Source organism: Mesorhizobium sp. L2C066B000 (genome assembly GCF_000502335.1).
Classification (GTDB): Bacteria; Pseudomonadota; Alphaproteobacteria; order Rhizobiales; family Rhizobiaceae; genus Mesorhizobium.
This window is the reverse complement of sequence record NZ_AYWZ01000003.1, coordinates 56,339-168,045: the sequence shown is the minus strand read 5'-3', so window position 1 is coordinate 168,045 and position 111,707 is coordinate 56,339. Positions and strand designations below refer to the sequence as shown.

The following is a 111,707-nucleotide window of genomic DNA, read 5'->3' as shown; positions in this document are numbered from 1 at the left end:
TTGTCGTGACGATGATGATTCTTGCCGGCATTGCCTATGGTACGATGGTGGCGTTGGCGATGTTCGTCGAGCCGAAAAAAGCCGAAATCACCGTGCGCATTCCACCGGAAAAGCTGAACCCCAAGAAAAACTGACCCAAAACTGACCCCTGGAACATGAACAGCGCGGCTCGCATCGAAGCCTTTCTCGAGATGATGAGCGCCGAACGCGGTGCCGCTGCAAACACGCTGTCTTCCTACCGCCGTGATCTCGAAGACGCTTCGCAGCAGATTGCCGGCGGGCTTGCCGCTGCCGCCGCAGCCGACATCCGCGCCTATCTCGACGATATCGCGGCGCGCGGCTTTGCGTCGACGTCGCAGGCGCGCAAACTGTCGGCGATCCGCCAGTTCTTCAAGTTTCTCTACGCCGAGGGCTTGCGCGGCGACGACCCGACCGGCACGCTGGACAGTCCGAAAAAGGGCCGGCCGCTGCCCAAGACGATGAGCGAGGCCGATACCGGTCGGCTGCTCGACCGCGCCGCGCTTGAGACAGGCGATGCCGTCAATGGTGACCGGGTGGCTGCACTGCGCCTGCACGCTTTGGTGGAGGTGCTCTATGCCACCGGCTTGCGCGTCTCCGAACTAGTCGGCCTGCCGGTGACCGTCGCCCAGCGCGACGACCGCTTCTTCATGGTGCGCGGCAAGGGCGACAAGGAGCGCATGGTGCCGCTGTCGGCCAAGGCCCGCACGGCGATGCGGGCTTGGCTCACAGCCCGGGCCACGGTGCCGGCTTTCGCCGACAGCCCGTTTCTGTTCCCGGCCGCCGGCGACAGCGGCTTTCTCTCCCGGCAGGTCTTTGCCCGCGATCTCAAAGGCCTTGCCGCGCGGGCCGGCATATCGGCGGCGAAAATTTCGCCGCATGTGCTGCGCCATGCTTTCGCCAGCCATCTCCTGCAGAACGGCGCCGATCTCAGGGCGGTGCAGCAGCTGCTCGGCCACGCCGATATCTCGACCACGCNGATTTACACGCATGTGCTGGAAGAGCGGTTGGTGCGGCTGGTCAACGATCATCATCCGCTTGCCGACTAGGCCTCATATCGCTATGTGAGGGCAACGTGCCCGCGCGGAGCCTACATCTGCGCGATGTTTGCCTTCCGACGCATCGGTCCGCTCAAGAATGTACAATTACCTCGATTTCGAAAAGCCGGTGCAGGACCTTGAACTCAAGATCCTCGAGCTGAAGAAGCTTGCCGAGAATGGCGAGGCGGTCGACGTCGGCGACGAAATCAGCCGGCTCGAGAAGCGCGTGCGCGACGCGCTGCGCGACATCTACAAGGCGCTGACGCCGTGGCAGAAGGTGCAGGTCGCGCGCCACACCGACAGGCCGCATTGCCTCGACTACATCAAGGGTCTGTTCAGCGATTTCACGCCGCTCGCCGGCGACCGCAATTTCGGCGAGGACCAGGCGATCATCGGCGGCTTCGCCCGCTTCCGCGGCGAACCGGTGGCCGTCATCGGCCAGGAAAAGGGCTCCGACACGGCGAGCCGGCTCAAGCACAATTTCGGCTCGGTGCGCCCTGAAGGCTACCGCAAGGCCGTGCGGCTGATGGAACTTGCCGACCGTTTCCAGATCCCACTTCTGACGCTGGTCGACACCGCCGGCGCTTACCCCGGCGTTGGCGCCGAGGAACGCGGCCAGGCTGAAGCCATCGCCCGCTCAACCTCGGCCTGCCTCGGCCTCAAAGTGCCATCGATTTCGGTTGTAATCGGCGAAGGCGGTTCGGGCGGCGCCATTGCGATCGCCACCGCCAACCGCGTCTACATGCTGGAACACGCCATCTATTCGGTGATCTCGCCGGAAGGCGCTGCCTCGATCCTGTGGCGCGACACCACGCGCTCGAAAGATGCGGCGACCAACATGAAGATCACCGCCCAGGACCTTCTGGAAATGAAGATCATCGACGCCATCATTGCCGAGCCGCTCGGCGGCGCCCAGCGCGCGCCCGAAACGGTGATCGCCGCCACCGGCGATCTCATCGCCAAGACGATGAAGGATTTTGCCGGCGCCAACACCGATTTTCGCGAACAGCGCCGCGAAAAATATCTGGCGATGGGCCGCAGCCTCTGATTTTGGCCGGCAGCGCACCGCAATGTGGCGTCAAGGAGCAATTTCGCCACAAAAATGCCGCCGCATTCGGCTCAATAAAAAATCCGTGACACCGGGCGAATTGCCGTGGGGGGCGCCGTCCGACGCTTGCGGTAAGGAATTTTCAAGGTTAACGGGCTTAGGGTCCGTCAGTGTTCAGCATGCAGGCCCGGGCGCTATCCGGCCGTGCCGCGAGAAAAAGACATAGCCGTATCCATGTTTACCAAGCTTGCCCGCACTGGACTCCTGATCGCCGCGCTTGGCGTTGCCGGCTGCAACGATTCCTCGATGAAGAATTTTGCGCCGGAAGCCAGCAAGCCGCTGCCGGACAAGATCCTGGCCGACATGAAAGCCAAGGGCATGATCCGCACCTCGTCGGTGATGGCTCGCATCTTCAAGGAAGAAGGCAAGCTCGAAATCTGGAAGGCCAAGACCACCGGCCGCTACGAGATGGTCGCCAGCTACGACATCTGCAAATGGTCGGGCAAGCTCGGCCCAAAATACACCGAGGGCGACCGCCAGGCGCCGGAAGGTTTCTATACGGTCCGCCCGTCGCAGATGAATCCGCGCTCGAACTATCACCTGTCCTTCAACATCGGCTATCCCAACGCCTATGACCGTGCCAATGGCCGCACCGGCGCCAATCTGATGGTGCACGGCGCCTGCTCGTCGTCGGGCTGTTATTCGATGACCGACCCGCAGATCGAGCAGATCTACGCTTTTGGTCGCGATGCCTTCCAGGGCGGCCAGACCGAGTTCCAGATCCAGGCCTTCCCGTTCCGCATGACCGCCGCCAACATGGCGCGCTACCGCAACGACCCGAACTATGAGTTCTGGAAGATGCTGAAGGTCGGTTACGACAATTTCGAGATCACCAAGGTGCCACCGAAGGTCGATGTCTGCGACAAGCGCTATGTCTTCAACCAGGTGGCGCCTGAGGGCACGACATTCGATCCGACTGGCGCATGCCCCGCGACCACGCAGCCCGATTCGCTGAAGAGCGCACTCAACGCCTATCAAAGCAGCTATGACGCGGCCTTCACCGGCGCGGTCAAGGCCAGCGTGCCAGCGCCCAAGCCAACCATTGCCGGCATCAAGGAAGCCGCCATCGTTTCAGACTGGTCGAAGCGCCGCGCCCGGGGCGAGCGCGTGCCGATCGAACCGCCGTCGCTGAATTCCGACGGCACGCTGACCGAGACGGCGCGCATGGGCCGCATCGATTCGCCCGCCGGCCGCAAGATGGCGGCGCTGGACGCAGAGAAGGAAGCCAAGCGCAAGGCCGAGGAACAGCGGGTTGCTGCCATCGAGGCTGCGAAAGCCGCCAAGGCCCAGGCACTGGCTGAAAAGCAAGCCGCAAAGGCCCAATCGCTGGCCGAAAAGGAAGCAGCCAAGCAGGCCGCCCAGCAGCCGGTCGCCACTGCGAGCGTCGAGGCGGCGCCTGCGGAACCGCCGGCGGACGAAAGCCGGATGTCGAAGATCAAGAACAAGCTGCTAGGCATGTTCGGCGGCTGAGGTTTTCGCCTTGCCGATGCATGCCGCCCAAAAGTGCGCAGCGGTTTTGGGACAAAGACATGCATGAAAACAAACAAACAAATCACACCGCAATCTATGACCTCAAGGGCCTGAACTGCCCCCTGCCCGTTCTCAAGGCGAAAAAACGCCTAGCGGCAATGCAGCCGGGCAGCCGGCTTTGGCTGGAGACCACCGACCCGCTGGCGGTCATCGACATCCCCGCCTTTTGCGCCGACGCTGGTCACCAACTGGTTGAAACGTCAGCCGTCACCGGCGGCCACCGCTTCCTGGTCGAACGCGGCGCAGAGCGAGCCTGAGAATCAGCCCCCGGCTATCGCCAGCGGATTGCTCTCCAGCGCCGCGCGATCCGGCGTGTCGATCGACGGCCGGTTGGTGAAAGCGGAAAACAGCCGGCGCACATAATCTTCCGGCATATCGAGCGTGATCAGCACCAGCCTGGTGCCGCGTTGGCCGTCCGACCAGGCCAGTAGCCGCGCCGGCGGATGCAGGATCTTCTGTACCCCGTGGACAACAAGCGGCCGCGACGGGTCCTCCGCAAGCTCGATGACGCCCTTCATCCGCAAAAGCTTGTCGCCATGCGCAGAACGCAGCAGGTCGAGGAACATCTCGATCGCCGAAAACGGCACCGGGCCGTCATGGACCAGCGAGTAGGAGCGCACGCGGGAATCGTGGTGGTGCTCATGCTCGCCGTGATCATGATGATGATGGTGGTGCTCATGGGCGGCTTCTTCGCCGAGCCAGCGCCGGACATCGGCGGATTTGGTCGCCGGATTGTAGAGGCCGCAGTCGAACAGAGCCGCGACGCCGGTTCGGCCGTCGCCGGCCTCCAGCACCACGGCGCCTGGATTGAGCTGATGGACTCGCGTTCGCAAAGCATCGACGTCGCCGGAATCGCTGGCCAGATCGACCTTGGTCAGCACGATGCGATCGGCGACTGCCACCTGCTTGACCGCCTCGACATGGCCGTCGAGCGTCGCGTTGCCGTTGACCGCGTCGACCAGCGTGATGACGCCATCAAGTCGGAAGGCCTGCACCAGGGCGGGATGCGCCATGATCGACTGCAGCACCGGCGCCGGATCGGCGAGCCCGGTGGTTTCGACGACGACGCGGGCGAGACGGGCGATACGGCCCGTCTGCAGCCGGTCGACGAGGTCAGCCAGCGTGTCGACCAGTTCGCCGCGCACCGTGCAGCATAGACACCCGTCGGACAGCTGGATGATGCCGTCCGAGGCCTGCTCGACCAGAAGGTGGTCGATCGCCACCTCACCGAATTCGTTGATGATGACGGCCGTGTCGACCAGTGCCGGATCTTTGAGCAGCCGGTTGAGCAATGTCGTCTTGCCGGCGCCGAGGAAGCCGGTGACCACCGTGACGGGTATCGGAAAGCCAGCCATCGCCTAGTTCGCGGCTTTGACCAGCTGGTCGCCCTGCACCGCGGTTGCCTGGCCCACCACGGCCGGTTCGGCGCCCTTTGGCGCCGGAATGTCTGGCCGCCAGCTCGGCAGCGGCACATCGGCGTATTCCTGGCCGCCCTGGTCGAGCATCGCCTTCGGCGCCGGCCCGGTGGCGCCGCCGAGGCCGACGGCAACCAGCGTCGGCACGTGGTCGAGCTTTTCCTGATAGGGCGATTTCGGCACGTCGGCGCCCTTCGCGGCCACCGGCGGAGCCGCCTCGGACTGCTCGTGCGGCGCCTTCTTCTTGCAGATCTCATCATGCATGTCGTTCGGTGACATGGTATCGCCATAGGAAGGCATGGCCGCGACCGTGAGCCAGTTCGGGTCGGGCATGGCAAAGCCCTGGTCAAGCAGCCTGGCGGCGGTCTCGGCACGGCTGATCGCCGATTTTTCGCCGAGCACGACCGCGACCAGCGTGCGGCCATTGCGTGTCGCCGAGCCGATCATGTTGAAGCCCGAGGGACAAACGAACCCGGTTTTCATGCCGTCGGCGCCGGGATAGCGCCCGATCAAGAGATTGTAGTTGGAGATCGCCTTCTTGCCGACGGCAAGGCCTTCGATCGAGAACCAGGGGGCGTATTGCGGGAATTCCTTGCGGATCGCCATCACCAGCAGGGCAAGATCGCGCGCCGTCGTATACTGCTCCGGCGAAAACAGTCCGTTCGGATTGACGAAATGCGTTCCGGTCATGCCGAGCCGCGCCGCCTCCGCATTCATGCGAACGGCGAATCCGGCCTTCGAGCCGCCTATGTTTTCGCCGATGGCCATGGCGATATCGTTGGCCGATTTGACCAGCATCATCTTCAACGCATTGTCGAGCCGCATCACAGAGCCCGGCTTGAAGCCCATCTTGCTCGGCGGTTCGCCCGCCGAATGCTTGGTCACCTTGATCGGTGAATCGAGCTGGACCTCGCCGGCGGCAATCGCCCGGAAGGTGACATAGGCGGTCATCAGCTTGCTCAGCGAAGCGGGATACCAGCGCTTGAAGGCGTCCTGGTGCTGCAGAACCTTGCCGCTGTTGAGGTCGAACAGGATCACCGGATTGGCCAAAGCTGGCCCAGCCAGCATGGGTAACGCCAAGCCGCCCGTTAGCAGTAATTTGAGGATATGGCTGTGCCGCATCATGGAATCCGAAATCGCCTCTTGCCGTAGTCGCCCCTGGCTCCGTAAGATTTCGTTACGCGATGGCCAGCATGACCTGATCCGGCCCTCAATTTCCGGATCACATTGTCTGGGGTGCTATTTACCCTATGTGACGCCAAGATGGCAAAGTGCCAAGATGGCAACAAGCATGGCAATCACAATTGCAATCAAGCAGGCCAGATCGTCTGCTCCAATAGCGAGATGGAACCATTATGCCGATTCTCAACCGCGCCGCCGAGATGCAGGATGAAGTTGCCGGCTGGCGACGCCATCTGCACCAGACGCCAGAACTGAATTTCGATGTCTTCAAGACCGCCGCCTTCGTCACCGAGAAGCTGAAGGAATTCGGCTGCGACGACGTGGTGACGGGCCTCGGCAAGACCGGCGTCGTCGGCATCATCCATGGCCGCAAGGGGCAAGGCGCGACCATCGGCTTGCGCGCCGACATGGACGCGCTGCCGATCAACGAGATCACCGGCAAGCCCTATGCCTCGACCATTCCTGGCAAAATGCATGCCTGCGGCCATGACGGCCATACGGCGATGCTTTTGGGCGCCGCCAAATATCTGACCGAAACGCGCAATTTCGCCGGCTCGGTCGCGGTCATCTTCCAGCCGGCCGAAGAGGGCGGCGGCGGCGGCAACGAGATGGTCAAGGACGGCATGATGGAGCGTTTCGATATTTCGCGGGTCTTTGGCATGCACAACATGCCGGGCCTGCCGGTGGGCCAGTTCGCCATCCGGCCGGGTCCGATCATGGCGGCGACCGCCGAGTTCACCATCACCGTGAAGGGCCGCGGCGGCCATGCGGCGATGCCGCACGGCACGATCGACCCGATCGTCATCACCAGCCAGCTGGTCGGCGCCCTGCAGACGGTCGCTTCGCGCAGCACCGATCCGGTCGAGGCGGTGGTGGTTTCGGTGACGAAATTCCACGCCGGCGACGCCTATAACGTCATTCCCGAGACCGCCGAGATCGCCGGCACGGTGCGCACGCTGAAGAAAGAGATCGCCAAGAAATCGGAAGAGCGCATCCGCACCATCTGCGAAGGAATAGCCACCGCCTTCGGCGCGACGATCACCGTCGACTATGACGCCAACTATCCCGTGACCTTCAACAATCCGGAAGAAACGGTCTTTGCCGGCGATGTCGCGGCAAATGTCGCCGGCGACACCCAGGTCCACCGCGCCATCCAGCCGGTGATGGGCGGCGAAGACTTCTCCTACATGCTGGAAGCCCGCCCTGGCGCCTTCATCTTCATCGGCAATGGCGAGACCGCCGGCCTCCACCATCCGGCCTACGACTTCAACGACGAAGTCATCCCGCACGGCATGAGCTACTGGGTAAAACTGGCCGAAACGGCGCTCGCAGCCTGACATATGCCGCCGAAAGGCCGGCCGAATTGCCTTCGGCCGGCCTCTTCATTGCCTTCGGCGAGCCCTCTTGGCGAAACGATCGGAAGCGGCTATGTGTCGGGCCGCGTGGTCCCGTAGCTCAGTAGGATAGAGCGGCAGATTCCTAATCTGTAGGTCACAGGTTCGATTCCTGTCGGGATCACCAGCAGCCACGATCAGTCCGTGAGGCGCCCACGAAACAACGTGGTGCCGTCGGTCAGCTGCGACCTGGAGATATCCCGGAACCCAGCTTCGGCCATCCACCCGCGATACTGACCTTCCGTGTACGATTCGCCTGCGCGGTAAAGGTTCAGGAAGGTGAGATTGAGAAAGACACCCTCAGGCGGGCCGAGACGGTCGTCATCGACGACACCCCACCCCGCAATTGCGATCTCGCCTCCTTGGGTGAGGCAACGCGCCGCGTTCAGGATCGAACTGCGCGCCTGGTCCGGCGGCAGGACCTGGACGACAGCCTTCAGGATTGCCAAGTCATGCCGGCCGGTCGATGGCGCGACCGTTATGTCGCCTTCTTCGACAACCACATCGCCGGCACCGTATTCCGACAGGATCGCTGGTGCGACCGCCGCGACCGTCGGGAGTTCCATCAAAGTCGCCGCAATATGCGGCCATCGCTCGCGAAGACCGACCAGAATGGTCCCGGCGCCGCCGCCGATGTCGATCACCGAACTGACCGCCGAGAAGTCCAGTTCACGGGCGAGATTTCGGCCGAAAATCACCCCTCCCGGTGCGAGCATGCGGCTGAAGGCCGCTGCGGATTCTGGCCCCGCTTCGGAAAAGTCGTGCAGCGCGGCCGGCCAGTTCTGCCGCAGCGACTCTGCGGTCAAAAGGTCGGCTCCCCAGAGTTCGCGCAGCAGCACATGATCGCCGCCGCGATAGGTCGGCTTGGACGCGTCAAGAAACTCCGACGCTTCGGCTCCGTTGCGAAACTGACCATCCTCGACGTCGAGGAGACCGATGCTGGCGAGCGCGTAGAGGAGCCGCGACAGACGAGCGGGCTCGACTTTGAGCGCTGCCCCAAGGCTGTCGGCAGTCGCAGCATCGCCGCCGAGCCAGGTGAAGATGCCAAGGTCCAGCCCGGCACGAAGCGCCAAGGCGGGGGGCACCCCTGCGATCAGCTTGTCGATCCGATCGGAATCCACCATGTCATATCCCGTTGTGCGATCCAGGATCGACTTTGAACAGCTCGGCCAACCTCGTCAAATCAGTTCGCCAGCGCGCCGCTCTCCGCGTCGAGCAGGTTCAGCTTGGCGGTATCGGGTTCGACGTAAAGGGTATCTCCGGGGCCAGCGCTGATCCTACCAGCGCCCGCGACCGTTGTGCGCCGGCCCGGCATACCTCAAAAATCCGGCTGTGATAATGGCTGGTCGCGCCTTCGGACGCTACGCAGGCAAGGCCAGCAGCGCCAGTCCGGCCAGCGCCGAGCCGGCCAATGTCGGCAGCATGCCGATCCTCAGTTTCAGCATGGCGACCATAGCGGCTGCCGCCAGCAGCGCGGCACGCCAATCCAGCGACGACAGCACCGGCACCTCCATGCCCAGGCCAACGCGGTGCACCGCGCCGAAGACGACATGCAGTGCGAACCACAGCGCAAGGTTCATCACCACGCCGACGACAGCCGCCGTGATCGCACTCAGCGCCGCCGACAGTGCCTTGTTGCCGCGCAGCGCTTCGATGTAGGGGGCACCGAGAAAGATCCAGAAGAAGCACGGCACGAACGTCACCCAGAGCGTCAGCAATGCGCCGAGCGATCCGGCGACAAGCGGTCCCATCGCACCGGCGTGACGATAGGCGGCGACGAAGCCGACGAATTGCAGCACCAGGATCAATGGTCCCGGCGTCGTCTCGGCCAGGCCAAGCCCATCGACCATTTCACCCGGCGCCAGCCAGCCGAACGAGGTCACCGCTGCCTGCGCGACATAGGAGAGTGCGGCGTAGGCGCCGCCGAATGTGACCACCGCCATCAGGCTGAAGAAGCCGCCAAGCTGTGCCCAAACACTGGCAGGGCCGGTCAGCGCCAGGATCAGTACGACCGGCCCGAGCCAGATCGGCAGCCAGATCGCGATGGTGCGCGGCGCGTGCCATTTCGTCGGCTTGGTGTGAGCGAGTTCGCCGCGTTCGAACATGACGTCGACGGCGCCCCTGACATCGGGCAAATTGTCCTTGCCGCGTGCGGCTCCGGAAAAACGCGCCGGTGCCAAGCGGTTGCCGATCCAGCCGGTCAGCCCTGCAACCAGGATGATCAGCGGAAACGGCAGCCTGATGACATAGATGGCAAGGAACGCGGCCACCGCGATCGCCATCATCACCCGGTTCTTGAGCGCCCGTTTGCCGATGCGGAGGACCGCCTCGACGACGACGGCCAGCACCGCCGCCTTGATGCCGAAAAACAGCGCCTCGATGACGGGCGCATCATTGTAAAGCACGTAGAAGATGCTGAGGCCCAGCATGACAAACGCACCGGGCAGCACGAACAGGATGCCGGCAACGAGGCCGCCGGCGGTCCGGTGCAGCAGCCAGCCGATGTAGATGGCGAGCTGCTGTGCCTCGGGGCCTGGCAGAAGCATGCAGTAGTTGAGCGCATGCAGGAACCGCTGCTCGCCGATCCAGCGGCGATCCTCGACCAATTCCTTGTGCATCAGCGCGATCTGTCCGGCCGGCCCGCCGAAGGAGAGCAGGCCGATCCTTGCCCACAGTTTCGCGGCTTGGCGGAAGGTCGGGACGATCGGAGCCTCGGTAGCCTGTGCATCGTCGTCCGCGGCGAGGGCGCTCATGGCGCTTTGCCCGCGCTGGGCCAATTGTGGGTTTCGTCAGTGGCATCGCGGCACCATCTGAAGAACGCATCGTAGAGCAGCATGCCGGCATCAAGCTGTTCGAGATCGTCGCGGAACATGCGCGACAGCCCGAGCGATGCAGCGAGGAACCCGGCCGCCTGCGGTACGAGATCGAGGCGCGCCGTATCGGCTGCACGCACGATCAGCGCAAGGCGATCGAGCGCTTCGGACCGCAACCCGAACTCTTCGATCATCGTGTCGAAGGTGCAGCGCTCGCCGCGATGGCTCCAGAACACGTCGTCGATGTCGAAGGCAACCGCCCCAAACCGATCGGCGGCCGCCAGCACTTCAGACGGCTCGACAAACAGGAACACCGCCGAGGGATCGACGAAGCGGCGGATCAGCCAAGGACAGGCGATGCGGTCGACCTTGGGGCGGGCACGCGTCACCCAGACCGTGCGGCCCTTGTCGTCGCGGGGCGGTATCTTGTCGGCCTTGACCAGAAGTCCCTTGGCCGCCTGCCACGCCTCGAAGCCGCCTTCAAGGGATTCGGCAGCAATGCCCTCATGGCGCAGCCATGCGGCAACGCCTTGCGAGAGCTTCAGCCCCTTCTGGCAGATGACGACAGCATGAGCCCCCGTGAACTCGGCCGCCCAGCTCGAAACAGACTTGAAGTCGCGCCGGCACGAGGCCGGAAGCAGCCGCGGATCGACGTCGTAGTCTTCGTCGATGCGGACATCGACAAGAACAGGCGCGTCGGACAGACCGACAAGGCGGGAAAGCTGCGCTACGGTGATTGCGGTTGTTGACGGCATGGCGTCCACCTCCAGAGTGAGAGTTTGGACGCGATCATTGGGCTGACGCCTCACGGGGTCGTCGCGAAGGAACCCCTTGCCACAATGCTGGATTGATCTTTCGTCTTTGTCAAGGAAAGAGCGGCGCCGGGGGAGCGCGCCTACTGCGCCGTCCAGCCGCCATCCATCGGCAAAGTCGTGCCGGTAATCTGCCTGGCCGAGTCCGAGCACAGAAACAGTGTCAGCGCGGCGAGCTCCTCGACGGTGACGAATTGCTTCGTCGGCTGTGCCGCCAGGAGCACGTCGCGCTTGACCTGTTCCTCGGTCATGCCGCGCGCCTTCATCGTGTCGGGGATCTGCTTTTCGACCAGTGACGTCCAGACATAGCCGGGCGCGATGGCGTTGACGGTGATGCCGTCCTGCGCGACTTCCAGCGCTACCGTCTTGGTCAGACCCGCTATGCCGTGCTTGGCCGAGACGTAAGCCGACTTGAACGGCGAGGCGACCAGTGCATGCGCCGACGCGGTGTTGATGATGCGGCCCCATTTGCGCGCCTTCATGCCGGGCACCACGGCCTTGATCGCGTAAAAGGCGGCAAGCAGATTGATGCGGATGATGGCTTCCCACTTGTCGTCGGGAAACTCCTCGATTGGCGCGACATGCTGTATCCCGGCATTGTTGACCAGAATGTCGAGGCTGCCCAAGGCCTGCTCGGCTTCGCGCAGCATGGCGGTCACCGCTGCGCCGTCCATCATGCTGGCGCCGGAGTAGCGGCACTGGACGCCGAAATCCTTCTCGATGCCGGCGCGCTCCTGTTCGATCGCCGCGGCTTCGCCAAGGCCGTTGATCGTGACGTTGGCGCCCTCGGCGGCAAGGGCGCGGGCAATGGCCAGGCCAATGCCGCTGGTCGATCCGGTGACGAGCGCATTCTTCGAAGAAAGGGAACCCATGGAGATCTCGCGACTGTTGGGAGGGACTACAAAGACACATAGTTTGTGCGCCGCAACATGACAACGCCATAACCATATGTCGGCGCTGTTACAGCACTAAAACGCGCTTTGCCGGCCTCGCCGAGCGCCGTCTCAAGGCTGACACGTCAAGGCTGACACGGCAGTGTTATGGTGCGGCGCATCATAGTCGGCCGCGCATTCGCGCAGTCATTCCTGAACCATCATCCAACGAATCAGGGGGGCTGTAGCTTGAAATCGCCGATGTCGTGATGCGTGCCTATGCCATGCCGCTCACCAACCGTCCTTCCGCCCGGCCCGTATCGCTTCTTCGACGCGACGCCCTGAGCTATCCTGCAATCTCCAGCAGGGCCGATACCAGCAAGTGGCGTTCGTCGGCGGACAGCACGTCGGAATCGAAGAGGTTCATGCTGCGCAGCCCTTCGATGGCCAGAAAGCAGACCAGCAGCGTCTTGAGGTCCGGCGTCTCGCTCTTCAGCCGCTGCAGCAGCTGCGACTTGAAGGCTTTTATCGGCGTCAGGAAATCCGGATCCTCGGCGATCGCCGAGAATATCCACGAAGCCGTCGGCTTCGGCTCCTCGCAATCATCCGCCGAGAGCCGGATATAGGTGGCGAGCAGGCTCTCGCCGCTGGCGCCGGCGACACGGCCCGATTCCAGCGCCAGCTCGAACGCGCGCAGGTAATTCTCCACCAGGCCCTGCATCAGTTTGGCCTTGGTCGGAAAGTTATATAACAGGCCGCCTTTCGACACGCCGGCGCGGCTGGCGACGGCGTCAAGCGACAGGCTGCCGGGACCGGTCTCGCGTGCGACTTCGGCGGCGGCGGCGAGTATCTTGTCGCGCGAATTTGCCCTTTGGGTCTTCATCGATCCCTTCCCCCGCACCAGCCTACGCGGAATTGACAAGACCGTCCAGACGGTACAGTAAGTTCGCCGTCATTTGTAATCGGGACCTGGCGTCGATAAGTGTCCCGCTATTCGGCTATTTTGCCGGAAACCGGCCGAGGGGACAGTTCGTGAAGCGCTTCATCTCTATCACCGCAATTCTGCTTCTGCTCGCTCTGGTGTGCGTCGGCGTTGTCGGCTTCAACCTGTTCCGCGACAACGCTATCAAACAGTATTTCGCCACCATGAAGCCGCCGGCGACGACCGTATCGACGGTTGTCGTCAAGCCTTCCGACTGGACGCCGGGCGTCGAGGCGATCGGCACGGTACGCGCCGTGCGCGGTGTCGACCTTACCGTCGAGACCAGCGGCATCGTAAAGGACATCCTTTTCCACGCCAACCAGAAGGTGCCTGTCGATTCGGTCCTGCTGCAGCTCGACGATGCCGTCGAACGCGCGGATCTCGTCGCGGCCAAGGCGCAGTCCGTGTCCGACAAGACGGCGCTCGAACGCGCGCTGGAACTGCAGCGGCGCGGCGTCGGAACGGATGCCACGCTCGACACCGCTCAAGCCGCTGCATCGGCCTCCGCCGCGCAGGTCAACAAGCTGCAGGCCGTGCTTGATCAGAAGCAGCTGACGGCGCCGTTCGCCGGCACCGTGGGCATCCCCAAGATCGACCTCGGCCAATATCTCTCGCCCGGCAACGCAGTGGTGACCTTGCAGGATCTGGACACCATGCGGGTCGATTTCTCGGTACCCGAACAGCAGCTGCCGCTGCTCAAGATAGGCCAGGCGGTGCGGCTCGGCCTCGGCGGCACCGGCGGCGGCGCCGACATGCCGTTTGCCGGCTCGATTCGCGGCATCGATCCCAAGATCGACGCTTCAAGCCGCCTGGTGTCCGTCCGCGGCGAGGTCGCCAACCCCGACGGCAAGCTGACGCCCGGCCAGTTCGTCCAGGTTCGCGTCGAGCTGCCGCAGGAGAAAAACATTCTGTCCTTGCCGCAGACGGCATTGACGTCGAGCCTCTATGGCGACTTCGTCTTCGTCGTCGTTCCGGCGAAGCCGGCGGAAGGCGCCCCGGCCGCGAAACCCGAGGAAAAGCCTGCCGCAGGGGCCGACGCGGCAAAGCCGGCGGCAGATGCAAAGCCGGCCGGCGCGAAACCGGCTGCCGAAGACGCCGCGGCGAAGCCCGCGGACAAGCCGGCTGTCGACCCCGCGAAGCCCGCGGCAGAACCGGAAAAGCCGGCGCTCGTGCTGTCGCAGGTGTTCGTGAAGCCCGGCCGCCGCAACGACGGCATGGTCGAGATCGTCGAGGGCATCAAGGCCGGTGACGAGGTCGTCACCGCCGGTCAGAACCGTCTCTTCAACGGCATGTCCGTCGCTGTCGACAACACCATTGACCCCAGCAAGTCGGCGAACCAGCAGGCTCAGCAATGAACTTTTCCGACATCTTCATTCGCCGGCCGGTCCTCTCCACCGTCCTCGCCTGCATGATCCTGCTCCTGGGTTTCCAAGGCATCTTCAACCTGTCGATCCGGCAGTATCCCAAGGTTGACGAGACGGCGATCACCATCACCACCGCCTATCCCGGCGCCAGCGCCGACCTGATCCAGGGCTTCATCTCCGCCCCGATCGCGCGGGCCGTCGCCTCGACCGAGAACATCGACTACGTCACCTCGTCCAGCCGGCCGTCTTCGAGCACTGTGGTCGTCCAGATGAAGCTCGGCTCCAATCCGGATGTCGCGCTGACGGAGGTCCTGTCGAAAGTGCAGGGCGTACGCGGCACCTTGCCGGATGCATCCAAGGACCCGGTCATCGTCAAGGGCACCGGCCAAGAGTTCGCGATGATGTACATCTCGATGCAGAATCCGAACATGAGCAAGGAGCAACTCACCGAATATATCGAGCGCGTCGTGCGGCCCCGCATGTCGACGGTCGAAGGTGTCGCCGACGTGCAGATCTTCGGCGCCGAGGAATATTCGATGCGGGTCTGGATCGACCCGGTCAAGCTTGCTGCGCGTGGCGTCACCGCCGCCGAAGTGCTGGCGGCGATCAACAACTCCAACTTCCTGTCGGCGCCCGGCAACACCGAGAACGAATATGTCGTCTCCTCGATCACGGTTCGCTCGACGCTGCAGACGCCTGAGGCCTTTGCCGAGCTTCCGCTGCGCTCGACGGACGGCCAGGTGGTGCGCTTGCGCGACGTGGCGCGAGTCGAGCTTGCCGCCGAGAGCACCGACACGAGGGTGAGCTTCAATGGCAAGCCCGGCACCTTCCTCGCCATCTTCCCGACGCCGGCCGCCAACCCGCTGACAACGGCGGAGGCGATCCACAAGATCGTGCCTTTGATTCAAGAGACGCTGCCGAAAGGCATGACCATCGAAATCGTCTACGATTCCACCGAACAGATCAGCGCCTCGATCGATGAAGTGTTCAAGACCATCGCCGAAGCCGTCGCCATCGTCGTCGTGGTCATCCTGTTGTTCCTCGGCTCATTCCGCTCGGTGATGATGCCGATCGTGACCATCCCGCTGTCGCTGGTCGGCGTCTGCTTCCTTTTGTTTGCGGTCGGCTATTCGATCAACCTTCTGTCGCTGCTGGCCATGGTGCTGGCCATCGGCCTTGTCGTCGACGACGCTATCGTGGTGGTAGAGAACATTCATCGCCACATGGAGGAGGACCACATGTCGCCGATGCAGGCGGCCTTCAACGGCATGCGCGAGATTTTCTCCGCCATCGTGGCCATGACCATCACGCTCGCCGCCGTGTTCGCGCCGCTGGCCTTCACCGGCGGCCTGACCGGCGCGCTGTTCCGCGAGTTCGCGGTGACGCTCGCCGGTTCGGTGGTGCTGTCCGGCCTCATAGCCGTCACCATCACGCCGATGATGGCGGCGCGTCTGCTCAAGGCGGGATCGCACAGTCGCTTCCAGCGCGTCGTCGACGGAACCTTCAGCCGTGTCGAGCATGTCTATGAGCGGGCGGTAACCGCCTCCTTGAGAAATCGACCGGTGACGCTGCTGATGGTCGTGGCGCTGGTTGCGCTCACCGGCTTCATGTTCACCAAGACCTCGAGCGAACTGGCGCCGGAAGAGGACCAGGGCTTCCTGTTGTCGATCGTGACGGCACCGCGCTACGCGACCTCGGACTACACCGAGACCTACGTCAACCAGATCCTCGGCTTGGTGAAGGACATTCCCGAAACCAGGGCGCAATTCTCCGCCGTTGCCTTTGGCGGCGCCACCAACGGCGCCTTTGTCGGCTTCGCCTTTAAGGATTGGGCCGAGCGCCAGCGCAACTCAAAGGAGCTTCAAGCCGATATCCAGGGACGCCTCGGCAAGGTGGCCGGCGTCGAGGCCTTCGTCTTCGCGCCGCCGACGCTGCCGGGCTCCGGCGGCGGCCTGCCGATCTCCATGGTGGTGCGCTCGACCGGTGGTTCCGCCGAGGTCTACGAGGCGGCCGAGCAGATTAAGAACAAGGCGCAGGCCTCCGGCCGCTTCATCGTCGTGCAAAACTCGATGTCCTTTGACGCTCCGCAGGTGACGGTGACCATCGACCGCGACCGCGCGGCGGCTCTCAACCTGCCGATCGCCGACATCGGCCAGACGCTGACGCTGCTGGTCGGCGGCGCCGAAGTGGCTCAGTTCGACCGCGATTCCAACAGCTACGACATCATCCCGCAGGTGCCGAAGGAATTCCGCGACAATCCCGAGAAGCTCGGCGAATATTTCGTGCGTAGCGTGACCGGCGAAATGGTGCCGCTTTCAGCGGTAGTGAAGATTTCGACCAACGCCGCGCCGGCCGCGATCGAGCAGTTCAACCAGCTGAACTCGGCGACGATATCAGCGCTGCCGCTTCCCGGCGTCACCACGGGCGACGGGCTGCAGACCCTGGAGAACCTTGCCAAGGAGAGCCTGCCCGATACCTTCTTCATCGATTATTCCGGCCAGTCCCGGCAGGAGAAGGAGCAGGGCAACACGATCCTTATCGCGTTCGCAGCCGCCGTAATCGTCATCTATCTGGTGCTGGCGGCGCAGTTCGAAAGCTTCCGCGACCCGCTGATCATCATGATGGCGGTGCCACTGTCGATCTTTGGCGCCATCGTGCCGCTCAATCTGGGGCTTGGAACGCTCAATATCTACACGCAGGTCGGCCTGATCACACTGATAGGTCTGATCACCAAGCACGGCATTCTTCTGGTCGAGTTCGCCAACCAGCAGCGCGAGTTGCATGGCATGAGGCGGCGCGATGCGATCGTCGCCTCGGCCAAGGTGCGCTTGCGGCCGATCCTGATGACGACAGCGGCGATGGCGCTCGGCGTCGTGCCGCTGATCGTGTCCAGTGGTGCTGGTGCGGCGGCGCGCTATTCGATGGGCCTCGTAATCTTCACCGGCATCCTGGTCGGAACCATGTTCACCCTGTTCGTGGTGCCGATGTTCTACACCTTCATCGCCAGCAAGGACCTGCCGCACCACGCCGAAAAGCCAGACCCGAAGCTGATGCCGGTGCACGCGGACTGAGCGCGAACGGTGTCAGCGAACAAACGAAAAGAGGCCGGAAATTTCCGGCCTCTTTTTTTGACTGGATTGATTTACCGCGAAGCCCCGATGGAGCTCCGAGGCGGGAACTTGCGGTGCGGCATGACCTGTTCGGCTGCGCTGCACCATCGCTCCAAACGCAGTCTGCTACTTGACGATGACGATGCTGGTGTTGGTCGGGCCGAAGGTTTCGACCAACTGGTAGAAGTCGGCGGCATTGTCGGGATGCAGCCGCACGCAGCCATGCGACGCCGGCCGTCCCAGCCGCTTGATGGCGTTGGTCGCATGCACGGCGTAGCCGCCGCTGAAGAAGACCGAGTGCGGCATCGGCGCGTTGTCGTATTTCTTCGAATGCCACATCTCGTGCATGCGGGTCGGCTTGAACGAGCCGGTCGGCGTGACATGCGCACTGTCGCCGGTCGAGACCTTCCAGGCGAAAGTCGGCCGGCCATCGACCAGCACTTCCATGGTCTGCTGCGACAGCGAAACACGCGCGACGATCTGGTTTGCCGCGGCATGGGCGGTGCTATTGGCAGCGCCAAGCAGAAGCGCGGCGCCGGCAGCGGCGGCGGCGACGTTGATGAGTTTGGCGGAAATGGCTTTGTACATGATGGCTCCCCTTTGCCGGCCCGGCCGGCGTCAATTCGATGGCCGCTTATCCCTGCGTCATGTTTCAGGCTGATTTCGATCGACGCTCGTTTGTGTTTCGAATCTGTTTCCTCGGGTTACAAGCAAGGTGGACAACAAGGAGCGTGCTCCCGTCTTCGCTGCGCACTCCCGATCACGCACCGCGCCCCCAAACGAAAGTGCTCATGTCCTTATATGAAAGAAGATTGGCTTCGCTCGAAACCGACTTGCAACAAAGCGCGGCCTGGGCGGCATGATCTGGTTACAGGCTCGCGGCACAGTCATCCCAACGAGAACAGCCGGCGGCAACGAAAATGAGCATCAAATCAACCACCCTGTCCTGGCTCTTCAGGATAAGCATCGCCGCATGTGTCGTCGGCGGCATCGGCACAGTAGCCGGCACCCCGATGACGAAACTGGCGGTGATGAATTTTGGTGAGATTTCGACGCTGCATGCCGCGCTGTTCATAGCCTTGGTCTGGATTGTCTCCAGTCTGCGCATCAACCGTCTCAGGGCCCTCTGGCGGGTCGGCCTCGGGTTGAAGTGGATGCGCGGCCCCTCCGGCAACTTGCTGCCGAGAGGACCGAAGGCCCGCGTCGCAACGGGGGGCTCCGTGGGCGACGCGGGCACTTCGGGTTTATCCTGAAGCACCCGCGGTTCTGATTTTTGGGGACAACCGATGAAGACGAAATCTGCAGCCTCCGTGCTTTCGGTACTGCTCTATGCACAAGGCCTGCTCGGCTTTGCCGGTCTCGCCACGGTTCTCCTGAAGGACCGCGCGCATGCCGCCAGCGAAATCGTAGTCGCCAGCGAATTGCCGTCGGGACCATCGCTTCTGGTGGTGCGCTGACGCCTATGCATGGCGCCCGAGATTGCGCAGCTTTTTTGGGCGAGCCGAGGAACAATCCAGCCTCCCGACACTCAGTCGGCGCGCTGCGTCGGCGGGTCGAACCGGTAGCCTGCGCCGCGTATAGTTGTGATGGTTTCGGTGTCGAGCTTGCGGCGCAGCCGCACGATGCGCGAATCGATCGAGCGGTCGAAGGCATCGGCATTTTCGGCGGGCGCCGCCGCAATGATGTCGTCGCGCGTCAGCACCTTGCGCGGGCTGGCCAGAAACAGCCTGAGCAGCGCCACCTGGCCCGGCGACAGCTGTTCTTCCGTACCCGAACGGTGCATGACGATGGCCGACCGCAAATCGACGGTGGCATTTTCCAGCACGATCAGTTCCTGGGCGGACCTGCCGCGCCGCGTCAGCAGGCCGCCGATGCGCGCGGCAAGCTCCCTGACATTGAGCGGACTTTCGACGACATCTGCGGCGCCAAGCTCGAGCGCCAGCACCTTGTCGACCAGATCGGCCGGCCGGCAGATCAGGATGAAATCCGGCCCCGCCTTCCCGTCCGCGCTCTGGCCGCCGCCATAACGCCTGAGCAGGTCCCGCCCCTCCGCCTGGCTGAGGCTGTCGCCGACGATGACGATATCGATGCCTCCGGCCGAAAGCAGGGATTCAGCTTCCCAGGGCTGCCGCGCCTCGCGCACGTCATGGCCGCGCCGGTCGAGATGATCGGCAAGATCGCCGGCCACCACATCGGCGACGGAAACCAGCGCGATGACGGATCGTGCAGCCATGTTTTTCTTCCCGTTCCCCCGCAACCGGATATGAGTGCTGGACATCATGTTTATACCCAATCTACTTTCCGCTGAAAGCGGGAGCGAGGCCATAGTGCGGGCACGGATTGTCATCGTCGAGGACGAGCCCGATCTCCGGGACGCGGTCGCCGAGTATCTCGGCGCCAACGGCTACGATGTGACCCAAGCCGGAAGCGCGGCCGAGGCGCGCGCCTTGCTGGAGACGGAATCGTTTCATTTGGCCATTCTCGACATCGCCATGCCGGGCGAGGACGGACTGTCGCTCGGCCGCTGGCTGCGCTCGAAAATACCGGTCGGCATCATCTATGCCACGGCCGCCGGCACCGCACTCGACCGCATTGTCGGGCTGGAGCTTGGCGCCGACGACTACATCGTCAAGCCCTACGAGTTGCGTGAGGTGCTGGCTCGTGTGCGCAGCGTGCTGCGCCGCGTTCCGCAGCCGAGCCCGCCCCAGGCGGCGAAGACACAAGCCGATGGCGGCCGCCGCCTGACCTTCGGCCCGTTCCAGGCCGACCTCGACGGCAGGCTTGTCACCGGCGCCAACGGCGCCGTCATCGACATGGCCAAGAGCGAGTTCGATGTGCTGGAGGTTTTCCTGACCCGCGCCAACCGGCTGTTGACGCGATCGGCGATCTCCGAGGCGATTGGTTTTGTCGAGGATCCTGAATCGTCGCGCGCCGTCGACATTCGCATCATGCGGCTGCGCAAGAAGATCGAAACCGATCCGGCCAATCCGAAATTTTTGCGCACAGTGCGCGGCGAAGGCTATATCTTCTCGCTGCCGACCGGTGACGGGCACTAGAGCAATTACAGGAAAAGTGTACGCGGTTTCCGCCCGGAATTGCGTAAAAACAAATAGATAGAGGCTTCTCCGTTTCCGTGAAACGGTGAAACGCTTTAGCAATTCCAGGAACAGTGCGTAGCGATTTTCCGTTCGAGATTGCATTGAAACATGGAGCGTTTCACCTTTTTCGTGAAATGCTCCATAGCTGCCTAATTCGGCGGCCCTTTACTGATGGCTGACATGACCGCTGAACCAGCACCACGCATGGACCCGCAAGGCGCTCGCCAGAGCGCCGCGATGGCGGCTGTGCGCGTCGTCCGCCGGTTGCGCGATGCCGGCGACTGGCAGCGCGAGATGGAAACCATCCTCGAAACGCTCTGCAGCGCCATGAATTGCCAACGCGGCATCCTGTTCAGGCTGCGCGAATTGCCCGGCCAGGGCTTCGCCCAATCGGTCGCCGCCTACTGGATCGATCCTCGCTTCGGCGGCGAACTGGCTTCGCCGACGGTGATCATGCAGTCGATCGTCGATACCGATCCGCTGCTGGAGCGGATTGGAGAGGACGAGCGGCAAGGCAAGATCTTCGCCGGCCATACGCGCGATCTCGACGGGTTCCTCAGGGCCGATTTCGAAAAGCAGCACATCAAGTCGTTCCTGTCGGTATCGGTGTTCGCGCACGGTCATCTGTGGGGCACGTTCGCGGTCAACGACTGCCTAAACGAGCGCGAATGGACCGAAGAGGAAGAGGCGACGATGCACATCATCGCGCTCGCCATCGGCGACGCCATCGAGCACTCGCCGTCCGACGCCCATGCCAGCGAAGTCATCCGCCGCACCATGCTGCAGGCGTCGCTCGACGCCATCATCGTCATCGACGAGACCGGCTCGATCATCGAATTCAATCCGGCCGCCGAAAAGATGTTCGGCTATCAGCGCAGCGACATCCTCGGCAAGGACCTGCTCGATACCGTGGTGCCGGAATATTACCGCAAGGGCTATGTCTCGGGCGCCGAATACATGTCTGGCCGCGGCGCGCCGATGGTTGGCCAGCGGCTTGAGACCGTGACACAGAATGCGGCCGGCGAGGTGTTTCCCATCGAATTGACGGCGACCGAGATGCGGGTGGCCGACCGTCAGCTCATCTTCGGTTCGATCCGCGATCTGCGCGATAAGCTGCGCGCCGAAGAAGAGATCAACCGCCAGCGCGAAAAACTGCACCAGAACGAGAAGATGGCGGCGATGGGTTCGCTGCTGGCCGGTGTTTCGCACGAGCTCAACAACCCGCTCGCCGTGGTCGTTGCTCAGTCGACGCTGCTGCATGAATTCGCCACCGACCCGCAGACCAAGGTTCGCGCCGAGAAAGTGCGCGCCGCCGCCGAGCGTTGCGGCCGAATCGTCAAAAGCTTCCTGTCGATGGTGCGCCTGCATCCCGCGGCCCAGGCCGAGACCGACCTCAACCAGGTGATCCGGGCGGCACTCGAAGTGACTGCTTATGGCGCGCGCTCGAGCGGCATCATCATCGACACCGATTTCGCGCCCGGCCCGCTGCTGGCCATGGCCGATGCCGACCACGTAACGCAGGTGGCCGCCAATTTCCTGATCAACAGCCAGCACGCTCTGGCCGGCATTGGCGGCGACCGGCTGATCAAGGTGCGGACGTTCCGCAGCGACCGCGGCAACCCCGGATTTTCGGTCGAGGACAACGGACCCGGCGTGCCGGAAGCGATCCGCAGCCGCATCTTCGAATCCTATTTCACCACCAAACCGGTTGGCGTCGGCACCGGCATCGGCCTGTCGATCTCGAAGTCGATCATCGAGCGCCACAATGGCAATGTCTGGTTCGAGGAGGTGCTGCCGCGCGGCGCGCGCTTCGTCGTCCAGCTGCCGGCGATCACCCGCGGCGCGGCCGCGGTCGGCGACAGCCCGGCCCGCTCCAGCGGCTTGCGCCATGCGCTGATCATCGACGACGAACCCGACGTCGCCGGCTCGCTGTCCGACATACTGGAACTGATGGGCATCAAGTCGCGGATCGTGCCAGCCTGGACGTCTGCGGCGGCAACGCTGACCGGCCACATGCCACCAGACATCGTCTTTTCCGACTTGCGCATGCCCGGCACCAGCGGCATTGCCATCTACCGCGAATTGCTCGCCGACAACCTGGCGCTGGCCAAACGCTTCGTGTTGGTAACCGGCGACCTGATCGGCGCCAAGGCCGAGATCGAAGCCTTGCCGGCGCCGCAGCGCCCGCAAATCCTGGAAAAGCCGTTCTCGACGCTGGACGTCCGCGGCGTACTCTCGGCAATAGCCGACCAGGTCGCCGCCGCCGGCTAATTTTCCGAAGCACCCACGTAGGGTCTATCGAGATTCGGGTCAGGCGGAGTCGAGAATGGTGGTTCCCGAGAACCGGAGCGGAGCGTACTTGAAGTACGCGAGCACCGGAAGCGCAGGGAACCTCCATGCGCAGGCCGGCCTCACCCGAATATCGATAGGCCCTAAAAAAGAGGCTCCCGACCGAGGGAAGCGGCGGGAGCCAAGAACGAGCGCGGGAGGAAGCGCTCGGGAGGTTCAGAAAACGTTGGGTGTCGTGGTCAGCGGCGCTGCGTTGGCGATCATGCGGACGGAACGCGCCTTGTGCACGCCGGACTGCGCGGCGATGACGCGCAGGCACTCCGCGCTCTCGGCGCCCCAGGCCTGACCCTGGCAGGCAAAATCGATTTCCGGCTCCGGCAGCCGGGTGGTCTTGATGGTGGTCGGCGCGCCCTGGACGACATTGGCCGGCGGGTTGAGCGAAGCAAAAGCCGGACCGGAAGCCGGCGTCAGGAACATGACGGCCAGAGCGCAGGCGCCCAGCATGGAGAACATCGCAACCGGATGGTCGCTGGCGCGCTGACGCAGTGCCAGTTTGGCGCGCCGTTCGTTGCTGGTGATCTCGACTTTCGTATGCATTGCTGCTCCCCTTCGTTTTCTTATGAAACGTACCTAAGCGCGCCTGGTAACGGGCGAATGATGCGCTTGGCTTGCCCGCGTAACAGGTTTGAAACAAGAAATTCGGGCATATCCGGACAGATCCGGTCATGTGCCGACGGCAAGATGCATTTGCGAAGCTGTTTCATGCGCGCAATCAAATGTTGACGACAGGCGGGCCGCGAACGCACCAAGCCCGCTTCCTGTCGGCCGCACTATGAACAAGCTCACACTGCGGATCGAATTTGCGGACGCCAGGTATTTTTCGTCTCGGAGCGGGCCGTGTTTGCAAGCTCGGCACGGCCAAATCCGCATGCCGGACAGCTATTTCACGACCCCGGTTAACGCCCGGATATTCCGGGATTTTCTGGCTTTCAGCGGGCCCTGTTGTGCCGACTTGAAAAGTTGAGATTTCTACAAGCCATTGCATTTCAATGCAAAATATGGTTTTATTGAATGAGTATTCAATAAAAGAAGAGCTTTTTTATGAACCCGCATCTCCGTGACGTGGCGATCCCCAACGATTGGGACCGGCGGGGTCTGCCGGGCTGGAGTTATCACTCCGACGCGCTTCTCGAACTTGAGAAGGAATACGTCTTCCGGAACCATTGGCAGATCGCCGGCCATGTCTGCGACGTGCCGAATGCCGGCGACTATCTGACTATGGACGTGGTCGGCGAGCGGGCGCTCATCGTGCGCGGCAAGGACGGCGTCGTGCGCGCCTTCAACAACATGTGCCGGCATCGCGGCAGCCGTGTCGTCGCCGACAGCCAGGGCACCTGCAAGAACGCACTGGTCTGCCCGTTCCATGGCTGGGTCTACAATCTCGACGGCACGCTGCGCGGCGCCGCCCGGCCGCGCTCCTTCCCCGAGCTCGACAAGACCGAATTCGGCCTGATGCCGCTCGACCTCGAGATATGGATGGGCTTCATCTTTGTCCGCTTTCGCAAGGGCGGCCCGCAGCCTTCGGTGGCCGAACTGTTGAAGCCGATCGAGGCCGAGATGGCACACTACAACGTGGCCGAGATGGTGCCGTCCTGGGGCATCTGGACACAGAAGACGCCGGTCAACTGGAAGTCGGTGCGCGACGTCGACAATGAAGGCTACCACGTCGCCATGGCGCATCCGGCGCTGCAGGATCTCTACGGCTCGACCTATTTCGATGAGCCGTTCATCAACGGCGTGTCGCGCTCGTTTGCCACCTACAATCCGCATGCCGGCCGGCGCTGGAGCGTGCGCGAATACATCAAGCTCACGCCCGATGCCTCACACCTGCCGGAGCATCTGCGCAGGGCCTGGATCTATTACGGCATCTTCCCCAACAACGCGCTGTCGATCATGCCGGAATCGGTGCAGTTCTATCAGGAGTTCCCGCTGTCGACCGGCGAGACGCTGCTGCGCGGCGCCATCTACCGCTACCCCGACGAGACCCGGGAACAGGCGGCCGCCCGCTATCTCGCCTACCGCATCGACCGGGACACCATGAACGAGGACGTGCAGCTTTCCGTGTGGTCGAACGAGTCCATGATCTCGGAGGCCTTCGAGGGTTTTTATCTCTCCGACCTCGAATACGGTGTGCGCACCCACCACGACCATCTGCGCAAGCAGATCCCGGTGCTGGGCCTGGAGACCGCGCCGGAGGAGAAGGACATGTGGAACCTCAATGAGGCGATGCGCTCGCAGGTGTAGGGCCTTTTCCCTTCTCCCGTTTCACGGGGAGAAGGTGCCCAAAGGGTGGATGATGGGCAGCGCCATCATCTCGCTATTGGTTGCGGAATCCTAACCTTGGCAAGCGCCTGCGCCAAAATCTCGCAAGCCGGCCGCCCGCCTGCCGGAATCCTCTCCCCGTAGAACGGGGCGAGGAATGCTATCACCCCTGCCACACGCCCTCTTTGCGCAGATCATCCATGGTCCGCGAGATCCCCTCACGCAGGATCGCCACCATGTCGTCGATCTGCTCTCGCGTGATGATCAGCGGCGGCGACATCACGCACATGTTGATCAGCGGCCGGACCAGGAGGCCGAGTTCGTGGCAATGCGCGTCGATGCGCTTGCCGACATCCTTGTCGAGCTGCAGCGGATCCTTGCTTTCGCGGTCGGCTACGCACTCGACGCAGCCCATCAGGCCCATGCCGCGGACTTCGCCAACCAGCGGCAGTTCCTCCAGCGTCTTCAACTGCGACTGAAAATAGGGCGCGACATCGCGCGTGTGGGCCAGCACGCTGTCTTCCAGGATATCGAGGTTCTTCAGCGCCACCGCGCAGCCGATGGGATGACTGGTATAGGTCAGGCCATGGCCGAACATCGCATCGGGATGGTTGGAACGGCGCATTTCCTGAAGCAGCCGCTCCGAGATGATGACGCCGCCAAGCGGGAAATAGCCTGATGTAACGCCCTTGGCGAAGGTGATCATGTCGGGGTCGATGCCGAAGCCATCGCCGGAGGCAAAGACATGGCCGAGCCGCCCGAAGCCGGTCACCACCTCATCGGAGATATAGAGGATATCGTTGTCCCTGCAGATTTCGCGAATGCGCTTGAGATAGCCATCCGGCGGCACGACGACGCCGCCGGATGCCTGCACCGGTTCGCCGACGAAAGCACCGATCTTCTCTGCGCCGACCCGGGCGACCGTATCGCGAAACTGATCGACCAGGAAATCGCAGAAGGCGGCGATGTCAATGCCTTTCGGCCGCCGGAACGGGTCTGGCGAGGACAGTTTGACGACCAGATCGTCGGCGCCGTCCATCCAGTCGCGGTCGCGCGGCCGGCCGTTGAGCGAGGCCGACAGATAGGTCGAGCCGTGATAGGCGCCGCCGCGGCTGAGGATCAGCTTCTTTTCCGGCCGCCCGCGCACATTGTTGTAGAACTGCATGAAGCGCAGTGCCGTCTCGACAGCCGACGATCCGCCGGTGGTGAAGAAGGTATGGCTGAGATCGCCCGGCGCATGATCGGCGAGGCGCTTGGCGAGCTCGGCCGACGGCGCATTCATCGTATACCAGGGCGTGTTGTAGGACAGCATCATCGCCTGGTCGTACATCACCCTGGCCAGCTCCTCGCGGCGGTGGCCGACATTGATGCACCACATGCCGGCCGGCCCGTCGATCAGTCGCTTGCCTGTTACATCGGTGATGTAGATGCCATCGCCCTCGCCGATCAGCGCACGCGCTTCATTGCCGACCGAGCCGGCATAAGGCCAGGGCTGGATGAGATGGCGCTTGGCCAGCTCGACCGCATCGTCACCGTCAGCCATTTCCATCGCTCTTAGGTCTCTTGCAGCCGCCATCATTGCCTCGCATCGTCTGAGCGTAATTTGCCGGACAGAACATGAAGCGCCAAGGGCGGCTTTCTTCACTCCATTTTGAATGTCCGTTCAATCAATATTACAGAAATAGCGCTTGATTTCAATGCACGGATGCGCTCATGATGAAAGAAAGCCGGCTAGCTTGGAGCGCGGCCAGCAAAGCGCGCTCCGCAAAAATTGGGAACAGGCAGCCGGCCCGGTCGATGGGAGCATCATGGCGGAACAGTTCGAGCCAGCAACCGAGATCACGCCCGGGTCGCTGCAATGACGGTAGCTGCCGAAGGGGTGCCCACGCGGCGTATGACGCGAGCAAGGCGAAACGCCCTTCTGCAGTCCGAATCCGTCCAGGGTCTTGCCCTGATCAGCCCGACCTTGGTCTACGCTTTGATCCTGCTGCTGGTGCCGATCCTGGTGGTCTTCGCCCACTCCTTCTGGACGCAGAACTACCTCACCATCGACCACACATTCACGCTGGAGAATTATCGCATCGCGCTGACCGAGCCTATCTACCGCGATCTTCTGTGGCGCTCGCTCTACATCTCGATGACGGTCAGCTTCTTCACCGTCATTCTCGCCTATCCGATCGCCTATTTCATCTCGTTCCATGGCGGCCGCCACAAAGGCCTTTGGCTGTTTCTAATCACCATCCCGTTCTGGACCAGCTATCTCCTGCGCGTGATGTCATGGAAGGTGATCCTCGGCTATAATGGCGTGCTTAATTCCGGCCTCATGGGCCTTGGCATCATCGACGGACCGTCGACCGCGCTGCTCTACAATTCCAGCGCCGTCATCATCACGCTCACGCACGCCTGGGCGGCCTTCGCCATCCTGCCGATCTTCGTTTCGCTCGAGAAGGTCGACCGCACCTTGGTCGAGGCTGCCACCGATCTTGGCGACGGCCCGCTGCGCTCCTTCCTGCGCGTAACGCTGCCGCTGTCGGCGCCGGGCGTCATCTCGGCCGCTCTCATCGTCATGATCCCCACCGTCGGCGACTACGTCACCCCAAGGCTGGTCGGCGGCAAGGATGGCGTGATGATCGCCAATGCCATCGAGTCGCAGTTTCACAAGGCCTCCAACTGGCCGCTGGGCGCAGCACTTTCGGTGACCACCATGCTGGTCGTGACGCTGATGGCCGGCGCCACCGTGCTCATCATCCGCGCGCTGCAGAGGCTGGCGCGATGACGGCGAGGCGGCGCCTTTTTCCCGGCGGCTGGCTGTCCGCCTACGCCTTCCTCTACGTCGTCTTTCTCTATCTGCCGGTGATCTTCCTGCCGATCTTCTCGATCAACACCGCGCCGACGCCAAAATTTCCTCTCACCGGCTATACGCTGAAATGGTACCAAGACCTGCCGAAGACGCCAGCGCTGCTTGACGCCGCCTGGAACAGCCTGATCGTCGGTATCTCGGCATCGGTGCTGTCGACGCTGCTCGGCATCCTCGCCGCCCGCTCGATCACCCGCTACCGCTATCCCGGCCGCCGCACAATCAATGGCCTGATCATGGCGCCGCTGGTGCTGCCGGAAATCATCCTCGCCATCTCCATGCTGCTGGTCATGCTGCAGTTAGGCCTGAGCCTGTCGCTGTTCACCGTCGTGCTCGGCCATGTCCTGATCTGCATTCCCTATTCGATGACGGTGCTGACCGCCGGTTTCGAGGGCTTTGACCGCAGCCTCGAAGAAGCCTCCGCCGATCTCGGCGAGAGTGCCTTCGGCACCTTCCGGCGGGTGACGCTGCCGATGGTGGCGCCGGCGATCATTTCCAGCCTGCTGGTCTCCTTCACCATCTCGCTCGACGAGTTCGTCATCGCCTTCTTCCTGACCGGCACCGAGACGACGCTGCCGATCTATATCTGGGGCCAGTTGCGCTTTGCCGCCAAGCTGCCGGGTGTGTTGGCGCTGGGCACACTGCTGCTGGTTGCCTCTTTCGTTTTGATGACTGTTGCCGAGATCCTGCGCCGCCATGCGGCCAGACGCACCCAGAGCGAGGGAGGCCTCTATGCCTGAGCAGTCCCGGGCCGAACGGCCTCAGGATGAGCCATCCAAGCAAGATAAGTCCGAGCGGGCCCAATCTGATCGACCCCAAACAGACCGAGCAATGATCGAAATCCGCAGCGTTGCCCGCAGCTATGGGGCGTTCAAGGCGCTCGACGACGCCTCGCTGACCATCAAGGAGGGCGAGTTCTTTTCGCTGCTCGGCCCTTCCGGCTGCGGCAAGACCACGCTGCTGCGCATGATTGCCGGTTTCGACAACCCGACCAGCGGCTCGATCTCGGTCGGCGGCCAGTCGATGGAAGGCATCCCGGCCAACCGCCGGCCGACCAACATGGTATTCCAGAGTTATGCCATCTTCCCGCATCTCAATGTCGAGCAGAATGTCGCCTATGGGCTGAAACGGCTCAGGCTGGGAGGAACGGAAGAAAAGCGCCGCGTCGAGGAAGCGCTGGCGCAGGTGTCGCTCACCGGCCTCGGCAAACGCCTCGCCACCGAGCTTTCCGGCGGCCAGCGCCAGCGCGTGGCGCTCGCCCGCGCCTTGGTGATGCGGCCCAAGGTGCTGCTGCTCGACGAGCCGCTGTCGGCTCTCGACAAGAAATTGCGCGAGCAGATGCAGGTCGAACTGCGCCGCCTGCAGCAGGCGGTCGGCATCACCTTCGTGCTGGTCACCCATGACCAGTATGAGGCGCTCGCTATGTCCGACCGCATCGCCGTAATGTTCGGCGGCAAGATCGCCCAGGTCGCCTCGCCCAAGGAAATCTACCAGCGGCCGGTCAACCGCCAAGTCGCCGATTTCCTCGGCGGCATGAATTTCGTAAAAGCGCAGATCATAGAGGAGAATGCCGCCTCGCTGGTCGTCGACACGCTGGGCTTCGGCCGCGTCAGGACCGACAAGCCGAAGGCCTTCGTGCGCAATGGCGGCGGCGCCACGCTGGGCATCAGGCCGGAGCGATTGCGCGTGCTGTGGGACAATGCGACGGCGAAATTCGAAGTGGCCGGCAAGGTGGTCGAACGCCACTATTTTGGCGAGATCACCCACCTGATCGTCGAGATACCCGGATTGGAAAAGCCACTGTCGGTCACCGAGACCAACGACTTCGGCGCCGACGATATCCCCGTCGGCACGTCGGTCCGCCTCGGCTACGATCCCGAGGCCCTGGTGGCGATGGCGGACTGAGCATGATCCCGAAAAGTGGGAACCGATTTTCGGAATAAGATCATGCTCCACTAAGAATTTTAAGTTCCGTCGCGATCTGTTTGGCTGCGATCCGCCCCATCACGATGGCGCCTTCGACATAGCCCGGGAATGACGGCGACAGTTCCGACGATGCTAAATGAACCGGGGCAGCGCCGGCACGGATCGTGCGCTCGGCATCCCGTGCCGTCACATCGACAATTAGGTCGCTGTAGGCGCCGCCGCTCCAGCGGTCATCGATCCAGTCGCGCTGGCTGAAATCGATAATGCCGGCCGCCTCCGGGCCAAGGGCATCAACGAGCCTTGCCGTGACCTCCGCACGCAGCGCCGCGTCCGCGAGCGGACGCCAACGCAACGCCAGTGGTCCGCCGACGAAGACGACCAGCGCGGCATGTTGCGCATCCTTGCTGGCGTCACAGGCGAACAGGCCCGGCAGGTCGCGCCACATCACCATGCCGCACAGGTCGCGCTCGCGCCAGAACGGCGTGGGATAGCGCACCAGGATCTTGATCACCGCACCGCTTTCCCAGACGCCGAGCGCCTTTGCGAGAGCCGGCGGCAGAGCGGGCGCGAAATCCAGCTTCGCGGCCGTCGCCGGCGGCAGCGCGACCAGCACTTTTCGCGCTTCGATGGCGCTGCTTGCCGAGACGGCACGAACCCCTTGCGGCCCGTGCTCGATGCGCGTAACCGGCTCGTTCAGCCAAACCCTGTCGCCGAGATCTCCCGCCATGTCCTCGGCCAGCGACTGCATGGTTTCGAGCAGCGAATATTGCAGCTCGGGCACCTCGTTGGTGATGCGGCGGTCATTGTCGATGAGGTACCACAGCGGCACCTTGTCCATCGCCAGGCACCACAGGCCTTCGATCATCGAGCGGAAAGCCGTCTTGGCGTCAGTGGGATCAGGCTGGCGTTCGAGCCAGGCGGCAGCGCTCATGCCGGCGATCAAGGGATCGTCCGGCTCGATCGCATTCATCCGCTCGCGGATTGCCATCGCGCCATGATAGGTCCGTTCGGCCTCTTCGACCGACAGCGATGGATGGGTGATGAAATCGCCATTCACATAGGTTTCGACGAAGGCCTTGCCACGGGACGCGGCCAGCGCCGTCACCTCCGGCATGTCTTCGCAGAAAAACTGGCCGCCGCTGTCGATGCGCTCGCCAAGCCCGTTGCGAATAGCCTCGACCCTGCCGCCGACGCGGTCGCGTGCTTCGAGCAGCACGACATTGATGCCGGCCTTTCTCAGCTCAAGCGCAGCCGACAGGCCGGTGAAACCGGCGCCGACGATGACGACATCGGTTCTTTCAGTCCTGTCGCTCAATAGCCGGCCTTGATCTTCTCGAATTCCGTGACCATGCGCTGCTTGAGCTCAGGCGGCACCGGCTGCTGGAACAGCGTCTTGTCCAAGAACTTGTCGAGATTGTCGAAGCCACGGTCGCTCAGCACCTGATGGTTGATCGCGGCCATCCCGGCACTGTTGCCGTGGCCGTAGCCGAAGGTCTTGACCAAGTAATCGGACACGGCATGCGCGTTGACCGCACTGAGGAAATCATAGGCCTGATCGAGCTTGCCCGGCGCATCCTTCATCAGCACATAGCCGCACACCCAGGTGGATATGCCTTCCCTGGTGTCGCGGTTCATGGCGATCGGCATGCCTTGGCCCTTGAGCGTCACGAAGGTCTCATTCCAGCCCCAGACGAGGTCGACCTCATTGCCGGTAAAGGCCTGGTTGAGGTCGGTGTCGTCGGTCCAGTAAAAGCGGATGTTCTTGTGGACGTCACGCAGGAAGGCGGACGCCTCCTGGAACTGCGCGTCGGTCATCTTGGTCCAGTCCTTGAGGCCGATGACCAGGCTGGCCAGCGCATAGGCGTCATCGACATTGTCGCCGATGGTGACGCGGCCCTTGAATTTGGGATCGGCGAAAATCTTCAGCGACTGCGCTTCCTCCGCCGTGACCTTGTCGGTGCGGTAGAGCAGCGAAGTGTTGCCCCAGTCGAACGGCATGAACCAGGCCTTGCCGTCGGCGGTGACGGCGAGATCCTTCATCGCCATGATGCCGGGATTGAGATCCTTCCAGCCGGCGATCCGCGAGGTGTCGAGCGGTTGCAGAATGCCGGCCTCGCGCCACTTGGTCACGCTTTGCGAGCAGGGGTGGGCGATGTCGGCCTTGAAGCCGGCGCGCATCTTCTGGAACGCTTCCTCCTCGNTCACGCTTTGCGAGCAGGGGTGGGCGATGTCGGCCTTGAAGCCGGCGCGCATCTTCTGGAACGCTTCCTCCTCGTCGCCGAAGAAAGCAAAGGTAGGCTCGGCGCCGTATTTGGCGGTGTAGTCGGGGTGCAGCAACGGATCTTCATAGCCTGACCAGTCGAACACGACGAGGTCGCCGCCGCCTTCGGCATGAGCAAGCACGGCGCCGGCGCCGACTGTAAGAGCAGCGGCAAGGGCGAGGCGGCGAAGCATGGAATTCATGGCGCGAAACTCCTCATCGCGAAAAGCGGCCGGGCGACGTTACGGAATTTCAGCGGCCTTGGCGAGACCGTCTGCCCGGCGCACTGACAGGCAGACAGAGGAGGCCGGACAGAGCTTTAGTAGCCTGCCTTGATCTTCTCGAATTCGGCGATCATCTTGAGCTTGAGCGACGACGGCACGGGCGATTGGAACAGGGTCTTGTCGACGAATTTCTGCACGTCGTCATAGCCCTTTTCTTTCAGGATCGCCGGGTCGACGCCGGCCATGCCCTTGGCGTTGGCCTGGCCATAACCCCAGTCCTTGACCAGCACCTTGGCGGTCTCGGGATCGTTGATCGCGTTGAGGTAGTCATAGGCCTTGTCGACATTGCCGGGTGCGTCCTTGAACAGCACGTAGCCGCAGACCCAGGTCGAGATGCCTTCGTCCGTATCCTTCTTGGACTTGATCGGCACACCGGCAGCGACGGATTGTACTGTGGCATCGTTCCATGCCCAGGCGAGATCGACCTCGCCGCCGCTCAGCAACTGCACGACGTCGGTGGTATCGGTCCAGTAGGAGCGGACATTTTTGTGCACCTGACGCAGGAAGTCGGAAGCCTGCTTGAACTGGTTGTCCGTCATCTTGGTCCAGTCCTTGAGCCCGATGGCAAGGCTGGCCAGCGCATAGGCGTCGTCGACATTGTCGCCGATTGAGACCCGCCCCTTGAACTTGGGGTCGGCGAAGGCCTTCAGCGACTGCACATCCTTCGCGTCGATCTTGTCGGAGTTGTAGGTGAGCTGGGTGTTGCCCCAGTCCCACGGCATGAACCAGGCCTTGCCGTCCGAAGTGGTGGCCAGATCCTTCATCGCCATGATGCCGGGATTGAGATCCTTCCAGCCGGTGATCCTCGAGGTGTCGAGCGGCTGCAGCAGCCCCGCCTCACGCCACTTTGTCACGCTCTGCGAGCAGGGATGGCCAAGATCGGCCTTGAAACCGGAGCGCACTTTCTCGAAGGCTTCGTCCTCGTCGCCGAAGAAGGCGAAGGTCGGCGAGTCGCCGTTCTTCTCGACATATTTGGGGTGAAAGCTCGGGTCCTCATAGCCCGACCAGTCGAACACGATCAGGTCCTTGTCGGCGGCGACCGCAATCGCCGCGGCCGAACCAGCCAGCGTCGCCGTCAGCGCCAATGTCAGTGTCAGGCGTCGGGTTATTCTTTTCATGCTGTTCCATCCTCTTTGTTTTTGATTGTTCGCTCCGGCTTGGATCTGCCGGTTGTTGTCAACGTCCGCTGCCCGGCCGGTAGTGTTTCGGAAAGGCGGCCGACAGGAATTCGTTTGCCGCCTGCAGCGCGCTCTCACGGGTGACGTCCTCGGTCCCCATCATCAGCCGCAGCCACAAGCCCTCCAGCATGGCGCTGAGCGCGAGCGCCATGACCTGCGGCTCATAGGCATAACCACCGCCCTGCTTGAGCGTGGCACAGAGGTCGATGAAGATCTTCTGGTAGGCCGCGTCGCGTGCGCCGCACAGCGCCTGGTAGGTCGGCCGCGACTTGGCCTCGCCCCAGAACGCGCACCAGGCCGCGAGCTTGCGCTTGTTGCAGATCGAACGGTCGAAATCGGCGGCGACCAGCGCCCGCAGCTGCCGGGCTGGATCCTCGCCGGCCTTGGTCAGCGCGACGCGCCAATGCGCCGCATATTCGTCGGCCATATAGGCAAGCGTGGCGACGAGCAGCTTCTCCTTGCTCTCGAAATGGAAGTTGACGATGCCGCGCGACAGGCCGGCGCCGTCAGCGACATCGGCCATCGTCGTTTCCGAATAACCGCGCTTGGCCAGCGAATCGATGGTCGCTTCGATCAGCTGCTGTTGCCTGACCTCCTTCGACGCCTTGCGGCCGCGTTTTTCCGGTTCGGTTTTTCCAGACGTGTCGGAGGATCGCTCTTCGCGCGCTGCAGCTTTCATCGGTGCCGTCATGCTCCACATTGCCGGCTATCCCACCACAGCCGGCTTCCACCCGCGAAGATGAGTGGGACGGTGCTCGCCACTGTCAAGCACCTTCTGCATGGCCTCCCAGGTTCGTATGTTCTTGTCGATATAGGCCGCTCCGACTGCGGCTGCCGCCGTCTGGTAGAGCGGGCCTTTCAGCCTTTCCAGCTCGCCGCGCGCGACCTTGCGATACCAAGAATTGCGGTCTCTGACGGCGACATCGGCAAAGCCGGCGCTGCGCATCGCTTGCGCATAGCGTGCCGGCGAGGCCATGGCGAAGGACAGGCCTTCGGCCGCGACATAGGCCTTCATCTCAGATGACGGCTCGCCGTCATGGCCGATCAGCCAGTCGGAGGCGGCAAAGACGCCGCCCGGTTTCAGCACGCGGAAGATTTCGGCAAACAGCGCGTCCTTGTCACGCACATGCAAAAGCGCGTCCTTGGAGAACACAACATCGAAGGCGCCATCGGTGAAAGGCAGCGCTCCGGGTGACGCCTGGATGAAGCTGGCGCGGTCTGAGAGCCCGCGTGCAGCAGCCCGCGTTCTGGCCGCCTCGATCACCGGGCGTTCGATGTCGAAGCCGGTGGCATGGGCTGCACCGTGGCGCTCGATCAGATGCAACGCGATGCCGCCGGAGCCGCAGCCTATGTCGAGGATCGTCTTGCCCTTGAGCGACAGGCCTTCGACCACCCGGTCGACCTCGTCGGGTCCGCCCGGCGACAGATAACCCTCGCCCCACAGCGCCTCGAGGAAGCGGATCGCGGCGTCGTCATATTCCGGCTCGCCATCTGCCGTTTCGATCATCAGACTTTAAGTCCCATCAGCCGAATTGCGCAGGTTCGAATGCCGGCAAAGCGTAGCGTATTAACAGGAAAACGCAATATAATTTGTTGAACATTCATTCAGAACGGCTGGACAGAATAGCCGCTGCCGTGCCAAATTCCGCGCATTCGGCGACAAATCACGCGAAAAATGAAGGGTCGAGCACCATGAAGGCTGGGCGCGAATGAAAGCTTGGGATGCGATCGTCATCGGCGGCGGACACAACGGCCTGGTCAACGCCTGCTATTTGCAACGCGCCGGGCTCGACGTGCTGGTGGTGGAAAAGAACGACTGGGTCGGCGGCGGCGCCACCAGCCGCGAGCTGACGCCGGGCTTCCTCTACTCCAACTGCTCCTATGTCTGCTCGCTGTTTCGCCCCGAGATCATGCGCGACCTCGAACTGCCGCGCTTCGGCTTGCAGGTGATTTCCTATGAGGGCGGCGCCGTGTTCACGCGCGATGGCGACTACCTCGCCAACTACCGCGATCACGATGCGCACCGGCGCGAATTTGCCCGCTTCTCCAGGCGCGACGCCGAGGCCTATGACCGTTATTCGCGCGACGTGACGCGGCAGTGCCGCTTCATCCAGCCGCTGCTGATGCGCACCGCACCGGACCCGACCAGTCTCAAGCCGCGTGACCTCGGAGAGCTTCTCTATCTCGGCAGGAAATTCGCCGGCCTGTCATCAGAAGAAATGGCGCTGACGCTGCGCTTCTGGACCATGTCGATCTCGGAATTCCTCGACGAATATTTTGAGACCGATGTCATCAAGGCGAACTTCGCTTTGTCCGGCATTATCGGTACCGCGCTCGGGCCGATGTCGCCCGGCACGGCCTACGTGCTGCTGCACCACTATATGGGCGAGGTCGACGGCTCGGTCGGCGCCTGGGGCTATGCGCGCGGCGGCATGGGCGCTGTCACCAAGGCGCTCGCCGCTTCCTTCGAGGGGTCCGGCGGCACCATCCGTACCGGCGCCGAGGTCGACCATGTGCTGGTGAGCCGAGGCAAGGCCAAGGGCGTGGTGCTGGCCGGCGGCGAGGAGGTCTACGGCAAGCTCGTCGTCTCCAACGCCGACGCCAAACGCACATTCCTGAAACTGGTCGAGGAGAAGGAACTGCCCGATATTTTCCTGCGTCGGGTCAGGAACTTCAAGGTCCGCGGCTCGTCCGGCAAGGTCAACATCGCGCTGGATTCGCTGCCCGATTTCCCGGCACTGCCGAAGGATTCGCCCGTTTATCGCGGCGACATGCATTTCACCGACTCCATGGAGCGCATGGAGCGCGCCTATGACGACTGGAAGGCCGGTCGCTGGTCGGCGACCCATTCCTCGACATGGTCATCCCAACGACGCTCGACCCGACCATGGCGCCGCCGGGCAAGCATTTCATGAGCTGCTTCGTGCAGTACGCGCCGCCCAAGGTGAACGGCCGCGACTGGACCGATACCGACCGCGACGGCTTCGCCGAAAGCGTGGTCGCGCAGATCGCGGAATACTCGCCGGGCTTCCGCGACCGCATCGTTCACATGGAGGTTCGCACGCCGCGCGAGATCGAAGCCGAGGTTGGGCTGACCGAAGGCAATATTTTCCAGGGCGAGCTGACCTTCGACCAGCTGCTGTTCAACCGGCCGGTGCCGGGCTACGCGCAATACCGTTCGCCGGTCGGCGGGCTCTATATATGCGGATCCTCGACCCATCCCGGCGGCGGCGTCATGGGCGCGCCCGGCCGCAATGCGGCAGCCGAAATCCTGCGCGATCTCGCCAAATCGACCTCCCATATGAGCCCGGCCCATGACGTCATTTGATGCCATCATCATAGGCGGCGGCCATAACGGCCTTGTCGCTGCCGCCACTCTCGCGAAAGCCGGCCGCAAGGTGCTGGTGCTGGAAGCCGCTGGCGATGTCGGCGGCGCGGCGCGCACCGAAGAGTTTGCGCCGGGTTTTCGGGTCTCCTCGATCGCGCATGTGCTGAACCGCCTGCACCCCGACGTGGTGAAGACATTGGAGCTGGAGAAACACGGGCTGCAGGTCACCCGTACAGACTTCATGCCGTCGGTCGCCTTGGCGAAGGACGGCCCGCCGCTTGTCCTGCATGGCGCCTATGGCGAAGTGCTGACCGGCTCCACTCCGTCCGAGCAGTCCGCCTGGAAGGAATTGCGCGCGCAACTCATGCGCTATGCCGGCATCCTGAAACCGTTCCTGTCGCGGCGCCCGCCCGATCTCGGTGGCATGTCGCTGCTTGAAACCGCAGCGCTCGGCCAGACGGCCGTGGCGCTGAAAANCAACTCATGCGCTATGCCGGCATCCTGAAACCGTTCCTGTCGCGGCGCCCGCCCGATCTCGGTGGCATGTCGCTGCTTGAAACGGCAGCGCTCGGCCAGACGGCCGTGGCGCTGAAAAAGCTCGGCAAGGAAGACATGCGCGACTTTCTGCGCGTTCTCCTGATGAACGTCGCCGACCTGCTCGACGAGCAGCTTGCCGATATCAGGCTGAAGGGCCTGCTTGCCTTCGACGCCACGCTTGGTAGCCATCTCGGCCCGCGTTCGCCGACCTCCCTGCTCGGCCTCTACTATCGGCTGGCCGGCGAGACCGGCGGTGCGGCAGGGGCACAGATGCTGCCGAAAGGTGGCATGGGTGCGGTCGTCGCCGCGATCCGCGCGGCGGCGGAGAAAGCCGGCGTCACCATCCGCACGGCAGCGCCCGTGGCCAGAATAGTCGTCGAGAAAGGCCGCGCCCTCGGCGTGACCCTCGACGGCGGCGAGGTGCTGCACGCCAGAACGATCGTCTCCGCCGTCAACCCGGCGACGACCATGCTCGATCTCGTCGGTCCGCGCGAGATCGACACGGGTTTCGTGCGCAAGGTAAAAAATATCCGCATGAAGGGCGACGCTGCCAAGCTCCATCTGGCGCTTGATCGGCCACCGCAATTTTCCGGCGTCGACGCCGATAATCACAAGGGCCGTCTGGTCATCGCGCCCTCGGCCGACCATGTCGAGCGCGCCTTCAACCCGTCAAAATATGGCGAGTTCTCAGCCGAACCGGTGATGGAGATCACACTGCCCTCGCTCTCCGACCCCTCGCTCGCGCCAAGCGGCGCCTGCGTGCTGTCGGCGACCGTGCAATACGCGCCTTACGCGCTGAAAGAGGGTTGGGATGCCGGCAAGCCGAAATTCCTCAAGGCTGTTATGGCGCAGCTCGAAGCGTACGCCCCCGGTATCGGCAAGTCCGTGCTGCATGCCGAGCTTTTGACGCCAGCCGGTATCGAAGCCAACTACCGGATGCCGGGCGGCCATTGGCACCACGGCGAATTGCAGGCCGACCAGATGCTGATGTCGCGGCCCGTCTCGGGCTGGTCGGGCTACGACACGCCGATCGAGGGGCTGTTCCTGGCCGGCGCCGGTTCGCATCCGGGCGGCGGCGTTTCGGGTGCTCCCGGTTTGAATGCGGCGCGGCGCATCATCGCGATGAAGGGATGATCGGATGTTTCAGCCAGTCAACGCCGCACTTTACGGCGAAGGAATGCCGTCATGACGAGTCCGGTCAACAACGCCGCCCGCACCACAGCGCAGTCGCATTTCCGCACACTGCGTCTCGGCACGCCGTTCCAGCCGCGCATCGATGCGCTGGCCAAAACTCAGGACTGGTACAATTGGGCCGGCTATCGCGCGCCGCATTCGCTGTGGGACGAGGAACTCGAATATTTCGCCATCCGCAGCCAGGCGGCTTTGTTCGACATCTCGCCGATGACCAAATACCGCATCGAGGCGCCGGATGCCGAAGCCTTCCTCGATCGCGTCACGCTGCGCGATGTCACCAAGCTGAAACCGGGCCGCGTCCACTACACCGCATGGTGCGACGACGAAGGTTTTGTCCTCGATGACGGCACGCTGTTCCGGCTGTCGCCGACCCGCTTCCGCCTGTGTTCGCAGGAGCGGCACCTGCCCTGGCTGCTCGACAGCGCCATCGGTTTCGAAGTGACCGTCGAAGAAGAGACTGAAAGCGTCGCTGGTCTCGCTCTGCAAGGCCCAACCTCCTTCGCCGTGCTGCGCGAGGCCGGCTTTGCCGGCGTTGAAAAACTCAAAGTGTTCGATCTCGCCGAGTTCCCGCATGACGGTAGCACCGTCACCATCTCACGCACCGGCTTCACCGGCGATCTCGGCTACGAACTGTTCGTGCCGGCCGAAAAAGCGCTCAGCCTCTGGGACCGCCTGATGACGGCAGGCGAACTGCGCGGCATCCGCGCCATCGGCTACGCCGCCCTCAACCGCGCCCGGCTGGAAGCCGGCCTCATCGTCGCCAATGCCGACTTCACCACCGCCGAGCATGCCATTCGCGCCGACCGTCTGCGCATGCCGGACGAGATCGGTCTCGGCTTCATGATCGATTTGGAAAAAGGCCATTTCAACGGCCGAGGCGCCATCCTCGAAGCCCGTGCCAAACGCAAGCTGCGCCACGTGCTGGTCGGGCTGGAGATCGAAGGCAACATCCCGGCCGAGCACACCATCGTCTACCACAAGAAGCATCAGGAGGTCGGGCTGGTCAGCGCCGCCATCTGGTCGCCGATGGCCAAGCGCAATATCGCCATCGCCTCGCTGACGCGTCCCTATGGTGATACGATGGTGGAAGACCTCTGGGTCGAGATCTACGCCATGCGCGAGTTGCAGTACCAGAAGCTGATGAAGCGGGCCAAGGTGGTGGCCCGTCCCTTCATCAAGCTCGACCGCCGCACCGCCGAACCGCCGGCGGATTTCTGATCATGGCCGACGAACCGGATGATGAGGCGGAAGCCGCCGAACAGTGGCAGCTGGTCAACACGCCGCTCGGCGAAAAATGGTCGGGTCGTACCCGCTATGCCGCCGCCATGTACTTCTACAAGCGCGGCGAAATGAGCGCCGAGACGCTCGAAGCCTACCGCATCTGCGCGCGGCTGGACTGGGAGAACCCGCTGCCGATGATCAGGGATCGCGGCGGCCAGGATTGGCTGAAGCGCATGGGCGCTTAAGCCTCAGCCTATGGTTCTTTCGAGAACGTTCAGCCAGTTGCGATAGGCGATCTTCTCGATCAGCGCGCGTCCGAAGCCGCGCGCGGCCAGCGCATCTACCAGCTTTGGCAAGCCGGCAACGTCGCCGATGACCGCCGGGATCATGGCGCCGTCGAAATCGGAGCCGAGACCGACGCCGTCCTCGCCCAGCGCCTGCAGCAGCGAATCGACATGGCGCACCATGATGTCGAGGCTGGTGTCCGAGTTCATCCGTCCGTCTTCACGCAGGAAGCCGGTTGCGAAGTTGAGCCCGACCATGCCGCCGGTCTCGCGGATGGCGCTGAGCTGCCAGTCCGTCAGGTTGCGCGAATGGGTGCACAGCGCATGCACGTTGGAATGAGTGGCGACCAGCGGCGCATCGCTGAGCGCGGCGACATCGCGAAAGCCCTTTTCGTTGAGATGTGACAGGTCGACCATGATCTTGAGCTGATTGCAGGCCTTGACCAGCGCCTTGCCGGCATCGGTCAGCCCCGGTCCGGTATCGGGCGACGACGGAAAGCGGAACGGGACGCCATGGCCGAAGGCGTTGGGTCGGCTCCAGACAATGCCGAGCGAGCGCAGGCCGGCTTCGTAGAGCACGTCGAGCAAGGTAAGTTCGGGATCGATCGCCTCGACGCCTTCGATGTGAAACACCGCCGCGATCGAACCTTTCGCCATCGCCTCGCGAATGTCACCGGCACTGCGGCAGACGGTCAGCGCCCCCGCTCGCTCCAGCCGAAACAGGATCGAGGCCATGCCGATGGTGGAATTGAGCGCATCAGCGCGTGGCAGTTCCGGCGGCAATGGCTCATTGTCGCTCGGCGCCGGCGGCACCGCAGAGCGTTTGCTCTTCTCTACCGGCGGCGGGAAGATCGCGAACATGCCGCCGGCAAAGCCGCCCTTCTTGGCGCGCGGCAGATCTATATGACCGCCCTGCGTCCCCTCGATGAACAGCTTTTCGACGTCGGTGTCTTTCGACTGGTACAGTCGCAGCAGCGTGTCGTTGTGGCCGTCGAAGACGGGGACGAGATCGGATTCGGTCATCAGGAAGCCATTCGGTCAGTTGGCAGGAGCGGACAAACCGCAGCGAACTGTGTACTTAGGCAAGAAGGCCGAACTGCGCAAATGCCAGAGAGGTGTTCGCTCTTGTGGCTGAGCGACTCCGACCACCTGCCGGGTCCCCGCTGCTTCGCAGCGTCCCGGCGTTCGCCGGCCTTTCATCGTGCCACCGGCACGATGAATTCGCCTTCGGCGACCGGCAACTCACCCCACAAGGGGAGAAGGGAAAAAGGTCTATTGCTTCAGCACATCCGCCCATTCCGGATGGCGGCGGAACTGGGCGTTGGCGAAGGGGCAGAGCGGGATGATCTTCTTGCCCACTGCCCGCGCGTCCTCGACGGCGCGTGTGACAAGCCGAAGGCCGGCGCCCTGGCCGCGAAACACGTCCGGCACTTCGGTGTGATCGATGATGATCTGGTGCTCGCCGATCTTGGTGAAGGTCATTTCCGCCTCGGCGCCACCGGGCCCGCGCAGGACATAACGTCCCTTCGAGCCGCGGTCCTCGAGTTCGATCTCAGGTAACTGGTCAGGCATCGCTTGCTCCTTCAACCGGCGCATCGGCAAAAAGCCGCTTCGCCGCTTCGATCTCGTTGGGCCGAATTTCGTGGCCGCCATCGTGCCACTCCACTGTGACATCGGCGCCATCGGCACGCAAACAGGCTTCCAGCCGCGACGTCAGGTTGGGCGGGCAAATCGGATCGCGTTTGCCGGCGGTGACCAGGATGCGGCGTCCGGCAAGGCTGCCCTGCACCTGCGGTTCGAACGGGATCAGCGGGTGCATCAGCACCGCCGCATCGAACAGCTCGGGCGCGGCGCACATTACCGACGCCAGGATGTTGGCGCCGTTGGAATAGCCGAGACCCAAGACCGAAGATGGTCTTGCCGCCGCCACCTGCGCCTTGATGAAACCGGCCATCTTGGCGGTCGCCCGCGCGAGGTCGTCCATGTCGTAGACGCCCTCGCCGGTGCGGCGGAAGAAACGCGCCGCACCATGCTCGGAAACATCGCCGCGCGGCGATACGATCGTCGCCTGTGGCGCGAGGTCGCGCCCGAGCGACAGCAGCTGGCTCTCGTCCGCGCCGGTGCCGTGAAAGACGAAGAGCAGCGGGCCGCCGGGCGAACCCGGCAGCGCCTTATGGATGTAAGCTTCCTTGCTCATCGTCTCAGCCTTCCAGCTTCTGCAGATGTTCTTCAAGATAGGGCCGCAGATGCTGGTGCTGCGTCGGCAGTTTCAGCGCCTCGCCGAGATGGGCGGTGTCCTCGTCGCGGTCGAAGCCCGGCTCATTGGTGGCGACTTCGAACAGCACGCCGCCCGGCGTTCGGAAGTAGATCGCCCAGAAATAGTCGCGGTCGATCACCGGCGTTACGCCATAACCCGTATCGATCAGCGCCTTGCGCACTTCGAGCTGCTGGGCGCGGTTCTCCACCGAGAAGGCGACATGGTGGACCGAGCCGGCGCCGAGATTGGCAAAGGCCGCGGTAGGCAGCGATTCGATATCGACGACATCAGCGCCGTTGCCGTTCTTGATGGCGAGCCGGCTGACACTGCCGGACTTGTCCACTTGCTCATAGCCCATGAACTTCAACAGCTCTTCCGTGGCGCCACCATCCTTCAATCTGAGCGAGACCGAGTGGAAGCCGCGTATCGCCTCATCAGCAGGAATGCCGCCTTTCAACCATGGCGCGCGGCTGTCCGCTTTGTCTTCGACCAGCGCGAAACCGTCGCCGTCGGGACCGGCGAAGGCCAGCCGCTTCTCGCCGAACGTCTCTTCGCGGGAGACACCCGCAACGCCTTCATCGGCGAAGCGCTTTTCCCAATAGCCGAGCGTGCCGGCCGGCACCGAATAGGCCGTGGTACCGACTTCCCCGACGCCATGGCGGCCCCTGGCAATGTCCGGGAACGGAAAATAGGTCATCACCGAGCCGGGCGTACCGTGCTCGTCACCATAATAGAGGTGATAGACATCTGGCGCGTCGAAGTTGACGGTCTTCTTGACCCGGCGCAGGCCGAGCTTGTGCGTGAAGAAATCATTGTTCTGGCGCGCATCGCCGGCCATCGACGTCACGTGATGCAGGCCCTTGATCTGGTCGAGCATTGTCTTGCTCCTTCCCTTCGGTTTGCGGCTCTTGCCGCTGTCCACGCCTATATGAGTGGCCGCCCGGCAATGGCAAAGGCGGCAAACTCAGAATGGACTGTATCCTAATAGTGAACAGCAGGAAATTTTCGTTCACCATTTAAGCAAGACTGACAGGCTTGCGCTGCCGCCAAATTCCGGTTCATTGAACGTCTTCCCGACGTGACAGGATAGAGCATTGGCCGCGAAAAGCAGACGCCCGAACATCCTATTGATCTCCTGCGACCAATGGCGGGGCGATTGCCTGTCGGCTGCCGGCCATCCCGTGGTGAAGACGCCGAATGCCGATGCGCTCGCCGCCGAAGGCGTCCTTTTCATGCGGCATTACGGCGGCGCGGCGCCCTGCTCGCCGGCCCGCGCGTGCCTCTACACCGGCCTCTACCAGATGAACAATCGCGTCTGCCGCAACGGCACGCCGCTCGACGCCCGCCATGGCAACATGGCGCTTTCGGCACGCGCCCTCGGCTATGATCCGACTTTGTTCGGCTACACCGACGTCTCGCCCGATCCGCGCACGATGGCGCCGGGCGATCCCCGGCTGAAAAGCTATGAGGGCGTGCTGCCCGGCTTCAGCGTTCGCCGGTTCCTTCCTGAGCATCAGAAACCATGGCTGTCATGGCTGAAGGCACGTGGCGTCGACACCAGCGCCGGCTCTCCCGGCATTCACCGCCCCGTGGGCGGGGAAGCGGGCGACGCCGTGACCAGCGCGCCGCCGGTCTATTCCAGGGACGAGACGCCGACCGCTTTTCTTGCCGGCGAATTCATTCGCTGGCTGGACGAACAGGATGCGCCATGGTTCGCGCATGTCTCCTTCATCAGCCCGCATCCGCCCTTTGTCGTACCGCAGCCCTACAACACGCTGTATGATCCGGCGGACGGACCGCCCTTCCGCCGTGCCGAGACTTGGCAGGCTGAGGCGCAAAGGCATCCCTATGTGGCTTACGACCTTGGTCGCCAGAAGCGGAGAAGCTTTCGCCCCGGCACCGACGGCCACGTGCGCGACTGGGGCGACGACAACATCCGGGCCATCCGCGCGATCTATTACGGCATGATCTCGGAGGTCGACGCGCAGCTTGGCCGCATCTGGCAAGCGATCAAGACGGCGAATGCATGGGATGACACCATCATCGTGCTGACTTCGGACCACGCCGAGATGATGGGCGACCATTTTATGCTGGGCAAAGGCGGCTTCTTCGACGGCAGCTATCACATCCCATTGATCGTGCGCGACCCACGACGCGGCAATGCAGCCGGCTCGATCGTCAACCACTTCACCGAGGCAGTCGACATCTTTCCGACTTTGCTCGATCTGCTTGACGCCGACGCCCAGCTGCATCTCGACGGCCGCTCGCTAAAACCGTTCCTGCAAGATGAACCGCCTAAGGATTGGCGCGACGCGGCGCATTGGGAGTTCGACTTCCGCTCGATTGCCAGCGGTGAGGCCGAACGGCATTTCGGCATCGGCTCGCGCCAGTGCAACCTCGCCGTCATCCGTACGGAAAAATTCAAATACGTGCATTTCGGCGGCGGCCTGCCGCCGCTGCTTTTCGACATGGAGAAGGGTCCGGGCGAACTGGCCAACGTTGCCGCCGACCCGGCCTATCTCAGCGTGCGGCTTGAATTTGCCGAGCGGCTGCTTGCCTGGCGCGCCGAGCATCTTGACCAGTCGTTGGCGCTTGCAGAGCTGACGGACGAAGGGGTGGTGGGTATGTGGGTAGGCAGTAGGCAGTAGGCAGTAGGCAGTAGAATGTTCTGGCGGCTAATGCCTCGTCACTCGGTTTTCGCCTACTGCCCAATCCCTACTGCCTATTCCCTTACTGCACCATCATCCGCTGCTGGTCGCGCTTCTCGGCATAGCTGCCCTTGTCATAGGCGGCCTGCGCCTGCAGCTGCTCCTTGGTGAAGTTGGTGTAGAGATATTTGTTGCCGTCCTTGTCGGTCATGAATTTGAGCTTGTCCATGCCGACCGCGACCTCCTTGGCGCCGATGCCTAGAAAGCCGCCGACATCGATGATGACGGCATCCGGCTTGCTGTCGGGCGTGAGCACGACGTCGCCGATCTCGCCGACCTTGGCGTCGTTGGCGCCATAGACGGTGGTGCCCTTCAGGTCGTCGCCTCTGATGTTACCGACCGGCATTTCGGTCAGTGTGGACTTGTCGATCGCTGCCGTTTGCGTCGGATCGGTGGCTTTTGTACCGGCCGGAGCTTCCGCGGTCTTGTCCGCGGGCTGAGCATTGTCAGCCGGTGCAACGGCCGTCGGGGCAGCCGGAGCAGTCGGTTGCGTCGCGTCGGACGTTGTCGTCACCGGCGCCGGATCATAGGGCTTGCGGTCGAAATCAGGCTGCGCCTGCAGTTCCTCCTTGGTGGTCTGCGCCACCAGCCAGCGATCGCCGTTCTTTTCGGCCCACTGCGCCTTGGCGAAATCATAGGTGACATTCTTTTCACCCATGCCAAGGAAGCCGCCGACGCCGATCACCAGCGACTGCGCCTTGCCATCCTTGGTCAGCACGATGTCGTTGACGTCGCCGATATTCTGGGCATCGTCGCCAGTGCCATTGTAGACATTCTCGCCGATGATGTTGGTTGCGAGATTGCCGTCAGCGCGTTTCACCGCCGGTTCTGACGGCGCGGCGTTGAGATCAACCGGCTTCTGCGGGTCGTTCTGCGCCGTGGAAGCAGTGGCCGGGGCCGGATCGTAGGGCTTGCGGTCGAAATCGGGCAGCGCCGTCAACGCTTCTTTCGTCGTCTCGGCGACGAGCCAGCGGTCACCATTCCTCTCGACCCATTGCAACTTGCCGTAGTCGAAGGCGACGTTCTTGCTGCCTATGCCGAGGAAGCCGCCAACGCCGATAATGGCGGATTTCGCCTGGCCGTTTTCATCGAGGACGACGTCGCTGACGTCACCGATCTTCTGCGCATCGTCGCCAGTGCCATTGTAGACGGACTCGCCGATGATATTGGTCATCAGCGCGCCGTCGGCCTGTTGCGGCGCCGGCGCGATGGTAGCAGGGGCTTCAGCCGGCGCTGGGGTCGTCGCCGGGGCCGTCGTTGACTGCGCAAACGCACCGGTAGCGATCAGCGTTGCGAGTGCAGTCGTCGCGAACAGTGTGCGGATCATGATTAAGTCTCCTCTTGCGTGATCTCATGCGCGCCGCAATCGGCAAACCACTTGCCGGGAGACCGAAGGCGGCGCCTCCAATGGGATCACAACGTTGTGACAAGGCGCTTGTTCCGAAAAAACGGGAGCATCGAAATACCCTGGGCAAGTCCGCGGAATCGCCCGACATTCCGCCCGGCCGATGGAACCTTTGCCAAGCTTGTCCGTTTCAGCCTGCGGCTGGCATTCCGGCCGCTAAAAAGAATACGGAGCGGGGCATGCGATTTGCAGCGGTGCTGAACCGGGACGGCGGCACCTTGCGGACCACCGATCTTTCCGCGCTAACAGACCGCATGCGCCAGACGCTCGAGGCGGCTGGTCATTCCGTCGATATCGACATCGTCGCGGGCAAGGAGATTGTCGCGGCGCTCGACAAGGTCGCCGCGCGGCGCGACATCGACGTCGTGCTGGCCGGTGGCGGCGACGGCACCATTTCGGCCGCCGCGGGGCGGCTGATGAATGACAAGAAGGCGCTGGCCGTCCTGCCTGCAGGAACCATGAACCTGTTCGCCCGCGGCCTTGGAATTCCGCAGACCATCGATGGCGCGCTGAAGTCCTTTGCCGACGGCGAGATCATGGCGGTCGATATCGCGAGCGCGAATGGCCGGCCGTTCGTGCATCAGTTCTCGATCGGCCTGCACGCCAGGATGGTGAAGCTGCGCGACAATATGGAATTCGCCTCGCGCCTGGGAAAGATTCGCGCTTCGGCCAAGGCCGCTTGGACGACGATCAACAATCCTCCAGCCATGAAGGTGACATTGACGGTCGGCGAAGCCGAAATCGTGACCCGCATCAGCGGCATCGGCATTTCCAACAATCTGTTTGGCGAAGGCCATCTGCCTTATGCCGACAATCCTGCCGGCGGCGTGCTCGGCATCTATGTAACCGTGGCGCGGCAGCGTGGCGAGCTGGTCAGGGCGCTCTTCGACATGGCTCGAGGCAGGTGGCGCGACAGCGACCATGTCGAAACTCATCAGGCCGACAAGGCAATCGTGAAAATCCATACAGGGAGCAAGAAATTCGGCGCCGTCATCGACGGCGAACTGGTCAAGCTGGAGCGTGAAACGACAATCCAGATCCACCCTGGCGCGCTGAACGTCCTGGTTCCGGCGCAAGCCGCCCAGGCAAAGGCCGCCTGATGCGATTACGAATGACGAGGAAAACCCTAGCCGCCCGACTGCCCCTCGCCGGCTGGCGCGCTCTGGTCGGCCGGCGCGGTCTGGCCGGTGGGCTGCCCCTGGCTTTCAGGGGTATCTGGATCGATCTTTTGGCCATAAATCTCGGCCGCTCCCCAAGCAATGAAAGCCATGAGCAACGCGGCGACCAGTATGCGCAAGCCGTGCCAACCCCAGCGCCCCTGACGGGCTTTGTTTTCAGGGGCGATCTTGGTCATCGGCGGCGTTCCTATCGTGCAACCGGCATGGTGGATAAAACCATCGCTAGCGAAACATGGTGGGGTAACGATTGCTTGCTACAAAAGTTCCGGCGCGCGACGGCCGCGCAAGATGCGCGCCACCGCGGGTGGGGCCTGCAAGCGAGGGGGCTTGGTGGATAGCAAGGTGCCGAAGCAGGTTTGTTTGCCGGTTGAAGTCCGCCGCGCCGTGGTGGCGCCGGAGCGGCTTGCCGTACTGCACGGGCTTGACGCGATCGACACCGACTCCGATCCCGACTTCGATCGCATCACCGGCCTAGCCGCCGCCGTGATGCGGGCGCCGATCGCGCTCGTCACGCTGCTCGACACCGAACGACAGTGGTTCAAATCCTGTGTCGGCTTCAACGAGACCGAAACCGCGACCGACATATCGTTCTGCGCCCATACCATTGCCGCCGGCGGAGAGCCGATGGTGGTGCCGGATGCCAGCATCGACCCTCGCTTCTCCGGCAACCCGCTGGTCACCGGCGAACACCATGTCCGCTTTTATGTCGGCGCGCCGATGGTGGTCGCCGGCGCGCGCGTCGGCACGGTGTGCGTGCTCGACCGGGAGCCGCATGAATTTCCGTCCGCTGCCGCGCTCGATCATTTGAAATCGCTGGCCAGCCTCGCCGCCAGCCTGTTTACCCTCAAGGACGCCACCCGCAGCGGCGCCATTGCCACCGCTGCTTTGGCGCAGGAGGAAAAGCGCCGAGCCATAGCGCTCGACGCCGCCTCGCTCGCCAGTTGGGCCTGGGATATCCGCACCGACATGATCGAATGCGACGTGCGTTTGTCGGAGCTGTTCAACCTGCCCCGTTCGAACCGACTGCGGGCGCGCGACATTCTGGCCGCCATCGACCCGCGCGACGTCTACCAGACCGAGACGCGCTTTCGCGATGCCCTGACCGGCAGCGATGACTATTTCGGCGAATACCGGGTCAAAGGCTTCGATCCGCCGCGCTGGATAGTCACCCGCGGCCGCGTCATCGAGCGCGACGGCGAAGGCAAGCCGACGCTTATCTTTGGCGTCAACTACGACATCTCGGAACGCAAGCTCGGCGAGGACCGGCAAAGGCTGCTGCTGCGCGAGCTCAACCATCGGGTCAAGAACACGCTGGCGACGGTGCAGGCGCTGGCGACGCAGACCGTTCGCCACGCTCGCCGCCCAAGCGAATTCCTGGAAGCCTTCGGCGCCAGGCTGCAGGCGCTGGGCGCTGCCCATAACCTGCTGTCGGATCGCGAATGGCGCGGCATCGGTATTCGCGAACTGATGCAGATCGAGGTCAAGCCGTTCGATTCGGCAGAACGGCCGCGCATCGTGATCTCCGGTCCGGAGCTGCTGCTTTCGCCTGACCAGGCGGTGGGGCTCGGCCTGATCATGCACGAACTGGCCAGCAACGCGCTGCAATACGGATCGCTGTCGGTTGGCTCGGGGAAGGTCGATGTCGACTGGAAGGCGGCGGGCAAGAAAGGCGCGCGCCGCCTTGTGCTGACCTGGAGCGAAAGCGGCGGGCCGAAAGTCGACCCGCCGGAACGCCAGGGCTTCGGCTCTATCCTGATCCGCCGCAGCCTCGCCAAGGTTTTATCGAGCGAAGTGACCCACGAATTCCGCAGCGAAGGCGTGTTCGCCGAAATATCGATGCCGCTTGAAGATCTGCCGGCTTAAAGCAATTTCAGAAGTGCGAAGCGGTTTTCCCGGGAACAGCGTATCAGCGCGCGCGCTTTAGTCGGCTTCGCTGTCCGGATCGCCCCGGTCCGGCTTGACGTTCTCACGGTAGATGGCATAGGCCGCGAGCGCGATCATCGGGCCGAGAATGACGCCCTTCCCGCCTTTCCCCTTGAGCAAGGCCGGCAGCACGGCAAGCGCCGCGGTGATACCGAGCGCCTTCAGGTCGGCATTGCGCCTTCGCGCACGTCGGCGCGCACGCGTTCCAGCCGCAAGTTGATGAATGAGCACGATAAGCCCGGCCAGTACCAGGAAACCAGCCGCGAAGCCGAGACAGGCGGCCATCGATCCATAACGGTCAGCCGCCCAGATGTAGGCCGCCCCCAGGAGAAACCCGAGGCCGCACAGGGCAGCGACGGTGGCGAACCCGTAGACGATTGCCGCCGTGCGCGCGCGGCGCATGGCGGCAATGGCTTCACCCGAGGCCAAGGCCGAGATAAGCGGTGCCAGCATGCCCATCTCTGTCGAAACTAGCGCCGGGCAAGAAGCGCAAACAGGAAGCCGACGCCGGCCGCGATCGCCAGTGAAGTAACTGGCTTCTCGCGCACATTGGCCGTGATCTGGGCCTCAAGATCCTTGGCGTTGCCACGCAGGCTGTCGAAGACGGCTTCACCCTGGGCGCGCAACTGGTCGACGCCTTCGGCAGCAGCGCGCCGCGCCGTGCCGTAACCATGTTCGCCGGTCTTGGCCAATTGCTTGGTCAACTTTTCGATATCCGCCTTCAACTGCCGAATGTCGGCTTCGAGGTCGGCGTTCGTCTGACTTTCGTTGGCGGTTTTTCCTGCGGCAGTTGCCATTCTAAACTCCTTGCGTTTGCTTGGCTTCAAACGCCCGACACACGTCATGGTTCCGAAATCGGAGACCGTATCCATGAAAGGGTGTTTGCAAGTGCGAGTCCAGCCCCAGATGGAGGCCTGCCTGTCAGATCAGCGGCCGACGGCCTTCGCTTAGGCCCTCCCAGCGCGCGAGATCCTTCAGCCCCTCCCCGTCGATCACTTCGCAACCGCCGTCGCGCCAGGTGATCAGCTTGCGATCGATGAGCTTGCGGATCGTCTTGTTGGTGTGGACCAGCGACAGGCCGAGCGTATCGGCGACATGCTGCTGGGTAATCGGGATTTGCACCGGCGCCTTGCCGTTGAGCCCGACTGCCGCCGCGCGGCTGGCGATGAAGGCAATGAGATAGGCGGTGCGCTCGACCGCCGTGCGCCGACCGACGCTGAGCAGGTTCTCGTCCAGCATGCGCTCCTCGCGCGACGCCAGCCAGGTAATGTCGTAAGCAAGGCCCGGATGGTTGCGGTAGAGCTCGTGCAGGTTTTCACGCTCGAAGACGCACAACAGCATGGGCGACAGCGCCTCGACCGAGTGCTGCATTTCGCCCATCAGGCTGCCCTGCAGCCCGATAAGATCGCCGGGCATGGAGTAGTTCAGGATCTGGCGCCTGCCGTCCGACAATAGTTTGTAGCGGAAGGCCCAGCCCGAAAGCACGGTGTAGAGATGAGCACTTTGGCTGCCTTCGACCAGCACTGTGGCGCCCTTGTCGACGGCCAGTTCGCCCTTCTTGAACATGCTGACATAGGCAAGCTCCTGCTTCTCGAATTCCCGGAACACCGGCAATGGCCGAAGCGGGCAGATCTCGCATGGGTACTGACGGCTGGAAAACGAACGACCATTCTGGCCAGACATTTCGATCCCTCTTTCGAAAGTCTCTTGCCAGAGACTGAGTGCTACGCCTTTGCAAGGCCGCGGTTCCGCTGCCGATGGCATGTCTTTTTTAAATGACAGGATGGCAAATAGCGATCATGACTCGCTACACTCCACTGAGGCGAATTCGAAGCTCGCTTGTGGAGTAGAGCCGGTGGGCGAACTTTTCGGATTAAGGCCTGACCGATCCCCCAAGGTCCACGATGCGGTTGACTGGAGTCACGGTACCCGATGCTGCAAGAATTGAGGAGAGATTGCCAAGTGCCGCCATTGCTTGAGGGATTGCGAATTCTTGTCTTGGAGGATGAATTCCTGATCGCCATGGATGTCGAGCAGCTTTGCCGCGACCATGGCGCGAACGACGTAGTGATTGCCCGCGCTCTGGCCGAGATCGATGAGCAGAAGGTCGTTGGCGAGTTCGACGCCGCTATCGTGGACCTCATGCTGGGCGGAACGTCCACACTCGATTTCGCCGCGCGGCTGCGCCAATCGGGCCTGCCGTTTGTCTTTGCCTCCGGCTATTCGGACCCCGATGAGATCAAAGGGTCTTTTCCCGGCATCCGCCTGGTCACCAAGCCCTATTCGGGGACCGATCTCGTCGAGGCTCTGGCGGCGGCCTGCGGCCGCGCGCCAGTCTGAGATATCTTCGATGCGTATGTGTAGAGAGCCCAGGCCCGCAAACGGGGCCTCCGCCGTCAGGCAGCGTTTGAACCCGTCACCTGGGACGAGATCGCGTCCGGCCCGTATTCGTCTTCGCCGGAGATTTTGAGGATCTCCTGCAACCGCGTGCGGGCCCGGCTGACCCGGCTCTTGATCGTTCCGACCGCACAGCCGCAGATTTCGGCGGCCTCTTCATAGGAAAAGCCTGAAGCGCCGATGAGGATGATGGCTTCGCGCTGGTCCTCGGGGAGTTGCTCGAGCGCGCCGCGGAAATCCTTGAGGTCAAGCTGGCCGTGCTGAGCCGGATGAACGGCAAGCCTGGCCGTCATGATGCCGTCGCTGTCCTGCACCTCGCGGCCGCGCTTGCGCATCTGGGAATAGAACTCGTTGCGCAGGATGGTGAACAGCCATGCCTTGAGATTGGTGCCGGGCTGAAAGCTCTCATGCTTGTCCCAGGCCTTGACCAGCGTCTCCTGCACCAGATCGTCGGCCTTGTCGGCATTCTGCGTCAGCGACACGGCAAAGGCCCGCAGGCTCGGGATCGAGCCGAGCAGGTCGGTCTTGAACCCTTGTGAGACAGCTGCCATGCCTCAGTCCTTCTTCTGTGCGGGTTCGGCCTTTTCCAGTTGGCTGAGCAACTGGGCAAAGCGATCCGGCACATTGTCCGAGACCAGCTCGTCATAATACTGTTTGAGTTTACGGCCAATTTCCGAATTCGCCCCGAGCGGGTCGCCGGAATTGGCCCGGCGCCTGTCAGCGGCGCCAGCCAGCGTTTCTTTATTCATGTCCTTCATTTCGCCCTTAAATCCAGCGCCCCGAGCCGCCCCATTACACAACGCAAAGCGGCCCCCTCGTCTGGTTGCCCATCGCACCACAAACGTCGCCCGTACGGTTTCGTTCCACAAGTCTCGGAACTTTTTCGCAAAACCCGCGTTTGGGTGTTGGGGCTTGCAATCAGCTTGACCTGCAATCTATGCAATCACGTCATCTGAGGGAGACGTCTACCATGAGCCTTTCCGCAACCATCGCTCCGCACCTGCCGTTCCTGCGCCGCTTTTCACGCGCCGTATCCGGATCGCAGGAGAGTGGCGATGCGCTGGTCGCCGCGATGCTCGAAGCCATCATCGCCGACGTCGACATCTTCCCGCAAGCGTCAAGCGACCGCATCGCGCTCTACAAGGTATTCGCCAAACTGTTCACCTCCATTGCCATCCGCGTTCCGCAGGAGCAGGCACAATCGGCATGGGAGCAGCGCGCCGCCGCCAATCTGAACGCCATTGCGCCACGGCCACGCCAGGCTTTCCTGCTGGTCGCGGTCGAAGGCTTCGGTGAAGACGAGGCAGCTGAAATTCTCGATGTCGACGCCAAGGAATTCTCCGAACTGCTTGCCCAGGCGAGCAATGAGATCTCTCGCCAGGTGGCGACCGATGTGCTGATCATCGAGGACGAGCCGCTGATCGCCATGGACATCGAGGAAATGGTCGAGAGCCTCGGCCACCACGTGGTCGGAACCGCGCGCACCCATACCGAGGCGGTGGCGATGTTCGGCAAGACAAGGCCGAAGATGGTGCTGGCTGACATTCAGCTTGCCGATGGCAGCTCGGGTATCGATGCGGTCAACGAAATCCTGTCGTCGACTTCGGTGCCGGTAATCTTCATCACCGCCTTCCCCGAACGTCTGCTGACCGGCGAGCGGCCTGAACCGGCCTTCCTCGTCACCAAGCCGTTCAATCCCGACATGGTAAAGGCGCTGATCAGCCAAGCGCTGTTCTTCGACCGGCAGGCCAAGGCCGCCGCGTGAAGTAGGGCCTTCAATCTCCAACTTTTCGCCGCCTCGCAGCGTTGCCGGCACTGGCGATCGCCAAACCGGCGATCGGCGGCTGCCCGTCGCTCCGTATGGGACGCACGCGCGTGAATCAATTCGCATCCGGGCCTCTTCCAAAGACCTTCTTTTTCGGCAAATGGTGGAACAAACAGCAATCACTCACGTTTTTGATCCAGTATCGGAAGGAGACAGATCATGCTCTACTGGGCGCTCGTATTTCTCGTCGTGGCGATCATCGCCGGCGCGCTTGGTTTCGGCGGCATCGCCGGTACCTCGGCCGGTATCGCGCAAATATTGTTCTTCATCTTTCTCGCCTTCCTCGTCATCTCGCTTCTGGCCGGCCTGTTCAGACGGGCATCGTAGGAGCGGGCGAACACTGGAAGCCGCACCCCTCAAACGGTTTCCAGCCACCGCCGGGCGATGTCCTTCAACGGGACATCGTCCGGCGGACCTTTTCTGGGGACCTACTCAGGAACTGAGTCCAAGTGAATCGTTCAGTCCTGATCAGGTGGACAGGTGATTGATGCGTTCTATTGGCGGAGGCGAGAGCGGACAGGGCGACGAGGTGATCGCACTGCACCCGGCTGAAAGCGGAATGCAGCTTGGCCGGGCCTTGCTTCACGCTCTGCACAATGCCGGCATTTCCGTCCTCTATCAGGATCGTGAATTGAAGACTGTATGGGCCCGCAACATGCGTGCGCCGTGGGTTTCAGACACAGCCGACAGCAACGGCGCGCTGCCACCGGCGCAAGCTGAGCAAATCGCCGCCGCCAAAGGCAATGTTATCGCTTCCGGCAATCCGGAACGCCTTGAACTGAGTGTTCCCACCGGTGATGGCATGCGGTGGTTCCAGGTATGGGTCGATGCCGATCGGGGCCATCGCGGCGACGTGCAGGGCGTCGTCACCACGATGGTGGAAACCACCGAGCAGAAACGCCGCGAACAGACGCTGAAGACGCTGTTGCGCGAAGTCAGCCACCGCTCCAAGAACCTGTTGGCCATCATCCAGAGTATTGCCACCCAGACCGGCCGCTATTCCGAGACACCCGACGATTTCCTGAAGCGCTTTCGCGGCCGCCTGCAGTCACTGGCTTCCTCGCAGGATCTGGTGACGTCGTCGAACTGGCGGGGTGCAGCACTTCGCGAGCTTATCCGCGGCCAGGTCGTTCGCTACGGCGCCGATCCCGCGCAGAGCCTGCGCTTCAATGGCGTCAACCCGTACCTCAATCCCAACGCGGCAATCCATATCGGCCTGGCAATGCACGAACTCGCCGTCAATTCATTCAGCTACGGGGCCCTGGCGCGGCCGGACGGCTTTGTCGAGGTAACCGCCGATCTGTCGAACGTCGCAGAGGCCGCCGACAAGCCGGCTTTGTCGCTGACCTGGGTCGAGGCCATTGTCGCCAATGATAACAGACGCACCGAGAAACGCTTCGGCAGCGTTGCCCTCGAACGTGTCGTGCCGGCATCGCTGAACGGCACGGCGACGCTGGAGATCACCAGTGACCGCCTCGAATATCGCCTGGTGGTTCCGCACGGCAATTTCGAAACCGAATGAGCGGCGGGATTCCTTAACCGGCTGTTCACCATAAAATCCGATGCTGTGGTTCCCAGAGACTGCTGGATCTTGACCGATTCAACCGATGTTCGGCCGCGGCCTGCAACGCAAGTATGGGAGGAATGATCATGACGGTGGCCGATATGAACAGGCTGGAGCATGCCGCGCGGGTCTCGATGAGCGGCTTTCAGGATCCTGATGCTTCAGCCTCGCCTTTGCAGCACGCCTGGCACCCCTTGCTTCGCTTCGCCGCTGTCGCGCTCGTCGCCGCTGTTGTGCTGATCGTGGCGTCGCAATTGGCCTGAGCCAGATGCTCAGGTTCACGCTGCTCCCACGCAGCCTGGCTCAGAAGCTTTCCAGTTCGTAGCCGACCAATTATTAACGCCCCTTTGCGGCACAGGAACTTTGACGGCTGTGGACCGTTCTTATGGCGAGAGGACGTGTCGCCGTGGAACACATCGCCGCTTTGCTTTTGGTAATTGGCTGTTCGAACAACATGACCGAATGCCGTGAACTGCCGGTGCCGGTCAGCGTTTTCGAAACCGCCGAAGCATGCACGGCAGAACGTCCATTCGCTGCCGGCGACGTGCAGGATCAGGCCGAGCACGTCGTTGCCAAATGTCTTACGGTGGACCCCGCGCTGGAGGATGATTACGACCAGGTTGTCTGGAACGTGCGCCCGGACGGCTCGCTCGACGCGTCTTTGCAGATTTCCAATGTCGTGGTCGCGTCGAATGCGACGCGCCGCGAAAAAGACTCTCTTAGCCAACAATAAGATCGAGCGGGCAAAGGCTGCTGTTTCGTGCTAAATAGCGGGCTGGAGCTTACTAAAGTGAGGACAAAGTGAGGAGAGATTCTATGCGGAAATTGATTATTGCCATGGTTGCGGTGGTCGCCGTCAGCGGCTGCAGCACGACCGAGCAGGATGTCGGTGTCGGCGCCGGTGTCGGTGCTTTGGCCGGCGGACTGATCGGCGGCGGCAAGGGTGCGCTGATCGGCGCAGCCGTTGGCGCCGGTTCCGGTCTGCTGGTGCGCAACCTGCGCAACGGCTATTGCCAGTATCGCGACAATCACGGCCGGCTCTACACCGCTCGCTGCTGATCCGCTTCAAAAGCATCAAACAATCGAGACGGAGACCGGTCAGCCGGTCTCCGTTTGTTTGCCTGCATGAGGCGGCGGGATCCTGATTTCCACCGTAAGCCCATCGACGCGAAAATCTCGGGCAATCGTGCCGCGCAATTCGCGCGTGACATTGAGGTCGATCAGCTTGGTGCCGAAGCCGGTCTTCGCCGGCGCTTCGAGTTCCTTCTGCCCGGCCTCGCGCCAGTTCAGAACCAGCATCCGCTCGGACCCGCGCCCCTCGAACGACCAGTTGACCTTCAGCGCACCCACCGAATTGCCGGCCTCGCCATATTTCAGCGCATTCGTCGCCAGCTCGTGAAAGGTCAGGCCAAGCGCCTGCGTCGTCCTCTCGTCGAGCAGCACCTGAGGCCCTGACAATATCCCTTCCGGAAGCTCCTTGCCGAACACCTGGCCGAGCTCGATGCGCAGCAGGTCGCCAAGATCGGCCTTCTGCCAGCGCGAACGCGTCAGCATGTCCTGGGAAGCCGCCATTGCCTGCAGGCGGGCCGAGAAGGAAGTTGAGAACTCCTTCACGTCGGTTGCTTGCGCTGCCGTCTGGCGCGCAATCGCCAGCACCCGCGTGATCGAATTCTTGATCCGATGCTTCATCTCCTGCAGCATCAAATCCTTTTCGAGCAGGCTCTTTTCCGTCGTTTCATGCAGCAGCGACTTGGCGTCGTAGGCGCGCTCCTGGTAGCGCGCCACCAACGCGATGGCCCCGGCCAGAAGCAGGCCGAACAGCCCGAGCATGACCGGAATGGCGCGCGAGGACGGTTGCGAAAATGCACTTGTCGGCCGAAACAGCACCGTCCACGGCCGACCGGCGACGATGATCTTGCGCGTCACCAACAGCCTGTCGCCAAAGCTCGCAACCGGCGGCGTTTCCGACTGGAACAGAAGATTGTCGGCGTCGGCCGTGCCGTCATAGACCGCGGTGTTGACCGGCAGCAAAGGCGTGCGGCTGAGCGCGGTCTGGAACAGGTCGCGGGCGCGGAAGGCCGCGTAGAGAAGGCCTGATGTCGATGATCTGGACGCATTGATACCATCCGGCGCGGTTTCGACATTGAGCCTGACGAAGACCAGGAAACCGGTAAAGGTCTGCGCCGCGCCAGTATCCTGGCCGAGCTGGACCAGACCGCTTGCGTGCTGTGCGTCATCGGCCAGCGCTTTTTCGATCGCCTCGCGCCGCACCGGCTCGGTGAACATATCGTAGCCGATGGTGGATTCGTTGGCAGGGTCGAGCGGCTCGAACAGCACGACGGGCGTGCGCCACGGCTGTGTCGTGTCCGGATAGACCGTGTGGGCGGCGCCGCGGTCGCGCAACATGTCGCGCTCGACCGCCGCTTCGTCACCGGTCTTGGCCAGCCTGAGATAGCCGATGCCGCGCAGGCCGGCGAAATTGTTATCGACATCGAGGGCGCTGAAGAAGGCCTTGAATTCGCTACCTGAAATCTCGCCGTTGCGGGCGTCGAACAGCGCCTGCGTCGAGCGCAGCAGTGACAGATGCAGATCGATACGGCTTTCGATGCGGTTGAGCGCGTCGTCGGCCGTCGCCTCGAACTTGATGCGCGCCGCTTCCTGGGTCGCGAAATAGGCGAAGCCCGCCATCGTCAGGCTGATCAGTGCAACGGCAATGAAGGCAAGGATCGGGAAAAACTTCTTCAACGCAGGCCCATGGACGGTTCGGGACCTTTATGGGCAAGTCGCCGCGGCAAGACAATGGCGCGGCCAAGCCATAATGACAGCTGGCATATCATGTATATTAGCCGGCTTATCGATCGAGCATCAGTGAACATGACAGCTGACGATAGCGTGGTCTCAGGCCGCGATCTTCAGCGCACCCGGACCGGGAACGGCGCCGGGCGGGCACTTTCCCAGGATGATCATGCCGAGCACTTCGTCCTGGGTCACATCGGTGGTGCGCGCGGTGCCGACGACCTGGCCGTTCTTCATCACGCAGACGCGATCGGCAAGCTCGAACACGTCGTGAATGTCGTGGCTGATCAGGAAGATGCCGATGCCGTCGGCCTTGAGCTGCTTGACCAGTTCGCCGACCTGCGCCGTCTCCTGCGGCCCAAGCGCGGCCGTCGGTTCGTCCATGATCAGGATGCGGGCGTTGAACAGGATGGCGCGTGCGATCGCCACCGACTGGCGCTGGCCGCCCGACAGCTTGATCACCGGCTCCTTGAACCGCTGGAAGCGCGGATTGAGTCGGCCCATCACCTTGCGCGCCTCGGCCTCCATGGCGACATCGTCCAGCGTGCCCCAGGCGGTCATCAGCTCGCGGCCAAGGAACAGGTTGGCGGCGGCATCGACATTGTCGGCCAGCGCAAGCGTCTGGTAGATCGTTTCGATGCCGTATTTCTTGGCATCGCGCGGGTTGGAGATCGAGACCTCCTGGCCGTTGACCAAGATCTGGCCGGCATCGCGCTTGTAGGCGCCCGACAGGATCTTGATCAGCGTCGACTTACCGGCGCCGTTATGGCCAAGCAGCGCCACCACTTCGCCCGGGAAAAGATCGATGGACGCATCGTCGACGGCGCGAATGCCACCGAACGCGATCGAGATGTTGCGCATGTCGATCAGTGGCGTACCGGTGGGAGCAGTTTTTTCCATAATCGTTCCTCCCTAGACGCGCTTGCGGTAGACGGTGTCGAGCCAGACGGCGATGACCAGGACAGCGCCAACGACAATGCTCTGCAGCGGCGAGTCGATGCCGAGCAGCACCATGCCGGATTGCAGCGACTGCATCAGTAGCGCGCCGAGCATGGCGCCCATCACCGTTCCGGCGCCGCCCGCGAGCGACGTGCCGCCGATGACAGCGGCCGCGATCACCAAAAGCTCGTCCAGTGTGCCCAGCGCATTGGTTGACGCATTGAGACGGGCCGACGAGATCGCCGCGCTGATTGCAGCCAGCACACCCATGATCATGAACACCTTCATGGTCACCCAGCGCGTGTTGATGCCGGCGAGTTCCGCTGCCTCCGGATTGCCCCCGATGGCGAAGACATAGCGGCCGAAACGCGTGCGCTTGGTGATGAACGTCATGATGATGCCGACAATCACCGCCATTAGCACCGGTATGGCGATGCCATGCGCGATGAACAGCCCGCCTTCGGGAACGGTGATGCCGTTCTGCTGTGCGTACTGGCGCACGATGCCGATCGGCCATGGATAGGAATTGGCGATCCACACGGCGCCGAGGATGGCCGCGCAAGCGACCACGCCAAGCAAGGTCTCGGCCCAGACGGGGCGCAGTGGAAAGCTGAAGCGCTTGCGCTGCGAGCGACCGTTGAGCAGCGCGAAGGCGACCGCCGCGCAGGCGACGATGCCGACGATCCAGCTGGCAGCGGCGCCAATCGAGCCGCGTGGTCCGCCGCCCATCAGCTGGAAGGTGGCGTCGAGTGGCGCGACCGTGCGCCCGCTGGTGATGAGCCATGCCATGCCGCGCCAGACCAGCAGGCCACCAAGCGTCACGATGAAGGCCGGAACCTGCATATAGGCGATGATGAAGCCCTGGAACGCGCCGATCAGCAGACCAAGCACCACGCCGGCGGCAAGCGCGACGATCCAGAGCCAGGGGTTTCCAAGCTGGAAGCCGATGACGCGAATCAGGAATTCGGCCTGTGCCACGCCCATGATCATGCCGATCACGCCTTCGACGGAGCCCACCGAAAGGTCGATGTTGCGCATGACGATGACCAATACCATGCCGGTAGCCATGATCGCGACCGAGGACGTCTGCACCGACAGGTTCCAAAGATTGCGCGGCGTCAGGAAAAGCCCGCCCGACAGGATATGTATGCCGACCCAGATGACCAGCAGCGCGCCGACCATGCCGAGGATGCGCGTGTCGAGCTCGGTCGCTTTCAGGAACCGGGCGACCGCGCCGAGTTCAGACGCTCGTGCCGTATCGGCCTGCGGATTTGAGGTCGTGTCGGTCATGATGTCCTCCAGCGGCTTGCCGTCGGGCGCGGATGCCGGACCACAGCCTAGAAGTTTGCCGCCGATGGCGGAAACACACAATTCTCGTAGAGAAAACGCCGCGGCTTGACAGCCGCGGCGCCTCATTTCTTCAAGTCGTCGAGATCAGTTGCAAGCCGCGACGCTGCCGGCGGCGACGCCCGTGCAGACTTCGTCCTTCTTGATCCAGCCGGCGTCGATGACGACGTTGAGGTTGTCCTTGGTGATCGCGACGGGGGTCAGGAACAGCGACTTGACGGTGTTGCCGCCAGGCGTGGTGAAGTCCTTGGCGCCGGCAATGTCGCCCGTCTTCTTGCCATCGGCAAGCTGCGAGGCGATCTCGGCGGCGTTCTTGCCGAGTTCGCGCGCGTCCTTCCACACCGACACCGTCTGCGTGCCGAGCGCGATGCGGTTCAGAGCGGCATGGTCGCCGTCCTGGCCCGAGACCGGAACCGTTCCGGCAAGGCCCTGCGCCGTCAGCGCGGCGACAACGCCGCCGGCGGTGCCGTCATTGGCCGCAACCACGGCATCGACCTTGTTGTCATTGGCGGTCAGGAACTGTTCCATGTTCTTCTGGGCATTGGCCGGCAGCCAGCCATCGGTATAGGCCTCGCCGACATTCTTGATCTTGCCCGAGTCGATGGCTTCCTTGAGCACTTCCATCGAGCCCGAGAACAGGAAATCGGCATTCGGATCCGAGCCCGAGCCCTTGATGAAGACATAGTTGCCTTCGGGCTTCGCCTTGAACACTTCGCGGGCCTGCATGCGGCCGACTTCCTTGTTGTCGAAGGTCAGGTAGAAGACGTCCTTGTTCTCGATCAGGCGGTCATAGCCGACGACCGGAATGCCTTCGTCCAGCGCCTTCTGCACCGCCGGGCCGATGGCCGAGGCGTCCTGCGCCAGGATGATCAGCGAGTTGGCGCCCTGCGAGATCAGGCTTTCGACGTCGGTCAGCTGCTTGCCGGGATTGGACTGCGCGTCGGCCGAAATGTACTTGTCGCCGGCAGCCTCGATCGCCGTTTTCATCGCCGCCTCGTCGGTCTTCCAGCGCTCTTCCTGGAAGTTCGACCACGACACGCCGATGACCTTGTCCTTCGCCTGCGCGACCGACACCAGCGCCAGCGACATGGCGACACCCGCCATCATGGCGGCTGCAAATCTGTTCATCATAATCCTCCCTGCGCCGCGTGCGGCGCGACAAAACTGGCCCGAGGGCCGGCACACAGAGGCCCTATTTTTTCGAGCCTCGAAAAAATACTGGTTCAATGATAAGGCGCTGTCAACATCGATTCTGATGGATTCTGATGGCCTTGCCGAATTTTTTCGAGGTCCGCAATAAACAATGACAGGGCTGCCGGCGTCTGCCAATATTTGGCTGGTGCCGTCGAACGCCTTCACTATCATGAGGCGCGAGGAGGCCGGGAGGAAACAAATGTCGGTTGGAATCCGCCACGACGATCTGCGCCGTCGCAACCGTGCGATGGTGATTTCAGCCGTGCGCCGGGCCGGCCAGCCGTCGCGGACCGAGATTGCGGCGACTACCGGCCTCAGCCACTCGACCATATCGGCAATCTCGTCTGATCTGATTCAAGAAGGCATCCTGATTGAAGGCAAACCTGGCGAGACCGGCGCACTGAAACGCGGCCGGCCGCAGGTGGGCCTTGGTCTCAACCCGGAAGCGGCGGCGGTGATGACCGTCGTGCTGTCGCTCAATTTCCTGTCCGTCACCGTCATCGACTATGCCGGCCACGTCGTCGCCGAGGAACAGCGCCGGCTGGACACGCTGACCAAGCCGCGCGACGAGCTGATTGGCGAATGCGTAGCAATCGTCCGGCGGCGGCTTGAGGATCCCGACCTCGATGTCCAGAGCATCGCCCGCATTGCCATGGGCATCCAGGGCATCACCGATTCGCAGGCGCGCGCCATGCTGTGGTCGCCGATCACGCCACTGACCGACATTGCCTTCGCCGACATGTTGGAAGCGGAATTCGGCATTCCTGCCACCATGGAGAACGATTGCAACATGATGGCGGTGGCGCTGCAATGGCGCCAGCCCGAGCGCTACCGCGACAATTTTATCGCCATCCTCTTATCGCACGGCATCGGCATGGGCCTGGTGCTGAAAGGCGAACTGTTCACCGGCACCCATTCCTCGGGCGGCGAGTTCGGCCACATGATCCACCGTCCGGGCGGCGCGCTCTGCCGCTGCGGGCGGCGCGGCTGCGTCGAGGCCTATGCCGGAAACTACGCCATCTGGCGCAGCGCCAAAATGATGAGCGAAGATGCCGAGCCGGTCGATATCGGCGACGCTGATATGCGCGCACTCGCCGCGCGCGCCCGCGAAACCGATGGCCCGGAGCGCGAAGCCTATCGCAAGGCCGGTGAGGCGCTCGGCTTCGGCCTCGGCAGCCTGTTTGCGCTGATCGACCCGGCGCCTGTCGCCATGGTTGGCGTCAGCGCCGCCGCCTTCGACCTGATCGAGCCGGCATTGCGCGAAGCGATCGCCCAGACCGCCGGCGGCCAGCACTCGAAATCGATCTCCTTCGACACCGAGCCCAACGAGCTGCCGCTGATCCGCGAAGGCTGTGCCATGCGCGCGCTCGGCTTCGTCGATCAGGAGATTTTCGCGCCGGGCATTCAGGCCAAATCCGGCAAGCATGTCGCCTGAATGGCCGGCAACGGCGCGACGCGCAGCATCCTAGTCTTCCCTGATCGCGTAGCCGGCGCCGCGAATGGTACGGATGACATCCGGCATGCGGCCGTTGTTGACCGCTTTGCGTAAGCGCCCGACATGGACGTCGACGGTTCGCTCGTCGATGTAGATCGTCTCGCCCCAGACATTGTCGAGCAGCTGGCTGCGCGAGAACACGCGGCCGGGATGGCGCATCATGAATTCGAGCAGCCGGAACTCGGTCGGTCCGAGCCTGATCTCGCTCTTCTTGCGGTAGACACGGTGCGACTCGCGGTCGAGCACGATGTCGCCGACCTTGAGCACGCTGGACAGCACTTCCGGCTTGGCCCGGCGCAGCAGCGCCTTCACGCGCGCCATGAACTCCGGCGTCGAGAATGGCTTGACCAGATAGTCGTCGGCACCGGTGGACAGGCCGCGCACGCGATCGCTTTCCTCACCGCGCGCGGTCAGCATGATGATCGGCAGCCGCTCGGTTTCGGGCCGCACTCTAAGCCGCCGGCAGAGCTCGATGCCGGAAACAGCGGGCACCATCCAGTCGAGCACCAGGAGATCGGGCACGTTTTCCTGCAGGCGGATCTCGGCCTCGTCGCCGCGTGTCACCACCTCGACGTGATAGCCTTCGGATTCGAGGTTGTAGCGGAGGAGCACGCCTAGCGGCTCCTCGTCCTCCACGACCATGATGCGTGGCGCGATCATAGGCAGTTCACCCTCATCAGGCCGGCGTGGCCATCGCCGTCTCGTCCTGCTTCGGACGATTGGCGGGCAATTGCTGGCCGGTCAGCACATAATACGCATTTTCGGCGATGTTGGTGACATGATCGCCGATGCGCTCAAGATTCTTGGCGCAGAACAAGAGATGCGTGCAGGCGGTGATGTTGCGAGGGTCTTCCATCATGTAGGTCAAGAGCTCACGAAACACGGACGTGTATTTGACGTCGATGCGCTCGTCGTCATTCCTGAGTTTTGCAAGAGCTGCCGCATCGGTGGCGGCATATTCCTCGACGACGCCTTGCACCTGGATCAGCACCAGCTGCGCCATGGCATCGATGGAGTGCGAGAGGTCGCGCGGCGTGACGCTCAAGCCCACGGTGCCGACGCGTTTGGCGATGTTCTTGGCGAGATCGCCGATGCGCTCGAGGTCGCCGGCCATGCGGATCGAGCCGACCACGGCGCGCAGATCGTTGGCCATCGGCTGGCGCTTGGCGATCAGCGTGATGGCGCGGTCGTCCAGTTCGCGCTGGCGCGCATCCATGATGGCGTCGTCGGAAACGACACGCTGTGCCAGCGCATTGTCCGAATTGAGCAGCGCCCTGGTCGAGCCGCTGACCATCGAGCCTGCCAGATCGCCCATGTCGCGGATCAGCTTGCTGATCTGCCCGAGCTCTTCATCGAAGGAGGCGACGGTATGTTCACCCATGATCTTGGTCCTCGTGCCTGAAAATTCACCCGCCGGACGGCTCAGCCGAAGCGGCCGGTAATGTAGTCCTGGGTGCGCTTGTCGTCGGGGTTGGTGAACATCTTGTCGGTGGCGCCCTCCTCGACGAGATAGCCGAGATGGAACATCGCTGTACGCTGCGACACGCGCGCCGCCTGCTGCATCGAGTGGGTGACGATGACGATCGTGTAGTTCTGGCGCAGTTCGTCGATCAGCTCCTCGACACGGGCGGTGGCGATCGGATCGAGCGCCGAGCAGGGCTCGTCCATCAGGATCACCTCCGGCGACACGGCGATGGCGCGCGCGATGCACAGGCGCTGCTGCTGGCCGCCGGACAGGCCGGTGCCGGGCTCCTGCAGGCGGTCCTTGACCTCGTTCCAGATCGCAGCCTTCTTCAGGCTCTGCTCGACGATCTGGTCCATGTCGGACTTGCGCTTGGCCAGCCCATGGATGCGCGGGCCGTAGGCGACGTTCTCGTAGATCGACTTCGGGAACGGGTTGGGTTTCTGGAACACCATGCCGACGCGGGCGCGCAGTTCGACGACATCGATGTTCTTGTCGTAGATGTCGTCTTCATCGAGCGTGATCTTGCCGGTCACCCGCGCCGAATCGATGGTGTCGTTCATGCGGTTGAGGCAGCGCAGGAAGGTCGACTTGCCGCAGCCGGACGGGCCGATCAGCGCCGTCACCTGGTTCTGGCGGACGTCTAGATTGACGTCGAACAACGCCTGCTTCTCGCCGTAGAAGACGCCGACCTTGTCGCCGCGCATCTTGATGACTTCGTTCGACTTGGCGTTCATTTTGTCGCCCACTGCATTCTCAAGGGACTGTTCGGTCATGATGTTCATACCAAATTGCCTTTTTTCTACCAGCGCCGCTCGAACCGGCGCCGAAGCACGATCGCGGTGATGTTCATGGCCATGAGGAAGACGAGCAGGATGATGATGGCGCCGGACATGCGCTCGACAAAAGCGCGCTCAGCCTCGTTTGCCCACATGTAGATCTGCACCGGCAGCGCGGTCGCCGGATCGAAAGGCGTCGTCGGATAATCGGCGACGAAAGCGACCATGCCGATCAAGAGCAGCGGTGCTGTCTCGCCGAGCGCACGCGCCAGGCCGATGATGGTGCCGGTAAGGATGCCTGGGGCGGCAAGCGGCAGGATGTGGTGGAACACCATCTGCATCTTGGAGGCGCCGAGCCCGAGCGCTGCCGAGCGGATCGACGGCGGCACCGCGGCAAGGGCGGCGCGCGTCGCGATGATGATGGTCGGCAGCGTCATCAAGGTCAGCACCAGGCCGCCGACGAAGGAAGCCGAGCGCGGCATGCCGAGGAAGTTGATGAACACGGCAAGGCCAAGCAGACCGAAGACGATCGACGGCACCGCCGCGAGATTGTTGATGTTGACTTCGATCAGGTCCGTAAAGCGGTTCTTCTTGGCGAACTCCTCGAGATAGATCGAGGCGGCGACGCCGATCGGCAGCGCCAGCAAAAGCACGATCACCATCATGTAGAACGAACCGATGATGGCCACGCCCATGCCCGACGTCTCGGGCCGGCTGGAGGCGCCATAGCTGAACAGGCCGGTGTTGAAATGCTCGGCCATCGCGCCTTCGGCTTTGAGCTTGTTCATCCAGTCGATCTGCTGGTCGGACACCTTGCGGCGCGCTTCATCGACGCCGAGGTCGATCTGGCCCTTGAAGGCCGAGTCGAGATTGGCGGCGGCCAGGATGTCGACGTCACGCGTCGTGCCGATCACCGACGGATCGGCGGAGACGATGTCGCGCAGCTGGACGCGGGCGCCTTCCGACAGGAAGCCCTTGAGCTTCAGCATCATCGGCTTGTTGGCCGGATCGATGCCGAGCTTGGCCACCAGCGCGTTTTCGGCGAGCTTGGGATAGTTCGCCTTGATCAGCACATTCGGGTCTGTGGCACGCTTGTTCGAGGGGTCGATGACCTTCTCATCGAAGGTGATCGGAAGCGTCACCGTCGTCTGCCAGAAGGCGGTGTAGCCTTTCGAGACGATGGTGATCAGCATGATGGCCAGGAACGCCAGGCCGACCGAGATCGCAATCACGCCATAGATGCGGAACCGGCGTTCGGCGGCATAGCGCGCCTTCAGCCCGATGTCGCGGCGCGGACGCGCGACGGCACCCGCCATCGTGTCCAGGGGGATGTCGGTCATTCGTACTGCTCCCGGTACTTGCGCACGATGTAGAGGGCGACGATGTTCATCACCAGCGTCAGCGCGAACAGCGTCAGGCCGAGCGCGAAGGCGACCAGCGTCTGCGGCGAGTTGAACTCGAGATCGCCGGTCAGCTGGTTGACAATCTTGACGGTGATGGTCGTCATCGCCTCGAACGGATTGGCCGTCAGATTGGCGGCGACGCCCGCCGCCAGCACGACGATCATCGTCTCGCCGATGGCGCGCGACGCCGTCAACAGGATGGCGCCGACGATGCCGGGCAGTGCCGCCGGCAGGATCACCCGCTTGATCGTCTCGGAGCGCGTGGCGCCGAGGCCGAGCGAGCCGTCACGCATTGCGCGCGGCACCGCGGTGATGATGTCGTCGGACAAAGAGGACACGACCGGGATCAGCATGACGCCCATCACCAGACCGGCGGTGAAGATGCTCTGGCCCTGGATGAAGGGCGAGCCGCCGGTGAGTGCCGCCGACAGGTCGCGCAAGAAAGGTCCGAGCGTGACAACGGCGAAGATGCCGTAGACGATGGTCGGAATGCCGGCCAGCAGTTCCAACGCCGGCTTGACCACCGAGCGCACACCGCGCGAGGCATATTCGGACATGTAGACCGCCGACATCAGCCCGACCGGCACTGCCACCAGAAGGGCGACGGCGGCGATGTAGAGCGTGCCGGCAAGAAGCGGGATCAGGCCGAACTGACCCTGGCTGCCGCCGGAACCGGCGGCGGCGAAACGCGGATCCCACACCGTGCCGAAGAAGAAGCTCATCGGCGACACGCTCTCGAAGAAGGTGATGGTCTGGAACAGCATCGACAGCACGATGCCGACCGTGGTCAGGATGGCGATGGTCGAGGCCGCAAGCAGCCCCCACAGCATCAGCTTCTCGACGTTGTTGCGCGCCCTGGCGCGCGGCGCGATCTGCCTCAGCGCATAGAAGGCGCCGGCGACCGACAGCGCGAAGGTCAGCACGGCGCTGAACAGGCCGAGCCGGTCCTGGACCTGGTTCGCCTCGACCGCGATCGGGATCATATAGTCCTGGGTGTCGCTGGCCAGTGCCACGCCCTTGGCGGCGAGCAGCGGCTGCAATTCGGCGAAAGTAGCGGGAAGTGCGGTATCGCCATCGAGCCGACGCAGGCCCTTGGCCAGGCTCTTCACCAGGCTGGCGTCGAGCGCTTCGCTGGCGACCTTTGTGTCGGCGGTGCGCTCGGGCAAAGCGGCATGGATATGCCGGTCGAGATAGAAGGAAGAGCCGATATCCCAGACGGCGAGCAAAAGGACGGCAGGCAGGACCGCGAGCAGAAAGGCCCACCAGCCATGATAATGCGCGCGCGAATGCGGCTTGACCTTGCCGGTATCCTGCGCCGCGGCGCGCTGGCGGCCGACTACAAAAGCGACCACGCCTATGGCAATGACTATGGCGAGTACGAGCAAGGACGACATAACCCACCCCAGGGAAAATTCAGATCGCCGCCGCCGTTGCGGCAAGCGGCGAAATCAGGGCGCGGAGTTCATCCGCGCCCTGATCCGTCCGTTGATTACATTGTCTTTCCGGCGGCGAAGGCGTCGCGCTGGCCCTGACGTTCGGCGTCGGGAGCGGAAACCAGGCCGTACTGGGCGAGCGGGCTTTCCGGGCCGATCATCTGGTCATCAAGGAAGAACTCGACATATTCCTTGAGGCCGGGAACGACGCCCAGATGCGCCTTCTTGACGTAGAAGAACAACGGCCGCGACACGGGGTACGTGCCATCGGCGATGGTCTGCGTCGAAGGCACGATGCCTTCCACGGTAGCGACCTTCAGCTTGTCGGCATTGTTCTCGTAGAAGGCGAGGCCGAACACGCCAACGCCGGTCTTGTTGGAGTCGATGCGGGCCAGCGTCTCGGTGTAGTCGCCATCGATGTCGACAGCCTTGCCGTCCTTGCGGATGGCGATGCAGGTCTTGCCGATTTCCTTGTCGTCGGCGATGCCGGCAGCCTTCAAAGCGGCCTTGTCGCAGCCGGCGTCGAGCAGCTTGGTCTCGAACACTTCACGGGTGCCGTGCTTCTCACCCGGGATATAGGCGGCGATATCCCAGTCGGGCAGCTTCGGATTGACCTGGTTCCACTTGGTGTTCGGGTTGTCGACCAGCTTGCCGTCGACCACCAGCTTGGCGGCGAGCGCCTTGTAGATGTCGGCGGGAACCAGCGCCCAGTCCGGACCCTTGATGTCGGTGGCAAAGACGATGCCGTCATAACCGATGCGGACTTCCTGGACGTCCTTGACGCCGGCGTCGGCGCAGGACTTCAGCTCGTCCTTCTTGATCGGGCGCGAGGAGTTGGCGATGTCGATCGTGTCTTCGCCGACGCCCTTGCAGAACTCCTTGATGCCGGCGCCGCTGCCGCCGGACTCGACCACCGGGGTCTTGAAGTTGGTGAAGGTTTCGCCGAACTGCTCGGCGACGATCTTGGCGTAAGGCAGCACGGTCGACGAACCGGCGACCTGGATCTGGTCACGCGCAGCGGCGACACCGGACGATGCGGCGAACGCTACCGCCACGGCCGATGCCGTAACGAGGAATTTCTTCATGTGGCCTGCTCCTGTTCGGAAGATGGTCTCTTGGCGCCCTCTTCAAACCGGCGCCCGCTGAGGCCAATAGCCTTCGATTATTACAGTCGCATGACAGTTTCGTGTCAGCCCGGTAACGTCGCACAGACGTCTTGTGGGCCGCACCCTTTAAGCCGGTTTGTGGGAATGGAAGTTGCCGCTGGAATCAGACGCTTGCGCGATTCGTGCTGGCATCAAGTCCCGGCACATCGCAGGCCGCGATGCCGAGAAAGAAAAACCGGACGGGAGCGCGTTGCCCGTGGCCAGAGCGAATCTTGGCCGAGCCATCGCCAAAAACAGGTCCGTTGGGGTAGATTCGACGCTGTTTCTTGTCGGCGGTCGCTTGCTCCCGCCCGTAACTGAATGAGCGGTTTCGTTGCGACCATTGTCCTGACTGGGCGCTAGCTTTGATATGGTGCGATCGCACCATAGCCTTGGCTGTTGCGGCGCGGCCGAATCCCGGCGGCGCCGCAGGTTGCTATCCAGCGTCTCGTTGGGCTTCGCCTGATATGCCGACCCAGCGCTCGACCTTTTCGAGCAGCGCCCTGGGGCTGATCGGCTTGGGCAAATAGTCATCCATGCCGGCTTCCAGGCAGCGCTCGCGGTCGCCCTTCAAGGCATGCGCGGTGACGCCGACGATCGGGATATGCATACCCGTATGTTCTTCAAGCCGGCGAATTGCGGCGGTGGCCTCGAGCCCGTTCATCTCCGGCATCGAGACGTCCATCAGGATCATGCGCGGACTAAGCCGGCCGAAGGCATCGAGCGCCTTGCGCCCGTTGCCGACGATTTCGAAACTGTAGCCGGTTTCGCCGATTATCTGGGTGAACACCATCTGGTTTACTTCATTGTCCTCCGCAACGAGGATGTCGAGCCGGCGTTCATCCCCGGCGGCCCGGGCGCGGGCACGAACCGGCGGCGGTTGCAGTAGGGCCCGTTCCGAGGCAGCGAGCGGCGGCTTTGCTGGCGACGGTTCGTTCCTGCCGCCGCCGGAACCGCTGCTTGCCGCCGGCAGCACACGGCCGCCCGTGATATTGTGATGGTGGCGCTGGATGGTGGCGACCAGCGTTTCCAGAAGCACCGAGGAGCGCGCCGGCTTGATCAGCTGGGCGTCGATGCCGAGATCGCGATAGCTGGTGTTGGCGAGCGACTGGTCGACCGAAGTCAGCATGATGATCGGCGTGTCGGCCAGCCCTGCGGTGCTGCGCACGACGCGCGCCATTTCGGCGCCGCTCATCCCCGGCATCTGATAATCGAGCACGACGCAATCGACCGGCACGCCATAGGCAGCCGCGGCAACCAGCACCTTGAGCCCTTCGGGTCCGCTTTCGGCGGCGCAGGAATCGAAGGTCCATGACGCCATCTGCTCGCTCAGGATCGATCGGTTGACGGCATTGTCGTCGACGATCAGCACCCGTGAGCCGGTCACGTCGACCGGCATGATCCGCCGTCCGGTCTGTTCCTCGGCCCTGGGCAATGTCACGGTGAACCAGAAGGTCGAGCCCTTGCCTTCGGCGCTCTCGACACCGATCTCGCCGCCCATCAACTCGACCAGCCGCGAGGTGATGGCGAGCCCGAGCCCTGTGCCTTCGTGGCGTCTGGTCGACGAGGTGTCGGCCTGACTGAATTTTTCGAAGACGAGCTTCAGTTTCTGCTGCGGAATGCCGATGCCGGTGTCGGTGACCGAAACGGTAAGCTTTGTCCCCGTCGGCCCCCTTTGTCCGGTCACGTCGACCAGCACGTGGCCTTCGTCGGTAAACTTCACCGCGTTGCCGACCAGATTGGTGACGATCTGCCTGATGCGACCGACATCGCCGACGAACAGGCTTCCCAGGCCCGGCTCGACGCGCACGATGAGCTCGAGGTCCTTCTCCTTGGCGCGCGTCGATATCAGCGTCGCCACATCCTCGATCGCTTCGGGCAGGTTGAAGGGCGCAGGGTCGAGCACCAGCTGTCCGGCATCGATCTTGGAGAAGTCCAGTATGTCGTTGATGATGGTCAAGAGCGCGTTACCCGACTTGACGATGATATCGGTGAACGTCTTCTGCTTGGGATCGAGGTCGGATTTGGCCAGCAACTCGGCCATGCCGAGTACGCCGTTCATCGGCGTGCGGATCTCGTGGCTCATATTGGCCAGGAATTCCGACTTGGCGCGGTCGGCCAGCACGGCGCGCTGGCGCGCCTCGCGCAGTTCGGCCTCGCGCAGCTTCAGTTCGGTGATGTCGGTGGTCGACCCAATCAGATAGAGCGAACCGTCGGACGCGATCATCGCGCCCTTGCGGGCGAACTGGTGGCGCACGCTGCCGTCGGCAAGCGTCACCGTTTCCTCGATCTCCTGTGTATCGCCTGTGCGGAGCACGGCGAGATCGCTGTTGACGAAGGCTTCGCCGTCCTCGCCGAAAATCTCGATGTCCGTCTTGCCGATCGCGTCTTCCCTGCGGAGGCCGGTGAGGTCGCACCAGCCCTTGTTGACGTAGAACTGCCTGAGGTCGGAGCGCTTGGCGTAGATCGACACCGGCACGTTGTCGATGAGATTGCGGAACACCTCGTTCTCGCGCATGCTCTCTTCCAACGCCTGCTCGCGCGCCTTGACGTCGGTGATGTCGGTGCTGGACCCGACCAGGTGCACCGACCCATCGAGCGCCACCAGCCGGCTCTTGCGCGTCATCAATTGCCGCACCGTGCCGTCGCGATGGGTAACGGGCTCCTCGATCTCGCGGCCGCGGCCGGTGACGACGACCTGGGTGTCGTCATGGGTGTAGGTTTCGGCGTCGTCTATGCCGAAAAGCTGGAGATCGGTTCGGCCGATGACCTCCTCCTTGGGGATGCCGGTCAGCGCGCACCAGGCCTTGTTGACGAATTCCATGCTCAGATCCTGCGCCTTGATGAAGGCGGCGACCGGCAGTTCGTCCATGACGTGGCGGAACAGGTCGATCTGGCGCATGCTTTCCTGCAGCGCCTTTTCGCGGCTCTTGATCTCCGAGATGTCGACGCGCACGCCGATGAAGGTGCCGTCCTCGGTGCGCATATCGTAGACCTGATACCAGCGGCCGTCCGCATTGAGGCGCTCATAGGACGAGTTGGGCAGGCGATAGCGGGCGAGGATGGCATTGAGCCAGACATCGGGGTCGCCTTCATAGAGCCTGTCGATTTCTGGATCGCCGCTCGATCGGAAATAGCCGACCGAATGTCCAAGTTCCAGGGCCGCGCGGAAGCTGCGGCCAGGCTGCCATGCCGGTTTCAGCTCCGGCAGCGTGTCCTGCAGCTTGCGGTTGGCAAAGACGAACTTGTCGTCGCGGTCATAGATGATGACGGCCGCCGGCAGCGACTCCAGCACCGTGGTGAGGTTCTTGCGGGCGTCCTCGGCTTCGGTCTCGCGGCGCTTCATGTCGGAAATGTCGAACAGGAAACCGGCGACATAGTTGCGGCCGCTGGGCATGCCGACGCGGTTCTTGCGCACGATGCGCGAGCGGCTGGCGCCCTCGGCGTCGAAAGTCTCCTCGACCTCGTAGGGCGTGCCGGTCGCCAGCACGGCGCGTTCGCTGTCTTCGAATTGCGCGGCGTCCTTTTGCTTGAGGAAGTCGCCGCCGGGCCTGCCCAGCATCGCTTGCGGGCTCTGTCCGAACAGTGCCGAAAACGCCTCATTGACGAAGACGAAACGCAGATTGTCGTCCTTTACGAAGATCGGGTCCTTGACGCCGTTGATCACCGCCTCGGCCAGCCGCGATTTCTCCAGCGCTTGGGCGAGTTCAGCCTCGCGATCCTTCATGTTGGTGACGTCGACATAGGAGATCAGCCTTTTGCCGCCGGCGAGCGGCGCCAGCGAGGCAATCAGCGTACGGCCGTCATTGCGTGGCAATTGCCTGGAGCCCACCAGGCCGGCCGAGATTTCTGCTTCGCGCTCGGCGATGTGGTCCTGCCATTCCGCATCGTCAGCACCGTACGGGTCCATATCGCGGCTGGCCTGCATCAGTTCGCGGAAGCCGCAGCCGATGCCGGCGCGCCGGGGATCGATTTCCCAGAAATCATAGAAGGCGCGGTTGATCACCTCCGCGCGCATGTCGGCATCGAGGACGAGCACGCCGATCGGCATCTGGTCGACCATCGTGCGAAGATTGGCGAAGGTCTCGGTGATCTTAGCGTTGGCACTCTCGATCTCGGCGTCGCGACGCTTGAGCTCGGAGACGTCGTAGTAGGTCAACAGCCGCTTGCCGCCGGACAACGCCGTCACGGAGAACATCATCGTCCTGCCATTGGCATGGAGAAATTCGCGTGGCGCAACCGAGCCGGCGCTGATCTCCTCGATGCGGGTGGCGAGGTAGTGCTGCCACTGCTGTCCATCGAGATCGCCGTAGATGCCGTTGCGGCGGTTGAGTTCCATCAACAGGCTGAACGGCGCGCCGACCGTGACGGCGCCGTCGGGAATCCTGGAGAGCTCGCGATAGGCCTTGTTGACGATGAGCGTGTCGAACTTCGCGTCAAGCACCACGACGCCCATATGCATGGCATCCATTGTCCGCTCGAGATCGGCGAGGTGCTGCGTAGCCTCGCCGGCCGGCGGATCGCTCTCGTCCTGCCGCAGTTCGTCCAGCGCACCGGCCAGTGCCGTGACGTTGCGGCCGATGCCGCGATAGCCGATGAATTCGCCTTCGCCGTCGAACCGCGGGGAACCGATGATCGAAACCCAGCGGCAGCCGGGACGGCCGCCCTTCAACTCATAAACAAAGTCGCGAAACGGCCGATGCGCCTGCAGATCCTCCAGATGCGCGGCGGCGTGTCGATTGCCGTGCACCATCTGCTTGAGGAAATCGAAGCGGAAACGGCCAAGAATGCTGGCGGGATCGATGCCGGTGGCGGCCTGGTAGTTCTCCGAAAGCCAGGAAAAGCGCAGCTCGGCGTCGGTCTCCCAGACCCAGTCGGCGCCGGCCCCGACCAGTTCGCGCAGCGCTTCGGGCGAACCCCCGACGGACGTATCCTCGCCGTTCACCACCCCTTTTCGGGAACCGCGTCCGCCGCGTGTTCCAACAGTCCCGTCAGCCATCCCGTTCCCACCCCGAAAGCCAAGGCCGAACCCCCTCAGCGGTTCGCCGGCGGAATGTGCCCGAGAAGCATTAATGATCCGCTAACCATAACCAATCCAGACTGCGGCCAGAGCCACATTGCCCTGCGGTATTCCGCCGGTTGTCGGCGGAACCCCGGCCGGGCTATAAGTCGGCGGGGGTGTTGCTGATGACCGGTTGGATCGTGCCTTGTTTCCTGTGCCTGGCGCTGCTTGCGGGCAGCGGCTGCGCACGCAGCTATGACGGCACGGTGGTGATCCCGAAGCCGCTCGATATCAGGCGGGTCTGGGATCGCGATCCGTCGCAGACTGAGGCCAGCCAGATGCAGGCGGCAGCCGGTGTGTTTCCGACGCCACCGCCGCAGGAGCCCTACCGGCCCGCGGCACGCAGGCACACGACACAAATAGCTGCGCCAAGGCGGCACGTCAGGTCCAGCCCTCCCAGCATGGCTTCCGAACCGGCCAATCCGCTCACCTGCAAGAATGTCAGCGAACCCGGCAAACGCTACAGGATGGTTTGCGAATAGCTGGTACTAGTGCAATTCCAGGAAAAGTGTGAAACGGTTTTCCGTCCGGAATTGCGTAAAACAAAGACATAAAGCGGTTCGCCGTTTCGGTGAAACGGTGAAACGCTCTAGGCGCAGGTTACTTCGCCGGGAAGAAAGCCGGCCCGACCACCCTGACCGGCCGCGAGCCGGCCAATGGCTCGACCGACTGTCGCTGGGCGGCGCCCCTGGCCTCTGCAGCGTCTGCGCCAGGCTGGAGAAGTTGCGCCACGGTGCCAAGATCCGGCTTCGCTGACGGCAAAGGAATGATCGCGTTGGCCATATTGGCTGGCGTCACCGTGCGCGCTCTCAGCTCGGCAACGCGCAGGTGATGGCGCTTGAGGTCGCAGGCCCTGAAGTTCGCATCACCGCGATATTTGAAGGCCGTCGGCAGGTCCTTGTAGGATGTGCGCGTATCGAGCGCGACCATCTCTTCGGTTTCAAGGCTTGGGTCACTGAGCGTGTACAGGTCGACGCCGGCATCGTCGCAGATGTAGCGGCACTGGTCGACCATCTCCTTGACATCGCCGCCTTGCACGAACTGCGATTTCGGCGCCGGGAAGAAATAGCCGTCGGTGAGACGAACGCAAAACAGCATCGAATTGCTGCCGATCATGGCGCCAGCCGGACGCTGTCTTTGTTGCCCGGCGGGCGTGCAGCCGAGCGCGACGAGCCTGGCCTGCAGTCCGGACGCATCCCGGCGCGAAATCGCGGCGCCGGCGATCTGGCGTTGCACCTGTGTGCGGCTTTTGGCGAGGTCGGCGCAAGCATTGAAGAAGCCCCCCACCGTACTTTGCGCCGTGCACCGGCGTTGCCTCTCCAGCCCCTGGATCGCCGCAAGCTGGCGACGCAGCTGCGCAAGCTCGGGGCTGATCCCGCCGCTGCGGCCGGACGGTGCCAGCTGGCTCCTGAGCGCGGCGCATGGATCGGCAAGGGAAGCCGAAATGCCGAGGACGCTTGCCGCTACCGACACCAGTGCAAAGGTCACGACCAGCCACAAACGCATCATCGGCGACACCTGGTCCCTGTACCCCTGTGGAGCCGATCGCCGCTCCAGCCGATTGAGCCTCAATGCGTGAGGCAAGTCTAATTCAAGAGACGCCAGCAACCGTCAGGTATTTTATGCCGAGTGTATTATGCCGGTTCCTGTAAATTCGCTATTACACTTTTGTTTCAAGATTGAGACGAGGCCAGGCTCGGGCGAGCCCGGGCCGCCGCAATCATCGATCCCGCGTTATCGGCCCTTGCGGATGAAACCTTTCTCCGGTGTCTCGCGTTGTGTCGGGCAAAGGAGACGAAGATGTCTATTCACTTCACTGTCTCTGGCCTGACCAGGAACCTGTTCCACTCGCTGGGGCTGGACCATGAGCGGGCTCCGAGAGCGCTCGATCCCGAACAGAGCCTGTTGCTGGAATGCTATCTGGCCGGACAGATTCCGGAATCCGCCTGGGCCGACTACGTCTTCGAGGCGCCGGAACTGCAGCGGCATGTCGATATCAGGCGCCCGCACAACTGATCAGAGCAATTCCAGGAAAGCGCGTAGCGCTTTCCCTTGGGAATTGCGTCAAGACAACGAGAGAGCGGGTCGCCGTTTCTGCGAAACGGTGAAACGCTCGCCCGCTCGCTTATTGCTTGGGCGAGGCGAATTGCAAGGTGAAGACATTGCCCGCGACGCCTTGCGCCAGCGTCGGCGAGAAGCTCAATGGCAGGCACTTTTGCAGAGCAGTGGTTGCGGCGTCGACGAATGATTTCCTGGTATCGGCATCGCCATCGACCTTGATCGCCGTCGGCCGCGGCGGACCGATCAGCGTGCCGTCGCGCTTGAAGCTGAAGCTCAAGGTGACGCTGGCATTTCCAACACCCGCCGGCGGCGTCCAGCACGCCTGGATGGCATCGCCGACCTCCGCCATCGTGTCGAGCGGCGCGGCATTGCACGGGTAGCCTCCGACCAACACAACACCGGCAATCGCAAACACTCTCGCTACGCCCTTCATCGCAAAGCTCCTCGTGTGTCGTCCGCCGACCATGATGGTAGGGTCGAAGCAGACGATGGCAATATGCCTGATGTCGGACTTTACAGCATGAGACGTGCCTGATGGCGCATCGGCGAAAAGCAAAAGGCCGGCATTGCGCCGACCTTTCCCTTCACCCTTGCGCCAGTACATCCGTGGTCGCGCGGTGCCTTCAATAGACAGCGTTCTGGTTAATGAATCCTTAGCGTTGCGCGCTGGCCTGCGACTTCACATAGGCAATGTAGCCTCTGACATCGCCGGCCGGCTCGGCATAGGCCTGGCCGAGTTTCTTCTCCATCGCCGCGACATACTCCTTGGCCCATTTGGGCAGCGCATAGTCGATGACGGCCAGGAACTCCAGCGTCGATGCCAGGCGTATGTCGGCGATCGACGGGTGCTTGCCGCCGATGAACGGCTTGCCGTCCCTGAAGAAGGAGTGAAACACCTCCAGCGGCTCGGCAATTGCCGCCATGGCGGCCTTCTGCGCCTCGGACTTCTTCTCCGGATGGGCGTCGCTATGGCCGACCTCGCCGGCGTAGTGCGGGAAACCCAGCGCCGGATAGGTGGCGCGCGCCACATACGGGTAGAGCGTGCCGATCAGGTAGAACATGGCGCTGTCGACCATCGCCCGCTTGGCCGGCGCCTTGGGATAGAATTTCTCCAGCCCGTGCTTGTTGGCGAGATACTGCATGATGGCGCAGCTCTCCCACAGCACGCCGCGCGGCAGCCCCTTGTCCTCGATCATCGGCGTCAGATGCGCCGGATTGCGCGCCATATATTCCGGCGACCGGGTATGGCCCCAGGCGTCGGTCTCGGCGGCGTCGAACCCGGCCGCACGGGCAAACACCCGAACGGTCATGTTGTTGACGCTTGGCTTCAGCATCGAGAGCTTCAGCGCCGGTTTTTTCGCCGCCTTGGCCTTCGGCGCGGATTTCTTGGCAGCCGGCCTCGTCGCGGTTTTCGCGGCCGGCTTTGCGGCTGCCTTCGGCGCGGCCTTTACCGCCGCTTTTGCCGCCGGCTTCGCAGCCGCTTTTGCCGCAGGCTTGGGCGCTGATTTGCCAGCGCTCTTAACTGTCTTTGCCATTGTGGTCCTCCCCTTTTGCTGGCCGTCAGTATGGATTCTTCGGCGTCCGGTCGTCCGACAAGGTCGCGCGCGACCACTCGACCAGCGTCTGGATCGCGTCGGCAAGGTGCACTTCGGCGATGTTGTAGTCGCCGCGCGCAACGCGCAGCTTGTGCGCCTGCATCAAGACGTCGGCATGGGTGAAGCCGGCCGGCGGCTCGAAGCGGTAGGACGCCAGCTCGATCAGAAGGCCGAGCGGATCCTCGAAATAGATCGAATCCATGAAGCCGCGATCCTTGACGCCGCTGTGCTTGATGGCGCGCTCGTCGAGCCGGGCGACCGCCTGCAGGAAGGTCACGCGCGACACCGAGAACGCAATATGATGGACGCAGCCCGGTTCGGTGGGCGTGCGCCGCTTGACCGGCGTGCGGCTCTCGTCGGTGAAGACGGTGATCAACCTGCCGTCGCCGGGATCGAAATAGAGATGGCTTTCGCTTGGCTTGTCGAGATTGGGTTGCTCGAAAATGAACGGCATGCCGAGCACGCCCTCCCAGAAATCGATCGAGGTCTGGCGGCCGGCGCCGACGAGGGTGATGTGATGGACGCCCTGCGACTGCAGTTTCTGCATCGGTCTCCTCCTCGCCGACCCTCGCCTATGTTCCCCGGCGTCTTGCGCGCCGCAACGCCCTTTGGCGAGGCTTCGTACATGATGCTAGTGCAATTGGCCGCGCCGCGCCAGAAGCTCGCGGAAACTGCCGGCGCTGGATGGTGAACGGGGCTTGAGTTGCATGACCTGAGGCTATGCAACAGCTCTGAGCTCGGCCTCCTCCAGCGTACCCAGGCCCGCGCATTCGGCGCATGCCATCGTCTGCCCGGGACAGCCGGCCCGATGCGTGCCTTGCGGGCAGCAATGCCCTTTCGACTCGCGCCATTTCAAGCAATCGAAAACCTGCCCGCTGCCGTGACAGCACGGGCATATCATTTTTGCCGAACTCATACCTGCTATGCCCAACCAAATCCGCGTTGCCGCAGATGCTATCCCCGCACCGCAAGTAACAGAGATCGCTACGCTTTCAAGCGTCGCGGTCTGACTTAAATTGGGTGTATCTGTGACGCGGATTTGCCGGGTTTTCGCTGATGCCGCCGACCCTCGCGGTCACACGCGATCCGCGCGGCTGCTGCCCGAAATTGTCGATGATGCGGAAGGAAAGCGGTTGCTTGGTACGCCCAAGGGGAATCGAACCCCTGTTCCCGCCGTGAGAGGGCGGTGTCCTGACCGCTAGACGATGGGCGCGTTCAAGAACCGGCGATATAGGCTGACGGTTTGGAAAAAGCAACTGGGCTTCGAACGGCCGGACCGCTTCTGTGCAATCTCGGTTTGCGGACTTAGCGTTTCGGCTCGATCAGGTCCCACAGATTGCCGTAGAGATCGGCGAAAACCGCCACGGTGCCGTACGGCTCATGGCGTGGCGTTTCATGGAAATCGACGCCGTTTTCCAGCATCGTCGCATGGTCCCTGGCAAAATCGTCGGTTTCGAGAAACAAAACCACGCGGCCGCCGGTCTGGTCGCCGACGCGGCTTTTCTGCACATCGTCCAACGCTTCCGCCAAAAGCAGCCGGGGGCCTTGCCCGGCCGACGGCGTCACCGTCACCCAGTGCTTGCCGTCACCGAGATCGATGTTGTCGCAGAGCGCAAAGCCAAGCTTGCCGACATACCAGGCAATCGCCTCGTCATAATCGGCGACGACGAGCGTAACGGTTGCTATGCGGCGATGGTCGGCAAACCCGGTCATTGTTTCGGCCCGCTCATTTGTTGCGGATGGCGAAGCGGCCGATGATACGGCGCTCGGCGATGTCGTAGACGAAGATGGTGCGGCTGCCGTCGCTGAGCTCGGCGTCGATTGAAATTCGATTGCCCGACAGAGCCTGGCTGATCACCTTGGCTCCGACCGGGAGCACTATGTCGGCCGCGAGCGGCTCGCCGGGCGGAATTGGAATGTCGTTGGCGAGCGGCGGGTTCGCGGGCGGCGCTTTGCGCGATTTGTAGACAATGGCCGCGATCACCACCATAAGGGCCAGCAAAAGCAGGCCGAGATTGATGGCCATGAAGCGGATGAGCCTGCCGCGCACCCTTTCGATCTCGGGATCGAGCGGCTTTTCTTCTTCATCGGCAACGGGCCGGGCCATGGCAGAACTTTCCGGAACTTTTTCGATGAGCGCTCATAACGAAGAGACCCCTGAATTGATAGAGGCTGGACAATTCATAGAGGCGGCGCCGACCGTGCTCGAAGCCGGCGCGGAAGCGGCCGGCCAGCGCCTCGACCAATGGCTGGCGAGCGCCCTCGGGCCTGACATGTCGCGCAGCCGGGTGCAGATGCTGATCCGGCAAGGTGCCGTTTCGATCGACGGCAAGCCGGTCGACGAGACCAAGCGCAAAATGAGTGCCGGCGAGCGCGTATCGGTCGTCATGCCCGAGCCCGAACCGGCCGAACCGCAAGGCGAGCCCATCGCGCTCGACGTGCTTTATGAGGACGACGAGCTGATCGTCATCAACAAGCCGGCCGGCCTCGTCGTCCATCCCGGCGCCGGCAACTGGACCGGCACGCTGGTCAATGCCCTGATCCACCACTGCGGCGACAGTCTTTCAGGCATTGGCGGCGTCAGGCGGCCGGGCATCGTCCATCGGCTGGACAAGGAAACCAGCGGCGTCATGGTGGTGGCCAAGACCGACCGCGCCCACAAGGCGCTGTCGGAGGCCTTTGCCGACCACGGCCGCACCGGCGACCTCGAACGTGCTTATTTGGCGCTGGTCTGGGGAATCCCGTCGCGGCCGACCGGAACGGTCGACGCGCCGCTTGGCCGTGCCGCCGACCGCGTGCGCCGCGCCGTCGTGCCGGAAGGCCGTGACGATGCCCGCCACGCCGTGACCCATTTCACCGTCAAGGAGCGTTTCGGCGAGGGCCAGCAGGCGTTCGCCACCGCCAGCCTGGTCGAATGCCGGCTGGAAACCGGCCGCACCCACCAGATCCGCGTCCACATGGCCCATATCGGCCATCCCGTCATCGGCGACCCCGATTACGGCCAGGCCTTCCGCACCAAGGCCAACCGGCTGCCCGAACTGCTGAAGGGTCAGGTCAAGGCATTTTCCAGGCAAGCTTTGCATGCCTGGCTTCTTGCATTTCGGCACCCGGCTACCCATTTACCGATGAGGTTCGAGGCGCCGATACCGGGGGACATGGAGGAACTCGTCGGCGGCTTCCGCAAACTCTGAACCCGAGCAATTCCAGGAAAAGTGTGAAACGGTTTTCCGTCCGGAATTGCGTCTAAACAAGCCAGCTAAAACCTGAGCGGCATTGTTCACTTCAGCGTGACACACTGTTTCGTGTTGAACAAATGCCTGTCTTTTCTGGTTTTGTTCCTATATAAATCAGTTGCCGCGGGCGAGCCTTTTGGTGCTCGCGTCACATGCCCGCCGCGTTTCGGGGGCATCACTCCAATAGAGAGGGGGCGCAATCATGGCCCAGTCACTACCCAGTATTGTTTCCGGCGAAGGCGGCCTCAGCCGCTACCTGGAAGAAATCCGCCGCTTTCCGATGCTTCAGCCGCAGGAAGAGTACATGCTCGCCAAGCGCTACGCCGAGCATGAAGACACTTCCGCTGCGCACAAGCTCGTCACCAGCCATCTTCGGCTCGTCGCCAAGATCGCCATGGGCTATCGCGGCTACGGCCTGCCGATCGGCGAAGTGATCTCGGAAGGCAATGTCGGCCTGATGCAGGCCGTCAAGAAATTCGAACCCGAGCGTGGCTTCCGCCTCGCGACCTACGCCATGTGGTGGATCAAGGCCTCGATCCAGGAGTACATCTTGCGCTCGTGGAGCCTGGTCAAGATGGGCACGACCGCCAATCAGAAGCGCCTGTTCTTCAACCTGCGCAAGGTGAAGGGCAAGATCCAGGCGCTGGACGATGGCGACCTCAAGCCCGACCAGATCACCGAGATCGCCACCCGGCTGAACGTGTCGGAAGCTGAAGTCGTGTCGATGAACCGCCGCCTGTCCGGCGACGCGTCGCTGAACGCGCCGATCCGCGCCAGCGAAGGTGAATCCGGCGAATGGCAGGACTGGCTGGTCGATGACCACGAAAGCCAGGAAGACATGCTGATCGAGCAGGACGAGCTGGAAAACCGCCGCGGCATGCTGTCGGGCGCTCTGGCCGTGCTCAACGATCGTGAGCGGCGCATCTTCGAGGCCCGCCGCCTCGCCGAGGAGCCGCTGACGCTGGAAGAACTGTCGTCCGAGTTCGACATCAGCCGCGAGCGCGTGCGCCAGATCGAGGTGCGCGCCTTCGAGAAGGTGCAGGACGCGGTCAAGGCCGCCGCCAAGCGCCAGATGCAGGCGCTGCGCACGATCGAGGCGCAGCCGGCGGCCTAAGGCTGGGTTCGGTTAAGGAACAGAAGGCGGCGTCGGGAAACCGGCGCCGCCTTTTTTGTTTTGTCGTCCGTCGGCGGTTAGCGAAAGTCGGACAACAGCTGATCTCCCCCCTTGAGGGGGAGATGTCCGGCAGGACAGAGGGGGGCGTGACGGATCGCAGCTTGCGATTTTAACTATCCCCAACCTGGAATTGTTCGAGCACACAGCAAAGGTCGGCGGGACAGCACCCCCTTCTGCCCTGCCGGGCATCTCCCCCTCAAGTGGGGAGATTGGCAGCTTCGGCGACGGCGCCTACAGCATGAACCGATCTACAGCCCATCCAGCGGAAACTTGAGATACCGCCTCCCATTGGCCTCCGGTTCCGGCAGCCGTCCACCATTCATGTTGACCTGCAGCGCATGCAGGATCAGCCGCGGCATCGGCAGTGTCTTGTCGCGCGCTTCGCGCAAGTCGACGAACTCGGCTTCGCTGCGCGCCGCAACGAGGTGGATATTCTTTGCCCTCTGCTCGGCGACCGTGCTCTCCCAGCACGGCTCGCGCCCGCCGGCCTGATAGTCGTGGCCGACGAACACCCGCGTATCGTCCGGCAGCGCCAGAATGCCCTCAATCGAATGCCACAGCCGCGCGGCACTGCCGCCGGGAAAGTCCGTCCTTGCCGAGCCGCTGTCGGGCATGAACAGCGTGTCGTGGACGAAGGCTGCGTCGCCAATGACATAGGTGATCGAGGCGAGCGTGTGGCCGGGCGAGAACAGCACCTTGACCGGCAGGTTGCCGATCATGAACGTTTCGCCTTCCCCAAACAGCCGGTCCCACTGCGAGCCGTCTGCGGGGAAATCCGGCCAGTTGTAGATCGCCTTCCACAGCGCCTGGACTTCGATGATCCTGTCGCCGATCGCCGTCGGCGCGCCGGTCTTTTCCCGGAGATAGTGCGCCGCCGAGAAATGATCGGCATGCGGATGGGTGTCCAGGATCCACTCGAGCTCCAGCCCGTTTTCGCGGATAAAATCCAGCAAGGCGTCGGCATTCTTCGTCGCCGTCGCGCCGGATTTTTCGTCGAAATCGAGGATCGGGTCGATGACGGCGCAGCGTCTCGTCACCGGGTCGGTGACGACATACTGGATGGCGCCGGTCGGCTTGTCGTAGAAGCCGGCGACCTCAGGTTTGGCCGAAGCGATGTCCAATGTCCGGCCCCCCTGCCCCTTGCCCGACAGGAACCGTTTTCTCCGTCGGGTTGAACAAGAGCATGGTCATCTGGCAAAGCGCGCCGGTCAAGCACGCCTTGCCACAAATAGGACTGAAGCCCCAAATAGCTCCGACGGAGAAAACCTAGGCTGACGGCTGCTTGGTCTTCCTGAGATAGGGCAGGATCGTCTCGAAAGCGCCAAAACGCTTGACCGCATCTTCGTTCGAAACCGCGGCGGTGATGATCACATCCTCGCCCTGCTTCCAGTTGGCCGGCGTCGCCACCTGGTGCTTGGCCGTCAGCTGCATGGAATCGACCGCGCGCAGGATCTCGTCGAAGTTGCGGCCCGTCGTCATTGGGTAAGTCAGCACCAGCTTGATCTTCTTGTCCGGCCCGATGACATAGACCGAGCGCACCGTGGCGTTGTCGGCCGGCGTGCGGCCTTCCGACGTCTCGCCGGCGCCCGCCGGCAGCATGTCATAAAGCTTGGCCACCTTGAGGTCCTTGTCGCCAATCAGCGGGTAGTGCACCGTCTGGCCGGTCGCCGTCTTGATGTCGGCCTGCCACTTGTCGTGGCTCGCAACGGGATCGACGGAAATGCCGATGACCTTGACGTTGCGCTTCTTGAACTCGCCTTCGAGCCCCGCCATCGTGCCCAGCTCGGTGGTGCAGACCGGGGTGAAATTCTTCGGATGGCTGAACAGGATCGCCCAGCCGTCGCCGATCCAGTCATGAAACTTGATCGGCCCTTGCGTGGTCTCGGCGGTGAAGTCAGGCGCGATGTCGTTGATACGAAGGCTCATGGCATTATTTCCCCAGCAACAGATTTCGTCAGGAGCGGCCGTGGACGGCGTCAACGCTCCGGCATTCCCGCATCTTAGCGCAAAAATCGCGGCTGCAGGACAATAGAAAACTATTATTGGCGACGGAACGAGCACTTTCGTTCTACGGACCGACGTTGGGCCGACAATCTTTCGTTTGTGCGGGAAAGGCTCAGGCCTTGTTGACCGCCAGCGACGTGGCCAGGTCTTCCATGCGCTGGGCGAGCGCGCCGAGCGCGCTGGTCAGCACAGTGTCGTTCTTGTCGGCCTTGGTCAGCGCTTCGTCGCGCGTCTTGCGCAGCGTCTGCACTTCGGTCTCCATGCCCTTGACCCGCTTCTGCAGCTCCGAAAGCTCGTCCATCACCATGATGCCGGCCATCACCGTCAGCCGCTGGTCGCCGATCTCGCCGAACGAATCCTTCAGATGCGAGACATAACGGTCGAACCGCTCGGCGAGGTCGATCAGGTGCTCTTCCTGACCCTCGTCGCAAGCCATGCGATACTGCTTGCCGTCGATGGAAACCGTGACCTGTGCCATGGCCTGCAGCTCCTACCTGTCCAGCACCGCGCGGATGGTTTCCATGGCGGTCACCAAGCGGCGCGACACTTCCTTGTTGGCATCTTCCAGCCGTTCGGCGCGGGCTTCGGAATTGTCGAGTTCCTGCGCCAGCCGTGAACGGTCGGCGTTCATGCGCTGCACCTCAGCCTCGGCTTCGGAATAGTCGCGCTCGTGCTCGAGCTTGGCCGCGACGGCGTTTTCCAGCCCCTCGATGGCCTTGCCCAGCCTGTGGATGACTTCCTTGAGTGTGGTTTCGCCGGTCATGGCCTTCGTCCTGTGCCCTGCCCATCACCGAATCGCTTCGCGTTCAGAACGCGTTAACAAGGAAACATTAGGCACCGGGTGAAGGCAACGTCAACAAAGCTCTCGCGACTGTCCCCCGCTAACGCTAATGTAGGTCGCCCCATAAGGTCTCAAAGCCATCACAAGACCGGCAAATGTGCAGCCGATTTGTTGACTAAAAGCCCGTGGCTGCTATGTGTCGCGCACTCTTTCCTGGGCTCTGCCAAGCCCACAAATCCCCACCCCGGAGGTACCATGACGTCGCGTGAACAACATGACCGGATGGCCAATGCGATCCGTTTTCTCTCCATGGACGCCGTCGAGAAGTCCCAGTCCGGCCATCCCGGCCTGCCCATGGGCTGCGCCGACATCGCCACAGTGCTGTTCACCCGCTTTCTGAAATATGATCCGAAGAACCCCCATTGGCCGGACCGAGACCGCTTCATCCTGTCGGCCGGCCACGGTTCTATGCTGCTCTACTCGCTGCTGCATCTGACCGGTTACGAGGACATGACCCTCGACCAGATCAAGCATTTCCGCCAGCTGGGTTCCAAGACTGCCGGCCATCCCGAATACGGCCATGCCACCGGCATCGAGACGACGACCGGCCCGCTCGGCCAGGGTCTCGCCAATTCGGTCGGCTTCGCGCTCGGCGAGCGCATCATGAACGCCGCCTTCGGCAACGACCTCGTCGACCACTACACCTATGTCCTGGCCGGCGACGGCTGCCTGATGGAAGGGGTTTCGCAGGAAGCCATCGCGCTGGCCGGGCACCTCAAGCTCAACAAGCTGATCGTCTTCTGGGACAACAACAACATCTCGATCGACGGTCCGGTTTCGCTTGCAGACAACACCGACCAGGTCGCCCGCTTCCAGGCCTCGGGCTGGAACGCCAGCCACATTGACGGCACCGACCCCGAGGCAATCGCCTACGCCATCGAAGCCGCCCGCCATTCCGACAAGCCGACGATGATCGCCTGCAAGACGACCATCGGCTTCGGCGCCCCGACCAAGGCCGGCACCAACAAGGCGCACGGTTCGCCGCTCGGCGCCGACGAGATCGCAGGCGCGCGGAAATTCTTCAACTGGGACTCGCCGCCCTTCGAAATTCCGGCCGACATTCTCGACGCCTGGCGCACCGCCGGCAAGGCCGGCGTCAAGCCGCGCACCGACTGGGAAGGCCGGCTCGCCAAGGCCAAGCCTGAGTTGAAGGCCGAGTTCGAGCGCCGCCTTGCCGGCAAGCTGCCGTCGAATTTCGATGCCGTCATTGCCGACTACAAGAAGAAGCTGTCGGCCGACAAGCCGAAGGTCGCCACCCGCAAATCGTCGGAAATGGCGCTGGAAGTCATCAACGGCGCGGTGCCGGAAACCATCGGCGGCTCTGCCGACCTCACCGGCTCCAACAACACCAAGACCAGCCAGACCAAGAACATCACGCCGGACGATTACGGCCAGCGCTATGTCCACTACGGCATCCGCGAGCATGGCATGGCGGCCGCCCTCAACGGCCTGACGCTGCATGGCGGCCTCATCGCCTATGGTGGCACCTTCATGTGCTTCTCCGACTATGCCCGTCCGTCGATGCGGCTGGCGTCGCTGATGGGCATCCGCTCGATCTTCGTCATGACCCATGATTCGATCGGTCTGGGCGAAGACGGGCCGACCCACCAGCCGGTCGAGCACCTGGCGGCGCTCCGCGCCATCCCCAACCACAATGTCTTCCGTCCGGCCGACGCGGTGGAAACCGCCGAATGCTGGCAGATTGCCATTGAATCGGAAAAGACCCCGTCCACCCTGGCGCTGACCCGCCAGAACCTGCCGACGGTGCGCACCGAGCACTCGGCCAGGAACCTCAGCAGCCAGGGCGCCTATGAACTGGCCGCGGCGAGCGGCGAAGCGGCGGTGACGATCTTCGCGACCGGCTCCGAGGTCGAGATCGCGCTCGGCGCCCGTGATTTGCTTGAAAAGCATGGGCACCCGACCCGCGTCGTCTCGGTGCCTTGCTTCGAACTGTTCGACCGGCAGAGCGACGCCTACCGCAAGGAGACGATCGGCAACGCGCCGATCAAGATGGCGATCGAGGCCGGCATCCGCCAGGGCTGGGATCACCTGATCGGCTCCGACGGCATCTTCATCGGCAAGACCGGCTTCGGCGCTTCCGGCACCATCGAGCAGCTCTACCCGCATTTCGGCATCACCGCCGAAGCCGCGGCCAAGGCCGCGGAAGCCCGCCTGCACGGCAAGTAAGATCAGGGTCAGTCCCGCGCACCTCCAAGGCGGATTCGCGGGGCTGGACCAACCTAATCGATTTAAATTCGGCCTTCTGCGGCTGGATTCTTGTGCCATCCGCCGCTATGAAGCTGCGGACCCATCTGCCGCCTTCAGCTCCCAGGGAGAGTAAAATGACCGTCAGAGTTGCCATCAACGGATTTGGCCGCATCGGCCGCAACATCCTGCGCGCCATCCATGAATCCGGCCGCAAGGACATCGACGTCGTCGCCGTCAACGACCTCGGCCCGGTCGAGACCAACGCGCATCTGCTGCGCTATGACAGCGTGCACGGCCGCTTCCCGCACGAAGTGTCGGTCTCGGGCGACCAGATCACCGTCGGCAAGGAGACCTTCAAGGTCACCGCGATCAAGGACCCGGCGCAGCTGCCGTGGAAGGAGCTCGGCATCGACATCGCGCTCGAATGCACCGGCATCTTCACCGCCCGCGACAAGGCTGCCGCGCACTTGACCGCTGGCGCCAAGCGCGTCGTCGTCTCCGCGCCTGCCGAAGGTGCTGACCTCACCGTCGTCTACGGCATCAACCACGACAAGCTGACCAAGGACCACATCGTCATCTCGAATGCGTCCTGCACCACCAACTGCCTGGCGCCGCTGGCCGCCGTGCTGCACGAGACCGTCGGCATCGAAAAGGGCATGATGACGACGATCCACTCCTACACCGGCGACCAGCCGACGCTGGACACCATGCACAAGGATCTCTACCGCGGCCGCGCGGCTGCCCTGTCGCAGATCCCGACCTCGACCGGTGCGGCCAAGGCGATCGGCCTGGTGCTGCCCGACCTCAAGGGCAAGCTCGACGGCATCTCGATCCGCGTGCCGACCCCCAACGTCTCGGTTGTCGACTTCAAGTTCATCGCCAAGCGCGCCACCACCGTGCAGGAGATCAACGAAGCGGTGATCGCCGCCTCCAACGGCAAGCTCAAGGGCATTCTCGGCGTCACCCATCATCCGAATGTGTCGATCGACTTCAACCACGATCCGCGCTCGTCGATCCTGGCGCTCGACCAGACCAAGGTCATGGACGGCAACTTCGTTTCGGTGCTGTCCTGGTACGACAATGAGTGGGGCTTCTCCAACCGCATGGCCGACACCTCGGTCGCCTTCGGCAAGACCATCGCCTGACCTGAAGGCATCGTCTTGCAGCTTCGAACGCCCGGCTTTGCCCGGGCGTTTTTCGTCAGCGCGCCGGGCAAGGCGCGCCGAGCCGCCAAACGCCGGAAAATCAGCGGCATAAGGCAAAAAGCCATCCTTGCGCCTTGCACCGGCCATGCCTTCGCCCCACTCTCCCGTGAATCGGTAGAAAGAGGAATTCGAGGGGCAAATCACGGATGGAGCATGCGATCTATCTCGTCACGCTGGTCGGCACAGCGCTAGTCGTCGCCGCAGCGTTCTCGAGCCTGATCGCCTTCCGCTTCGGCGCCCCTTTGCTGCTGCTCTTCCTCTGCATCGGCCTCGCCAGCGGCGTCGATGGTCTCGGCATCGAATTCGACAATGCGCGCGTGGCATATTTTGCCGGCTCGCTGGCGCTGGCGGTCATCCTGTTCGATTCCGGTTTCGGCACGCCGCTCAACGCGCTGCGCCAGGCGGCCGGACCGGCGCTGTCGCTGGCGACCTCCGGCGTAATCCTGACCACTGGCCTGTTCGGCGCCGCCGCCTATTATCTGCTCGACCTCAGCTGGCTGGAATCCTTCCTTCTGGGAGCTGCCGTCGCCTCGACCGACGCGGCTGCGGTGTTCTTCCTGCTGCGCGCCGGCGAAATCAATCTGCGCGAGCGCGTGCGCGCCACGCTCGAAGTCGAATCCGGCACCAACGACCCCATCGCCATCTTCCTGACCATCACGCTGGTCGAGATCATCGCCGCCCACGCCAATCCCGAGACCCATGTGCTGGTCACCGACCTGATCCTCGGCTTCCTGCTCAATATGGGGCTCGGCGCCGTCGTCGGCGTGCTTGGCGGGCTCGGCATCGTGCGCCTCGTCGACCGGCTCAACCTCGACCATGGCTTGCTGCCGATCTTCGTGCTAACCCTGTCGCTGATGGTGTTCGCCGCGGCCGGCGCCATTGGCGGCTCGGGCTTCCTGGCGGTCTATCTCGCCGGGCTGATTGCCGGCAACTCCGACATCCGCGCCGTCACCATCCTGAAGCGCTTCCAGGACGGCATGTCGTGGCTGGCACAGATCATCATGTTCCTGATCCTCGGCCTGTTCGCGACACCCTCGCAGTTTCCGGCGATCATGGTGCCGGCGGTGCTGCTCGGCCTGTTCCTGATGTTTGTAGCGCGCCCGGTCGCCGTCTGGCTCTGCCTTATCCCGTTCCGCCTGCCGCGTCCCGAGATCGCCTTCGTCTCCTGGGTCGGCCTGCGCGGCGCCGTGTCCATCCTGCTTGCCATCACCCCGCTGCTCGGCGGACTGGAGAACGGCCGCACCATCTTCAACGTCGCCTTCATCATCGTGCTGGTATCGCTGGTGGTGCAGGGCTGGTCGGTCGGTCCGCTGGCGCGCCGGCTCGGCCTGATCGTGCCGGCGAGGCTCGGGCCGCTCGACAAGGTCGAACTCGAACTGCCGGGCTCCGCCCACCACGAACTGCTCGCCTACCGCGTGGCGCCCGGCAGCCCGGTGGCGCGCGGCGAGCGTATCCCGCGCTGGGCACGGCCCTCGTTGGTGCTGCGCGACGGCCGCTCGATGCGTTTCCAGGACATGGGCCGGCTCGCGGCCGGCGACCAGGTTTACATCTTCGTGCCCGACCGCTATCCGCGCCTGCTTGACAAGCTGTTTGCCAGCCGCGCCGTAGTCGACCCCGANACATCTTCGTGCCCGACCGCTATCCGCGCCTGCTTGACAAGCTGTTTGCCAGCCGCGCCGTAGTCGACCCCGAGGATGCCGACTTCTTCGGCGCCTTCGCCGTCGATCCCGCCCGCTCGGCCGCAGAGCTCGAGGCCGCATACACACCGGGATTGAGCGAAGCCGAGCAGAAGCTCACCGTCGGCGCGCTGGTGACGGCAAGGCTTGGCGGCCATGCCGAATATGCCGACCGGGTGCTGATCGGCCCGATCGAATTGATCGTCCGCGACGTCGACGACAAGGGCAAGATCACCGGTCTCGGCCTCTCCTTCGAGCCGACCGCGCCGGTGGCGCGGGTTCCGGTGTTCCTGAGCGCCGGCGAGATCGGCGATCGTGTCTCCGCCTTCATCCGCAACTGGCGCAAGCCGACCGAGACGCAGACTGCAGAGGCGACAGCCAATGAGAAGGCCCTTGAGCCGACGGCGGAAAAGATAACGACAGAAGGCTGACAAGCGATCGGTTCACGCTGACGTCCCGCATCATCACGACAGCCTTCGCCTTGATCTCAAAATTTAGCTCGCACCCCGGCTCAAGCCTTGCATCGTCATCGATGCGAGGTATGGTCCCGGCGATTTTCCACGGAAAGGAACCCGCATGGCCGCCTTCAAGACACTCGACGATATCGGCAATATCAGCGGCAAGCGCGTGCTGGTGCGCGTCGACCTCAACGTGCCCGTCGCCGACGGCAAGGTCACCGACGCCACCCGCATCGAACGCATCGCGCCGACCATCGCCGAGCTGTCCGGCAAGGGCGCCAAGGTCATCCTGCTCGCGCATTTCGGCCGCCCGAAGGATGGTCCCTCGCCCGAATTCTCGCTGGAGCCGATCGCCAAGGCTGCCGCGGAGGTGCTTGGCCGCCCCGTCGGCTTTGCCGGCGACTGCGTCGGCGACACGGCGGGCAGTGCGGTCGCCGCCATGAACAAGGGCGATGTGCTGCTGCTGGAAAACACCCGCTTCCACAAGACCGAGGAGAAGAACGACCCGGCCTTTACAGAGCGGCTCGCCGCCAATGGCGATATCTTCGTCAACGACGCCTTTTCCGCCGCCCACCGGGCGCACTCCTCGACCGAAGGCCTGGCGCGGCTGTTGCCGTCCTATGCCGGCCGCACCATGCAGGCCGAGCTCGAGGCGCTGGAGAAGGGGCTCGGCAATCCGGTCCGCCCTGTCGTCGCCATTGTCGGCGGCGCCAAGGTGTCGACCAAGATCGACCTGTTGATGAACCTGGTGAAGAAGGTCGACGCGCTGGTGATCGGCGGCGGCATGGCCAACACTTTTCTCGCCGCGCGTGGCACCGCTGTCGGCAAGTCGCTGTGCGAGCATGACCTTGCCGCGACCGCCAAGCAGATCATGATCGAGGCCGCCGAGGCCGGCTGCGCCATCATCCTGCCTGTCGACGGTGTCGTCGCCAAGGAATTCAAGGCGGGTGCGGCCAGCGAGACCGTTGCCATTTCGGATGTCCCGGCTGACGGCATGATCCTCGATGTCGGCGAAAAGACCGTGAAGACGATCGGTGAATGGATCGACCGCGCCGCGACGCTGGTCTGGAACGGCCCGCTCGGCGCCTTCGAGATCGAGCCTTTCGACCACGCCACGGTGGCGGCGGCCAGGCACGCGGCGGCCCGCACCAGGGCCGGCAAGCTGGTCTCGGTCGCCGGTGGCGGCGATACGGTGGCCGCCCTCAACCATGCCGGCGTCGCCGACGACTTCACCTATGTCTCGACCGCCGGCGGCGCTTTCCTCGAATGGATGGAAGGCAAGCCGCTGCCCGGCGTCGACGTGCTGAAGAAACAAGCCTGACCGGATCGGGGGCGCAAAAACGGACGCCAGGAACTTTCAATCGATTCGAGCTTTCCGATCCCATTCCTTTGGCGGTAGACTTCCGTTACGCGCGGAACGTACCCCCTTAGGAGAAGAAAAATGAGCGAACGTCTCGAAGACATTGCCGCCGCGATGGTGGCCGGCGGCAAGGGCCTGCTGGCCGCCGATGAGAGCTCCGGCACCATCAAGAAGCGCTTCGACGTTATCGGCGTCGAATCGACCGCCGATAGCCGCCGCGACTACCGCGAGATGATGTTCCGCGCCAAGGACGCAATGACGAAGTACATCTCCGGCGTCATTCTCTACGACGAGACCATCCGTCAGAAGGCTGCCGACGGCACGCCTCTGGTCGACATCATCAAGGCGGCGGGCGCCATTCCCGGCATCAAGGTCGATGCCGGCGCCAAGCCACTCGCCGGCTTTCCCGGCGATACCGTTACCGAAGGCCTCGACGGCTTGCGCGAGCGGCTCGCAGATTATTACAAGCTCGGCGCCCGCTTCGCCAAATGGCGCGCGGTGATCGACATCGACACCGGCAAGGGCGTGCCCTCGGTCAATTCGATTGCCTCCAACGCCCATGCGCTGGCCCGCTATGCCGCACTGTGCCAGGAGGCTGGCATCGTGCCGATCGTCGAGCCGGAAGTGCTGATGGACGGCGCGCACGACATCGACACCTGCTACGACATCTCGAAGGCAACGCTGATCAAGCTCTATGACGAGCTGCATGCGGCGCGCGTTTTGCTGGGAGGCACCATCCTGAAGCCGAACATGGTGCTGGCCGGCAGGAAGTCGGGCAAGGTGAGCAGCCCCGAAGAGGTCGCGGAAAAGACCATAAAACTGTTCCGCGAAACCGTACCGGCAGCGGTGCCGGGCATCGCCTTCCTTTCGGGCGGGCAGTCGGACGAGGAGGCGACCGCCAACCTCAACGCCATCAACGCCATCGGCCAGCATCCGTGGAAGCTGACCTTCTCCTATGGCCGCGCCTTGCAGGCCGCCCCGCAAAAGGCCTGGAGCGGCAAGGCATCGAACGTCGCCGCCGGCCAGGCCGCCTTCACCCATCGTGCCCACATGAACCATCTGGCGGCGCTGGGACAATGGACGGCGAGCCTCGAACAGGCCGCCTGAGCGCAGTCCTCCCGTTGTCATACAACCCGGGCCGATGCGCCCGGGTTTGTTTATGCAAAGCCCGGCTTGGACGGAGTTCGTCCATCCTTATCTCCTTTTCGGCAAAAGCTGACGGCGATGTCGGTTTCTGCCCACCCCAAACGTCCTTGGGTGAACAGACAGGGAGAACTTCATGACTCGCAGCAAGGTGGTTTCGCGTGAAGACTGGTTTGAGGCGCACAAGGCGCATCTGGCGCGCGAGAAGGAATTGACACGGTTGCGTGAGCGCATCGCCGCCGAGCGGCGTGAACTGCCCTGGATGAAAATCCGCAAGGACTATGTCTTCGAGACCGAGCAGGGTCCGAAGAACCTGGCCGGACTGTTCGGCGCCAACAGCCAACTGATCGTCTACCACTTCATGATGACGCCAGGATCGAACCACCGCTGCGAAGGCTGCTCCTTCCTTGCCGACCATATAGACGGCGCCGATCAGCATCTCAGGCGCCACGACGTGTCGCTGGTGGTGGTTGCGCGCGCGCCGCTGGCGGAACTGCTGCCTTACAAGCAGCGTATGGGCTGGAAATTCGACTGGGTGTCGTCCTACGCCTCGGATTTCAACTTCGACATGCAGGTCTCCTTCACCGACAAGCAGATCGCGGCCGGCGACACCACCTACAATTTCGAGACGCGTCCGCGCACGTCAAAGGACCTTCCCGGCACCAGTGTTTTCTACAAGGACGAGAACGGCGACATCTTTCTCACCTTTATGTCGCGCGCCCGCGGCGGCGAGGCGCAGATCGGCACCTATGACTATCTCGATATGACGCCGAAGGGCCGCGGCGAAAATGGCCCTTATCAAAGCCTGATGGACTGGGTGCGGCTGCATGACGAATATCAGGAAAAGCAGGCGGCTAAGGAAAACTGCTGCGACTAGAAGCGCGTTCACCTGCGCCCAAACATGCGCTAAGGCTGCCGTTAACCTCTAACGGTATTGCCATGCGCTTCCCGGCCCTTCTTACCTGGCTCGCCTACCCCGTCTATGTCTGGCAGGGCCTCGGCGTGCGCCGCCGCACCACCCGCATGCTGCCGGCACAAGGGCCGGTCATGCACGAAATAACGGGCAAGGCGCCGGCCATCTCGCTGCTGGTGCTGGGCGATTCCTCGGCCGCTTCCGTCGGCATCGGCAATTCCGAGAACGGGCTTGCCGCGCAGCTTGCCGTCATGATCGCGCAGCGAACCGGCCTTGCCGTGCGCTGGCGCGCCGCCGGCTTCAACTCGGCAACGTCGGGCCAGATCCGCGACCATGTGCTGCTCAATCTGTCGGCCGATCGGTGGACGCATATAGTGCTGGCCATCGGCACCAACGACACCAAGAATTTCCACTCGGTGCCGCGCTTCAAGAAAGAGTTCGGCGGCCTGCTTTACGCGCTGCGCGCCAAATGGCCGGAGGCCCGCGTCGTCTGGTCGCCGGTGCTGGAATTCACCCGTGCGCCGGCCATGCCGCCGCTGCTCGGCAAGATACTCGAAATCCGCGCTACCGCAATGAACCGCATGGGCGAGCGCCTCTGTTTCGAGCGCGGCGCCGTGCCGGCGCCACGGCTGCCGATCACCAACCCTGAGGCCGGCTTTGCCTCCGATGGCTTTCATGCCTCGGAAGCCGGTTACCGCGCCTGGGCCGAACATCTGGTCGGATGGGTGCTCGCCGATTGACCTGAGGGGGCACAAGCTCGGACTGGTGGGCTTCAGAGAACTGACGCGAGTATTTCCAAATACTGTTGATTGCAGCCTGCTTCCAATGGATCTGAGCCAGAATATCATCCAGCAGCAATGGACGAGCTACGGCCTGGATTCCGAAACCGGCAACGACACCTGCACGCTGACCGGCAACCGCGCCGAATCGAGCAAGCATGTCATTCCGGCCGGCCCGGCCAACGCCACGCCTTTTATTGCGGCGAACCTGCCGGAATTCATGACGACGCGCGGTGGCGATTACTTCTTCGTGCCCAGCCTCAACGCCATCCGGATGATTGCCATGGGAACGGTGGACCCGACCTGACCCTCAAGGCTATGCCCAGTGCCCCAGCGCACCCGCCAGCGCGATGGCCGCCATGGCGATCAGGGCCAGCTTCCAGAAATCGCCGCGCCGCTTCAGGCCCGGCCAGCCGAGCGGCTTGATCAGCTGAATGGCCATCATGCCGATGATGACGAGCGCGAGGAGTTTCGACATGCCCGCCTTTGAGCAGCATCGCGACAGGCTGTCAAAGCGGTTCTTGCATGGTCTCGGTCGACTTGGCCATTCCTGACAAAAGGCTCGTTTCCGAACCGACCGCCAAGCACCTCGCAGCTTTCTTCAACGAGCTGACATGCTCCTGACAGACTGCTGTCAGGAGGGGTATGCGATAGTGTCTCCATCAGAGAAGAGGAGATGGTCATGAACAGCTTTGGTATTTTGAACAGCGTACAGCACTATGTCGGCAAGATCCGCACGATGCGCAATGAAGTCCGTACCCAGCGCTTCCTGAACTCCTTGCCGGCGGACATCCGCAAGGACATTGGCTGGCCGGATATGTATGAGGGTCACAGCCGCATTCGCGAGATCTGAGGCGTTTTACATGACAATGCTTGGATGCGGACCCCGCAACGCCCGGATCATTGACATCGACCCCCGGGCGGCGACCCCTCGGGCTGGCGCAAAGACTTTTGGCGCCTGCTGCGGACAATGCTGAAGGCTCCTGACAGAATGCTGTCAGGAGCACCATGCCATAAACGTGTCAGGAGACATGAATGGTGAAAAGCTGGAACGACAGGCTGAACACGCCGGGCGTCAACGGCGTGAAGCCGACGCCACGCACAATGGGCGACGTCGTCGAGGGCCAGCCGATGCTGGTGCCGACGGCCCGTCAGGTCGATGATTTCATTCGCACGATCCCCAACGGCGTCGAGATGGATGTACGCGCCTTGCGCACCGCGCTCGCCATCGAGCATGGGGCGCAAGTGACATGTCCGGTAACCATCGGCTATCATCTGCGAACCGTCGCCGAAGCCGCCAATGAGGATCTCGAACGCGGCATGACGCTGAACGATATCACGCCGTACTGGCGTGTGCTCGACGTGAACACGCCGACAACGAAGAAGTTGTCCTTCGGCGCGGAATTCGTCGCCGTGCAGCGCAAGCGCGAAGGACTTAAACCATAATGCGTGTCGCCCAAAAGTGCGCAGCGGTTTTTGGGAGAACGACAAGCATAAAACAGGACATGGATGTCACCCGGAACCGGTTTTGGCCCCATGACATTCATAGACAAGCAGCCGAGGGACCATACGATGCGACGTGCCGACAGGCTCTTTCAGATCGTGCAGCACCTGCGTGGCGGCCGGCTGGTCACCGCCCAGAAGCTCGGCACATGGCTCGAGGTTTCCGAGCGGACCATCTACCGCGATATCGCCGATTTGCAGTCGACCGGAGTGCCGATCGACGGCGAGGCCGGCGTCGGCTACATGATGAGGGAGGGTTTCGACCTTCCGCCGCTGATGTTCACGCGTGACGAAATCGTCGCGCTGGTCGCCGGCGCCCGCATGGTGCGGGCCTTTGGCGGCGCGGCCATGGCGCGTGCGGCCGACGAGGCGCTGGTCAAGATCGGCGCCGTCCTGCCCGACGCCGAGAAGGACCGCATCGCCCGCACCGAGATCCACACGCCGATGTGGGTGGTGAGCGACGCCGCGCGTGAGGCGATCGACGTGATCGAGCGCGCTGTCGAGAAGCGACAGGTGCTGACCATCGACTACCGCGACGAGGCCGGCCGCGGCACCGGGCGTGACATCCGTCCGCTCGGACTGTGGTTCTGGGGCAAGGTATGGACGCTGGTTGCCTGGTGCGAGATGCGCGACGATTTCCGCGCCTTCCGCATCGACCGCATCGCCTCGGTGGTCATCGCCGGCCGCATCTTCAAGCCTGAGCGAGGCAAGCAGCTTGCCGACTTCTACCGCGCCGTCGAACGCTCGGAGGACTATGGCATGACGCCGGACCGGGCGGCGCGCAGCTGAGACTTCGATAATCAATGAAAAAGCCCGCTCGAAGCGGGCTTTTTTGATGAACTGTCGCAAACCTTACTCGTCGTCCGCATCTTCCTTCTTGGACTTGAGCGCCGAGAGCTTGGCGAACACGGCGTTTGCGTCGAGCTCGGCATCCTCGTCCTTCGGCTTCTCCGGCGCCGGCACCAGGCGCTCGGTCACGGCAGCCGGCAGCAGCGTGTCGCCGACAGGCTGCGCCTGCTCGCGGCCGCGCGAGGCGCGGTTGACTTCCATGTCGAGGTCGATCTGCGAAGCGAGACCCAGCGTCACCGGGTCCATCGGCTGCAGATTGGCCGAATTCCAGTGCTTGCGCTCGCGGATCTGTTCGATCGTCGACTTGGTCGTGCCGACCAGGCGCGAAATCTGCGCGTCCTTCAATTCCGGATGGTTGCGGACCAGCCACAGGATGGCGTTGGGCCGGTCCTGGCGCTTCGACAGCGGTGTGTAGCGGGGACCCTTGCGCTTGGATTCCGGCACCCGCACCTTGGGGTCGGACAGTTTCAGGCGCTGGTTCGGATCCTTCTCGGCGCGCGCGATCTCGTCGCGGGTCAGCTGTCCGGTCATGATCGGATCCATGCCCTTGATGCCCTGCGCCGATTCGCCGTCGGCGATCGCCTTGACCTCGAGCGGATGCAACCCGCAGAACTGCGCGATCTGCTCGAAGGAAAGCGCGGTGTTGTCGACCAGCCAGACGGCGGTCGCCTTGGGCATCAGCAGCGTATTGGCCATTTCAAAATCCTTCTCGTTCGCCCGCGTTCCCGCGCGGGCGGTGGTTTAGAGCCACCAAAATGGGAAATTCGCGGCCTGTATAACCGCTCCGCTGCCGTTTCGCAATGTTTTTGGCGCAGGGCGCAGCCGTCGGACACCGGACAGCGGGGGAGGCCAGGAGGACCTCGGCTCCGGCGATCATTGATGCCGAGTTGTACAGGGGGTCCAAGACGACAAAACCCGCCGGACAGGGTCCAGCGGGCTCGGAACCGGCGACGGGATACCGTCTGCGGCGGCTCTTGCTTCTGCCGCGTGGTCAGGCCTCATCGGCCGACCAGGCTTCGAATTAGATGGCCTTGCGGGCAATCCTCTCGATGTCGCCGCGGCTGATGCCGAGGTCGCTGAGCTGACGGGCGTTGAGCTTGTTCAGCTCGCGCACGGTTTCGTTGTACATACGCCAGTTACGGAAAGCGCGGATCGGGTTCATGGTTGTCCTCCAGTTATTGGATCAAATCGTTTCGATGACGCTTAGATAGGCAGTGCTGCCCACGAATTGAACAGACGTCTTTGCATAGCCGCAATGCAAATGCTGCATTGCAGCATTAAGCTTGTGTTCATCTTGCCGACAGGCTGAGCGCGGAGCATGGCGCGAGGTTCAGGTCAGGCCGAGCAGAGAATGGCGGCTCCCGAGAACCGGAGCGGAGCGTACTTCAGTACGAAGCACCGGCCTACTCCGGCCGTAGCCTTAACTGCCGCAACGCCTCATGAGGGCTTCGGCCGGCGAAGGCCGGAAGCGCAGGGAGCCGCCATTCGCAGGCCGGCCTCACCTAAATCTCGCCCCATCTAGCCGACGTCGAGAACGATCTTGCCTATATGCTCGCCCTCTTCCATGCGCTCATGCGCCCGCCAGGCGTCGGTCAGCGGGAAGATCATGTCCATCACCGGCGCTACCTTCCGGGTGCCGAGCAGCGGCCACACCTGTGCTTCCAGTGCGGCGGCGAGCGCCGCCTTGAACTCGACCGTGCGAGGCCGCAGCGTCGAGCCGGTGTGGGTCAGCCGCTTGACCATGATTTTCGAGAAATCGGCGCTCGCCACCGCGCCGGCCTGGACGGCGATCTGGACGATCCTGCCCTCGACCGCGGCGGCCTCGTAGTTGCGCGCGATATAGTCGCCGCCGACCATGTCGAGAATGACGTCGGCCCCGTTGCCGCCGGTCGCATCCTTGACCGCCGCGACGAAATCCTCCTCGCGGTAGTTGATCGCCCGGTCGGCGCCGAGCTTCAGGCAGGCGTCGCATTTCTCCTTCGAGCCGGCGGTGGTGACGACATAGGCGCCGAAGGCCGACGCCAGCTGGATCGCCGTGGTGCCGATGCCCGATGAGCCGCCATGGACCAGCAGCGTCTCACCCTTTTTCAGGCCGCCGCGCTCGAACACATTGTGCCAGACGGTGAAATAGTTTTCCGGAACCGCGGCCGCCTCCGTGTGGGTGAAGCCGGCGGGCAGCGGCAGCACGCTGCCGGCATGAACCTTGACATATTCGGCATAACCGCCCCCCGGCGTCAGCGCGCAGACCCGGTCGCCGATGCGCCAGCGCGATATGTCGTCGCCAAGGGCGGCCACTTCGCCCGATGCCTCGAGACCGGGCAGGTCGGAAGCGCCGGGCGGCGCCGGATAGGCGCCCTTGCGCTGCTGCACGTCGGGGCGGTTGACGCCGGCCGCACGCACCCGGATCAGGATTTCGCCGGGACCAAGCACCGGCACGTCGCGCGTTTCCGGTTTCAGCACCCGCGGCCCGCCCGGTTGCGAGATTGCGATGGCCGTCATCGTGGCTGGAATTTTATGTCCGCTCGCCATGAAATTTCCCGTCTCGGTCCGCCGGTCTGTCGCCGGCTGCCAGCTTCTTGCCGGCTGTTTGCATCTGCGCCCCTGCCCTATGTATGCTGATTGCCGGATCAGGCAAATGGCCAAATCAGCCCAATACTGAATAGGGAGGAGCGACGATGGCGATCTTCGACGACGAACCCAAAAAGAAAGCCCGCCCGCATGAGATCGGACAGGATCTGTCGCTGCTTTCGGTCGGTGACCTTACCGAACGGATCAGCATCCTGCGCGAGGAGATTGCCCGGCTCGAAGCCGAGCTCCAGACCAAGGGCAGCACCAAATCGGCGGCCGAAGCCCTGTTTCGCCGCGGCTAGTTTTCGCGTTAGTTTCGGCGTTGAGCATCCGCCGCCGAAAAGCCCGAATGCGCCTGTCTTCAGACCCCGCCACCGAATCTCCAGACGGATCAAACAATGTTTGCAAGCTACAGGCCGATCCTCTCGCTGCTTCGCGGCACCGCTTTCCTGCTCGCGGCTTCGGGGCTGCACGGCCTGTTGTTGCCGTTGCGCGGCCAGCTCGAAGGGTTTTCGACGGCATCGCTCGGTCTGATGGGCACGGCCTGGGCCGGTGGCTTCGTCACCGGCTGCTTCTTCGCACCGCGCCTGGTGCGCCGCGCCGGCCACGTCCGGGCGTTCGGCGCCTTTGCCGCTTCGGGCGCCATCGTGGCGTTGCTTACCGGTCTGATCATCGACGAATATGTCTGGATCCTGCTGCGTGCCTTCACCGGCTTCACCATGGCCGGAGCCTTCATGGTCATCGAAAGCTGGCTGAACGAGAAGGCCACCAACGAGAACCGCGGCACCGTCTTCGGCCTCTACATGATGGTCACCTATGCCTCGATCATGGGCGGCCAGATGATCGTTGCCGGCGGCGACGTCAGATCGGCGTCGCTGTTCATGATCACCGGCATATTGTTCTGCCTGTCGCTGATCCCGACCGCGGTGTCGTCGGCTTCGTCTCCCAAGCCTTTGCAGGACGTCAAGCTCGATGTCAAAGGTCTCTACGCCAACTCGCCGGTGTCGGCGATCGCCTGCCTGTTGGTCGGCATCGCCAATGGCGCCTGGGGCACGCTTGGCGCCGTCTACGGCGCCCGTATCGGCATCTCCACCGCCCAGATCGCACTGATGATGAGCCTTGTCGTTATTGCCGGCGCGGCCATGCAGCTTCCGGCCGGACGCCTCTCCGACAAGACCGACCGCCGTTTCGTGCTGGCGGGCGCGGCTTTCGGCGCCGCACTGTTCGCCATCCTGATCTTCCTGTTCGAACCGCGTTCCGCCGTCCTCGTCATTGTCTTCGCCGCCGCCTACGGCGCCTTTGCCTACACGCTCTATTCGATCGCCGTGGCGCATGCCAACGACCACGCCCGATCGGAGGATTTCGTCAAGGTCTCGGGCGGCCTGCTGCTTCTGTATGGCTTCGGAACCATGATCGGGCCCTTGCTGGCTGCCGCCCTGATGGGTTGGCTCCGCCCCGAAGGCCTGTTCCTGGCCACCGCGCTGGCGCATCTCAGCCTCGCCGCCTACACGTTGCTGCGCATCAGCCGCCGCGCGCCGGTGCCAATCGAAGACCGCGATGCCTTCAAGACCCAGCCGGCCGATCGCTCGGTCACCCCTGAAGCACTGCGGCTCAGAAAAGCGGAAGCCGACGGTTGAGATTTGAAAAGCTTTGCCCCACAAGTATAGGCATGATCTTTTCTGACGCCTTCATGGCGATTGCCGACCCCAACCGGCGCTATCTTCTGGAAGAGCTCCGGCGTGGCCCGAAAACCGTCAACGAGCTGGCTTCGGGCCTTCCAGTCTCCCGCCCGGCCGTGTCCCAGCATTTGAAAGTGTTGCTGGACGCCGGTCTGGTTCAGGCCAAGGCCGAGGGCACGAGGCGGGTCTATACAGTCAGCAGTGGCGGCTTCCTCAAGCTCAATATTTGGCTTGATCAGTTCTGGGAAGCATAGGCCGNCGTTGCCAGCGCCTTGCCCAGCGCATCGAGCAGGAATCCGGTACCATGCTCGCGCGATGACGGTGTGTCGTGCCCATCGAGAAACGCGCCCTGCTCGGTGAGCACCAGACGCGTGCCCGTGCCTTCCGGGCGAAGCTCAATTGTCGCCAGCGAAACCGAGATTCTGACATCACCGAACAGCATGTCGTAGCTGTAGACGATGCGCTGGTTGGGCACGATGTCCTGATAGGTGGCGGTATAGGTGTGGATCGGCCCGTCCTTCGGCCCGCCGGCATTGACCTCCTGGCCGCCGACGCAAAAATCCATTTCGTGCCTGTGGGTCATCGGGTTGTCGGGGTCCGCGAACCAGCGCCGCTTGGCGGCCGGATCACTGAGCGCGAAATAGACTTTCGCCGGCGCAACTGGATAGAGGCGCTCGAGGACGAAGGTGGAGTGGACGACGGATCGTTCGGCCATGGTCGGGTCCTCTTGGTCAGCTTGATGGTTTCTGCGCGACGAAGACGCCGTCGCGACAGGACGCGCCGAAATAGACTTCGACGGCGCGCAACCTGTCGCCATGGAACAGATGCAGTTCGGTGTTACGGAAGGTCTTTCCGTCCGCCGTCTCGCAGCGATAGAGGACAAAGGCGGCGTCCTCGTCCTCGCATATCCGCTCGATGACGATCGAGCTGAAGGCCGGGCTGTCCGGCCAGCAGCGCTCGAAATAGGTCGCACGGTCGATGGCGTCGTCATAGGGGCTGGTGAAGGTGAAATCGTCGGCGAGCACCGCCGCGACGGCAGCCTTGTTATTCGCCTGGTAGGCGGAAAAATAGCCGCGGATCAACTCCGCTCTGCTTTTGCCGGGCATGGTCATTTCTCCTCTGCTTCAGGTCATTCGGTCCCGGCGAGAAAATCGCCGAGCCGGTCGAGCCGACGCTCCCATGTCAGCCGCCGTTCGTTGATCCAGTGTTCTGCGCTGCGCAGCGCCTGCGGCGCGATCTGGCAGGTGCGCACGCGGCCGAGCTTTTCCGAGCGCACCAGCCCGCTTGCTTCGAGCACGTTGAGATGCTGGACGACGGCCGACAGCGACATCGCCAGCGGTTCGGCCAACTGGCTGACCGAGGCCGGCCCACGCGACAGCCGTTCGACCATGCTGCGCCTGGCCGGGTCTGCGAGCGCCTGGAACATCAGGTCGAGCTGGGCGGGATCGTGCAGCATCGCGATCAGCCGTTATTGTAGGGAAAGAACTTGAAGTAGGGCTGCGCCTCCTCGACCACCCGGGCGAAGGACGGCCGCTTGAGCAGGCGGTCGTGGTAGTGTTTCACGGCCGGATAGCTGTCGCCGAACGGCTCGACCTTGTTGGCGTAGAACAGCGCCGGCGAGGCCGCGCAGTCGGCCATGGTGAAGGTGGGGCCGGCCGCCCAGATTTTCGAACGCATCTCCTCCTCGATGATCGCATAGGCGTTGCGCAGTTGCGCGCGCGCTTCCTCGACCCCGAACGGATCGGTCTTGTCCTGCGGGCGCAACCTGTCGCCGACGATCTTCTGCATCGGAGCCTGCACGTAGAAATCGTAGAAACGGTCGGCCTGGCGGACCTGGAGAGCAAGGTCGGCCTCGGCCGGGATGAGCTCGACCGGCCCGGGATAATGCGCGGCCAGATATTCGATGACGATGGTCGATTCCAGCACCGTGCGATTGCGTGCATCGTCACGCAGCGCCGGCATCTTGCCGGTCGGCGACACCTTCAGGAATGCTGCCCGCGACTGCTCGTCGCCGAGGTCGACGATAACCGGCGTGAAGGGCGTGTCGTTCTCGTAGAACGCAATCAGCGGTTTCCAGCAGAACGATGCCTGCGGATGGAAATGGAAGGTCAGGGACATTTTTTGCTCGTCTGTTTGTGGTTCGCCGATGCTGGAGCGGTGCCAGCCTGCGCCGACACTGAAGCAATTACTTAACTATTTCCGTGAGGCGAATGTGTCAAGGTTCCAGACTGCCTTCAGGGTTTGGTATGCGTGACGATGGCGGCAACGATCGTGCCCCAGTCGTCGGGATGCAGTTCGTGGCCACCGCCTTCGACGCGGACAAGCCGCCCGCCGGCAACAGCGTCGGCAAGGGCTGCGCCATGCTCGACCGGAAAGATCGGATCCGATGTCCCGTGAATGACGAGCAGCGGAACCTTGATCTCGCGCAGGCGTCCTTTCAGATCCTCGCAGCTCTTCAGCATGAAATGGTTAGTCGCGCTCAGGAAGCCGCCGGATCGGTCGTAGTCCCGTTCGACGAACGCCCGCATCGCCTTCTCGTCGAAGGGATGCGCGGTGCTGGCGATCGCACGCGCATCCTTGACGACGAAGCCGACCACCTGGTCGCGGTTCGACCAGTCGACTCTGGCGCCATCGGCCGAGTGCTCCATATAGGCTTCGGTCGTTCCCGGCAGCTGCGATGTGTCGATCCCCACCGGCGAACTGCTGATTACGGTCAGCGAGATGACACGCAAGGGATGTTTCAACACCAGTCGTTGCGCGATCATGCCGCCCATCGACATCCCGATCACATGCGCCTTGCCGATGCCGCAACTGTCGAGGACGCGCACCGCATCGTCCGCCATGTCGTCGAACGTATACGGCGGCTCGCCCGGCGTATATTTGGTCGACAGGCCGGTGTCACGATTGTCGTAGCGGATCACGAAGTGGCCTTCGCCGGCGAGCTTTTTGCAGAGCGCCTCCGGCCACCAGAGCATCGAGGCCATGGCGCCCATGATCAGCAGAATGGCTGGATCTCCGGGATCGCCAAACGTCTGGGAGACGATTTCGGGTGCTGCGGCCCTTGTCATGGGACTCTCCTCCTATCGGCCAATCAAAGGCCAATCAAACTGGTTGCATTTTGCAATCGGTTGCACGATAATAAAACTGATACGATAATGCAACCGGTTTTTTGAGGAGAGTCGGATGAAAACCGAACACCGCTCGGGATGCCCTATCAATCTGTCGCTGGAAGTGTTCGGCGATCGCTGGAGCCTGATCATCCTGCGCGACATGATTTTTGGCGGCAAACGCCACTTTCGCGAACTGCTCAACGGCTCGATCGAGGGCATCGCTTCCAACATCCTGGCCGACCGGCTGAAGCGGCTGATGGAACTCGGCATGCTGACCAAGGCCGACGACCCCTCGCACAAGCAGAAGGCGATCTACAGCCTGACCGAGATGGCTATCACGCTGGTGCCGATCATGGCGCATCTCGGCGCTTGGGGCCGCGTCTGGCTGCCGGTGAGCGAGGAGCTTTCGATCCGCGCCGAACTGCTGGAGAAAGGCGGGCCGCCAATGTGGGAGCAGTTCATGGACGAGTTGCGCCACGACCATCTGGGCATGCCTGTCGCCACACCCGCGCAGCCTTCCGTCCGCGCTACATTGCAGGCCGGATATGAGGCGGTGGTCGCCCGCAAGGCGTCGAGCGGCATCCAGGCCCCGGCCGCTTGACCAACTTATTTCCCCATTATCAGGCCGGCTCTGCTATCAAGGGGCTGAAAAACATAATTTATGGGATGGATAACGCTCTTGGTCGAGAACTCTAAGGATACTGCCCGCGCCCGGGCAGATATGCGTTTCAAGAAGCAGGAAGAGGCCGCCACGGTGCGGCAAAAGGCGATGGCGGAGTATGTCGCCGAGGCCGACGCCCGCCAGGCCAAGACCAACAAGCTCCGGGCATTGCGCCTTGCCAAGGAAGCGGAAGACCTCGCCAACGCCCCTGCCGTTCCGGTCAAGAAAGCGCCCCGAGCCAAGAAAAAATAGCGCGGCCTTCTTCATCGACGCCCGATCTGGATGCCGGCGGATCGTATCCGCCATGTGCCACGATCAGCAATGCTCGCCATTTCCGCTTTCCCGCGCGAAGCAATTTCAACCGCAACCGGGATTTCGCATCCCGCATGTCAGGTCGATGATTGACGCGTTTTGATCAGGAGACAGCCATGACCGCACTGACCCTCGAAAAAGCCAAGCACATCATCGACGCCGCCTTCGCCAAGGGCGCCGAGATGAAGCTCAAACCGCTCGGCGTTTCCGTGCTGGATGCCGGCGCGCATCTCGTCGCCTTCCAGCGTCAGGACGGCGCCTCGTTCCTGCGCCCGCAAATGTCGGCCGGCAAGGCCTATGGGGCGCTGGCCATCGGCATGGGCTCGCGCCGTGTCGAGGCTTTCGCCAAGGAGCGGCCGCATCTCGTCGCCGGCATTTCCGACGTCTCGGGTGGACGCGTATTGCCGGTCGTCGGCGGCGTGCTGATCCGCGACAAGGCAGGCGCCGTCATCGGCGCCGTCGGAATTTCGGGAGATACGTCGGACAATGACGAAGCCGCCGCCATCGCCGGCATCGAAGCCGCCGGCTTCACTGCCGATCCGGGCTGAGGGGGAGCTTCGTCATCCCAGGGCGAAGCAGGAGCGAAGCTACGCGGCGCAGACCCCGGGATGACGACCAGAAAGAGCAGCCACGCCAATCGCGAACGGATGCGACCATCCAACGAAGGCGGCTAGTTCAAATTTATGTCTCTACTCGCCGACCGCATCGACACCGAAAACCCGGCCAGCACATCGAACAGGGCGATCACCATCAGCGTGAAGAAGACGGAGTGCGCCGCGCCCTTCACCAGCAGGAATTCGACCAGGAACGCCACGAAGACCAATGTCGACAACAGATGGTCCATGATCGAAGCGTTGGTGGTGCGCACCGACTTCACCATTTCCAGGAACAGGAAGATCAGCCCGACCACCACCATCAGGTCGCCGAGCGTCATCGAGAACACCCCGCCCGACATCATGCTGAACGAGAAGATCTCGGTCGCCCAAGGATCGTCGCCGCTGCCGAATATTCCGAGGAGTCCGAGATTGTAGGCCACAAAGGGCACGATCAGCAGCGGGATGGCACCGAACATCAGGCGTCTCCTCTAGCAATCCAGGAAAGCGGCTTCCTACAAGAATTGCGTAAACATGGGGGCACCTTCTGTAGAATGCCCCGCAGGCACGCCGTCAAGATTTTTCGCTAGCGCCCGCAAACACGGAAAAAGACCGCGCGAAACAACCCTGTCAGCCGCAATTGCCCGTCTGACCACCGACACGCCGGGATTCAGCGCTTGAACTGGCCTGTCCGCACGGCGGCGCCGATAGCGTTGAGGATGAAAAGGCCGGCGGTCATCGAGGTGATCTCGTTGACGTCGCGCGCCGGCGCGATCTCGACGATGTCGATGCCAACGACACGTCCCTTGGCGAACAGCCCCTTGATCAGTTCGATCGTCTGCCGGTAGCTGATGCCGCCAGGCGCCGGCCCTTCGACCGCCGGCATGACAGCGGGATCGAGACCGTCGGCATCGATGGTCAGGTAATAGCGGCCACGGTCCGGGATGCGCTTGAGCAGCGCCGCCGTACCGATATCCTGCCATTCATTGGCGGTGACGATGTTGGAGCCGTAGGCGCGGGCCGCCTCGACCTCCTCGAGCCGGGCGCTGCCCTGGCCGCGGATGCCGAGCTGGAAAATCCCGGCTATATGCGCCATCTCCGAAGCGCGGCGGATGGGGCTGGAATAGCCTTCCCTGACCCCGTTGACATTGTCGCGCCAGTCGAGATGGGCATCGATCTGAACCAGGGTGATCGGCCCTTCGCCGTCAAGCGCCCGCAGGATCGGGATCGGAATGCCGTGATCGCCGCCAATGGTGATCGGCAAGGCGCCGGCGACGCGGATCTTTCGGATCGCCGCTTCGGCCAACCTGTAGTGGCCGCCGGCGGCATCGCCGGGGACATCGCCGACATCGACCACCTTGACGTCCTGCCCGTCGAACAGGGTTCCGCCAATGTCGAAATCATAGCGGTCGAGCCCGAGGCTGATGCGCTGCGAGGCGCGCCGCACCGCCGTCGGCGCGTTGGTCTGGTCGTTGACCAACTCGTCGATCGTGTAGGGACTGCCGTAAGGCATGCCGATGATGGCGACATCCGCCTTCAGCGCATCGAGGTCCTCGACCAGCGGGAAGTTCATGAAGGTCTGGAAGATATCGCGCGGTGCTGTGGTGAGCTTGGTCATGCGGTCCCTCTGAAGCCGGCCGATCATCGCGCGGAAGCGCCGCGACAAGGCATCACTCAATACAGCACCGCCGCCGCAGCTTGTATCGCCACGGACGCCCGGTCTTTGGCATAGTTGGCGGCGCGACGCGCACCAAACGCAAAAAAACCGGCCAATGGCCGGTTCTTTTGGCATTCAAACCCTTCGAAAGCTGGTCTCAGCTTTCCTTGGGCGTCAGCACCTGGCGACCGCGATACATGCCGGTCTTCAGGTCGATATGGTGCGGGCGGCGCATTTCGCCGGAATTCTTGTCCTCGACATAGGTCGGGGCCTTGAGAGCGTCGGCCGAGCGGCGCATGCCGCGCTTGGACGGAGAGGTTTTTCGTTTCGGAACGGCCATGGATATGCTCCACTACATGGTCAAAATGCCCCGATAGCCCTCGTGAAAGGGCCGCGTCAGGGCCATAATCTGAGAAAGTCGGGTGCCTATACACGCCCTGCGCCGTTTTGGCCAGCACCGTGGCGATTTTTTTTGAGCCGGCAGCGGTTCGACCTAATCAAGACAACCGACATACGCGCCCGAACGGCCGGCGCGGCGTTCGATCAGCGACGCCAGCCGCCGCAGACCCGGACCGGGCTTGGCCGGATTGCGGGCGATCGGATTGGGCAGCGAGACGGCGAGCAATGCCGCCTGCCGCCGCGACAGCTGCTTGGCCGAAACGCCGAAATGATGCTGGGCCGCCGCCTCGATGCCGTAAACGCCCGGCCCCCATTCGGCGATGTTGAGGTAGATCTCCATGATCCGCCGTTTCGACATCACCGCGTCGAAATAGACGGCCAGCGGCAGTTCGACCACCTTGCGCACCGAGCCCAGCGGCCGCGACCACAGGAAAAGGTTCTTCACCGTCTGCATGGTGATGGTCGAGGCGCCGCGCGTCGCCTCGCCGGCCAGCGCATCGTCGACGACGCCGCGCAATTCGCCGAGATCGATGCCGCGATGGAAGCAGAACTGACCGTCCTCCGACATGATCACCGAATTGGCCAGCACCGGCGACACATCGTCGATCGACACCCAGCGCCGGTCGTAGCCGGAAAATGTCGCGAGGTCTTTGACCATCAAGGTCGATATCGGATGCACGAAGGACGGCAGATAGAGGAAGGTCAGCCCAACGGGTATCGCCGCCAGCACGGCGGCGACGACCAGGCAACGCCGGGCGAGGCGCTTCAGACCGGCGCGGTTCACGCGCCTCGGTCGCGCCATCTCAAACCCTTCGGTTTCATGATCGACGATCGGTTCCGTCAAGCCGCCCCCACCCGCGCCACTCTCCCGCCTCCGGCATAATGGCGCGAGGCTTCTTGCGCAACGTCTGAGTGTCGGCTACCGCTCCCGGCCATGACGAAAGACGAGCAATTGGCCTTTGAGGCCGCACTTCTGGGGCGGGCGGCGGCGATCGAGGCCGGGCTCAGGCTGCTGCTCGACGGCCGCACGCTTGCCGGCGAGATCGCCCGGCCGGAGCGTCTGATGGCGGCCATGCGCCATGGCGTGCTGAACGGCGGCAAGCGGCTGCGCCCCTTCCTGCTCATGGAAAGTGCCGCCCTTTTTGGCGCCGATGGCGAGGCGGCGATGCGCGTGGCGGCGGCGCTCGAATGCGTGCATTGCTATTCGCTGATCCATGACGATCTGCCTGCCATGGACGACGACGATCTGCGCCGCGGCCAGCCGACCGTGCACAAGGCCTTCGATGAAGCCACCGCCATACTTGCCGGCGATGCGCTTCTGACGCTTGCCTTCGATGTCCTCGCCGATGAGGCGACGGCGCTGCCGGCGGAGCGCAGGGCGGCGCTGGTGCTGGCGCTGGCGCGCGCCGCCGGCACGGGGGGCATGGTCGGCGGGCAGACGCTCGATCTCGAAGCCGAGCGCAACAGGCCGGACGAGGCCGGCATCGTCCGGCTGCAGGCGATGAAAACCGGCGCGCTGATCCGCTACGCCTGCGAAGCCGGCGCGATCATTGCCGGCGCTGCACCGCAGGACCGCGACCGGCTGGCCGAATTCGGCTCGGCGGTCGGGCTTGCCTTCCAGCTTGCCGACGACCTGCTCGACCTGACCGCCGATGCCAGCCAGATGGGCAAGGCGACCGGCAAGGACGCAGCCGCCGGCAAGGCGACGCTGGTCGCGCTGCATGGCGCGAACTGGGCGCGCAGCCAGCTCCATGGGCTGGTCAAGCAGGCCCATGAATTGCTTGAGCCTTACGGTGAACAGGCAGTCTTGCTGAAGGCAGCGGCAAGCTTCGTTGCAATCCGCAACAACTGAGGTTTGGGCGATCGGATGCCGAACCGTTTTCGGAATTTGTCGGCCTTGCGCTGCCTTGCTTTGGTGTCTCTCAAATGCCCCAAAGCAACTGCGCGCTCTATCTGACCTTGACGACGACCTTGCCCTTGGCGCGTCCTGTTTCGACGTAAGCCAGCGCCTCATTGGTCGCTTCAAAAGGAAAGACCCTGTCGACGACCGGGCGAATCGCCCCATCTTCGATGAGGGACGTGATTTTGCTCAGTTGCTCACCTTGCGCCGACATGAACAGGAACGAAAATCCCACCCCCCGGCGCTTGGCTTTGGTCCTGATACCACGGCTCAGCAGCCGCAGCAGCAGCCTTAGCACCACGTTCAGTCCCTGTTTCCTGGCAAATTCGGGATCCGGAGGACCGGAAATCGAGATGAGCTTCCCACCCGGTTTCAGCACAGTCAGGGATTTCTCAAGCGTCTTGGCGTCCTGGCTGTTCAGGACGACGTCGTAGCCCGACAGGATTTTCTCGAAGTCGTCCTTCCTGTAGTCGACGACGACATCGGCGCCGAGATCCCTGACCAGATCGTTGCTTGCCGCGCCCGCTGTTGTCGCAACGATCGCGCCGAGGTGCTTTGCCAACTGGATGGCGAATGTCCCCACGCCGCCGGAGCCAGCCTGGATGAAGATCTTCTGGCCTGTCTTCAGACCCGCCCTCTCGATGAGAGCCTGCCAGGCGGTCAGACCGACCAGCGGGATCGAGGCCGCCTCTTCCATGCTGAGGTTCGCCGGCTTCAGCGCCACGTCGGCTTCATCGATTGCGATGAATTCGACGAATGTCCCGATCCGGCCGTCGGGCGGCCGCGCATAGACGGCGTCGCCGGGTTTGAATTTGCGGACTTTCGAGCCCACCCTGACAACCCTCCCGGCAACGTCGTGACCGAGGATGAAGGGCCGGCGATAGGGAAGGACGAGTTTGAATTCGCCGGTCCTGATTTTGGAATCCAGCAGGTTCACCCCGGCGGCATGGACCTCGACCAGGACGTCATTGTCCAGCAGCTCCGGCTCCGGCATCTCGGCCAGCCGCAAAATGCCTTTCTTGCTATATTTATCGACAACGAATGCCTTCATGGCAGTGACTTTCTGGAAGTGTCTGTTGGCGTGCCGTTTGTGCGT

112 protein-coding genes, 2 tRNA genes and 4 pseudogenes (1 of these 118 cut by a window edge) are annotated in these 111,707 nt (G+C 63.1%); 55 read left to right on the top strand and 63 right to left on the bottom strand.

Going from position 1 to position 111,707, the window contains the following annotated elements; all coding sequences use genetic code 11:
• From X733_RS154350 to X733_RS154370, 5 genes are all read left to right on the top strand, one after another.
• Positions 1 to 134, top strand: partial view of a hypothetical protein gene (locus X733_RS154350; RefSeq protein ID WP_023670666.1) — the 3' portion only. The gene continues 19 nt to the left of window position 1, outside the view; only the last 134 of its 153 coding nucleotides appear in the window; its start codon lies beyond the left edge, outside the window; its stop codon occupies positions 132 to 134.
• Between the two features lie 21 nt (positions 135 to 155).
• The gene (locus X733_RS154355) at positions 156 to 1,067 is read left to right on the top strand and encodes a site-specific tyrosine recombinase XerD (RefSeq protein ID WP_023818461.1); all 912 of its coding nucleotides are present in this window, start codon (positions 156 to 158) and stop codon (positions 1,065 to 1,067) included.
• Positions 1,068 to 1,155: 88 nt separating this feature from the next.
• Complete coding sequence (locus tag X733_RS154360; RefSeq protein ID WP_023685389.1) at positions 1,156 to 2,106, top strand: acetyl-CoA carboxylase carboxyltransferase subunit alpha; 951 nt, start codon at positions 1,156 to 1,158, stop codon at positions 2,104 to 2,106.
• Positions 2,107 to 2,340: 234 nt separating this feature from the next.
• Entirely contained in the window at positions 2,341 to 3,636 is a 1,296-nt protein-coding gene (locus X733_RS154365) for a murein L,D-transpeptidase family protein (protein ID WP_023685371.1), read from the top strand.
• Positions 3,637 to 3,695: 59 nt separating this feature from the next.
• Positions 3,696 to 3,953, top strand: coding sequence for a sulfurtransferase TusA family protein (locus tag X733_RS154370; protein ID WP_031193210.1), 258 nt, complete (start codon positions 3,696 to 3,698; stop codon positions 3,951 to 3,953).
• Positions 3,954 to 3,956: 3 nt separating this feature from the next.
• Here the strand turns inward: X733_RS154370 and X733_RS154375 are convergent, their stop codons facing one another.
• On the bottom strand, positions 3,957 to 5,051 hold the full coding sequence (locus tag X733_RS154375) for a GTP-binding protein (protein ID WP_023726959.1): 1,095 nt from the start codon (positions 5,049 to 5,051) through the stop codon (positions 3,957 to 3,959).
• A 3-nt stretch (positions 5,052 to 5,054) separates the two neighbouring features.
• Positions 5,055 to 6,233 carry a D-alanyl-D-alanine carboxypeptidase family protein gene (locus X733_RS154380; protein WP_023818460.1) on the bottom strand — a complete coding sequence of 393 codons (1,179 nt, stop codon included), beginning with the start codon at positions 6,231 to 6,233 and terminating at the stop codon, positions 5,055 to 5,057.
• A 233-nt stretch (positions 6,234 to 6,466) separates the two neighbouring features.
• On the opposite strand from X733_RS154380, the gene X733_RS154385 reads away from it, so the two are divergent.
• Together X733_RS154385 and X733_RS154390 are read left to right on the top strand one after the other, a co-directional pair.
• Positions 6,467 to 7,630: a M20 aminoacylase family protein gene (locus X733_RS154385; protein WP_023818459.1), complete on the top strand. Its 1,164-nt coding sequence runs from the start codon at positions 6,467 to 6,469 to the stop codon at positions 7,628 to 7,630.
• A gap of 107 nt (positions 7,631 to 7,737) precedes the next feature.
• Positions 7,738 to 7,814: transfer RNA gene (locus tag X733_RS154390), tRNA-Arg, on the top strand.
• Between the two features lie 10 nt (positions 7,815 to 7,824).
• On the opposite strand, the gene X733_RS154395 is transcribed toward X733_RS154390, so the two are convergent.
• The 5 genes from X733_RS154395 to X733_RS154415 form a co-directional block, all read right to left on the bottom strand.
• Positions 7,825 to 8,811 carry a methyltransferase gene (locus tag X733_RS154395; protein WP_023818458.1) on the bottom strand — a complete coding sequence of 329 codons (987 nt, stop codon included), beginning with the start codon at positions 8,809 to 8,811 and terminating at the stop codon, positions 7,825 to 7,827.
• 237 nt (positions 8,812 to 9,048) lie between these two features.
• Positions 9,049 to 10,440, bottom strand: coding sequence for a chromate efflux transporter (gene chrA / locus X733_RS154400; protein ID WP_023742910.1), 1,392 nt, complete (start codon positions 10,438 to 10,440; stop codon positions 9,049 to 9,051).
• Positions 10,437 to 11,255, bottom strand: coding sequence for a sulfurtransferase/chromate resistance protein (locus tag X733_RS154405; RefSeq protein WP_023683941.1), 819 nt, complete (start codon positions 11,253 to 11,255; stop codon positions 10,437 to 10,439). Before X733_RS154405 ends, chrA begins: the two co-directional genes overlap by 4 nt.
• 140 nt (positions 11,256 to 11,395) lie before the next feature.
• The gene (locus X733_RS154410) at positions 11,396 to 12,184 is read right to left on the bottom strand and encodes a 3-hydroxybutyrate dehydrogenase (protein ID WP_023818457.1); all 789 of its coding nucleotides are present in this window, start codon (positions 12,182 to 12,184) and stop codon (positions 11,396 to 11,398) included.
• A 346-nt stretch (positions 12,185 to 12,530) separates the two neighbouring features.
• On the bottom strand, positions 12,531 to 13,067 hold the full coding sequence (locus X733_RS154415; protein WP_023818456.1) for a TetR/AcrR family transcriptional regulator: 537 nt from the start codon (positions 13,065 to 13,067) through the stop codon (positions 12,531 to 12,533).
• 149 nt (positions 13,068 to 13,216) lie between these two features.
• On the opposite strand from X733_RS154415, the gene X733_RS154420 reads away from it, so the two are divergent.
• Both X733_RS154420 and X733_RS154425 read left to right on the top strand, forming a co-directional pair.
• Positions 13,217 to 14,521, top strand: a complete 1,305-nt coding sequence (locus X733_RS154420; RefSeq protein WP_023818455.1) for an efflux RND transporter periplasmic adaptor subunit — start codon at positions 13,217 to 13,219, stop codon at positions 14,519 to 14,521.
• Positions 14,518 to 17,601: an efflux RND transporter permease subunit gene (locus X733_RS154425; RefSeq protein ID WP_023696405.1), complete on the top strand. Its 3,084-nt coding sequence runs from the start codon at positions 14,518 to 14,520 to the stop codon at positions 17,599 to 17,601. The genes X733_RS154420 and X733_RS154425 overlap by 4 nt, the downstream gene beginning before the upstream one ends.
• Before the next feature lie 165 nt (positions 17,602 to 17,766).
• Here the strand turns inward: X733_RS154425 and X733_RS154430 are convergent, their stop codons facing one another.
• A complete protein-coding gene (locus X733_RS154430) occupies positions 17,767 to 18,228 on the bottom strand; it encodes a L,D-transpeptidase (protein ID WP_023730774.1) in 462 nt (153 codons plus the stop codon).
• Positions 18,229 to 18,560: 332 nt separating this feature from the next.
• On the opposite strand from X733_RS154430, the gene X733_RS1000000167905 reads away from it, so the two are divergent.
• On the top strand, positions 18,561 to 18,893 hold the full coding sequence (locus X733_RS1000000167905; RefSeq protein WP_023818454.1) for a hypothetical protein: 333 nt from the start codon (positions 18,561 to 18,563) through the stop codon (positions 18,891 to 18,893).
• 33 nt (positions 18,894 to 18,926) lie between these two features.
• Entirely contained in the window at positions 18,927 to 19,097 is a 171-nt protein-coding gene (locus tag X733_RS1000000167900; protein ID WP_023670062.1) for a hypothetical protein, read from the top strand.
• A 71-nt stretch (positions 19,098 to 19,168) separates the two neighbouring features.
• Here the strand turns inward: X733_RS1000000167900 and X733_RS154435 are convergent, their stop codons facing one another.
• A complete protein-coding gene (locus X733_RS154435) occupies positions 19,169 to 19,873 on the bottom strand; it encodes a response regulator transcription factor (protein ID WP_023670063.1) in 705 nt (234 codons plus the stop codon).
• Between the two features lie 94 nt (positions 19,874 to 19,967).
• Between X733_RS154435 and X733_RS154440 the strand changes: the two genes are divergently transcribed.
• A complete protein-coding gene (locus X733_RS154440; protein ID WP_023670064.1) occupies positions 19,968 to 20,696 on the top strand; it encodes a response regulator transcription factor in 729 nt (242 codons plus the stop codon).
• 222 nt (positions 20,697 to 20,918) lie between these two features.
• Positions 20,919 to 23,009, top strand: a complete 2,091-nt coding sequence (locus tag X733_RS154445; protein ID WP_023818453.1) for a hybrid sensor histidine kinase/response regulator — start codon at positions 20,919 to 20,921, stop codon at positions 23,007 to 23,009.
• A 234-nt stretch (positions 23,010 to 23,243) separates the two neighbouring features.
• Here the strand turns inward: X733_RS154445 and X733_RS154450 are convergent, their stop codons facing one another.
• Positions 23,244 to 23,624 (bottom strand): hypothetical protein, encoded by a 381-nt coding sequence (locus X733_RS154450; RefSeq protein ID WP_023690129.1) that lies wholly within the window; start codon positions 23,622 to 23,624, stop codon positions 23,244 to 23,246.
• Between the two features lie 504 nt (positions 23,625 to 24,128).
• Here X733_RS154450 and X733_RS154455 point away from each other — a divergent pair.
• Positions 24,129 to 25,331, top strand: coding sequence for an aromatic ring-hydroxylating dioxygenase subunit alpha (locus X733_RS154455; RefSeq protein ID WP_023696407.1), 1,203 nt, complete (start codon positions 24,129 to 24,131; stop codon positions 25,329 to 25,331).
• Positions 25,332 to 25,512: 181 nt separating this feature from the next.
• Here the strand turns inward: X733_RS154455 and X733_RS154460 are convergent, their stop codons facing one another.
• On the bottom strand, positions 25,513 to 26,925 hold the full coding sequence (locus X733_RS154460) for an aminotransferase (RefSeq protein ID WP_023818452.1): 1,413 nt from the start codon (positions 26,923 to 26,925) through the stop codon (positions 25,513 to 25,515).
• A 282-nt stretch (positions 26,926 to 27,207) separates the two neighbouring features.
• Here X733_RS154460 and X733_RS154465 point away from each other — a divergent pair, with 282 nt between their 5' ends.
• From X733_RS154465 to X733_RS154475, 3 genes are all read left to right on the top strand, one after another.
• Entirely contained in the window at positions 27,208 to 28,125 is a 918-nt protein-coding gene (locus X733_RS154465) for an ABC transporter permease (protein WP_023818450.1), read from the top strand.
• Positions 28,122 to 28,946 (top strand): ABC transporter permease, encoded by an 825-nt coding sequence (locus X733_RS154470; protein WP_023818449.1) that lies wholly within the window; start codon positions 28,122 to 28,124, stop codon positions 28,944 to 28,946. The genes X733_RS154465 and X733_RS154470 overlap by 4 nt, the downstream gene beginning before the upstream one ends.
• A gap of 91 nt (positions 28,947 to 29,037) precedes the next feature.
• Entirely contained in the window at positions 29,038 to 30,111 is a 1,074-nt protein-coding gene (locus X733_RS154475) for an ABC transporter ATP-binding protein (protein ID WP_023818448.1), read from the top strand.
• Between the two features lie 40 nt (positions 30,112 to 30,151).
• On the opposite strand, the gene X733_RS154480 is transcribed toward X733_RS154475, so the two are convergent.
• The 5 genes from X733_RS154480 to X733_RS154500 form a co-directional block, all read right to left on the bottom strand.
• Positions 30,152 to 31,447 carry a flavin monoamine oxidase family protein gene (locus X733_RS154480; RefSeq protein ID WP_023818447.1) on the bottom strand — a complete coding sequence of 432 codons (1,296 nt, stop codon included), beginning with the start codon at positions 31,445 to 31,447 and terminating at the stop codon, positions 30,152 to 30,154.
• Positions 31,444 to 32,595 (bottom strand): extracellular solute-binding protein, encoded by a 1,152-nt coding sequence (locus X733_RS154485; RefSeq protein ID WP_023818446.1) that lies wholly within the window; start codon positions 32,593 to 32,595, stop codon positions 31,444 to 31,446. Before X733_RS154485 ends, X733_RS154480 begins: the two co-directional genes overlap by 4 nt.
• Before the next feature lie 116 nt (positions 32,596 to 32,711).
• Positions 32,712 to 33,794 carry an ABC transporter substrate-binding protein gene (locus X733_RS154490; RefSeq protein WP_023708596.1) on the bottom strand — a complete coding sequence of 361 codons (1,083 nt, stop codon included), beginning with the start codon at positions 33,792 to 33,794 and terminating at the stop codon, positions 32,712 to 32,714.
• 58 nt (positions 33,795 to 33,852) lie between these two features.
• On the bottom strand, positions 33,853 to 34,533 hold the full coding sequence (gene betI, locus X733_RS154495) for a transcriptional regulator BetI (protein WP_023708595.1): 681 nt from the start codon (positions 34,531 to 34,533) through the stop codon (positions 33,853 to 33,855).
• A gap of 27 nt (positions 34,534 to 34,560) precedes the next feature.
• On the bottom strand, positions 34,561 to 35,361 hold the full coding sequence (locus X733_RS154500; RefSeq protein WP_023816426.1) for a methyltransferase domain-containing protein: 801 nt from the start codon (positions 35,359 to 35,361) through the stop codon (positions 34,561 to 34,563).
• A 202-nt stretch (positions 35,362 to 35,563) separates the two neighbouring features.
• On the opposite strand from X733_RS154500, the pseudogene X733_RS01000000166110 reads away from it, so the two are divergent.
• The 5 genes and pseudogenes from X733_RS01000000166110 (at position 35,564) to X733_RS154510 (ending at position 40,379) form a co-directional block, all read left to right on the top strand.
• Positions 35,564 to 37,182: pseudogene (locus tag X733_RS01000000166110) on the top strand (NAD(P)/FAD-dependent oxidoreductase).
• Positions 37,169 to 37,657, top strand: a pseudogene (locus X733_RS0134480) (NAD(P)-binding protein); the annotation flags it as partial. The pseudogenes X733_RS01000000166110 and X733_RS0134480, both read left to right, overlap by 14 nt.
• A gap of 2 nt (positions 37,658 to 37,659) precedes the next feature.
• Positions 37,660 to 38,853 (top strand): annotated as a pseudogene (locus tag X733_RS0134475) (NAD(P)/FAD-dependent oxidoreductase); the annotation flags it as partial.
• A 51-nt stretch (positions 38,854 to 38,904) separates the two neighbouring features.
• Entirely contained in the window at positions 38,905 to 40,131 is a 1,227-nt protein-coding gene (locus tag X733_RS154505) for an aminomethyltransferase family protein (RefSeq protein WP_023818445.1), read from the top strand.
• Positions 40,132 to 40,133: 2 nt separating this feature from the next.
• A complete protein-coding gene (locus tag X733_RS154510) occupies positions 40,134 to 40,379 on the top strand; it encodes a hypothetical protein (RefSeq protein WP_023818444.1) in 246 nt (81 codons plus the stop codon).
• A gap of 3 nt (positions 40,380 to 40,382) precedes the next feature.
• Here X733_RS154510 and X733_RS154515 read toward each other — a convergent pair whose 3' ends face one another.
• From X733_RS154515 to X733_RS154530, 4 genes are all read right to left on the bottom strand, one after another.
• Complete coding sequence (locus X733_RS154515) at positions 40,383 to 41,441, bottom strand: dipeptidase (RefSeq protein ID WP_023818443.1); 1,059 nt, start codon at positions 41,439 to 41,441, stop codon at positions 40,383 to 40,385.
• Between the two features lie 249 nt (positions 41,442 to 41,690).
• Positions 41,691 to 41,990, bottom strand: a complete 300-nt coding sequence (locus tag X733_RS154520) for a GNAT family N-acetyltransferase (protein WP_023715014.1) — start codon at positions 41,988 to 41,990, stop codon at positions 41,691 to 41,693.
• Positions 41,983 to 42,615: an alpha/beta hydrolase gene (locus X733_RS154525; RefSeq protein WP_023818442.1), complete on the bottom strand. Its 633-nt coding sequence runs from the start codon at positions 42,613 to 42,615 to the stop codon at positions 41,983 to 41,985. The genes X733_RS154520 and X733_RS154525 overlap by 8 nt, the downstream gene beginning before the upstream one ends.
• A gap of 4 nt (positions 42,616 to 42,619) precedes the next feature.
• A complete protein-coding gene (locus tag X733_RS154530) occupies positions 42,620 to 43,552 on the bottom strand; it encodes a VOC family protein (protein WP_023715016.1) in 933 nt (310 codons plus the stop codon).
• A 217-nt stretch (positions 43,553 to 43,769) separates the two neighbouring features.
• On the opposite strand from X733_RS154530, the gene X733_RS154535 reads away from it, so the two are divergent.
• On the top strand, positions 43,770 to 45,323 hold the full coding sequence (locus X733_RS154535) for an alkaline phosphatase family protein (protein ID WP_023818441.1): 1,554 nt from the start codon (positions 43,770 to 43,772) through the stop codon (positions 45,321 to 45,323).
• Between the two features lie 82 nt (positions 45,324 to 45,405).
• On the opposite strand, the gene X733_RS154540 is transcribed toward X733_RS154535, so the two are convergent.
• Positions 45,406 to 46,710 carry a PRC-barrel domain-containing protein gene (locus tag X733_RS154540; protein ID WP_023706302.1) on the bottom strand — a complete coding sequence of 435 codons (1,305 nt, stop codon included), beginning with the start codon at positions 46,708 to 46,710 and terminating at the stop codon, positions 45,406 to 45,408.
• A gap of 257 nt (positions 46,711 to 46,967) precedes the next feature.
• Between X733_RS154540 and X733_RS154545 the strand changes: the two genes are divergently transcribed.
• The gene (locus X733_RS154545) at positions 46,968 to 47,888 is read left to right on the top strand and encodes a diacylglycerol kinase family protein (protein ID WP_023748358.1); all 921 of its coding nucleotides are present in this window, start codon (positions 46,968 to 46,970) and stop codon (positions 47,886 to 47,888) included.
• A gap of 26 nt (positions 47,889 to 47,914) precedes the next feature.
• Here the strand turns inward: X733_RS154545 and X733_RS18255 are convergent, their stop codons facing one another.
• Positions 47,915 to 48,142, bottom strand: a complete 228-nt coding sequence (locus tag X733_RS18255; protein WP_023748357.1) for a hypothetical protein — start codon at positions 48,140 to 48,142, stop codon at positions 47,915 to 47,917.
• Between the two features lie 154 nt (positions 48,143 to 48,296).
• Here X733_RS18255 and X733_RS154550 point away from each other — a divergent pair, with 154 nt between their 5' ends.
• On the top strand, positions 48,297 to 49,829 hold the full coding sequence (locus X733_RS154550; RefSeq protein WP_023818440.1) for an HWE histidine kinase domain-containing protein: 1,533 nt from the start codon (positions 48,297 to 48,299) through the stop codon (positions 49,827 to 49,829).
• Between the two features lie 57 nt (positions 49,830 to 49,886).
• Here X733_RS154550 and X733_RS154555 read toward each other — a convergent pair whose 3' ends face one another.
• From X733_RS154555 to X733_RS154565, 3 genes are all read right to left on the bottom strand, one after another.
• Positions 49,887 to 50,348 carry a hypothetical protein gene (locus X733_RS154555; protein WP_023748355.1) on the bottom strand — a complete coding sequence of 154 codons (462 nt, stop codon included), beginning with the start codon at positions 50,346 to 50,348 and terminating at the stop codon, positions 49,887 to 49,889.
• Between the two features lie 11 nt (positions 50,349 to 50,359).
• The gene (locus tag X733_RS154560) at positions 50,360 to 50,686 is read right to left on the bottom strand and encodes a DUF883 family protein (RefSeq protein ID WP_023670092.1); all 327 of its coding nucleotides are present in this window, start codon (positions 50,684 to 50,686) and stop codon (positions 50,360 to 50,362) included.
• 124 nt (positions 50,687 to 50,810) lie between these two features.
• Entirely contained in the window at positions 50,811 to 51,572 is a 762-nt protein-coding gene (locus tag X733_RS154565) for a Crp/Fnr family transcriptional regulator (RefSeq protein WP_023818439.1), read from the bottom strand.
• Positions 51,573 to 51,851: 279 nt separating this feature from the next.
• Between X733_RS154565 and X733_RS154570 the strand changes: the two genes are divergently transcribed.
• Positions 51,852 to 52,229: a response regulator gene (locus X733_RS154570; protein ID WP_023670094.1), complete on the top strand. Its 378-nt coding sequence runs from the start codon at positions 51,852 to 51,854 to the stop codon at positions 52,227 to 52,229.
• A gap of 56 nt (positions 52,230 to 52,285) precedes the next feature.
• Here X733_RS154570 and X733_RS154575 read toward each other — a convergent pair whose 3' ends face one another.
• Positions 52,286 to 52,837, bottom strand: coding sequence for a sigma-70 family RNA polymerase sigma factor (locus X733_RS154575; protein ID WP_023670095.1), 552 nt, complete (start codon positions 52,835 to 52,837; stop codon positions 52,286 to 52,288).
• Between the two features lie 3 nt (positions 52,838 to 52,840).
• Positions 52,841 to 53,044 (bottom strand): NepR family anti-sigma factor, encoded by a 204-nt coding sequence (locus X733_RS154580; RefSeq protein ID WP_023670096.1) that lies wholly within the window; start codon positions 53,042 to 53,044, stop codon positions 52,841 to 52,843.
• Positions 53,045 to 53,256: 212 nt separating this feature from the next.
• Here X733_RS154580 and X733_RS154585 point away from each other — a divergent pair, with 212 nt between their 5' ends.
• The 6 genes from X733_RS154585 (at position 53,257) to X733_RS154610 (ending at position 56,734) form a co-directional block, all read left to right on the top strand.
• Positions 53,257 to 54,051 (top strand): response regulator, encoded by a 795-nt coding sequence (locus X733_RS154585; RefSeq protein ID WP_023670097.1) that lies wholly within the window; start codon positions 53,257 to 53,259, stop codon positions 54,049 to 54,051.
• Between the two features lie 219 nt (positions 54,052 to 54,270).
• On the top strand, positions 54,271 to 54,438 hold the full coding sequence (locus X733_RS1000000167895) for a DUF1328 domain-containing protein (protein ID WP_023670098.1): 168 nt from the start codon (positions 54,271 to 54,273) through the stop codon (positions 54,436 to 54,438).
• Between the two features lie 160 nt (positions 54,439 to 54,598).
• Positions 54,599 to 55,633, top strand: coding sequence for a PAS domain-containing sensor histidine kinase (locus X733_RS154595; protein WP_023737404.1), 1,035 nt, complete (start codon positions 54,599 to 54,601; stop codon positions 55,631 to 55,633).
• A 128-nt stretch (positions 55,634 to 55,761) separates the two neighbouring features.
• Positions 55,762 to 55,938 carry a hypothetical protein gene (locus tag X733_RS1000000170175; RefSeq protein ID WP_023818438.1) on the top strand — a complete coding sequence of 59 codons (177 nt, stop codon included), beginning with the start codon at positions 55,762 to 55,764 and terminating at the stop codon, positions 55,936 to 55,938.
• A gap of 143 nt (positions 55,939 to 56,081) precedes the next feature.
• The gene (locus X733_RS154605; RefSeq protein WP_023818437.1) at positions 56,082 to 56,408 is read left to right on the top strand and encodes a hypothetical protein; all 327 of its coding nucleotides are present in this window, start codon (positions 56,082 to 56,084) and stop codon (positions 56,406 to 56,408) included.
• A gap of 83 nt (positions 56,409 to 56,491) precedes the next feature.
• Positions 56,492 to 56,734: a YMGG-like glycine zipper-containing protein gene (locus X733_RS154610; RefSeq protein ID WP_023818436.1), complete on the top strand. Its 243-nt coding sequence runs from the start codon at positions 56,492 to 56,494 to the stop codon at positions 56,732 to 56,734.
• 39 nt (positions 56,735 to 56,773) lie between these two features.
• On the opposite strand, the gene X733_RS154615 is transcribed toward X733_RS154610, so the two are convergent.
• The 4 genes from X733_RS154615 to xylF form a co-directional block, all read right to left on the bottom strand.
• On the bottom strand, positions 56,774 to 58,420 hold the full coding sequence (locus X733_RS154615; RefSeq protein ID WP_023818435.1) for a CHASE domain-containing protein: 1,647 nt from the start codon (positions 58,418 to 58,420) through the stop codon (positions 56,774 to 56,776).
• A 153-nt stretch (positions 58,421 to 58,573) separates the two neighbouring features.
• Entirely contained in the window at positions 58,574 to 59,371 is a 798-nt protein-coding gene (locus tag X733_RS154620; RefSeq protein WP_023748350.1) for an ATP-binding cassette domain-containing protein, read from the bottom strand.
• Between the two features lie 12 nt (positions 59,372 to 59,383).
• Positions 59,384 to 60,700, bottom strand: coding sequence for a sugar ABC transporter permease (locus tag X733_RS154625; RefSeq protein WP_023748349.1), 1,317 nt, complete (start codon positions 60,698 to 60,700; stop codon positions 59,384 to 59,386).
• A 144-nt stretch (positions 60,701 to 60,844) separates the two neighbouring features.
• Positions 60,845 to 61,885 (bottom strand): D-xylose ABC transporter substrate-binding protein, encoded by a 1,041-nt coding sequence (gene xylF, locus X733_RS154630; protein WP_023818434.1) that lies wholly within the window; start codon positions 61,883 to 61,885, stop codon positions 60,845 to 60,847.
• A 265-nt stretch (positions 61,886 to 62,150) separates the two neighbouring features.
• On the opposite strand from xylF, the gene X733_RS154635 reads away from it, so the two are divergent.
• The gene (locus tag X733_RS154635) at positions 62,151 to 63,386 is read left to right on the top strand and encodes an ROK family protein (protein WP_023818433.1); all 1,236 of its coding nucleotides are present in this window, start codon (positions 62,151 to 62,153) and stop codon (positions 63,384 to 63,386) included.
• 30 nt (positions 63,387 to 63,416) lie between these two features.
• Here the strand turns inward: X733_RS154635 and phoB are convergent, their stop codons facing one another.
• The 7 genes from phoB to X733_RS154670 form a co-directional block, all read right to left on the bottom strand.
• Positions 63,417 to 64,106, bottom strand: a complete 690-nt coding sequence (phoB, locus tag X733_RS154640) for a phosphate regulon transcriptional regulator PhoB (protein WP_031193203.1) — start codon at positions 64,104 to 64,106, stop codon at positions 63,417 to 63,419.
• A 16-nt stretch (positions 64,107 to 64,122) separates the two neighbouring features.
• Entirely contained in the window at positions 64,123 to 64,827 is a 705-nt protein-coding gene (phoU, locus tag X733_RS154645) for a phosphate signaling complex protein PhoU (RefSeq protein WP_023670109.1), read from the bottom strand.
• A 41-nt stretch (positions 64,828 to 64,868) separates the two neighbouring features.
• A complete protein-coding gene (gene pstB / locus X733_RS154650; protein ID WP_023670110.1) occupies positions 64,869 to 65,693 on the bottom strand; it encodes a phosphate ABC transporter ATP-binding protein PstB in 825 nt (274 codons plus the stop codon).
• Positions 65,694 to 65,710: 17 nt separating this feature from the next.
• Positions 65,711 to 67,027, bottom strand: a complete 1,317-nt coding sequence (gene pstA, locus X733_RS154655) for a phosphate ABC transporter permease PstA (RefSeq protein WP_023818432.1) — start codon at positions 67,025 to 67,027, stop codon at positions 65,711 to 65,713.
• Positions 67,024 to 68,484 (bottom strand): phosphate ABC transporter permease subunit PstC, encoded by a 1,461-nt coding sequence (pstC, locus tag X733_RS154660; RefSeq protein WP_023806534.1) that lies wholly within the window; start codon positions 68,482 to 68,484, stop codon positions 67,024 to 67,026. Before pstC ends, pstA begins: the two co-directional genes overlap by 4 nt.
• Positions 68,485 to 68,579: 95 nt before the next feature.
• Entirely contained in the window at positions 68,580 to 69,608 is a 1,029-nt protein-coding gene (locus tag X733_RS154665) for a substrate-binding domain-containing protein (RefSeq protein ID WP_023670113.1), read from the bottom strand.
• Positions 69,609 to 70,104: 496 nt separating this feature from the next.
• Positions 70,105 to 74,613: a PAS domain-containing protein gene (locus X733_RS154670; protein WP_245274407.1), complete on the bottom strand. Its 4,509-nt coding sequence runs from the start codon at positions 74,611 to 74,613 to the stop codon at positions 70,105 to 70,107.
• A 242-nt stretch (positions 74,614 to 74,855) separates the two neighbouring features.
• On the opposite strand from X733_RS154670, the gene X733_RS154675 reads away from it, so the two are divergent.
• Positions 74,856 to 75,212, top strand: coding sequence for a hypothetical protein (locus tag X733_RS154675; protein WP_023696429.1), 357 nt, complete (start codon positions 74,856 to 74,858; stop codon positions 75,210 to 75,212).
• 118 nt (positions 75,213 to 75,330) lie between these two features.
• Here the strand turns inward: X733_RS154675 and X733_RS154680 are convergent, their stop codons facing one another.
• Positions 75,331 to 76,239, bottom strand: a complete 909-nt coding sequence (locus tag X733_RS154680) for a DUF2865 domain-containing protein (RefSeq protein WP_023818430.1) — start codon at positions 76,237 to 76,239, stop codon at positions 75,331 to 75,333.
• A 291-nt stretch (positions 76,240 to 76,530) separates the two neighbouring features.
• Between X733_RS154680 and X733_RS154685 the strand changes: the two genes are divergently transcribed.
• On the top strand, positions 76,531 to 76,746 hold the full coding sequence (locus X733_RS154685; RefSeq protein ID WP_023670117.1) for a hypothetical protein: 216 nt from the start codon (positions 76,531 to 76,533) through the stop codon (positions 76,744 to 76,746).
• Positions 76,747 to 76,855: 109 nt separating this feature from the next.
• Here X733_RS154685 and X733_RS154690 read toward each other — a convergent pair whose 3' ends face one another.
• From X733_RS154690 to X733_RS154715, 6 genes are all read right to left on the bottom strand, one after another.
• On the bottom strand, positions 76,856 to 77,224 hold the full coding sequence (locus X733_RS154690; protein ID WP_023818429.1) for a hypothetical protein: 369 nt from the start codon (positions 77,222 to 77,224) through the stop codon (positions 76,856 to 76,858).
• A 220-nt stretch (positions 77,225 to 77,444) separates the two neighbouring features.
• A complete protein-coding gene (locus X733_RS154695) occupies positions 77,445 to 78,326 on the bottom strand; it encodes a glutathione S-transferase family protein (protein WP_023818428.1) in 882 nt (293 codons plus the stop codon).
• Between the two features lie 25 nt (positions 78,327 to 78,351).
• On the bottom strand, positions 78,352 to 78,933 hold the full coding sequence (locus X733_RS154700) for a VOC family protein (protein ID WP_023818427.1): 582 nt from the start codon (positions 78,931 to 78,933) through the stop codon (positions 78,352 to 78,354).
• Positions 78,934 to 79,524: 591 nt separating this feature from the next.
• Positions 79,525 to 79,599: transfer RNA gene (locus X733_RS154705), tRNA-Glu, on the bottom strand.
• A gap of 92 nt (positions 79,600 to 79,691) precedes the next feature.
• Entirely contained in the window at positions 79,692 to 80,099 is a 408-nt protein-coding gene (locus X733_RS154710; protein WP_023818426.1) for a VOC family protein, read from the bottom strand.
• A 13-nt stretch (positions 80,100 to 80,112) separates the two neighbouring features.
• On the bottom strand, positions 80,113 to 80,493 hold the full coding sequence (locus X733_RS154715; RefSeq protein WP_023818425.1) for a hypothetical protein: 381 nt from the start codon (positions 80,491 to 80,493) through the stop codon (positions 80,113 to 80,115).
• 25 nt (positions 80,494 to 80,518) lie between these two features.
• Between X733_RS154715 and X733_RS154720 the strand changes: the two genes are divergently transcribed.
• Both X733_RS154720 and rpoH read left to right on the top strand, forming a co-directional pair.
• Positions 80,519 to 81,577 carry an RluA family pseudouridine synthase gene (locus X733_RS154720; RefSeq protein ID WP_023818424.1) on the top strand — a complete coding sequence of 353 codons (1,059 nt, stop codon included), beginning with the start codon at positions 80,519 to 80,521 and terminating at the stop codon, positions 81,575 to 81,577.
• 244 nt (positions 81,578 to 81,821) lie between these two features.
• Entirely contained in the window at positions 81,822 to 82,733 is a 912-nt protein-coding gene (gene rpoH / locus X733_RS154725; RefSeq protein ID WP_023670124.1) for an RNA polymerase sigma factor RpoH, read from the top strand.
• A 308-nt stretch (positions 82,734 to 83,041) separates the two neighbouring features.
• On the opposite strand, the gene X733_RS154730 is transcribed toward rpoH, so the two are convergent.
• The 4 genes from X733_RS154730 to X733_RS154745 all read right to left on the bottom strand — a co-directional run bounded on the left by X733_RS154730 (position 83,042) and on the right by X733_RS154745 (position 85,560).
• Positions 83,042 to 83,914, bottom strand: coding sequence for an MBL fold metallo-hydrolase (locus X733_RS154730; protein ID WP_023818423.1), 873 nt, complete (start codon positions 83,912 to 83,914; stop codon positions 83,042 to 83,044).
• Positions 83,915 to 84,059: 145 nt separating this feature from the next.
• On the bottom strand, positions 84,060 to 84,719 hold the full coding sequence (locus tag X733_RS154735; protein ID WP_023806528.1) for a peroxiredoxin: 660 nt from the start codon (positions 84,717 to 84,719) through the stop codon (positions 84,060 to 84,062).
• Positions 84,720 to 84,909: 190 nt separating this feature from the next.
• Positions 84,910 to 85,275 carry a cell division protein ZapA gene (locus X733_RS154740; protein ID WP_023670127.1) on the bottom strand — a complete coding sequence of 122 codons (366 nt, stop codon included), beginning with the start codon at positions 85,273 to 85,275 and terminating at the stop codon, positions 84,910 to 84,912.
• 12 nt (positions 85,276 to 85,287) lie between these two features.
• Positions 85,288 to 85,560: a DUF4164 domain-containing protein gene (locus tag X733_RS154745; protein ID WP_023670128.1), complete on the bottom strand. Its 273-nt coding sequence runs from the start codon at positions 85,558 to 85,560 to the stop codon at positions 85,288 to 85,290.
• 273 nt (positions 85,561 to 85,833) lie between these two features.
• On the opposite strand from X733_RS154745, the gene tkt reads away from it, so the two are divergent.
• From tkt to X733_RS154780, 8 genes and pseudogenes are all read left to right on the top strand, one after another.
• Entirely contained in the window at positions 85,834 to 87,825 is a 1,992-nt protein-coding gene (tkt, locus tag X733_RS154750; RefSeq protein ID WP_023818422.1) for a transketolase, read from the top strand.
• Between the two features lie 155 nt (positions 87,826 to 87,980).
• Entirely contained in the window at positions 87,981 to 88,991 is a 1,011-nt protein-coding gene (gene gap / locus X733_RS154755; protein WP_023683984.1) for a type I glyceraldehyde-3-phosphate dehydrogenase, read from the top strand.
• Between the two features lie 206 nt (positions 88,992 to 89,197).
• Positions 89,198 to 91,158, top strand: a pseudogene (locus X733_RS01000000166105) (potassium/proton antiporter).
• Between the two features lie 145 nt (positions 91,159 to 91,303).
• On the top strand, positions 91,304 to 92,506 hold the full coding sequence (locus tag X733_RS154760) for a phosphoglycerate kinase (protein ID WP_023670132.1): 1,203 nt from the start codon (positions 91,304 to 91,306) through the stop codon (positions 92,504 to 92,506).
• A gap of 120 nt (positions 92,507 to 92,626) precedes the next feature.
• Positions 92,627 to 93,652: a class I fructose-bisphosphate aldolase gene (locus X733_RS154765; protein WP_023701319.1), complete on the top strand. Its 1,026-nt coding sequence runs from the start codon at positions 92,627 to 92,629 to the stop codon at positions 93,650 to 93,652.
• 172 nt (positions 93,653 to 93,824) lie between these two features.
• On the top strand, positions 93,825 to 94,565 hold the full coding sequence (locus X733_RS154770; RefSeq protein ID WP_023683988.1) for a thioredoxin family protein: 741 nt from the start codon (positions 93,825 to 93,827) through the stop codon (positions 94,563 to 94,565).
• A 62-nt stretch (positions 94,566 to 94,627) separates the two neighbouring features.
• Positions 94,628 to 95,341 carry an SGNH/GDSL hydrolase family protein gene (locus X733_RS154775; RefSeq protein WP_023818421.1) on the top strand — a complete coding sequence of 238 codons (714 nt, stop codon included), beginning with the start codon at positions 94,628 to 94,630 and terminating at the stop codon, positions 95,339 to 95,341.
• 25 nt (positions 95,342 to 95,366) lie between these two features.
• Complete coding sequence (locus X733_RS154780; RefSeq protein WP_155924185.1) at positions 95,367 to 95,687, top strand: hypothetical protein; 321 nt, start codon at positions 95,367 to 95,369, stop codon at positions 95,685 to 95,687.
• 9 nt (positions 95,688 to 95,696) lie between these two features.
• Here X733_RS154780 and X733_RS1000000167885 read toward each other — a convergent pair whose 3' ends face one another.
• Entirely contained in the window at positions 95,697 to 95,858 is a 162-nt protein-coding gene (locus X733_RS1000000167885) for a hypothetical protein (protein ID WP_023683991.1), read from the bottom strand.
• 204 nt (positions 95,859 to 96,062) lie between these two features.
• Here X733_RS1000000167885 and X733_RS1000000167880 point away from each other — a divergent pair, with 204 nt between their 5' ends.
• The 3 genes from X733_RS1000000167880 (at position 96,063) to X733_RS154790 (ending at position 97,672) form a co-directional block, all read left to right on the top strand.
• Positions 96,063 to 96,233: a hypothetical protein gene (locus X733_RS1000000167880; protein ID WP_023670139.1), complete on the top strand. Its 171-nt coding sequence runs from the start codon at positions 96,063 to 96,065 to the stop codon at positions 96,231 to 96,233.
• 182 nt (positions 96,234 to 96,415) lie between these two features.
• On the top strand, positions 96,416 to 96,826 hold the full coding sequence (locus tag X733_RS154785) for a hypothetical protein (RefSeq protein WP_031193200.1): 411 nt from the start codon (positions 96,416 to 96,418) through the stop codon (positions 96,824 to 96,826).
• 126 nt (positions 96,827 to 96,952) lie between these two features.
• Positions 96,953 to 97,672: a YafY family protein gene (locus tag X733_RS154790; RefSeq protein ID WP_023683994.1), complete on the top strand. Its 720-nt coding sequence runs from the start codon at positions 96,953 to 96,955 to the stop codon at positions 97,670 to 97,672.
• Between the two features lie 63 nt (positions 97,673 to 97,735).
• Here X733_RS154790 and X733_RS154795 read toward each other — a convergent pair whose 3' ends face one another.
• The 3 genes from X733_RS154795 to X733_RS154800 form a co-directional block, all read right to left on the bottom strand.
• A complete protein-coding gene (locus X733_RS154795; protein WP_023670142.1) occupies positions 97,736 to 98,428 on the bottom strand; it encodes a DUF1013 domain-containing protein in 693 nt (230 codons plus the stop codon).
• Between the two features lie 325 nt (positions 98,429 to 98,753).
• Positions 98,754 to 98,894, bottom strand: a complete 141-nt coding sequence (locus tag X733_RS1000000167875) for a DUF1127 domain-containing protein (protein WP_023670143.1) — start codon at positions 98,892 to 98,894, stop codon at positions 98,754 to 98,756.
• A gap of 356 nt (positions 98,895 to 99,250) precedes the next feature.
• Positions 99,251 to 100,261: an NAD(P)H-quinone oxidoreductase gene (locus X733_RS154800; protein ID WP_031193199.1), complete on the bottom strand. Its 1,011-nt coding sequence runs from the start codon at positions 100,259 to 100,261 to the stop codon at positions 99,251 to 99,253.
• 146 nt (positions 100,262 to 100,407) lie between these two features.
• On the opposite strand from X733_RS154800, the gene X733_RS154805 reads away from it, so the two are divergent.
• The 3 genes from X733_RS154805 (at position 100,408) to X733_RS154815 (ending at position 102,233) form a co-directional block, all read left to right on the top strand.
• A complete protein-coding gene (locus X733_RS154805) occupies positions 100,408 to 100,602 on the top strand; it encodes a DUF1192 domain-containing protein (protein ID WP_023670145.1) in 195 nt (64 codons plus the stop codon).
• 96 nt (positions 100,603 to 100,698) lie between these two features.
• On the top strand, positions 100,699 to 101,937 hold the full coding sequence (locus X733_RS154810) for an MFS transporter (RefSeq protein ID WP_023683997.1): 1,239 nt from the start codon (positions 100,699 to 100,701) through the stop codon (positions 101,935 to 101,937).
• A 32-nt stretch (positions 101,938 to 101,969) separates the two neighbouring features.
• Positions 101,970 to 102,233, top strand: a complete 264-nt coding sequence (locus tag X733_RS154815) for a metalloregulator ArsR/SmtB family transcription factor (RefSeq protein ID WP_023670147.1) — start codon at positions 101,970 to 101,972, stop codon at positions 102,231 to 102,233.
• Here the strand turns inward: X733_RS154815 and X733_RS154820 are convergent.
• The 5 genes from X733_RS154820 to X733_RS154835 all read right to left on the bottom strand — a co-directional run bounded on the left by X733_RS154820 (position 102,215) and on the right by X733_RS154835 (position 105,047).
• Positions 102,215 to 102,694 (bottom strand): SRPBCC family protein, encoded by a 480-nt coding sequence (locus X733_RS154820; protein WP_023818419.1) that lies wholly within the window; start codon positions 102,692 to 102,694, stop codon positions 102,215 to 102,217. The two genes, X733_RS154815 and X733_RS154820, sit on opposite strands and share 19 nt — an antisense overlap.
• A gap of 16 nt (positions 102,695 to 102,710) precedes the next feature.
• Positions 102,711 to 103,085, bottom strand: a complete 375-nt coding sequence (locus X733_RS154825; RefSeq protein WP_032911064.1) for a nuclear transport factor 2 family protein — start codon at positions 103,083 to 103,085, stop codon at positions 102,711 to 102,713.
• Between the two features lie 23 nt (positions 103,086 to 103,108).
• Positions 103,109 to 103,435 (bottom strand): metalloregulator ArsR/SmtB family transcription factor, encoded by a 327-nt coding sequence (locus tag X733_RS0134455; protein WP_023699361.1) that lies wholly within the window; start codon positions 103,433 to 103,435, stop codon positions 103,109 to 103,111.
• Between the two features lie 5 nt (positions 103,436 to 103,440).
• The gene (locus X733_RS154830) at positions 103,441 to 104,097 is read right to left on the bottom strand and encodes a glutathione S-transferase family protein (protein WP_023818417.1); all 657 of its coding nucleotides are present in this window, start codon (positions 104,095 to 104,097) and stop codon (positions 103,441 to 103,443) included.
• A gap of 116 nt (positions 104,098 to 104,213) precedes the next feature.
• Complete coding sequence (locus X733_RS154835; protein ID WP_023727309.1) at positions 104,214 to 105,047, bottom strand: alpha/beta hydrolase; 834 nt, start codon at positions 105,045 to 105,047, stop codon at positions 104,214 to 104,216.
• A gap of 115 nt (positions 105,048 to 105,162) precedes the next feature.
• Between X733_RS154835 and X733_RS154840 the strand changes: the two genes are divergently transcribed.
• The 3 genes from X733_RS154840 (at position 105,163) to X733_RS154850 (ending at position 106,610) form a co-directional block, all read left to right on the top strand.
• Positions 105,163 to 105,690 carry a helix-turn-helix domain-containing protein gene (locus tag X733_RS154840; RefSeq protein ID WP_023818416.1) on the top strand — a complete coding sequence of 176 codons (528 nt, stop codon included), beginning with the start codon at positions 105,163 to 105,165 and terminating at the stop codon, positions 105,688 to 105,690.
• 78 nt (positions 105,691 to 105,768) lie between these two features.
• A complete protein-coding gene (locus tag X733_RS154845) occupies positions 105,769 to 106,002 on the top strand; it encodes a hypothetical protein (protein ID WP_023684002.1) in 234 nt (77 codons plus the stop codon).
• A 176-nt stretch (positions 106,003 to 106,178) separates the two neighbouring features.
• A complete protein-coding gene (locus X733_RS154850; RefSeq protein WP_023733046.1) occupies positions 106,179 to 106,610 on the top strand; it encodes a heme-binding protein in 432 nt (143 codons plus the stop codon).
• Between the two features lie 122 nt (positions 106,611 to 106,732).
• On the opposite strand, the gene X733_RS154855 is transcribed toward X733_RS154850, so the two are convergent.
• From X733_RS154855 to X733_RS154870, 4 genes are all read right to left on the bottom strand, one after another.
• The gene (locus X733_RS154855) at positions 106,733 to 107,134 is read right to left on the bottom strand and encodes a hypothetical protein (RefSeq protein WP_023752896.1); all 402 of its coding nucleotides are present in this window, start codon (positions 107,132 to 107,134) and stop codon (positions 106,733 to 106,735) included.
• Positions 107,135 to 107,325: 191 nt separating this feature from the next.
• Positions 107,326 to 108,273, bottom strand: a complete 948-nt coding sequence (locus X733_RS154860; protein WP_023733045.1) for an agmatinase — start codon at positions 108,271 to 108,273, stop codon at positions 107,326 to 107,328.
• Between the two features lie 196 nt (positions 108,274 to 108,469).
• Positions 108,470 to 108,652 (bottom strand): 50S ribosomal protein L32, encoded by a 183-nt coding sequence (rpmF, locus tag X733_RS154865; RefSeq protein ID WP_008834724.1) that lies wholly within the window; start codon positions 108,650 to 108,652, stop codon positions 108,470 to 108,472.
• A 153-nt stretch (positions 108,653 to 108,805) separates the two neighbouring features.
• Positions 108,806 to 109,513, bottom strand: a complete 708-nt coding sequence (locus X733_RS154870; protein ID WP_050588540.1) for a transglycosylase domain-containing protein — start codon at positions 109,511 to 109,513, stop codon at positions 108,806 to 108,808.
• Between the two features lie 132 nt (positions 109,514 to 109,645).
• Between X733_RS154870 and X733_RS154875 the strand changes: the two genes are divergently transcribed.
• Positions 109,646 to 110,563 (top strand): polyprenyl synthetase family protein, encoded by a 918-nt coding sequence (locus X733_RS154875; protein ID WP_023818415.1) that lies wholly within the window; start codon positions 109,646 to 109,648, stop codon positions 110,561 to 110,563.
• Between the two features lie 97 nt (positions 110,564 to 110,660).
• Here X733_RS154875 and X733_RS154880 read toward each other — a convergent pair whose 3' ends face one another.
• Positions 110,661 to 111,662, bottom strand: coding sequence for an NADP-dependent oxidoreductase (locus X733_RS154880; RefSeq protein WP_023818414.1), 1,002 nt, complete (start codon positions 111,660 to 111,662; stop codon positions 110,661 to 110,663).
• Positions 111,663 to 111,707 lie beyond the last annotated feature (45 nt).

Excerpts from the sequence above, each read along its gene's own strand:
- phoU (WP_023670109.1), bottom strand. The coding sequence starts at position 64,827 with ATGGGTGAACATACCGTCGCCTCCTTCGATGAAGAGCTCGGGCAGATC.
- phoB (WP_031193203.1), bottom strand. The coding sequence starts at position 64,106 with ATGATCGCGCCACGCATCATGGTCGTGGAGGACGAGGAGCCGCTAGGC.
- X733_RS154445 (WP_023818453.1), top strand. The coding sequence starts at position 20,919 with ATGACCGCTGAACCAGCACCACGCATGGACCCGCAAGGCGCTCGCCAG.
- X733_RS154370 (WP_031193210.1), top strand. The coding sequence starts at position 3,696 with ATGCATGAAAACAAACAAACAAATCACACCGCAATCTATGACCTCAAG.
- X733_RS154575 (WP_023670095.1), bottom strand. The coding sequence starts at position 52,837 with ATGGCAGCTGTCTCACAAGGGTTCAAGACCGACCTGCTCGGCTCGATC.
- X733_RS154460 (WP_023818452.1), bottom strand. The coding sequence starts at position 26,925 with ATGGCGGCTGCAAGAGACCTAAGAGCGATGGAAATGGCTGACGGTGAC.
- X733_RS154525 (WP_023818442.1), bottom strand. The coding sequence starts at position 42,615 with ATGAGCAAGGAAGCTTACATCCATAAGGCGCTGCCGGGTTCGCCCGGC.
- X733_RS154375 (WP_023726959.1), bottom strand. The coding sequence starts at position 5,051 with ATGGCTGGCTTTCCGATACCCGTCACGGTGGTCACCGGCTTCCTCGGC.
- X733_RS154490 (WP_023708596.1), bottom strand. The coding sequence starts at position 33,794 with ATGAAAAGAATAACCCGACGCCTGACACTGACATTGGCGCTGACGGCG.
- X733_RS154470 (WP_023818449.1), top strand. The coding sequence starts at position 28,122 with ATGACGGCGAGGCGGCGCCTTTTTCCCGGCGGCTGGCTGTCCGCCTAC.
- X733_RS154690 (WP_023818429.1), bottom strand. The coding sequence starts at position 77,224 with ATGAAGGGCGTAGCGAGAGTGTTTGCGATTGCCGGTGTTGTGTTGGTC.
- X733_RS154695 (WP_023818428.1), bottom strand. The coding sequence starts at position 78,326 with ATGGCAAAGACAGTTAAGAGCGCTGGCAAATCAGCGCCCAAGCCTGCG.
- X733_RS154565 (WP_023818439.1), bottom strand. The coding sequence starts at position 51,572 with ATGTCTGGCCAGAATGGTCGTTCGTTTTCCAGCCGTCAGTACCCATGC.
- X733_RS154875 (WP_023818415.1), top strand. The coding sequence starts at position 109,646 with ATGACGAAAGACGAGCAATTGGCCTTTGAGGCCGCACTTCTGGGGCGG.
- X733_RS154560 (WP_023670092.1), bottom strand. The coding sequence starts at position 50,686 with ATGGCAACTGCCGCAGGAAAAACCGCCAACGAAAGTCAGACGAACGCC.
- X733_RS154840 (WP_023818416.1), top strand. The coding sequence starts at position 105,163 with ATGAAAACCGAACACCGCTCGGGATGCCCTATCAATCTGTCGCTGGAA.
- X733_RS154680 (WP_023818430.1), bottom strand. The coding sequence starts at position 76,239 with ATGATGCGTTTGTGGCTGGTCGTGACCTTTGCACTGGTGTCGGTAGCG.
- X733_RS154735 (WP_023806528.1), bottom strand. The coding sequence starts at position 84,719 with ATGAGCCTTCGTATCAACGACATCGCGCCTGACTTCACCGCCGAGACC.
- pstC (WP_023806534.1), bottom strand. The coding sequence starts at position 68,484 with ATGTCGTCCTTGCTCGTACTCGCCATAGTCATTGCCATAGGCGTGGTC.
- X733_RS0134455 (WP_023699361.1), bottom strand. The coding sequence starts at position 103,435 with ATGCTGCACGATCCCGCCCAGCTCGACCTGATGTTCCAGGCGCTCGCA.
- X733_RS154530 (WP_023715016.1), bottom strand. The coding sequence starts at position 43,552 with ATGCTCGACCAGATCAAGGGCCTGCATCACGTGACGTCGATGGCCGGC.
- X733_RS154835 (WP_023727309.1), bottom strand. The coding sequence starts at position 105,047 with ATGACAAGGGCCGCAGCACCCGAAATCGTCTCCCAGACGTTTGGCGAT.
- X733_RS154555 (WP_023748355.1), bottom strand. The coding sequence starts at position 50,348 with ATGGGCATGCTGGCACCGCTTATCTCGGCCTTGGCCTCGGGTGAAGCC.
- X733_RS1000000167880 (WP_023670139.1), top strand. The coding sequence starts at position 96,063 with ATGAACAGCTTTGGTATTTTGAACAGCGTACAGCACTATGTCGGCAAG.
- X733_RS1000000167895 (WP_023670098.1), top strand. The coding sequence starts at position 54,271 with ATGCTCTACTGGGCGCTCGTATTTCTCGTCGTGGCGATCATCGCCGGC.
- chrA (WP_023742910.1), bottom strand. The coding sequence starts at position 10,440 with ATGAGCGCCCTCGCCGCGGACGACGATGCACAGGCTACCGAGGCTCCG.
- X733_RS154435 (WP_023670063.1), bottom strand. The coding sequence starts at position 19,873 with ATGGCTGCACGATCCGTCATCGCGCTGGTTTCCGTCGCCGATGTGGTG.
- X733_RS154770 (WP_023683988.1), top strand. The coding sequence starts at position 93,825 with ATGACTCGCAGCAAGGTGGTTTCGCGTGAAGACTGGTTTGAGGCGCAC.
- X733_RS154635 (WP_023818433.1), top strand. The coding sequence starts at position 62,151 with ATGTCGGTTGGAATCCGCCACGACGATCTGCGCCGTCGCAACCGTGCG.
- X733_RS154610 (WP_023818436.1), top strand. The coding sequence starts at position 56,492 with ATGCGGAAATTGATTATTGCCATGGTTGCGGTGGTCGCCGTCAGCGGC.
- xylF (WP_023818434.1), bottom strand. The coding sequence starts at position 61,885 with ATGAACAGATTTGCAGCCGCCATGATGGCGGGTGTCGCCATGTCGCTG.
- X733_RS154595 (WP_023737404.1), top strand. The coding sequence starts at position 54,599 with ATGCGTTCTATTGGCGGAGGCGAGAGCGGACAGGGCGACGAGGTGATC.
- X733_RS154760 (WP_023670132.1), top strand. The coding sequence starts at position 91,304 with ATGGCCGCCTTCAAGACACTCGACGATATCGGCAATATCAGCGGCAAG.
- X733_RS154365 (WP_023685371.1), top strand. The coding sequence starts at position 2,341 with ATGTTTACCAAGCTTGCCCGCACTGGACTCCTGATCGCCGCGCTTGGC.
- X733_RS154765 (WP_023701319.1), top strand. The coding sequence starts at position 92,627 with ATGAGCGAACGTCTCGAAGACATTGCCGCCGCGATGGTGGCCGGCGGC.
- X733_RS154625 (WP_023748349.1), bottom strand. The coding sequence starts at position 60,700 with ATGACCGACACGACCTCAAATCCGCAGGCCGATACGGCACGAGCGTCT.
- X733_RS154855 (WP_023752896.1), bottom strand. The coding sequence starts at position 107,134 with ATGTTCGGTGCCATCCCGCTGCTGATCGTGCCCTTTGTGGCCTACAAT.
- X733_RS154415 (WP_023818456.1), bottom strand. The coding sequence starts at position 13,067 with ATGAAGACCCAAAGGGCAAATTCGCGCGACAAGATACTCGCCGCCGCC.
- X733_RS154430 (WP_023730774.1), bottom strand. The coding sequence starts at position 18,228 with ATGTACAAAGCCATTTCCGCCAAACTCATCAACGTCGCCGCCGCCGCT.
- pstB (WP_023670110.1), bottom strand. The coding sequence starts at position 65,693 with ATGAACATCATGACCGAACAGTCCCTTGAGAATGCAGTGGGCGACAAA.
- X733_RS1000000167900 (WP_023670062.1), top strand. The coding sequence starts at position 18,927 with ATGAAGACGAAATCTGCAGCCTCCGTGCTTTCGGTACTGCTCTATGCA.
- X733_RS154580 (WP_023670096.1), bottom strand. The coding sequence starts at position 53,044 with ATGAAGGACATGAATAAAGAAACGCTGGCTGGCGCCGCTGACAGGCGC.
- X733_RS154860 (WP_023733045.1), bottom strand. The coding sequence starts at position 108,273 with ATGACCAAGCTCACCACAGCACCGCGCGATATCTTCCAGACCTTCATG.
- X733_RS154405 (WP_023683941.1), bottom strand. The coding sequence starts at position 11,255 with ATGCCGTCAACAACCGCAATCACCGTAGCGCAGCTTTCCCGCCTTGTC.
- X733_RS154520 (WP_023715014.1), bottom strand. The coding sequence starts at position 41,990 with ATGCCTGACCAGTTACCTGAGATCGAACTCGAGGACCGCGGCTCGAAG.
- X733_RS1000000167885 (WP_023683991.1), bottom strand. The coding sequence starts at position 95,858 with ATGTCGAAACTCCTCGCGCTCGTCATCATCGGCATGATGGCCATTCAG.
- X733_RS154465 (WP_023818450.1), top strand. The coding sequence starts at position 27,208 with ATGACGGTAGCTGCCGAAGGGGTGCCCACGCGGCGTATGACGCGAGCA.
- X733_RS154515 (WP_023818443.1), bottom strand. The coding sequence starts at position 41,441 with ATGACCGAATCCGATCTCGTCCCCGTCTTCGACGGCCACAACGACACG.
- X733_RS154795 (WP_023670142.1), bottom strand. The coding sequence starts at position 98,428 with ATGGCCAATACGCTGCTGATGCCCAAGGCGACCGCCGTCTGGCTGGTC.
- X733_RS154710 (WP_023818426.1), bottom strand. The coding sequence starts at position 80,099 with ATGACCGGGTTTGCCGACCATCGCCGCATAGCAACCGTTACGCTCGTC.
- X733_RS154785 (WP_031193200.1), top strand. The coding sequence starts at position 96,416 with ATGGTGAAAAGCTGGAACGACAGGCTGAACACGCCGGGCGTCAACGGC.
- rpmF (WP_008834724.1), bottom strand. The coding sequence starts at position 108,652 with ATGGCCGTTCCGAAACGAAAAACCTCTCCGTCCAAGCGCGGCATGCGC.
- X733_RS154830 (WP_023818417.1), bottom strand. The coding sequence starts at position 104,097 with ATGTCCCTGACCTTCCATTTCCATCCGCAGGCATCGTTCTGCTGGAAA.
- gap (WP_023683984.1), top strand. The coding sequence starts at position 87,981 with ATGACCGTCAGAGTTGCCATCAACGGATTTGGCCGCATCGGCCGCAAC.
- X733_RS154385 (WP_023818459.1), top strand. The coding sequence starts at position 6,467 with ATGCCGATTCTCAACCGCGCCGCCGAGATGCAGGATGAAGTTGCCGGC.
- X733_RS154870 (WP_050588540.1), bottom strand. The coding sequence starts at position 109,513 with ATGGCGCGACCGAGGCGCGTGAACCGCGCCGGTCTGAAGCGCCTCGCC.
- X733_RS154800 (WP_031193199.1), bottom strand. The coding sequence starts at position 100,261 with ATGGCGAGCGGACATAAAATTCCAGCCACGATGACGGCCATCGCAATC.
- X733_RS154715 (WP_023818425.1), bottom strand. The coding sequence starts at position 80,493 with ATGGCCCGGCCCGTTGCCGATGAAGAAGAAAAGCCGCTCGATCCCGAG.
- X733_RS154510 (WP_023818444.1), top strand. The coding sequence starts at position 40,134 with ATGGCCGACGAACCGGATGATGAGGCGGAAGCCGCCGAACAGTGGCAG.
- tkt (WP_023818422.1), top strand. The coding sequence starts at position 85,834 with ATGACGTCGCGTGAACAACATGACCGGATGGCCAATGCGATCCGTTTT.
- X733_RS1000000170175 (WP_023818438.1), top strand. The coding sequence starts at position 55,762 with ATGACGGTGGCCGATATGAACAGGCTGGAGCATGCCGCGCGGGTCTCG.
- X733_RS154740 (WP_023670127.1), bottom strand. The coding sequence starts at position 85,275 with ATGGCACAGGTCACGGTTTCCATCGACGGCAAGCAGTATCGCATGGCT.
- X733_RS154410 (WP_023818457.1), bottom strand. The coding sequence starts at position 12,184 with ATGGGTTCCCTTTCTTCGAAGAATGCGCTCGTCACCGGATCGACCAGC.
- X733_RS154455 (WP_023696407.1), top strand. The coding sequence starts at position 24,129 with ATGAACCCGCATCTCCGTGACGTGGCGATCCCCAACGATTGGGACCGG.
- X733_RS154500 (WP_023816426.1), bottom strand. The coding sequence starts at position 35,361 with ATGATCGAAACGGCAGATGGCGAGCCGGAATATGACGACGCCGCGATC.
- X733_RS154850 (WP_023733046.1), top strand. The coding sequence starts at position 106,179 with ATGACCGCACTGACCCTCGAAAAAGCCAAGCACATCATCGACGCCGCC.
- X733_RS154675 (WP_023696429.1), top strand. The coding sequence starts at position 74,856 with ATGACCGGTTGGATCGTGCCTTGTTTCCTGTGCCTGGCGCTGCTTGCG.
- X733_RS154620 (WP_023748350.1), bottom strand. The coding sequence starts at position 59,371 with ATGGAAAAAACTGCTCCCACCGGTACGCCACTGATCGACATGCGCAAC.
- X733_RS154360 (WP_023685389.1), top strand. The coding sequence starts at position 1,156 with ATGTACAATTACCTCGATTTCGAAAAGCCGGTGCAGGACCTTGAACTC.
- pstA (WP_023818432.1), bottom strand. The coding sequence starts at position 67,027 with ATGACCGACATCCCCCTGGACACGATGGCGGGTGCCGTCGCGCGTCCG.
- betI (WP_023708595.1), bottom strand. The coding sequence starts at position 34,533 with ATGAAAGCTGCAGCGCGCGAAGAGCGATCCTCCGACACGTCTGGAAAA.
- X733_RS154720 (WP_023818424.1), top strand. The coding sequence starts at position 80,519 with ATGAGCGCTCATAACGAAGAGACCCCTGAATTGATAGAGGCTGGACAA.
- X733_RS1000000167905 (WP_023818454.1), top strand. The coding sequence starts at position 18,561 with ATGAGCATCAAATCAACCACCCTGTCCTGGCTCTTCAGGATAAGCATC.
- rpoH (WP_023670124.1), top strand. The coding sequence starts at position 81,822 with ATGGCCCAGTCACTACCCAGTATTGTTTCCGGCGAAGGCGGCCTCAGC.
- X733_RS18255 (WP_023748357.1), bottom strand. The coding sequence starts at position 48,142 with ATGACCAAGATCGCCCCTGAAAACAAAGCCCGTCAGGGGCGCTGGGGT.
- X733_RS1000000167875 (WP_023670143.1), bottom strand. The coding sequence starts at position 98,894 with ATGAACCCGATCCGCGCTTTCCGTAACTGGCGTATGTACAACGAAACC.
- X733_RS154815 (WP_023670147.1), top strand. The coding sequence starts at position 101,970 with ATGATCTTTTCTGACGCCTTCATGGCGATTGCCGACCCCAACCGGCGC.
- X733_RS154475 (WP_023818448.1), top strand. The coding sequence starts at position 29,038 with ATGATCGAAATCCGCAGCGTTGCCCGCAGCTATGGGGCGTTCAAGGCG.
- X733_RS154805 (WP_023670145.1), top strand. The coding sequence starts at position 100,408 with ATGGCGATCTTCGACGACGAACCCAAAAAGAAAGCCCGCCCGCATGAG.
- X733_RS154880 (WP_023818414.1), bottom strand. The coding sequence starts at position 111,662 with ATGAAGGCATTCGTTGTCGATAAATATAGCAAGAAAGGCATTTTGCGG.
- X733_RS154425 (WP_023696405.1), top strand. The coding sequence starts at position 14,518 with ATGAACTTTTCCGACATCTTCATTCGCCGGCCGGTCCTCTCCACCGTC.
- X733_RS154395 (WP_023818458.1), bottom strand. The coding sequence starts at position 8,811 with ATGGTGGATTCCGATCGGATCGACAAGCTGATCGCAGGGGTGCCCCCC.
- X733_RS154685 (WP_023670117.1), top strand. The coding sequence starts at position 76,531 with ATGTCTATTCACTTCACTGTCTCTGGCCTGACCAGGAACCTGTTCCAC.
- X733_RS154505 (WP_023818445.1), top strand. The coding sequence starts at position 38,905 with ATGACGAGTCCGGTCAACAACGCCGCCCGCACCACAGCGCAGTCGCAT.
- X733_RS154825 (WP_032911064.1), bottom strand. The coding sequence starts at position 103,085 with ATGCCCGGCAAAAGCAGAGCGGAGTTGATCCGCGGCTATTTTTCCGCC.
- X733_RS154540 (WP_023706302.1), bottom strand. The coding sequence starts at position 46,710 with ATGATCCGCACACTGTTCGCGACGACTGCACTCGCAACGCTGATCGCT.
- X733_RS154380 (WP_023818460.1), bottom strand. The coding sequence starts at position 6,233 with ATGCGGCACAGCCATATCCTCAAATTACTGCTAACGGGCGGCTTGGCG.
- X733_RS154450 (WP_023690129.1), bottom strand. The coding sequence starts at position 23,624 with ATGCATACGAAAGTCGAGATCACCAGCAACGAACGGCGCGCCAAACTG.
- X733_RS154545 (WP_023748358.1), top strand. The coding sequence starts at position 46,968 with ATGCGATTTGCAGCGGTGCTGAACCGGGACGGCGGCACCTTGCGGACC.
- X733_RS154810 (WP_023683997.1), top strand. The coding sequence starts at position 100,699 with ATGTTTGCAAGCTACAGGCCGATCCTCTCGCTGCTTCGCGGCACCGCT.
- X733_RS154790 (WP_023683994.1), top strand. The coding sequence starts at position 96,953 with ATGCGACGTGCCGACAGGCTCTTTCAGATCGTGCAGCACCTGCGTGGC.
- X733_RS154745 (WP_023670128.1), bottom strand. The coding sequence starts at position 85,560 with ATGACCGGCGAAACCACACTCAAGGAAGTCATCCACAGGCTGGGCAAG.
- X733_RS154665 (WP_023670113.1), bottom strand. The coding sequence starts at position 69,608 with ATGAAGAAATTCCTCGTTACGGCATCGGCCGTGGCGGTAGCGTTCGCC.
- X733_RS154700 (WP_023818427.1), bottom strand. The coding sequence starts at position 78,933 with ATGCAGAAACTGCAGTCGCAGGGCGTCCATCACATCACCCTCGTCGGC.
- X733_RS154775 (WP_023818421.1), top strand. The coding sequence starts at position 94,628 with ATGCGCTTCCCGGCCCTTCTTACCTGGCTCGCCTACCCCGTCTATGTC.
- X733_RS154585 (WP_023670097.1), top strand. The coding sequence starts at position 53,257 with ATGAGCCTTTCCGCAACCATCGCTCCGCACCTGCCGTTCCTGCGCCGC.